The sequence below is a fragment of the Peristeroidobacter soli genome (assembly GCF_004138485.1).
GTDB classification, from domain to species: domain Bacteria; phylum Pseudomonadota; class Gammaproteobacteria; order Steroidobacterales; family Steroidobacteraceae; genus Steroidobacter; species Steroidobacter soli.
Map to the genome: position 1 here is coordinate 114,612 of NZ_ML142848.1, position 115,343 is coordinate 229,954.

Annotated in this window: 82 protein-coding genes and 1 pseudogene (2 of these 83 cut by a window edge); 28 read left to right on the top strand and 55 right to left on the bottom strand. The window is 62.5% G+C overall.

Annotation, left to right across the window (positions count from 1 at the left end):
* From EKO19_RS00485 to EKO19_RS00495, 3 genes are all read right to left on the bottom strand, one after another.
* Positions 1–1,152: the 5' portion of a tryptophan halogenase family protein gene (locus EKO19_RS00485; protein WP_129774455.1), read on the bottom strand. Its footprint begins 393 nt before the window's first position; the window shows 1,152 of its 1,545 coding nt (coding positions 1–1,152); the start codon lies at positions 1,150–1,152; the stop codon falls past the left edge of the window.
* 13 nt (positions 1,153–1,165) lie between these two features.
* Positions 1,166–4,354 (bottom strand): TonB-dependent receptor, encoded by a 3,189-nt coding sequence (locus EKO19_RS00490; protein ID WP_217705057.1) that lies wholly within the window; start codon positions 4,352–4,354, stop codon positions 1,166–1,168.
* Positions 4,355–4,452: 98 nt separating this feature from the next.
* Complete coding sequence (locus EKO19_RS00495) at positions 4,453–6,618, bottom strand: PQQ-dependent dehydrogenase, methanol/ethanol family (protein WP_217705058.1); 2,166 nt, start codon at positions 6,616–6,618, stop codon at positions 4,453–4,455.
* Between the two features lie 159 nt (positions 6,619–6,777).
* Here EKO19_RS00495 and EKO19_RS00500 point away from each other — a divergent pair, with 159 nt between their 5' ends.
* Positions 6,778–7,119: a zinc ribbon domain-containing protein YjdM gene (locus EKO19_RS00500; protein ID WP_129774457.1), complete on the top strand. Its 342-nt coding sequence runs from the start codon at positions 6,778–6,780 to the stop codon at positions 7,117–7,119.
* Here EKO19_RS00500 and EKO19_RS00505 read toward each other — a convergent pair.
* The 3 genes from EKO19_RS00505 to EKO19_RS00515 all read right to left on the bottom strand — a co-directional run bounded on the left by EKO19_RS00505 (position 7,047) and on the right by EKO19_RS00515 (position 9,123).
* Entirely contained in the window at positions 7,047–7,775 is a 729-nt protein-coding gene (locus EKO19_RS00505) for a response regulator transcription factor (RefSeq protein WP_175596910.1), read from the bottom strand. The genes EKO19_RS00500 and EKO19_RS00505 overlap by 73 nt on opposite strands.
* A gap of 99 nt (positions 7,776–7,874) precedes the next feature.
* Positions 7,875–8,273 (bottom strand): putative quinol monooxygenase, encoded by a 399-nt coding sequence (locus tag EKO19_RS00510; RefSeq protein ID WP_129774459.1) that lies wholly within the window; start codon positions 8,271–8,273, stop codon positions 7,875–7,877.
* A gap of 1 nt (position 8,274) precedes the next feature.
* Positions 8,275–9,123 carry a VOC family protein gene (locus EKO19_RS00515; RefSeq protein WP_129774460.1) on the bottom strand — a complete coding sequence of 283 codons (849 nt, stop codon included), beginning with the start codon at positions 9,121–9,123 and terminating at the stop codon, positions 8,275–8,277.
* A gap of 178 nt (positions 9,124–9,301) precedes the next feature.
* Here EKO19_RS00515 and EKO19_RS39685 point away from each other — a divergent pair.
* Positions 9,302–9,655 (top strand): annotated as a pseudogene (locus EKO19_RS39685) (helix-turn-helix domain-containing protein); the annotation flags it as partial.
* Between the two features lie 39 nt (positions 9,656–9,694).
* Here the strand turns inward: EKO19_RS39685 and EKO19_RS00525 are convergent.
* Together EKO19_RS00525 and EKO19_RS00530 are read right to left on the bottom strand one after the other, a co-directional pair.
* Positions 9,695–11,941 (bottom strand): TonB-dependent receptor, encoded by a 2,247-nt coding sequence (locus tag EKO19_RS00525; RefSeq protein ID WP_129774462.1) that lies wholly within the window; start codon positions 11,939–11,941, stop codon positions 9,695–9,697.
* Between the two features lie 111 nt (positions 11,942–12,052).
* Positions 12,053–13,261, bottom strand: coding sequence for a DmpA family aminopeptidase (locus EKO19_RS00530; protein WP_129774463.1), 1,209 nt, complete (start codon positions 13,259–13,261; stop codon positions 12,053–12,055).
* Between the two features lie 140 nt (positions 13,262–13,401).
* Here EKO19_RS00530 and EKO19_RS00535 point away from each other — a divergent pair, with 140 nt between their 5' ends.
* Together EKO19_RS00535 and EKO19_RS00540 are read left to right on the top strand one after the other, a co-directional pair.
* Entirely contained in the window at positions 13,402–15,105 is a 1,704-nt protein-coding gene (locus tag EKO19_RS00535) for an N-acyl-D-amino-acid deacylase family protein (protein ID WP_129774464.1), read from the top strand.
* A gap of 35 nt (positions 15,106–15,140) precedes the next feature.
* Positions 15,141–15,785 (top strand): TetR/AcrR family transcriptional regulator, encoded by a 645-nt coding sequence (locus tag EKO19_RS00540; RefSeq protein ID WP_175596911.1) that lies wholly within the window; start codon positions 15,141–15,143, stop codon positions 15,783–15,785.
* Here the strand turns inward: EKO19_RS00540 and EKO19_RS00545 are convergent, their stop codons facing one another.
* The 4 genes from EKO19_RS00545 to EKO19_RS00560 are packed head-to-tail and all read right to left on the bottom strand — an operon-like array spanning position 15,786 to position 20,863.
* Positions 15,786–17,369: a class I adenylate-forming enzyme family protein gene (locus EKO19_RS00545; RefSeq protein ID WP_129774466.1), complete on the bottom strand. Its 1,584-nt coding sequence runs from the start codon at positions 17,367–17,369 to the stop codon at positions 15,786–15,788.
* A 10-nt stretch (positions 17,370–17,379) separates the two neighbouring features.
* Positions 17,380–18,690, bottom strand: a complete 1,311-nt coding sequence (locus EKO19_RS00550) for an MFS transporter (protein WP_129774467.1) — start codon at positions 18,688–18,690, stop codon at positions 17,380–17,382.
* Positions 18,687–20,123 (bottom strand): serine hydrolase domain-containing protein, encoded by a 1,437-nt coding sequence (locus EKO19_RS00555; protein ID WP_129774468.1) that lies wholly within the window; start codon positions 20,121–20,123, stop codon positions 18,687–18,689. Before EKO19_RS00555 ends, EKO19_RS00550 begins: the two co-directional genes overlap by 4 nt.
* Entirely contained in the window at positions 20,123–20,863 is a 741-nt protein-coding gene (locus EKO19_RS00560) for an enoyl-CoA hydratase/isomerase family protein (RefSeq protein WP_129774469.1), read from the bottom strand. Before EKO19_RS00560 ends, EKO19_RS00555 begins: the two co-directional genes overlap by 1 nt.
* Before the next feature lie 85 nt (positions 20,864–20,948).
* Here EKO19_RS00560 and EKO19_RS00565 point away from each other — a divergent pair, with 85 nt between their 5' ends.
* From EKO19_RS00565 to EKO19_RS00585, 5 genes are all read left to right on the top strand, one after another.
* A complete protein-coding gene (locus tag EKO19_RS00565; protein WP_157995037.1) occupies positions 20,949–22,352 on the top strand; it encodes a S41 family peptidase in 1,404 nt (467 codons plus the stop codon).
* Positions 22,353–22,666: 314 nt separating this feature from the next.
* Positions 22,667–24,307, top strand: coding sequence for a methyl-accepting chemotaxis protein (locus EKO19_RS00570; protein WP_129774471.1), 1,641 nt, complete (start codon positions 22,667–22,669; stop codon positions 24,305–24,307).
* A gap of 156 nt (positions 24,308–24,463) precedes the next feature.
* Complete coding sequence (locus EKO19_RS00575; protein ID WP_157995038.1) at positions 24,464–26,032, top strand: flavin monoamine oxidase family protein; 1,569 nt, start codon at positions 24,464–24,466, stop codon at positions 26,030–26,032.
* Positions 26,029–26,640, top strand: a complete 612-nt coding sequence (locus tag EKO19_RS00580; RefSeq protein ID WP_175596912.1) for a c-type cytochrome — start codon at positions 26,029–26,031, stop codon at positions 26,638–26,640. Before EKO19_RS00575 ends, EKO19_RS00580 begins: the two co-directional genes overlap by 4 nt.
* A 31-nt stretch (positions 26,641–26,671) precedes the next feature.
* The gene (locus EKO19_RS00585) at positions 26,672–27,169 is read left to right on the top strand and encodes a RidA family protein (RefSeq protein ID WP_129774474.1); all 498 of its coding nucleotides are present in this window, start codon (positions 26,672–26,674) and stop codon (positions 27,167–27,169) included.
* A 41-nt stretch (positions 27,170–27,210) separates the two neighbouring features.
* On the opposite strand, the gene EKO19_RS00590 is transcribed toward EKO19_RS00585, so the two are convergent.
* From EKO19_RS00590 to EKO19_RS00615, 6 genes are all read right to left on the bottom strand, one after another.
* A complete protein-coding gene (locus tag EKO19_RS00590) occupies positions 27,211–29,784 on the bottom strand; it encodes a TonB-dependent receptor plug domain-containing protein (protein ID WP_217705059.1) in 2,574 nt (857 codons plus the stop codon).
* A gap of 385 nt (positions 29,785–30,169) precedes the next feature.
* Positions 30,170–32,236, bottom strand: coding sequence for an Atxe2 family lasso peptide isopeptidase (locus tag EKO19_RS00595; RefSeq protein ID WP_129774475.1), 2,067 nt, complete (start codon positions 32,234–32,236; stop codon positions 30,170–30,172).
* Positions 32,237–32,239: 3 nt separating this feature from the next.
* Entirely contained in the window at positions 32,240–34,456 is a 2,217-nt protein-coding gene (locus EKO19_RS00600) for a prolyl oligopeptidase family serine peptidase (protein ID WP_129774476.1), read from the bottom strand.
* Positions 34,457–34,484: 28 nt separating this feature from the next.
* Positions 34,485–37,502: a TonB-dependent receptor gene (locus tag EKO19_RS00605; RefSeq protein ID WP_175596913.1), complete on the bottom strand. Its 3,018-nt coding sequence runs from the start codon at positions 37,500–37,502 to the stop codon at positions 34,485–34,487.
* Positions 37,503–37,623: 121 nt separating this feature from the next.
* Positions 37,624–38,652 carry a FecR family protein gene (locus EKO19_RS00610; RefSeq protein WP_129774478.1) on the bottom strand — a complete coding sequence of 343 codons (1,029 nt, stop codon included), beginning with the start codon at positions 38,650–38,652 and terminating at the stop codon, positions 37,624–37,626.
* Complete coding sequence (locus EKO19_RS00615; RefSeq protein ID WP_157995039.1) at positions 38,649–39,161, bottom strand: RNA polymerase sigma factor; 513 nt, start codon at positions 39,159–39,161, stop codon at positions 38,649–38,651. The genes EKO19_RS00610 and EKO19_RS00615 overlap by 4 nt, the downstream gene beginning before the upstream one ends.
* Positions 39,162–39,346: 185 nt before the next feature.
* Between EKO19_RS00615 and EKO19_RS00620 the strand changes: the two genes are divergently transcribed.
* Entirely contained in the window at positions 39,347–40,450 is a 1,104-nt protein-coding gene (locus tag EKO19_RS00620) for a glycosyltransferase (protein ID WP_129774480.1), read from the top strand.
* Positions 40,451–40,456: 6 nt separating this feature from the next.
* On the opposite strand, the gene EKO19_RS00625 is transcribed toward EKO19_RS00620, so the two are convergent.
* Complete coding sequence (locus tag EKO19_RS00625; RefSeq protein WP_129774481.1) at positions 40,457–42,427, bottom strand: AsmA family protein; 1,971 nt, start codon at positions 42,425–42,427, stop codon at positions 40,457–40,459.
* 132 nt (positions 42,428–42,559) lie between these two features.
* On the opposite strand from EKO19_RS00625, the gene EKO19_RS00630 reads away from it, so the two are divergent.
* Together EKO19_RS00630 and EKO19_RS00635 are read left to right on the top strand one after the other, a co-directional pair.
* Positions 42,560–43,375: an LOG family protein gene (locus tag EKO19_RS00630; RefSeq protein ID WP_129774482.1), complete on the top strand. Its 816-nt coding sequence runs from the start codon at positions 42,560–42,562 to the stop codon at positions 43,373–43,375.
* Between the two features lie 8 nt (positions 43,376–43,383).
* Complete coding sequence (locus EKO19_RS00635; RefSeq protein ID WP_129774483.1) at positions 43,384–45,738, top strand: fatty acid cis/trans isomerase; 2,355 nt, start codon at positions 43,384–43,386, stop codon at positions 45,736–45,738.
* 9 nt (positions 45,739–45,747) lie between these two features.
* Here EKO19_RS00635 and EKO19_RS00640 read toward each other — a convergent pair whose 3' ends face one another.
* Entirely contained in the window at positions 45,748–47,124 is a 1,377-nt protein-coding gene (locus EKO19_RS00640; RefSeq protein ID WP_129774484.1) for an aldehyde dehydrogenase family protein, read from the bottom strand.
* Positions 47,124–48,518 (bottom strand): aminotransferase, encoded by a 1,395-nt coding sequence (locus EKO19_RS00645; RefSeq protein ID WP_129774485.1) that lies wholly within the window; start codon positions 48,516–48,518, stop codon positions 47,124–47,126. The genes EKO19_RS00640 and EKO19_RS00645 overlap by 1 nt, the downstream gene beginning before the upstream one ends.
* A 90-nt stretch (positions 48,519–48,608) precedes the next feature.
* Here EKO19_RS00645 and EKO19_RS00650 point away from each other — a divergent pair, with 90 nt between their 5' ends.
* On the top strand, positions 48,609–49,085 hold the full coding sequence (locus EKO19_RS00650; RefSeq protein ID WP_129774486.1) for an Lrp/AsnC family transcriptional regulator: 477 nt from the start codon (positions 48,609–48,611) through the stop codon (positions 49,083–49,085).
* A gap of 45 nt (positions 49,086–49,130) precedes the next feature.
* Here EKO19_RS00650 and EKO19_RS00655 read toward each other — a convergent pair whose 3' ends face one another.
* From EKO19_RS00655 to EKO19_RS00715, 13 genes are all read right to left on the bottom strand, one after another.
* Positions 49,131–50,723 carry a carboxylesterase/lipase family protein gene (locus tag EKO19_RS00655; protein WP_129774487.1) on the bottom strand — a complete coding sequence of 531 codons (1,593 nt, stop codon included), beginning with the start codon at positions 50,721–50,723 and terminating at the stop codon, positions 49,131–49,133.
* Between the two features lie 5 nt (positions 50,724–50,728).
* A complete protein-coding gene (locus tag EKO19_RS00660; RefSeq protein ID WP_129774488.1) occupies positions 50,729–53,713 on the bottom strand; it encodes a TonB-dependent receptor in 2,985 nt (994 codons plus the stop codon).
* A 96-nt stretch (positions 53,714–53,809) separates the two neighbouring features.
* On the bottom strand, positions 53,810–54,745 hold the full coding sequence (locus EKO19_RS00665) for a FecR family protein (RefSeq protein WP_129774489.1): 936 nt from the start codon (positions 54,743–54,745) through the stop codon (positions 53,810–53,812).
* The gene (locus EKO19_RS00670) at positions 54,742–55,302 is read right to left on the bottom strand and encodes an RNA polymerase sigma factor (protein ID WP_129774490.1); all 561 of its coding nucleotides are present in this window, start codon (positions 55,300–55,302) and stop codon (positions 54,742–54,744) included. The genes EKO19_RS00665 and EKO19_RS00670 overlap by 4 nt, the downstream gene beginning before the upstream one ends.
* Positions 55,299–57,458, bottom strand: a complete 2,160-nt coding sequence (locus tag EKO19_RS00675) for a S9 family peptidase (RefSeq protein WP_129774491.1) — start codon at positions 57,456–57,458, stop codon at positions 55,299–55,301. The genes EKO19_RS00670 and EKO19_RS00675 overlap by 4 nt, the downstream gene beginning before the upstream one ends.
* 4 nt (positions 57,459–57,462) lie before the next feature.
* Entirely contained in the window at positions 57,463–58,488 is a 1,026-nt protein-coding gene (locus EKO19_RS00680; RefSeq protein WP_129774492.1) for an extracellular solute-binding protein, read from the bottom strand.
* Between the two features lie 33 nt (positions 58,489–58,521).
* Positions 58,522–59,763 carry an erythromycin esterase family protein gene (locus tag EKO19_RS00685; protein WP_157995040.1) on the bottom strand — a complete coding sequence of 414 codons (1,242 nt, stop codon included), beginning with the start codon at positions 59,761–59,763 and terminating at the stop codon, positions 58,522–58,524.
* A gap of 110 nt (positions 59,764–59,873) precedes the next feature.
* Positions 59,874–61,553: a serine hydrolase domain-containing protein gene (locus EKO19_RS00690; protein ID WP_129774494.1), complete on the bottom strand. Its 1,680-nt coding sequence runs from the start codon at positions 61,551–61,553 to the stop codon at positions 59,874–59,876.
* 11 nt (positions 61,554–61,564) lie between these two features.
* Positions 61,565–63,910 (bottom strand): TonB-dependent siderophore receptor, encoded by a 2,346-nt coding sequence (locus tag EKO19_RS00695; protein ID WP_157995041.1) that lies wholly within the window; start codon positions 63,908–63,910, stop codon positions 61,565–61,567.
* Between the two features lie 100 nt (positions 63,911–64,010).
* Positions 64,011–65,072: a FecR family protein gene (locus tag EKO19_RS00700; RefSeq protein WP_129774496.1), complete on the bottom strand. Its 1,062-nt coding sequence runs from the start codon at positions 65,070–65,072 to the stop codon at positions 64,011–64,013.
* Positions 65,069–65,620, bottom strand: a complete 552-nt coding sequence (locus tag EKO19_RS00705) for an RNA polymerase sigma factor (protein ID WP_129774497.1) — start codon at positions 65,618–65,620, stop codon at positions 65,069–65,071. Before EKO19_RS00705 ends, EKO19_RS00700 begins: the two co-directional genes overlap by 4 nt.
* A 128-nt stretch (positions 65,621–65,748) precedes the next feature.
* Positions 65,749–66,777 carry a formylglycine-generating enzyme family protein gene (locus EKO19_RS00710; RefSeq protein WP_129774498.1) on the bottom strand — a complete coding sequence of 343 codons (1,029 nt, stop codon included), beginning with the start codon at positions 66,775–66,777 and terminating at the stop codon, positions 65,749–65,751.
* Positions 66,778–66,895: 118 nt separating this feature from the next.
* The gene (locus tag EKO19_RS00715) at positions 66,896–67,786 is read right to left on the bottom strand and encodes an alpha/beta hydrolase family protein (RefSeq protein WP_129774499.1); all 891 of its coding nucleotides are present in this window, start codon (positions 67,784–67,786) and stop codon (positions 66,896–66,898) included.
* 239 nt (positions 67,787–68,025) lie between these two features.
* Here EKO19_RS00715 and EKO19_RS00720 point away from each other — a divergent pair, with 239 nt between their 5' ends.
* From EKO19_RS00720 to EKO19_RS00740, 5 genes are all read left to right on the top strand, one after another.
* Positions 68,026–68,448 carry a BlaI/MecI/CopY family transcriptional regulator gene (locus EKO19_RS00720; protein WP_129774500.1) on the top strand — a complete coding sequence of 141 codons (423 nt, stop codon included), beginning with the start codon at positions 68,026–68,028 and terminating at the stop codon, positions 68,446–68,448.
* Positions 68,445–69,668, top strand: coding sequence for a M56 family metallopeptidase (locus EKO19_RS00725; protein WP_129774501.1), 1,224 nt, complete (start codon positions 68,445–68,447; stop codon positions 69,666–69,668). Before EKO19_RS00720 ends, EKO19_RS00725 begins: the two co-directional genes overlap by 4 nt.
* Positions 69,665–70,684 (top strand): hypothetical protein, encoded by a 1,020-nt coding sequence (locus EKO19_RS00730; RefSeq protein ID WP_129774502.1) that lies wholly within the window; start codon positions 69,665–69,667, stop codon positions 70,682–70,684. Before EKO19_RS00725 ends, EKO19_RS00730 begins: the two co-directional genes overlap by 4 nt.
* A gap of 121 nt (positions 70,685–70,805) precedes the next feature.
* Positions 70,806–72,146 (top strand): serine hydrolase domain-containing protein, encoded by a 1,341-nt coding sequence (locus EKO19_RS00735; RefSeq protein WP_157995042.1) that lies wholly within the window; start codon positions 70,806–70,808, stop codon positions 72,144–72,146.
* A 51-nt stretch (positions 72,147–72,197) separates the two neighbouring features.
* Complete coding sequence (locus EKO19_RS00740; RefSeq protein WP_129774504.1) at positions 72,198–72,920, top strand: TetR/AcrR family transcriptional regulator; 723 nt, start codon at positions 72,198–72,200, stop codon at positions 72,918–72,920.
* On the opposite strand, the gene EKO19_RS00745 is transcribed toward EKO19_RS00740, so the two are convergent.
* The 4 genes from EKO19_RS00745 to EKO19_RS00760 form a co-directional block, all read right to left on the bottom strand.
* Entirely contained in the window at positions 72,921–74,495 is a 1,575-nt protein-coding gene (locus EKO19_RS00745) for an acyl-CoA carboxylase subunit beta (RefSeq protein WP_129774505.1), read from the bottom strand.
* A 1-nt stretch (position 74,496) separates the two neighbouring features.
* A complete protein-coding gene (locus EKO19_RS00750; protein ID WP_129774506.1) occupies positions 74,497–75,639 on the bottom strand; it encodes an acyl-CoA dehydrogenase family protein in 1,143 nt (380 codons plus the stop codon).
* Between the two features lie 28 nt (positions 75,640–75,667).
* The gene (locus EKO19_RS00755) at positions 75,668–77,848 is read right to left on the bottom strand and encodes a TonB-dependent receptor (RefSeq protein WP_129774507.1); all 2,181 of its coding nucleotides are present in this window, start codon (positions 77,846–77,848) and stop codon (positions 75,668–75,670) included.
* Between the two features lie 87 nt (positions 77,849–77,935).
* Complete coding sequence (locus tag EKO19_RS00760) at positions 77,936–79,135, bottom strand: serine hydrolase domain-containing protein (protein ID WP_157995043.1); 1,200 nt, start codon at positions 79,133–79,135, stop codon at positions 77,936–77,938.
* 118 nt (positions 79,136–79,253) lie between these two features.
* On the opposite strand from EKO19_RS00760, the gene EKO19_RS00765 reads away from it, so the two are divergent.
* From EKO19_RS00765 to tam, 4 genes are all read left to right on the top strand, one after another.
* Positions 79,254–79,742, top strand: coding sequence for a MaoC family dehydratase (locus EKO19_RS00765; protein WP_129774509.1), 489 nt, complete (start codon positions 79,254–79,256; stop codon positions 79,740–79,742).
* Positions 79,739–81,049, top strand: a complete 1,311-nt coding sequence (locus EKO19_RS00770; RefSeq protein ID WP_157995044.1) for an MFS transporter — start codon at positions 79,739–79,741, stop codon at positions 81,047–81,049. The genes EKO19_RS00765 and EKO19_RS00770 overlap by 4 nt, the downstream gene beginning before the upstream one ends.
* The gene (locus tag EKO19_RS00775; protein ID WP_129774511.1) at positions 81,046–82,602 is read left to right on the top strand and encodes a class I adenylate-forming enzyme family protein; all 1,557 of its coding nucleotides are present in this window, start codon (positions 81,046–81,048) and stop codon (positions 82,600–82,602) included. The genes EKO19_RS00770 and EKO19_RS00775 overlap by 4 nt, the downstream gene beginning before the upstream one ends.
* Before the next feature lie 148 nt (positions 82,603–82,750).
* Positions 82,751–83,512 carry a trans-aconitate 2-methyltransferase gene (gene tam, locus EKO19_RS00780; protein WP_129774512.1) on the top strand — a complete coding sequence of 254 codons (762 nt, stop codon included), beginning with the start codon at positions 82,751–82,753 and terminating at the stop codon, positions 83,510–83,512.
* Positions 83,513–83,528: 16 nt separating this feature from the next.
* Here the strand turns inward: tam and EKO19_RS00785 are convergent, their stop codons facing one another.
* From EKO19_RS00785 to EKO19_RS00815, 7 genes are all read right to left on the bottom strand, one after another.
* Positions 83,529–84,563 (bottom strand): threonine aldolase family protein, encoded by a 1,035-nt coding sequence (locus EKO19_RS00785; RefSeq protein WP_129774513.1) that lies wholly within the window; start codon positions 84,561–84,563, stop codon positions 83,529–83,531.
* An 87-nt stretch (positions 84,564–84,650) separates the two neighbouring features.
* Positions 84,651–87,407: an MGH1-like glycoside hydrolase domain-containing protein gene (locus tag EKO19_RS00790; RefSeq protein ID WP_129774514.1), complete on the bottom strand. Its 2,757-nt coding sequence runs from the start codon at positions 87,405–87,407 to the stop codon at positions 84,651–84,653.
* Between the two features lie 12 nt (positions 87,408–87,419).
* Positions 87,420–88,250 carry a hypothetical protein gene (locus EKO19_RS00795; protein ID WP_129774515.1) on the bottom strand — a complete coding sequence of 277 codons (831 nt, stop codon included), beginning with the start codon at positions 88,248–88,250 and terminating at the stop codon, positions 87,420–87,422.
* Between the two features lie 85 nt (positions 88,251–88,335).
* The gene (locus EKO19_RS00800) at positions 88,336–88,947 is read right to left on the bottom strand and encodes a glutathione S-transferase family protein (protein ID WP_129774516.1); all 612 of its coding nucleotides are present in this window, start codon (positions 88,945–88,947) and stop codon (positions 88,336–88,338) included.
* 11 nt (positions 88,948–88,958) lie between these two features.
* Positions 88,959–90,245: a hypothetical protein gene (locus EKO19_RS00805; protein ID WP_129774517.1), complete on the bottom strand. Its 1,287-nt coding sequence runs from the start codon at positions 90,243–90,245 to the stop codon at positions 88,959–88,961.
* Complete coding sequence (locus EKO19_RS00810; RefSeq protein WP_217705060.1) at positions 90,232–91,527, bottom strand: MFS transporter; 1,296 nt, start codon at positions 91,525–91,527, stop codon at positions 90,232–90,234. The genes EKO19_RS00805 and EKO19_RS00810 overlap by 14 nt, the downstream gene beginning before the upstream one ends.
* Before the next feature lie 7 nt (positions 91,528–91,534).
* The gene (locus EKO19_RS00815; RefSeq protein ID WP_129774518.1) at positions 91,535–93,889 is read right to left on the bottom strand and encodes a TonB-dependent receptor; all 2,355 of its coding nucleotides are present in this window, start codon (positions 93,887–93,889) and stop codon (positions 91,535–91,537) included.
* 205 nt (positions 93,890–94,094) lie between these two features.
* On the opposite strand from EKO19_RS00815, the gene EKO19_RS00820 reads away from it, so the two are divergent.
* The 3 genes from EKO19_RS00820 to EKO19_RS00830 all read left to right on the top strand — a co-directional run bounded on the left by EKO19_RS00820 (position 94,095) and on the right by EKO19_RS00830 (position 97,585).
* Positions 94,095–94,811, top strand: a complete 717-nt coding sequence (locus EKO19_RS00820) for a GntR family transcriptional regulator (protein WP_129774519.1) — start codon at positions 94,095–94,097, stop codon at positions 94,809–94,811.
* A gap of 2 nt (positions 94,812–94,813) precedes the next feature.
* The gene (locus tag EKO19_RS00825) at positions 94,814–95,857 is read left to right on the top strand and encodes a serine hydrolase domain-containing protein (RefSeq protein WP_129774520.1); all 1,044 of its coding nucleotides are present in this window, start codon (positions 94,814–94,816) and stop codon (positions 95,855–95,857) included.
* Between the two features lie 132 nt (positions 95,858–95,989).
* On the top strand, positions 95,990–97,585 hold the full coding sequence (locus EKO19_RS00830) for an AMP-binding protein (protein ID WP_129774521.1): 1,596 nt from the start codon (positions 95,990–95,992) through the stop codon (positions 97,583–97,585).
* Here the strand turns inward: EKO19_RS00830 and EKO19_RS00835 are convergent.
* The 6 genes from EKO19_RS00835 to EKO19_RS00860 all read right to left on the bottom strand — a co-directional run bounded on the left by EKO19_RS00835 (position 97,582) and on the right by EKO19_RS00860 (position 105,194).
* Positions 97,582–99,651, bottom strand: coding sequence for an Atxe2 family lasso peptide isopeptidase (locus EKO19_RS00835; RefSeq protein WP_129774522.1), 2,070 nt, complete (start codon positions 99,649–99,651; stop codon positions 97,582–97,584). The two genes, EKO19_RS00830 and EKO19_RS00835, sit on opposite strands and share 4 nt — an antisense overlap.
* A 2-nt stretch (positions 99,652–99,653) precedes the next feature.
* Entirely contained in the window at positions 99,654–102,494 is a 2,841-nt protein-coding gene (locus tag EKO19_RS00840; RefSeq protein WP_175596914.1) for a TonB-dependent receptor, read from the bottom strand.
* Between the two features lie 114 nt (positions 102,495–102,608).
* Positions 102,609–103,691: a FecR family protein gene (locus EKO19_RS00845; RefSeq protein ID WP_129774524.1), complete on the bottom strand. Its 1,083-nt coding sequence runs from the start codon at positions 103,689–103,691 to the stop codon at positions 102,609–102,611.
* Positions 103,692–103,698: 7 nt separating this feature from the next.
* Positions 103,699–104,217, bottom strand: coding sequence for an RNA polymerase sigma factor (locus tag EKO19_RS00850; protein ID WP_129774525.1), 519 nt, complete (start codon positions 104,215–104,217; stop codon positions 103,699–103,701).
* Between the two features lie 76 nt (positions 104,218–104,293).
* A complete protein-coding gene (locus EKO19_RS00855; RefSeq protein ID WP_129775938.1) occupies positions 104,294–104,731 on the bottom strand; it encodes a YqaA family protein in 438 nt (145 codons plus the stop codon).
* An 82-nt stretch (positions 104,732–104,813) separates the two neighbouring features.
* On the bottom strand, positions 104,814–105,194 hold the full coding sequence (locus tag EKO19_RS00860; RefSeq protein ID WP_129774526.1) for a UrcA family protein: 381 nt from the start codon (positions 105,192–105,194) through the stop codon (positions 104,814–104,816).
* A gap of 301 nt (positions 105,195–105,495) precedes the next feature.
* Between EKO19_RS00860 and EKO19_RS00865 the strand changes: the two genes are divergently transcribed.
* Entirely contained in the window at positions 105,496–105,948 is a 453-nt protein-coding gene (locus EKO19_RS00865) for a universal stress protein (protein WP_129774527.1), read from the top strand.
* A gap of 3 nt (positions 105,949–105,951) precedes the next feature.
* On the opposite strand, the gene EKO19_RS00870 is transcribed toward EKO19_RS00865, so the two are convergent.
* The 4 genes from EKO19_RS00870 to EKO19_RS00885 all read right to left on the bottom strand — a co-directional run bounded on the left by EKO19_RS00870 (position 105,952) and on the right by EKO19_RS00885 (position 111,469).
* The gene (locus tag EKO19_RS00870; RefSeq protein WP_129774528.1) at positions 105,952–107,214 is read right to left on the bottom strand and encodes an amidohydrolase family protein; all 1,263 of its coding nucleotides are present in this window, start codon (positions 107,212–107,214) and stop codon (positions 105,952–105,954) included.
* Between the two features lie 74 nt (positions 107,215–107,288).
* The gene (locus EKO19_RS00875; RefSeq protein WP_175596915.1) at positions 107,289–109,775 is read right to left on the bottom strand and encodes a TonB-dependent receptor; all 2,487 of its coding nucleotides are present in this window, start codon (positions 109,773–109,775) and stop codon (positions 107,289–107,291) included.
* Positions 109,776–109,878: 103 nt separating this feature from the next.
* Positions 109,879–110,940: a FecR family protein gene (locus EKO19_RS00880; protein ID WP_129774530.1), complete on the bottom strand. Its 1,062-nt coding sequence runs from the start codon at positions 110,938–110,940 to the stop codon at positions 109,879–109,881.
* Positions 110,941–110,950: 10 nt separating this feature from the next.
* The gene (locus EKO19_RS00885) at positions 110,951–111,469 is read right to left on the bottom strand and encodes an RNA polymerase sigma factor (RefSeq protein ID WP_129774531.1); all 519 of its coding nucleotides are present in this window, start codon (positions 111,467–111,469) and stop codon (positions 110,951–110,953) included.
* 193 nt (positions 111,470–111,662) lie between these two features.
* Here EKO19_RS00885 and EKO19_RS00890 point away from each other — a divergent pair, with 193 nt between their 5' ends.
* Both EKO19_RS00890 and EKO19_RS00895 read left to right on the top strand, forming a co-directional pair.
* On the top strand, positions 111,663–113,312 hold the full coding sequence (locus EKO19_RS00890; protein WP_129774532.1) for an N-acyl-D-amino-acid deacylase family protein: 1,650 nt from the start codon (positions 111,663–111,665) through the stop codon (positions 113,310–113,312).
* A gap of 43 nt (positions 113,313–113,355) precedes the next feature.
* Positions 113,356–115,343, top strand: the 5' portion of a protein-coding gene (locus EKO19_RS00895) for a TonB-dependent receptor plug domain-containing protein (RefSeq protein ID WP_129774533.1). The gene runs 742 nt beyond the window's last position; the window shows 1,988 of its 2,730 coding nt (coding positions 1–1,988); its start codon is at positions 113,356–113,358; the stop codon falls past the right edge of the window.

Sequence of the window (115,343 nt, forward strand, 5' to 3'; positions counted from 1 at the left end):
GGTCGAATTGTAGCGACGGGCGACGATATCCATCGTCTCGCGCGTCGCCGGCAGCATGGTGCTGATCAGCTCGGCCGACAGCTCGATCAGCACCAGTGCCGACGCTTCGAGGGGTTCGAGGAATCCTCCTGCCAGGCCCACCGCGACACAGTTTCCTTTCCAGAACGTTTGACGATGTCCGCAAGCAATCTTGATCTCCCTGGGTTTCAGATCGCGATGCTGGTCGCCGACGTAAGCGCGCAGTTCATCGAAGGCGGCATCGGCAGTGGTGTGATTGCTCGAATACACGTAGCCCACGCCGCGCCGGCTCTGCAACCCGATGTCCCAGATCCAGCCATGTTTCTGCGCGGTCGACACTGTGTACGGAACGATGTCGCTTTGTTCATCGTCATGTGGCACCTGCACGGCCAGCGCACGATCGATGAACAGCACATCGCCGCGATCCACGAACGGCACGCCCATCGTTTCGCCCAGCAACAGGGAGCGGAAACCCGAGGCGTCGACAAAGAGATCGGCGGCGAGGCGACCTGACTTGCGGGTCTGCACGGAATCGATGTCGCCGGTGTCACTTCTGATGACCCCGGTCACGTCATCCACGATGTGCTGGACGCCGAGCTGCTTGACGCAATGATCCCGAATGAAGCCCGCGAACCGGCCGGCATCCAGATGATAGGCGTAGTTGGCGACCCCGGCGTATTCCGGTGTCGTGATCAATTTGGGCGCGAGGCCCAGCTCGCAGACCGCCTCCTGAAAACAAACTGCATTGGAGAACGACGGCGCCTGCAACTGCCCTTCCGAATATCTCATCCAATAGGGAGCCAGATCGAGGCTCGGAAAGCCCTCCGGCAACATCAGCGGATGATAGTAGAAGTCTGCAGGCTCGCCGGTCACCCAGCGGGCGAACTTCGCGCCGTGCTTGAACGACGCGTTACATTCGCGAAAGAAGTCGGTCTCGGAGATGCCCACCTTTTTCAAGGTCGAGCGCATCGTCGGCCAGGTACCCTCGCCCACCCCGATGATGCCGATGGTTTCACTTTCCACCAGCGTCAGCCGCAGCCCGCCCGATCCGTGGCGTGCCGCGATGATGGCGGCGGTCAGCCATCCAGCCGTTCCGCCGCCGACGATACAAATCGATCGCACCGGACGTTCCATGCCCGATGATAGATCAGAACTGAGCCCGGACACCGATCTTGTAGCGACGCCCGCTGTCTTCCGCGTAGAGGAACTGGTTCTCGTAGTACGCGTACTTCAGCACCGGCCGGTTGGTCAGATTGACGCCCTCCAGGAAGACTCCAAGGCTCTTGTTGATGTGATACGTCGCACTGGCATCCAGCTGATATCGGCCACGAACCTGGGTGACGGCCTGGCCGGCGCCGTTCAGCGGCGGTGGCGAAAGATATTGCAAAAAGTTTTCTCGCCAGTTGAGTGCCATGCGCGCTTCGAAATTGCTCTTGTCGTCGTAGAACAGCACGCCGTTGGCCGAGTTGGACAGCCCGGTCAGCGCGAACTTGTTGGCCAGGTCCTGAGGATCGAGGTCCTTGTCGCTGCGTGCGAGCGTGCCGTTGAGCTGGATGCCGAAGCCGCTGTCGCCGAAGGACTGCTGGATGCCCGCTTCCAATCCGTACACCTGCGCACTTTCGCCGTTGGTGGGCGCGGTGATGGTGAATTGCGCCGGCTGTCCGGTGGCGGGATCGAGCAGCGGCGTACCGGCGGAATTGTTCACCGCGCCGGTGGTCTGATTCAGCACGATGAAGTTGCTCACATCCTTGTAGTACGCGCCAATGGAAATGAAATTGGCGTCGCCATAATAATATTCGAACGACAGATCCAGATTGTTGGACCGGAACGGCTGCAGATCGGGCGTACCGCTGGCCGCCGCGAAATTGCCCGGCCGCAAGGTCACCAGCGTCGTGACCGGCGAGAGCTGCTCGAGCGTGGGACGGGTCATCGTCTGGGATGTGGCAAAGCGCGCCGTGATCTGATCCGTCAGCGCCCATTTGAACGACAGATTGGGCAAGACATCAGTGTAATGATTCGACTTCGATACGGTCGCGGTGCCCGCCGTGGAAACGCCATATTGAGTGGCGTCGTTGGCGAGCCGGGTCAGCGCCACGAAGTTGGTCGCCAGTCCACTGATATCCGCCTGCGTATTCTCGACACGCACGCCGACGACACTACTGAACGATCGACCGCCCAGGCTGCCTGCGAACACGGCTTGCAGATAGCCCCCATAAACATCCTCTTCCACCAGAGAATCGTTCACCTTGGGCGGGGCGAACGTGAAGCCGGGCGTGCTGGCCTGTTGCTGCTGGGTGATGGCGTTGAACAACGACTGGCCATCGAAGGTCAGCCAGCGGGTGGTCAGACGATTCGCCCCGCTGATGCCGGACAGGAAGCCGCCGCCGGCATTGAAAACCCCGATGGGAACGTTCGCCGGCGCCGGATTGTTATAGCCGCACGTCGTGCATCCCGTGCCGCCGTCATTCGAATAGAGCGCGGTATCTTTCTCGTCCCGGGAAAACAACGCGCCCAACCGCAGACTGGTCAACCCCTCATCCGAACGGTCGCCCGCCACTTCCAGATCGGCACGCAACTGGGCCACTTTGTCATCGACACCGTAGCCTCGATAGAGCATCACGTGTTGGAACATCGGCTGCGTGCCGCCCGCCACACCGGCATTGGGACCGTCGGTCGGCCTCACGAAACCGGTGGTGAACGGCAGGATCGAGCCATCGGATTGAAACCGGATCGTCTGGCCGGTGTACCCCAGCAGCGCAAGCTCGCTCTCCGCACCACCGTTCGGATCTTCCTTGGCGCGCGACACGCTGCCATCCAGATTGAGCGTCATACGATCCGAGAGCCGCCATTCGACATTCAGGCCGCTCGCGCTGAGACGAGTCTTTTTGTCGAACGCCTTGTCATGGAAGTCGGACGCCATGCCGACGCCTTGAGTCAGATCGATCGCCGTGCCATTGGCGTCGGTCACGACGTTGGTCAGGTTGGACGGCGTGAACCAATGACCGAACGAACGTGCGTCGGTGGTGTTGGTGAAGCGCGAATAGAGCGTGTCCGCGGTGATGGTCAGATCGTCATTGGGCTTGTATTGCAGTACCAGAGTACCGCCGATGCGCTTGCGATCCTCGAAGGTCACCTTGGTATCGAAGTTTTGCGGGACGAACAGATTCCCTTGCGGATTCGACCCTGTGATCCCGACGCCGGCCCCGCCATTGATCTGAGAGGCCGGCGTGCCGCCGTTCACGATCCAGCCATCGGTCTGCGCTTGATTCAGCCGGTCCTTGCGGCGCTGATAGCTGCCCGACAACAGAATACCGAACCGATCGTCGGCAAAACGATTGCTGATCAGGAACGAAGCGTCGGGCGAGGACTCATCCGAGTTGTCCTCGTAGTTGATATCTCCGGACGCGGACAGCTTGAACCCCTGATAATCGAACGGCCGTGCCGTTCTGATATTGATGGCCGAGCCCACGCCGCCGGACTGCAACTGCGCCACCGACGACTTGAACACCTCGACACCCGAAATGAGCTCGGAGGCCAGGGTGTCGAACGAAAACGCCCGGCCGCTGGCCTGCGCCGGATCGGTCGGCGTGGCGATCTGGCGTCCATTCAGCAAGACGTTGTTGAATTCCGGTCCGAAGCCGCGCACCGTCACAAACGCGCCCTCGCCGCCGGAGCGATCGATCGACACGCCGGTGATTCGTTGTAACGACTCGGCCAGGTTGGTATCCGGGAGCTTGCCGATATCCTCGGGCGAAATGGCGTCGACGATCCCCAAGGAGTCGCGCTTGATGGTCATCGAGTTGACCAGCGACTGACGCAGTCCGGTCACGACCACTTCCTGAATGGTTTCGCCGGTCTCCACTGGCTCCTGCGGCTCACGCGGCGGCACCGTTTGCGCCTGAGCAAGCCGGATGTAGCCTGAATGGCTGCCAGGCACCGCCGATGAAGTTGAAGGCGGGGCTGCGCTGGGCGCGTCGCTGCTCGTGGCATCGGCACGCTTTTTCTCGGTGGCAACCGGACGAATGGTCGCGGTATCGGTGCCGCTGTAGATCGCAATCAGCCCCGTGCCTCGTAACATCTGCTCCAGAGCGGCGTGCTTCTCGAGCTGTCCCGTCACGGGATTGGCCGTCGCGCTTCTGACGGCATCGTAGCGGTAGAGCAATTGCATCTTCGCCTGCGCGGCGAAACTCTTGAGGGCCTCAGGCAGAGGCTGGGCGTCGATATCGAATTGCGCGGGATCGGCGTTCGCTCTGCCTGGCGTGGTCAGCAACAGTCCCGATGCGCAGGCCAACGCCTGCAAAATCGCCAGCCGGACCAATCGATTGGTCGCTTTCATGCCCCCTCCTTGGAGTCTCGCGTCGTTATGCTCTCATGGCTTCCGCAGTGGTTACGACCCGCGAGTGGTCAAAGTCCCCCAGTCTATTTCTGCACAATCTATGGAGTAACCGGTGTCGCCTGGTACGCGCGCCACGCCGAATCGACGACGGCCGCCCGAATCTGCTGTGCTTCGGCGGACGTGATCAATCCCTGAAACGAGCCCATGCCTTTCGCGGCACGCACGCCTTTCAAGACGATGTCTTCGAACTGCTGGTGAGTCTCGGCGCTCATCCAGCGCAGATCGGGAATCGCCCCCGGCCCTTCGTTGGCATGGCACCGCGCGCAGTGACGTTTCATCAATGCGTTGCCTGCTTCGATATCCGCTGCCGAGCCGAAACGCTCGACCGCCGGACGCGGCACCGAAGTTTCCCGACGCAACTCCGCCGGCTTGGGCACGACGCCGCCATCGAGTTTGAATGCAACGATGCGGCCGGCGTTGCCGTATCGTTCCGCCGCCGTGCCCGCCGGATGCACTCCGCCCAATGCGCCACCGAAGCCCGCCATCACAGCGACGTACTGCACGCCATCGAGCTCGTAGGTCATCGGCGCGGCCATGATGCTCGTGCCGACGTCGATGGCCCCGAGCGCACGACCGTCGGTCGCACGATAAACATGGAGCACGCCGGTGGAGCGCCCCTGGAACACCAGGTTGCCCGCCGTGGTCATCACGCCGCCGCCATTCCAGATCGCATTCATCTGACCGGTCCATTGATCGGACGTGTCGACTTGCCACGCAACTTTGTTTGCTACGGGATCCCACGCACGCAGGAATCCGCGGATCGTCGTGTCGGGCTGACCTTTGCCAAGCTCGGACAGCGGCGGCAGATGTTTCGTGTGCGCGGACTCCAGACCCCAATCCCCTGCGTGCTGCGCGGGGAATGCGTAGATCGCGCCGGTGTTGATGCCGCCTTTTTGGTACACGTAAGGCGCATCGGGAATCCAATAGACTGCACTCGCTTCCAACACAGGGATATAAACCAACCCCGTATCAGGATTGAATGCCATCGGCTGCCAGTTGTGTCCGCCGGCGGGCGAAGGAAACACCAGCTTCGGCCCGTTGCTGTAATCGCCCTGCCCCGTTTCGACCGGCCGCCCGGTTTTCTGATCGACACCGGACGCCCAGCTGACCGGCACATACGGCTGCGCCGACAGCAGCTCGCCGGTCGCGCGATCGAGCACATAAAAGAAACCGTTCTTCGGTGCCTGCATCAAGACCTGACGGGTCCGAGCGCCGATCTTCAGATCGGCCAGGATCATCTTCTGCGTGGCCGTGTAGTCCCACTGATCGCCCGGCGTGGTCTGGTAGTGCCACGCGAGCCGTCCGGTCTTGGGATGGATGGCGAGAATCGAGGAAACATAGAGATTGTCGCCGCCCTTCGGGCTGCGCAGCTTGCGCGGATACAACGCGGAGTTGCCGACGCCTACATATAAGAGATCGAGTCTGGCATCGTAGGCCATGCCATCCCACACGGTGCCGCCGAGCCCGACCTCCCAACGCGAATCCGGATCCCAGGTCTTCGCGGCCTGCTCCAGCTCGGAATGTTCGAACGGACCGGTCGCGCTGCCCGGCACCGTAAAGAAGCGCCAGGCCAGCTCGCCGGAATCGACTCGATAGGCGCTGACGTAGCCGCGCGCATCCAACTCACCGCCGGAGTTGCCGATGACCACCACATCGCCCGCGACGTAGGGCGAACCGGTAACGGTGTAACCGCGCTCGTGATCGACGATGGTATCGACACGCCACAACGCTTTGCCGTCTTTGGCGTCGAGCGCGGACAACTGTCCGTCGATGGCTGCCGTGAACACACGACCTTCGGAGAACGCGAGGCCACGACTGACGATGCCACAGCAAACTTTGCTGGTGATGGCGTCATTGACCTTGGGATCGAACACCCAGCGTTGCTGACCCGTGCGCGCATCGAGCGCGTGCACGAATCCCCAAGGCGCACTCGCATACATCACGCCATCGACCACGACCGGCGTTGCTTCCTGACCATGCGTGGTCCGCAGGTCGTAACTCCATGCAAAGCCGAGACGAGCGGCATTGCCTTCGTCGATCTGCCGCAGCGGGGAATGATAGGTCTGTGCGGCATCGTGACCGCCGGTCAACCAGCCTGCGTCGCTCGATTGAATGGCTGGTGCCTGCTGCTTCGAGCAAGCGGACGACAACAAGACGACAACGGTCGCGAAGATCGACGCACGCGTGCATGGCGCAGAATTCACCAACTACCACTCCCCCAATCGTTGAGGCCGGAGTTTTACGCGATGTCGCCCGGGGACGTGATCAATTCGCCTAACGGAGTCGATAAGCGGGTTTTATGGCTTGGGGTTGCAACGGGGCGATCTGACGTATAATCGCGGCTCCAATCTCCAGGTGACGCAGTGACCGACTTTCCTCCTTGCCCCCAATGCGGCTCGACTCTGACCTATCAGGACGCCGACCTTTATATCTGCCCCGAATGCAGTCACGAATGGTCCGTTAGCGCCGCGGCACCGGCCGCCGAGCCGGAACGGGTCGTGCGCGACTCCGTGGGCAACGAGCTTCACGACGGCGACGCCGTGACCGTGATCAAGGACCTGAAAGTGAAAGGCTCCTCGCTGGTGGTCAAGATGGGCACCAAGGTAAAGAACATCCGGCTGGTCGAGGGCGATCACGACATCGACTGCAAGATCGACGGCATCGGCGCGATGCAGTTGAAATCGGAGTTCGTGAAGAAGGCGTAGGACCCTTTACTCCTTTTTACCGCCGCCAGCCTGTCCGCCATCCGCACCAATGAGGCAAACGAAGCGGCGGACATCTTGCGCATGACCCGGCTGCGGTGGATCTGAACCGTGATCTCGGCGATCGCCAGTCGCTGAGCGATCTGCTTGTTGAGCAAGCCGTCGGTCACCAGCTCGAACACTTCGCGCTCGCGCGCCGATAACAGCTCGTACCTGGAGCACAGCTCGCGAATCTGCACCCGCCGATCCAGCGACGAACGAGCTTCTTGCAGAGCGTAACGCACGGCGTTCAGCAGCCGATCCGCGCCACAGGGCACCGTCAGAAAATCGACGGCGCCGGCTTTCAATGCCCGCACACAGGAAGAAATGCAGCGCTCCCGCGTGAGGAACAGGATGGCGGCGCCTTCCCGGGCCAGCTCGTCCTGGAGCTCGAAGCAGCTCGCGTCCTGCAGGCGCACATCGAGAATCGCGCATGCGACCGCCCCCGGTGCGAGACGAGCGGCCAGCCCGGACGCCGTGCTCAAACCGATGGCATGCAATCCAGCGGACGCGACGGTGCGCTCGATCCACGCACGCGTGGGTTCATCGCCATTGACGATGAACACCACTGGTTCGACAACTGTGCCGCCGTGCCGCTGATCCGCCATCTGAAACCTCACCGATCTGCTCCGTGAGGCCATTCTCATTCCGGCCGGGCGCCGTCACCAAGTTAGTTGTGGTAAAGCGGTGCCGTCTGCTCCTTTACCGGTTAACCGGAATCAAAGGATCTCCATCCGGACGACTTTGACGCCGCCGTCGGCGAGCTCGGGCAGCTTCGCCAGCCACGCCTTCACGTAAGACATGTTGTTGTGCGCCTCGAAGTCGGCTTCGTTGGCGAAGACTTCATAGAATACGAAGTGCCCCCGCGAGGTGCGATCCTCCTGAAGGAAATACAGCAGATTCTTCGGGTCGCCGCGGACCAGTTCGATCAGTGGCAACGTGACGGCGCGCAGTTCGTCCTCCTTACCCGGCTTCGCGCGAACTTCCGCCACGACCGAAAACACACCGGGCCGGGCATGCTCATAGCCCTTGCCGGGCCCAACTTCCGCCGCTATTGCCGATGCACTCGCGAGGCACGCAGCGATGCTCAGGATGAGTGGCTCTAGAGCGGTGCGCATATCAGATCCCTCCTTCGGCGACCAGGCGCCGGCGCGCTTCGAATGCATTGCTGAAAGTCTGTTTGACCGGCCCCAGCGCCTGCACGAATTCGAGCTGTTCGCCCTCCGGTCCCTTGCAATAGATCAACGACCAGCCGTTCGACTTTCCTTCGGTGATCCTGTTGGTGTTGGCACTGCTCGGTGCCGCGAGTCGCTCCTTCTCCGTCCTCACTGTGACCACCCGGTTCGCTTTGACCTGGGTCATGCCGCGGCGGGCCGACTCGGCTTCGAGGTCGTGAATGAACTGGTTGAAGTCCACGTCGTCGCGAATGTAGAAGCAGATGTGCATGGAGCGTGGATACGCCGGACTCATGTGGTCGCGTGGCTCGGCCCAGCTCTCGCCACCGCCCATCGGTTGCCTGGCGTCGCGGTACTGCAGAAGCTCGATCACGACGTTGTCGAACTGAATGAAGCGCACATCGAGGCGCTGTTCGCCGCCCTTCAGGTCCGGGATGCCGATGGTGCGTGGATTGACCTTTCGCTCTCGCGCCACGATTTCCTGATCGGTCAGCAGCGTGTTGTGGATACGTTCGCCCTGGAAGTCGCCGTCGCGCATCACTTCGGTTCCACCGAGCACCTCGGTGTAGAACGCGAACGCTCGATCCATGTTCTGCACGGTCAAGCCGAAGTGCTGCACGCCCTGTAAGCGTCCGCCCAGCGAACCGCTATTTCTGCGCGCCGAGGCGTCGTTGCTCGTCTGCGTCATCGCCGCTGGCGCCGCCGCTGCCACGGCGATTGCGCCGGCAGCTACGATCAGCTCGCGCCGACCGGGATCGGCGATATCGGTTGAGTTCTTGGGGTCATTGGCCATGGATGATTCTCCGGCAGGGGTGTCCCGGAAAATCTAGAGCGGCGCAGGTCAGCCCTCAATTATGCTTTTCTATGATCGACGCCATGCTCGCCAGGCAAGCGTAGTCGCGTGCCTCGCCGGTGGGAATAACGGGAGCCCATGATTTGAAGGTCGCTGTCAGTCGCGTACGTTCCGCGACATGCACACCTCAGGCCTGCAACTTCGATCGATCGAGCCGCGCCATCGGGGCGGCCTCACCCGCTGGCAGCTGTTGAAGATTCACGCGGAAATCGACACCAACCTGAGCGAGAGCATCCGCAATCGACAGTTGGCCAGCTGCATCTGCCTGAGTCCGTTTCACTTCGCCCGCGCCTTCCGTCAGAGCACGGGCATGTCACCGCAGCGTTACGTCACCCGCCGTCGCATCGAGCGCGCTCAGCAGCTCATGCTGTCGACCGATGCGACCTTGAGCGAGATTTCATTTGAATGCGGATTCGCGGACCAATCGCACCTCAATCGACGATTCGTCGCGGCAGTGGGAGTGACCCCTCGGGCGTGGCGCAGGGCTGCTGCGTCCACGCCCGTCGAGAGCTCATTGCGCGCGCCAGCGGTAGCGATACTCGATTCCATACATCCGCTCGTTGCCCACCGACTGGCCGATCGCTCCCGGAGCAAAAGCGCTGCTGCCGAAGCCCCGCACGATCGCGTAGTCCTTATCCAGCAGGTTACGAGCCCAAAGCGTGAGCGACGAACCGCCCGAAGCTTCCTCGACCCCGAGCCGCAGATTCACCAGCCCGTATGAGTCGCCCATGATCTGCGGCGAGTTGGCGGCGTCCGAGTAGCGCTCGCTGCGATACGTGTATTCGGCCCGGCCCAGGAAATTCCAGCGCTCGGACAGCGGCTGCAGATACTGAGTCGTGGCGCTGAACGAATGTTTCGGCGACTGCGGCAGCGTGTGACCGGAGAAGTCGGCACCTGCCGGCGTGGCACCTCGGAACGAATCGTACGAAGCGTCGGTGTAGCCGTAACCCAAGGTGACATCGAGATCCGCCGCGAGCCGCGCCACGATCTCCAGCTCACCGCCCTTGCTGATCGCCTTGGCCGCGTTCGACGTCTGATAGTTGATGATGCCCTGCGCGTTCTGGATGAGCTGATTGACCTGCAGGTCCTGATAGTCCATGTAGAACACGTCGGCGTTGAGGCGCAGCCGGCCGTCCAAAAGCGTGGTCTTGACGCCGACTTCGTAGTTGTCGACGTACTCCGGATCGAACTCCGCCAGCGATCCGTCCGCTTGCAGCAGCGAGAACGAGAACGCGTTGTAGCCGCCGGATTTGAAGCCGTGCGAGTAAGTCACATAGCCGAGGACATCGTCGGAAAACGACCAGGTGGCCGAGGTGAGCCAGGTGGCTTCTTCATCGGTGCGTGAGTCGGTGACGCGCGGAGTGTTCGGTACGAACTGGCCCGTTGGATCGGCGAACAACTGATGATTGATGCTCTTCTCCTCGGAGGTGTAGCGCAGGCCGGCGATGAGCTTCAATCGATCGGTGGCGCGGATCTCCAATTGTCCGAAGCCCGCATAGCTTTCCGATTCGAGGCCGATGTCGATGTAGCCAACGCCCGGCGTTGGATTGGATCCCAGCGGCAACCCGAATACCGCGAACACGTCCCTGCCAACCCGCGCCCACGCTTCGGCGTCCATGTCCTGCTGGTCGTAATAGACACCGAGCAGATAGCCGAGACGGTCGCCGGCGTTGCCCGCGAAGCGCAGTTCCTGGCTGAGCTGGCTCTGGTCTTCCTTGATGCCGGTGCCAAAGATGTCGAACGCCGACTTGTTCGAACTCTGGAAATTGTTCCAGTCGAAGGCGCGATAGGCCGTGATGGAAGTGAACGTGCCGCCGGCCACGCGCCAGTTGGCCTCGGCCGAGATGCCCCACAGATCGCGATCCTGAAATGCCGAGGGCGCATCGTTGATGACCCGGTCCCACGGATTCACATCCTGAGGCGAATTGAAGGGCGCGCGGGCATAGAGCGGCGAAGGCACGAGGATTTCGTTTGCACCGTCGTGTGTCCGGTCGCGTGCCGCATCGGCACGAAAGATGATGCTCAGCGTGTCGTTGACATCGTACAGAGCGGCAATGCGCGCATTGATATTGTTGACGTCGTTGTTGTCCGGCCCCGCCAGGTTCTCGAGCAAGCCATCGCGTTGCTGGTATTGCACGGCGCCGCGAATCGCCAGGCTGTCGCCGAGCTTCGGTGTGTTGCCGATCAACGTGACCGTCGCGGCGTTGAAGTTGCCGTAGTCGAGGCCGAGTGAGAATTCCGCCTGATCGGTCGGCAGCTTGCTGACGAAGCTCAGCGCACCACCGATGGTGTTCTTGCCGAAGATCGTGCCCTGCGGCCCGCGCAATACTTCGACGCGCTCCAGGTCGTACATCGCGGTGTTCACCGTCGTCGGACGCGCCATGTAGACCCCGTCGACGTACACGCCCACGGAAGGATCGATACCGACGCTGTTGGGATCCGAAAGAATGCCACGCACCGAAATCGCCGTGGCGCGGATCGAATCGTTGAAGTTGATATAGACGTTCGGAGCCTGCGCGATGAAGTCATCGAGACGGCTCACGCCACTGGCTTCCAGCGCATCCGCGCCGAACACGCTGATGGAGATGGGCACCTCCTGCGCGTTCTCCGATTTTTTCTGCGCCGTGACCACCACGGTCTCCAGCGCCAAAGTGCTCTGTCCGGCCGATTGCTGAGCCTGCGCGACCGACCAGCCCATGCCGGTCGCCGCCGTACCCAGTGCAATCGCCACCGCCGCCGCACTGCCTGTTTTGTTCATCACCGCTCGCTCCCCAGTTATCCGATGCCGCCAGATCGCACACGTACCATCGTTTGATGTTTTGACTTGTATCACGATTTTAATCCGATGGTCAAAATTAGATCTGACGGTCTACTGGCATCCCTCCGGGGCTGTGATTTTCGGCACCGGATTGAGGCGTCCGTACTTGCGCAATGCCTGTTGTAAGCGCTCGGCGGGCAATCCTTGAACGGTATTGCCATCGATGCCGGTCATGGTACGACCGGCCACGATGGCATTGACGATGGCCTCTTCGGTGGCGAGCACGGCGGCTTCGAAGATGGGATTCATCGCGAACGGATCGATGTATTGCGCCGTGATCAAGTTGCCGGCGGGCGCGCCCGGCTCGGCGGTGGAGAACGCGAGAAAGATATCGCCCGAGGTCGTGCCTGACATGCCGCCGACACGCGCCATTCCATGGGTCGCGCGCAACGCGACGCGCCGCAATTGATCGGGTAGCACCGGCGCATCGGTCGCAATGACCACGAGCAACGAACCGTCCTTGCGCTGTCCTTTCGACGGCATCAAATCCTGAATCTCGCGCCCGACCGGCACGCCGCTGATCGTGAGCTGCGCACGGCTGCCGTAATTCGCCTGCACGATCGCACCCACCATATAGCCACCGGCGCGCTGCGAGAGCCGGCGCGAGGACGTGCCGATGCCGCCCTTGAAATCGTGCGCGATCATGCCGGTGCCGCCACCGACGGCTCCCTCCTGGACTCGTCCACCACGAGCGGCGTCCATCGCGGCAAACACATCGCTCTGACGCACGTGCTGACCGAATGAATCGTTGAGGAAGCCGTCGTAGGTCTCGCCGACGGTCGGCAACAGATGAACGAAGAGCTTCTGCGGATCGGGCCCGAGTTGCCGGCGGTACCAGCTCATGACCGAATCGCGCACGACGCCCACGCTGCCGGTTCCGGTGAACATGACCGGCCCGCTGAGCAAGCCTGTTTCATCGATCATGGCGCGACCGGTCAACTCGCCGGTGCCGTTGGCAACGAACACACCCGCGCGTACGAAGCCCGAGTGGCTCCGGCCCTTCGGGAAAATCGCCGTCACCCCGGTGCGAACCGGCCCCTGCCCCATCTGCAGCGGCCCATCGCCGGAGATCAGCGTCGCGTGGCCGACTTCCACGCCGGCGACATCCGTGATGGCGTTGCAGGCGCCCGGCGTTCCCTCGAACGGAACGCCCAGATCGCGGGCTCGCAACGGTGCATCCGCCGCTTGCACCACGGGCATCAAGGCCAGCGCGGCAAGCAACACCGCGGATCGAATGCTTCGCTCGATAAGACTCGTCATTTCAACCCCCGCCGCTGCCGGCGAATCCCATGGAAAAACCACTGTACTAATATTTGACCGACGGCCAATGCGTGCCTAGTATTCCCAACTGCCCTGGCGGATGCCAGCGAAACTTTTACGGAACGACTCAGGACCCGCTCATGACCCGCCCGTCACGGTTGCGAAGCGCTCTGTTCTTAGTGCTGATCGCATTCGCTCTCGCCCCACCCTCGGTCGCGCAAGTCGGAGCACCCGCTTACGACACCCTGCTGGTGGGCGGCTCGATCATCGACGGCACGGGAGCGCCCGCACGACGCGCCGACGTGGCCATCAGTAACGGGCGCATAGCAGCCATCGGCGACCTGCGCACCGCCACGGCTCAACGTCGCCTGGATGTCACGGGATTGACCGTGACGCCTGGATTCATCGACGTGCACAGTCATGCGGATGAAGATTTGATATTGCCTGAGTTCCGGGCTGCGCCGGCGATGATCAGGCAAGGCGTCACGACCGCTGTGTTTGGCATAGATGGTGGCTACAGTCTCGGCGAGATGCGTCAGCTGCGCGAACGCATGCAGGCTGATGGCACCGGCGTCAACTATCTGTTCTTCGCCGGACACAATGGCATCCGCAAGGACGTGATGGGCATGGCCAACCGCGCGCCAACACCCGAGGAATTGCAGCGCATGCAGGAGCAAGTGCGGGTGTCGATGCAGGAAGGCGCGATCGGCCTGTCGACCGGCTTGATGTATCTGCCGGGCCAATATGCCTCGACCCAGGAAGTCATCGAGCTTGCGCGCGTCGCCGCGCCCTTTCAGGGAATCTATGATTCTCACGACCGCGATCCGGGCTTCCAGCTGCTGTCCTCGGTTGGCGAGTGCCTCGAGATCGGCGAGCGCGCGGGGGTCGAAACTCACGTCGCTCATCTCAAAGCCGTCGGCTTGCGTAACGCCGGGCTCACGCCTCAGCTCATTGCGATGATCGAGAAGTCGCGGGCACGCAAGGAAGTCGTGACGGCCGACGTTTATCCATACGATGGCGCCACCGCACGGCTCGCCATCGAGGTTCTGGTGCCACCCGCCGGCAGTTCACTGGCGAAGAATCAAGCGCTGATCGCAGATGTCACGACCGCCGATGACGCGCGGACCACGGCTGTGCGAGATCTCGTGTCGGAGTGGCGTTCGGTGTTACGCGATCCTGCACAACGCGCGAACATCAAGCAGCTCACGGAAAACCCGGCAGCAGACAGCTATTCATGGGTCCGTGCTGTGGGCTACGACTCATTCCGCATCGTCAGCAGCCGCGATGCCAGGCTGGTCAACCGGATGATTTCCGACCTGGCGCGCGAACGCTCAGTCACGCAGTTCGACGTGCTCGCAGGCCTCATCGAGGACGAAGGCGCGAGTGCCCGGCTCACCATGGGCTCCATTCGCGAGGAAGAAGTGCGTCAGTTGTTACGTCAGCCGTGGGTGATGATTTCGAGCGATGGCCGGGAAGGTGGCATCGCGGGCGGCCGCGGGCACCCTCGTTATCGGGGCAGCTTCGCGCGGGTGCTCGCCTACTACGTCCGCGAGCATGGCGTGTTGACGCTTGCCGACGCGGTCCATCGAATGAGCGGCCTGCCCGCCGGCTACCTGAAATTGACCGACCGGGGCGTGCTGCGCGCCGGCGCCTGGGCGGACATCGCCGTCTTCGATCCGCGCGCCGTGCAGGATCATTCGACATGGGACGATCCCGCCGCCTACGCCACCGGCGTGCAATTCGTTTTCGTCAACGGCGAGCCGGCGCTGACCCGAGGCCAGCCGACCGCGCGGCTCGACGGGCGTTATCTGCCTTTCCGCGCCAAACCGGTGACGACGCGTTAAACTGCAAGATGAATCCGCAGGGGAGCGAACGCTTCATGGCAAAACAAACCAACGTCCGCGCACGTGAGCAAATGACATTCATCGAGGAAGCCCGGCGCAAGCAGATCCTCGAGGCGGCTCTGAAACTGTTCGCGGAACGGGGCTACGACCAGACCTCGCTCTCCGACATCGCAGCGGCCTGCAGCGTCAGCAAGGGCGTGGTTTCCTACCACTTCGAAGGCAAGGCGCAGATCGGCGCCGAGGCGTTGCGGTACATCCTGCGCGGTTATGCGGATTTCGTCCGGCAGCGTCTGGAGACCAAAACGTCCTATCGCGAAAAGCTGCTCGAATTGCCCGCGGCCTGCATCGACTACATGCAACAGAGTCCGGCGGACTACGTGACCTACCTCGACACGCTAGGGAGCTTCGGTAATGCGACCGAACGGCGCCAGTTCCTCGCCAAGGGCTATGCAGGCATGCGCAGTCTGGTGGTCGATCTGATCGTGCAGGGTCAGAAGCGCAAGGAAGTGGCCGCGTTCCCCGCCCAACCGGTGGCCGACATCCTGCAAGCCGCGATCGATGGACTCACCGAGCAGGCCGCTGCCGCGCCTCGTGAAGTCGACCTGGAAGCCTCGAAACGAGCGCTACAGAAAATTGTCGCCGCGATCGTCGACGGCGATCTGCCACTGCCGCGCAAATAATCACATCGACTGCTCGGCCAGCGCCAGCTCACGCAGCCGTCGCTTGTCGATCTTGCCGATCGGCAGCATCGGTGGATCGCGCAGGACCGTGAATCGCTTGGGTACTTTGTAGTTTGCCAGCAGTCGCCGGCAGTGTGCCTGCAGTTCCTCGCTGCTGGGCTCGGAGCCGGTGGCGACGACGAACGCGTGCCCTACTTCGCCATAGATGGGATCTGGCACGGCCACCACCGCCGCGAGCGCCACGCTCGCATGCAGCTCGAGCGCCTGTTCGATCTCGCGCGGATAGATGTTGTAGCCGCCAGACTTGAAGATCTCCTTGAGCCTGCCGACCAGCCGCAACCGTCCATCGGCGCGACGAACCGCGAGATCGCCGGTGTGCAGCCAGCCCTCGCGATCGATGGCATCGGCGGTCGCATCCGGGCGGCGCCAGTAGCCGCACATGATGAAATCGCCGCGCACCTGGATTTCACCCGGCGTATCGCGCGCTGTGACCTCACCGTTTGCATCCGCCAGCCGGACTTCATAGGCCGCCGGTGCCGAACCGATGGTCTCCGCCAACTCCTCGCGGGAGGCGTCGGCACTGGTGAATGTGACGGACCCGACCGTCTCGGTCAGACCATAGGAAGTCGCCAGCCGCACGCCCATCGCCGCCAGCCGATCGACCAGCTCCACCGATGCCGCCGCCCCGCTCCAGAATATGAATTGCAGCGACGACAGATCGGTGCTCGCGAACGCAGGATCCGCCATCGACAGCAGAAACGTCGTCGGCACGCCGCCCCAGAACGTGACCCGCTGCGACTCGATCCGTTCCAGCACCGCAGCCGGATCGAACTTCTCCAGAAATACGATGCAGCCACCGGCCACCAGCGTGTAGCAACTGACATCGCCGACACAACCGATGTGATTGATGGGGAAAAAATTGAGTGTGCGCAGCGGCGCCGGGTGCCATTGCGAATATTGAACCAGAGAACAGCGAACCAGCCCTCGATGCGGCAGTAACGCCCCCTTGGGCTGGCCTGTGCTGCCCGAGGTATAGACGATCAGCGCCGGGTCCTCCGGCGCAACCTGCGTCCGTGCCTGCTCCACATGCGCGGGCGCGATCTCATTGCCTCGATTCAAAAACACCGGCAGCGTCGTCAGCTCGCCGCCCGCTGGCATCTCGTCCAACGCAATCCAATGCTCGATCTGCGGCAGAGAACGACGTAACGCATGCAGCTCGGGCAAATAGTCGCGCCCGGCGATGCGAGTCCGCGTCAACACGATCTTCGGCTCACTATCGCTCAATACATACAGCAGCTCCTGCCGCTGATAGCGCGGATTCAAGCCGACCCAGATTGCGCCCAACGACGCCGTCGCCAGGAATACAACCAGATACTCCGGATGCGGCGTGGTCAGCGTTGCGACCCGATCGCCTCGCTGGACACCGGCTGCGAGCAGCGCCCGGCTCAGTTCGTCGACCTGTCGGGCCAGCTCCCGATACGAGGTGCAATGCTCATCGATCACCATGGCCGGCGCGTCCGGCGTGGCCGCGGCGTACCACGCAACGTAATCGCTGATCCGGCGCAGGAAAGGCGGTTCGATCATTCGCTACGACTCAGTTCAAACGATAACGGCGTAATAGCGCGAGGCTCATCGGCACCAACAGGGCGGGCGCAATCGCGAAGGCGATACGAATGCCTTCGAGCGCCTGTGCCGTCTGCGGATACTCGTCACGGCTCACGCCCCCGATGAAGCCACTCATCTGCAAGATCATGCCCGCGACCAGCGGCCCCATCGCAAGGCCGAGCTTCTCGGCGGCGACCCACACGCCACAGATAAAACCCTCGCGACGCAACCCCGTCGTGTCCGTATCGTAGCGAATCACGTCGGTGAGCATGGCGAATGGCAGCACCTGCTGAGCCCCGAACCCCACACCAACCAAGCCGAGAAACGCCAGCAACGACACCACGGATTGCGCACTGCCGGTCAGCAGTCCGAGCGCGCCGCAAGCCAGCAGCAACATCGCGATGAAGTAAGTGTCGCGCTTGCCGAAGCGACGCGACAGGTAATTCCACAGCGGCAGACTGAGCACGGCCGCTCCCATCAACACCAATAGCATCTGCCCCACCAGCGTCTCGTCCGCACCCATGATATGAGCGGAAAAATACGGCGCGGACGCGATGAGAGTGGCGATGGCCACGATCTGAACCATATACGACGCCGCCAGCGTCACGAACGGACGATTGCGAAAGATCAATGAGAACTGCTCACGCATCGATGTAGTGTCCACGGGCGGCTCGGCCAGACGCAAACCGCGAGTCGCACAATAGGCCCAGAACATCGCGACCGCAGTCGCGCCGCCGACGATCCACGACATCGCGGCATAGCCGGACCGCCCGCCACCAAAGCTTCCCACGAGCAGCGGCGCCACCGCCGAGCCGATCACTGCACCGATCAATGCGAAGCCCATGCGCCAGGAGACGATGCGAACACGCTCGGCCGGGTCGTCGCTCATCTCCGCCGGCATGGCAACGTAGGGAATCGAGAACAGACTATAAGAGAACGAGCTCAGCGCGAACATGCCGGCCACGTACCAGAACGCCCCTGACGACGACACGGACGCGGGCACGTTGAACAGAAAGACATAGGTAAAGAACATCAGCAGCGCCCCTGCCAGCAAGTACGGACGCCGGCGACCGTAGCGACTGCGCGTGCGATCGGAAACGAGACCGACAAACGGATCGGCGATCACATCGAGCGCCTTCGGCAGGAACACCGCGATCCCGGCCAGCGCCGCGGGCACGGCAAGCGTGTCCGTCAAGAAATACAGAAGCAGCACGCCCGGCGTGGTCGAGAAGATCCCGGTGCCGAGCGAGCCGATTCCGTAGCCGATCAAAGTACGCGTCGGCAGTCGGGAGAGCGTCATGGACGCGACGAGTCCACATGCTGTGCCGGCATTGAACTATTGAGCGAGTTCATGAAGACGCGCCTGGCGTGAGCACCGTTGCGCGCGTCCTCGAATACGAACTCCGACTCATCGTCGTTGCCAAACAGGAACCGGCCACCGCCCTGATGCAGCAGCGGCTGAAGATTCGTCGCTGCTGCTCCGTAGCCAAACATCAAACGTCCGTCGCGGGCTTGAAACGTGACGGTGTCCACGCCGATACGATACGGCGCGAATCGATATTCGCCGGCATAGCGACTCAACTCCTTCGACGTCAGCTTTTCGTCGCGCACCGGCCGGGCCGGCAGACCGAGGACGATGCGTGCCACCTTGCGCTCCAGGCTCACCGCCGTCGGCTGTCCCTTGTTGTTCGTGAGGATGACCACGGTCACGTCCTGCTGCGGGTAGTAGGCATGCGCGGCCGAATAGCCCCAGATCTCACCCGAATGCGCATACTTCGTCATGCCGTCGAAGTCGGAACGGATCAGCGCTCCGAGCAGATATTGATTGGCACTGCCGTCGGCAAACGGCACGCCGCTCGTCATCAGCTCCCGCACCTTCGGACTCATCGCAGCCGACTTGAATGTGGCACGCCGGTAGTGAGCAACTTCCTCCGCCGTGGACAGCAGCGAGCCCGCCGAGAAAGGCACGAGGTAATACCACGGCGTGGCATGGATGAATCCTTCGGGGCGCTTCTCATAGCCGATGGCGCGACGAGCAATCACCTGCCGATCGTCACCCGTATAGATTTGCTTGATGCCCAGCGGCGCGAGCACCGATTCACGCAGATAGTCGTAGTAGTCGCGGCCGCTCGCCGCCTCCACCAGCAGGCCGAGCAGGTAATAGCCCGAGTTCGAATAGCTCCATTGGGTACCCGGCGCGAACGCCAGCGGCCGGCTCTCGAACACCTTTCGCACCTCCGGGCGCTGCATTTCCGAACGCCGCAACTGTGGCGCGATGCCCGGAATTTCGTTCACATAGTTGGGAATGCCGGAGGTGTGGACCAGCAGCTGTCGCACCGTCGCGGCGCCCCCCGGGCCCTGATAGTCGGTCAGGTACTGACGAATCGGCGCATCCAGATCCACCTTACCCTCGGCCACGAGCTGCAGGACTGCATGTGCCGTGAACGATTTCGTGATCGAACCGATCGCATAGACCGAATCAGCACGCGCAGCCACATCGTGTTCGAGATCGGTGACGCCGAAGCCCGCGGCATACGAAGTCGCGCCGCCTCTATCGACATAGATGCTGACCGCCGCCGTCCCCGAACGCGTCATGAAGTCTGCAGCCGCCGACGCAACTGCCGCGCGCTGCTCGGCGCTGAGCGAAACATCGCCAGGACCGTCCGCGTACAGAGGCCGCGCAACGAGCAACACCAGCAGCCAGCAGGCGCCGGCCAGAAAACGTTCAAACATCAGAATTCCCCCGAGACTGAGTCCGCCCGACGCATCAATTGCAGGCACGCTTGTATTTCGAATGACATCGCCGCTTCGAGCGCATCGTTCTGCCCGAGTCGCAATCCAGCCAGTGTCAAACGCACCGATTCCGCGTCGAGCTGCGACAGCTGCCGCGCCAACTTCAACGCGACTTCCAGCAACTCCTCGTCCGGCACGATGCGAGCGATCAGACCTGCTTCGCGCCCTGCTTCGGCGGACCAGCGCTCACCGGTCAGCAATAGATGAGTCGCTCGCGAGAACCCGATCAGCCTGGGCAGCAGCATGAGCGACCCGTTGGTGAAGAACAGGCCCCGTTGCAGCTCCGGAAACATGAAGTACGCCCCGGGCGCGGCCAGGCGGATATCGCAGCTCAGGGTGAGCTCGGCCCCGAAGCCCACGGCGGGCCCATTGATCGCGGCGACGATCGGCTTGTTGATCGACTGCATCCGGCGCGTGATCCGCTGCAGCTGGCCGAGCTTCTCGGTCAGCTCGCGGACGTTACTGCGATCGATGCTGTCCACGTCGTTGAGGTCCTGACCGGCGCTGAAGGCACGCCCGGCCCCCGTCAGGACCAGCACCCGCTGCGAATCGTCGTCGCCGAAGCGCGCGATGCACTCTTCGAGCTCGCCATACATGGATCGAGAAAAGGCGTTCAGACACTGCGGCCGGTTGAAGCGCAGCAGCGTGACGCCTTCGGTCCGTTCGGGTGTGATATCCATCGGCTTCAATATTGACTACTGGTCAGTTTTTATACCACTATCACAATCTCAATGGAAGCACACCGATAACGAAGCCGAGGACCCCATGCAGAATCGATTCATCCGTATCGCCGCCGCGGTCTCACTCGCCGGTATGCACGGTGCCGCGTTTGGCGCCACGCCCGATTGCGCGGACGGATTGCTGAGCAAGGCTGAAGCTCACGAGGCCATCGCATTCGTCGGGGACCGCGTGTCCAGCGCGCACGCCGGTTCGCTCGATGGCATGCGAGCGTCTGTGCGCGACGGACTGAAGCAATTGAAAGGGTCGGTGTCGAAGTCGATACCCGCCTCGGAGCTCGGGCTGGCGATCAATCGCGTGCTCGCCGGAGCGGAAGATGCTCATCTGCGCCTGAAGCTGTCGCCCACGGTCGAGGTGAAGTGCGCGCAGCTGCCGCTGCCCCTGACCTGGTCGGAGAATGGACTGCTGGTGCGCGGCGGCTCGAAAATCCCCGCTGGATCGCGTGTCCTCGCCATCGGTAAACATTCGCTCGAGGAACTCGACGACCTCGCCGCCGCCGTGATTCCGCACGAGAATCGCTATTGGGCTCGGAGTGAGTTCGTACGCCTGCTACCGCGAGCCGATACCCTGCGCGCTCTGCATCTGCTCGATGGCAATGATTCGCTGGAGATCACCTACCAACCGCCGGGCGGCGCGCCGGCCAGACAGCGGTTGCAATTGAATCCGGCAACCGCTGCGCCACGCCCCTGGATCGGTTACGAAACCTGGCCGCAGCAGTCGACCGGCCTGTTGTGGCTGGACCGATGCGAGGTGAATGAAGAATTCAACCGCACGCTGGAACGTTTCGTCGCTGAAGTACGCCAGCTGAAGCTACGTAAGGTAGCAATCGATCTGCGCGGCAATCCAGGCGGCGACTCCTCGGTCGCGCTCGCCATTCTTCGTGCCTTCGGTCACCCACCCTCCAGCGCATTCTCGGTGGATATTCGCGTGTCGCCGGAACTGAGCCAGGCCCAACCGGCCTTCGATCCCGCCAATATGTCACCTGTCTTCGAGAAACTCGGCCTGCAGCCGCTCGCGCCGGACACACGTCACTACACTCTCGCCGGCAACCTGGTCCTGGCGCAGCTCGCGCAGCGACTGCCGCCCGAGCCGGCCGGCCTCGTGAAGCCGGACGTGGATTTGTATCTGCTGGTCGACGGCGGCACATTCTCGAGTGCCGCCCTGTTCGCGGGACTGGTACGAGACAACAATCTCGGCCTGCTGGTTGGCGAACCCATCGGCAACTCGGCTTCCTTCAATGCCAGCGAGATTCATCTCGACGTGCCGCATCTCCCCTATTTCCTCAACCTGTCGACGGCGCGACTGCTGCGAGCGGATGTGAACGCAGGACCGGCGCAAACCTTGCTGCCCGATGTGCTGGCGCCAGCCACTCCGGCATCGTTGGCCGCTCAAAAGGATGTCGCGTTGGAGTTCGTTCGCGCGCGACAGTGAAAATGCGCGTTTGATTCAGGTCGAGGCCATGCCCGCGGCTGGGCGCTGTAATGGCGCCCCGAAACTGTGCAACGAGTGTTCGATGCAATTCCTCTGACGGCGCCGCCCGATCTCAGCAACGCCCGCCGGGTGATTCTCCGGCATACCATAATGAATCCGTTGCTGCGGGATGCCGGGAATCAGCAGTTGCATCGATCGCTACTTCGAATTCCTGTCACGTCGGATTCGTCCCTAGCGGCTAAGGACTACCTCAGGCTCAACTCTGGCTGGTTGCTGCCGACAACGGGAATTCGAGTTCCAGAGAAGACTGAAAGATGAGAGACAATGGACCCGTGACCCAGACCGAGTACGTGCTGCCCGATGATGAAGTCATCATCACGCACACGGACCGCTCCAGCCGGATCACGTACGCCAACCCGGCATTCCTCGCCAGCAGCCAGTTCTCGCTCGAAGAATGCATGGGACAACCGCAGAACATCGTGCGTCATCCCGACATGCCCAAGGAAGCATTCGCGGATCTGTGGGCCACCATCGGCTCCGGGCAAAGTTGGTGCGGCATCGTGAAGAATCGTCGCAAGGACGGCGGCTTCTACTGGGTTCGCGCCAACGTCACTCCCATGGTGGAAGAAGGCGGGCGCATCGCCGGCTACATGTCGGTCCGCACCAAGCCCACACGAGCGGAGATTGCCCGGGCCGAGCACGTGTATGCCGACATCCGCAACGGACGGGCTCACAATTTTCAGATCGATCGCGGTCGGCTTCGCGACATGTCGCTGATGAGCCGGCTCGGCCGGCTGGTCACGCACCTGTCGCTGGAACGCGGCTCCTGGCTCGTGCTGGGCACGCTCATGGCGCTGCTCTCCGCCATCCTGTTCACGAGCACGCGCACGGCCGGCATGGGCATCACCGGCTGGCTGAGCCTGGCAGCCATCGGCCTGGTCTGCGCCAATCTTTACTACGTATTGCGATATGTGGCGACACCGGTGCGAGAGCTGCAGGCTGCGGCATCGAAACTGCTGAGCGGCGACACGCAGACACGCATCTCGAGCGATGCCGTTCAGTCCATCGACGCGCTCGCTGAGGGATTCGAGCAACTGCGCGTGAAGCTGCATGGCGTGCTCAAGGACAATCATCAGGCCGCGACGGAAGTTCACGGCGGTGTCTCTCACGTCGTGAACTCCAGCAGCGACATCTCCAATCGCACCCAGGAGCATGCCGCGAGCCTCGAAGAGACCGCTGCATCGATCGAGCAGATTACCGCGACCGTGGAACGCAATACCGAGGGTGCACGACAGGCCGCCAACCTGGCGAACGAGTCGTTCGAGCTCACGGCGCGCGGTCGACGCATCGTCAGCGACATGCATGCGACGATGGGCTCGATTCTCGATTCCTCCCGTCGCATCGGCGATATCGTCGGCATCATCGACGGCATCGCCTTCCAGACCAATCTGCTGGCATTGAATGCCGCGGTGGAAGCCGCCCGCGCCGGCGAACAAGGCAAGGGCTTCGCCGTGGTCGCTCAAGAAGTTCGCAGCCTCGCGCAACGATCGGCGTCGGCCGCCAAAGAGATCAAAGATCTGATCAGCGTGTCGAGCGCCACTGTGGCCCGCGGCAGCGAGCTCGCCAGCGAAGCGGAAACTTCGATGGGTCTGGTGGTCGACTCGGTGCAACGGGTCAGCCAGATGATTCGGGATATCGAGGGCGCCAGCCGCGAACAGGCCGCCGGTGTCGAGCAGATCAGCCAGGCCGTCACGCAGATGGATACAATCACCCAGCGCGACGCGCACGCAGCCCAGAAGCTGCTCGAAACGGCGACCGAGCTGCAAAGCCAGTCGCAATATATGTTTGCGGCAATTTCTGCGTTCGCAATGCATACGGCCGAAGTGCCGGCCGTCGTTACCACGCACCCGCTGGCTCACAGCGACGAAATCGAGCACTCACTTCGAGCGGCCTGACCTGCCGCGAACCGTTACAGTGCAGCCGATGCTTGCGTGGAAATAACAAAGTCACGCAAGCTCGCGGTTTTGTTACTTCCCTGAAACTGGCACAGCCCTTGAATGCTTGCATGAGCGATCTCATCAGCAGGGTTGCCAGCCGCTATGAACCAGGGAATGTCGCGCCGTGGCTTTCTGCATATGGTCGGTGCCGTCGGCGGCACCACGGCCATATATCAAGCTGCACTCGGAATGGGCTTGTTGCCCGCCGTCACTCACGCAGCCCGTCCCGACATTGCCCCGCTGACAGGCAAGCGCCGTAAGAAGATCGCCATCCTCGGTGCCGGCATCGCCGGACTGACGGCGGCCTATGAGTTGCGGCAAAAAGGTTACGACGTTCAGATCATCGAGGCCTCCCATCGCGCCGGCGGCCGCAATCTCACCTTGCGCGGTGGCGATCTGATCGATGAGTGCGGCTATCCGCAGACGTGCGGCTTCGATCGCGATCCCGATCTGTATTTCAACGCCGGGCCCGCCCGCATTCCCGGCCATCACTCCGCCCTGCTCGGCTATTGCAAGGAACTCGGCGTATCGTTGGCGCCGTTCATCAATGACAACCGCAGCGCCTTGGTACAGGACGATGCGATGTTCAATGGCCGGCCGATCCGCAATCGCGAATACATCACCGATACGCGCGGCTTCATCGCCGAGCTGCTCGCCAAATCACTGAAGCCGGAACAATTGAGCGCGCCCTTCACCGGCGCCGATTACAGCCATCTGCTCGAGTACGTGCGTCAGTTCGGCGAGCTCGACGGACGCTTCACTTATGCAGGCTCTCCCCGGGCGGGATTCGCCAGGCACGACTACACCGGCCCGGAGGCGCTCAAACAGCCGTTGCCCATTGCGGAGCTGATGCGTTCGCGATTCATGTATGTCATGAGCTTCGGCGAGCTGGACGATCAGTCCGCGATGATGATGGAGCCGGTCGGCGGCATGGACCGCATCGTCGCCGGCTTCATGGCCAAGGTCGGCGACTGCGTCCGCCTGCACTCCCAGGTCGAAAGCGTGCGCTCCACCGATACCGGCGTCGATGTCGTCTACCGACACAAGGGCCAACGCACGCTGCTCCAGGCCGACTATTGCCTGAACAGCATTCCGATGCCGCTATTGGCCGGCATCGATCACAACTTTCCGCCGGAATACGCCGACGGCTTCACGGCGGTACAACGCGGCAAGCTGTTCAAGATCGGACTGCAGATGAAAGAACGCTTCTGGGAACGTGAGGGCATCTATGGAGGCATCTCGTGGACCATGCAGGACATCGTGCAGCTGTGGTATCCCGCGCACGGCATCCATCGACAGAAAGGCGTGATGCTCGGCGCCTACACATTCGATGATCAGACCGGCGAGAAATTCGCGCGCCTGACGCCGGCGCAACGCATCGAGCTGGCCATTCAGCAAGGCGAGAAACTGCATCCGGGTTACGGCGGCTATGTCGAAAGCGCCGTGAGCATCCCCTGGCATCGGATGAATCACATGCTCGGATGCTCCACGCGATGGGATGATTCGGTTCGCACGCAATGGTTCAAGCGCCTGCAGGCTCCACTCGGCAGCCACTACCTGATCGGCGATCAACTGAGTTATCACTCGGGCTGGCAGGAGGGCGCGATTCATTCAGCCTTTCATGCCATTGCCGATATCGATCGACGGGTGCGCGAGCAAGCGACGCAAGTGGTGGCGGCATGAAGGCCTGGCTGCCATTGATCGCGACCACTGTGCTCTCCACCACAGCGATTGCTGCCGACAACTCCGATCTCTCCTACTGCACCGTGTGTCACGGCGCGCACGGCAACGGCAATCCTGCCATTCGCGCGCCAAAAATATCGGCGATGGAACCCTGGTACATCCGCCGTCAACTCGAAGCCTTTCGCGACGGCGTCCGCGGCACGCATCCGGACGATGCCGCCGGTCATGAGATGCAGCCCGTCGGCGTCCGCTTGCGCGATGGAGCCGCGATGGATGCGGCGATCGAATATGTCTCGACCTTCAAACCGAAAGCCCCGCCGATCACCGTAACAGGCGACGCTGCCCGCGGCCGCGAGCTGTACGTGACATGCGCGTCCTGCCATGGCTCGAACGGCGAAGGCAATCAAACAGTGGGCGCGCCGGCACTCGCCGATCGAACGGACTGGTATCTCGTCACTCAGCTGCGGAACTACAAAGCGGGCTTACGCGGCAGCGATCAGCGCGATACCAATGGCGCTCAGATGCGCGCGCTCGCGCAGACGCTGCCGGATACACAAGCCATCGACGACGTGGTCACGTATATTAATACGCTGCGCGCACGTCGCTGACTGTTGTCATCTCGCCAAGAAGGAATCAGATATGTCAGGCATCCGCCTCGCTACCGCGATCGCCGCCTCGCTGGTGCTCATGTCCAGCGCGAACGCCGCCGATGTAGTGCGCCACGCACTCACCGGCGGTTCGAAATTCCCAATCGCACGGGCCGTCGAAGTGCCGGCCGGCAAGACCATCCTCTTTCACAGCGGCATCACCCCGACCCCGGCCAATCCCAAAGCCACCGAAGGCTCGCCGGAATACTGGGGCGACACTCAGACCCAGGCCATGAGCGCGTTCGGCAGAATCAAGGAATCGCTGGATCTGCTCGGCCTCGGATTCAAGGACGTGGTCGCCATGACCGTGTATCTGGTGGGCGATCCCGCCAAGGCGGGCCGCATGGATTTCGCCGGGTTCATGGCGGCGTACTCGCAGTTCTTCGGCACCAGGGAACAACCCAACCTGCCCGCCCGCTCGACCGTGCAAGTGGCGGGGCTGGTCGCACCGGGCATGCTGGTGGAGATCGAAGTGCAGCTCGCGAAATGAATCCGACCGGCGGGTGAGCCCATGCCCACCCGCCTTCGACCTCAGAACTTGTACGAGACCCTGCCGTAGTAATAACCGCCGTTGATGCCGAACGGCGAGAACGACGGGTATTGCGAAACCGCACCGTTGTCGCCATCACGGAACTGCACGGCGCGATAGGCATCGTTACGTTTCTCAGGCATCTCATCGAACAGATTGACCGCGCCCAGAGTCAACGTGAGGCCCGCCATCGCTTCCAGCGAGACCTCCAGATTGGTGATCGGCGTGACCCCGATGGTGGTTTCATAGAACATGATCTGACCGTTGGTGGCACCGCCGTCGTTTTCGAATTGCGACGACTCGCCGTAGATCACCTCACGCAGACTCACGGTCAGCCGCTCCCATCGGAACGTGCCGCCCAGATTCAGCACATATTCCGGGACGGTATCCTGCAGGTCCGACAGCGCCACCTTGTCGAACAACGCCTGCGAGGTGCCCAGCTGCGGCGGCGTTGCCCGAATGGAAGTCACGTCCGTCTTGTTGTAAGTCGCGGTGGCGTTCCAATCGACCTGCATCGGGCCGTACTCCGTCCGATAGTCGAACACGAGGTCCGCGCCGCGCGTTCGCGTGGTCACGCCGTTGGTGAACAGGTTGATGCCGGTGTCGCCGCTGGCCGTGACTTCGGGGTCGAGAATGTTGCCGTTGGCGATGATGGCGTCGACGATGGCCTGCGAGAACAGCTCGCCGTCGATCGTGCCGTAGAAAGTACTGGTGGCGGCGATACGGTTGCGCACCTCCACCTCATAAACATCGAAGGTCAGCGACATACTGTCCATCGGCCGCATGACGAAGCCGAAGGAATAGTTGGTCGATTTCTCCGGCTGCAGCCCCGCCCCGAGACCGAGCAGCGCCGTCGCCGGCGAGTTCGGCGGCATCTGCACGAACGCCGTCGTCGGTCCGACGTTGGTCGCGGAGTAGTACGACTCCGCCAGTGTCGGAGCACGAAAGCCGGTGCTGAACGTGCTGCGCAATGCGAACGAAGGCGCGAAGTCATAACGCACCGTCGCCTTGCCGACCGAGGTGTCGCCGAAGTCACTGTAATCTTCGTAGCGCCCGGCGATTCCGACCCGCAATCCCTCCATCGGCTGGAGCGAGAAATCGACATAGCCGGCGACGTTGTCGCGATCGTAACTGCCCGCATCCGACAGACCGATGCCGGGGAAGGATTGACCGCCCTCGAGATAGCGCGAAGCCGCATCGCCGGGCGATGCCTCCCAGGTTTCCTTGCGATACTCCGCGCCAAACGCGAAGTTCAACGGCCCGGCCATGCCGAGATCGAAGGTCTTGACCATGTCGAGGCTCGTCGTCCACTGGGACGCCGTGTAAGTGCCGTCATAGAAATCGGTCGGCGTGGCGCCCGTGGCGGCGAAGAGAGAAGCATTGGCGCTGTCTCGTGTGAACATGTCGATCTCGTCCTTGCCATAGGTGGACGCGAGATCCCAGCGCCATTCACCGACGCCGCCCTGAATGCCCGCCGTGATCTGATAGTCCGTCTCCTCGATTTCTTCCCGCGGATCGAAGCCATAGGGATACAGGTAGGTCACTTCACCCGTGTCGGGATCCGTGTGTGAAACGCGACTCGGCAGCCGGTAGTTTTCATAGGAGCCCGCGTTCTTCTCTCCCCAGGTACCGAAGGCATAAACCTCCGTGCTCTCGCCCACCATGATCCCGCTGTTGAACGACGCCAGCTTCATGTCGTATTCGGCATCGCCGAATATGTTGTTCAGGTACGGGTAACCCTTGGCAAACGGCATGTTGGTGTTCGGAAACGTGCCACCGCTCGCGGGGTCCACGTTCGCCGGATTCACGACACGCGGATCGATCCCGCCGCGATCGGTATGCGCATGCTGCCGCGTTTCGCCCGAGATATTCAGAAACGAATCGTCCGTGGGCGCCAGTCCGATGCTCCCTGAAATCGAATCGGTATCGCCATCGCCGGCGTAGTAGCCGCCATGCGTATAGCTGATGCCGCTGCCCGAATCGTCCTTCTTGAGCTTGATATTGATCACGCCCGCGATGGCATCGGTACCGTACTGGGCCGCCGCCCCTTCGGTCAGCACCTCCAGATGATCGATCGACTCCACCGGAATGAAATTCAGATCGACGCCGGCGCCGCCCTGGTAGGGTCCGCCGAGAACCGCCAGGCTTGCGGTGGTGTGGCGGCGCTTGCCGTTTACCAGCACCAGCACGTGATTCGGACTCAAGCCACGCAGCTTGGCCTGCAATGTCTGATTGGCCATGTCGCCGCCAAACGCCTGCGCAGTGAACGATGGCACTGTATTGGCGAGAGCATTCATCAGATCCGGCTTGCCGGCGGATTCCAGTGCCGCCGCGTCCAGAACCTGCACCGGCGAAGAGCTTTCGACGGCCTTCATTCCCGAGACGCGCGATCCTGTGACGACGATTTCTTCTACTTTGTGCTTCTCGTCCGCGGCACCATCCGCGAGCGCCTGTGACACAGCGAGGGACAGGAGGGTACCGGTCAGTGCGACCGTTTTCGAATTGATCTTGTTGGAAACAGAGCTATCTGGCCAGCGGTGCGCGGCGTTGCGCCCCTTCGAGTGATTCATGTTCATGGCATGACCTCCGAACAGGGGTGTTGAAAGCTGCTGTTGTTGCTCACGACCGCACGCCCGCCGTTCCTACCTTGGAACAGCTCATTCAGCATGCCCGCATCAACAGCGCACGGGAAAGGTTGCAATAAGCCGGCCAGAGGGCTGACCGGCCGTCGTCACATGACGATCCGAGCCGCATCGACATCCGGCGCCGCGGCTCGACGTCGCAAATGTTTCATGAACTTACATTTGATCGTCGCTTGAAAAATCGTGACATCGGCAAGCGTCACGACCGATATGCGCAGGCGACCGGTGTGGTGCAGAGCCCTTGTTTGGTGCTCTGGCGTGAGTCGATCGGCCGCGCGCCTGCCCGATCCTGGCGCGCGGCCGTTTATTCATAATCCTGCTATCGGGCCGAGCTCAGCTGCTGCTGACGCAAGGCACGCCAGCGCTGATATTGATCGGCCTTGTCCTTTGCCGAATCTTCCTTATCGTTGAGCCAGAAGTTGAACCAGTCGATGGTGCGTTCGGCCACGGCCAGCTTGTGTTGCGGCTGCCATTTGATGTGATACTCGCCTGGAAACACATAGGTCTCGACCGGCTTGTTGGCATCCTTCAATGCCACATAAGTCGGCAGCCCCATCAGCAGTTCGCTGTCCGCCACCTGAATCAGCACGGGCGCACGAACCTTGTCCGCGTTGAAGGCCAGCGACATGGGCTGCCAACGTTCCATCAGCTGCTGGGGACTGGTCGCCTGTAACATCGAGTACAGGAACTCTCGCATCCAGGAATTCACGGACAGCTGATAGACATACGGCGACCAGCTGCCGCTGTGCGCCACGGCGGCGAAACGATTCGAGTTGAACAACGCGAACTCGACGGTTTCCGCGCCGTCGCTCAGGCCGGTGAGACCGACACGTGACGCATCGATGATGCCGCGCTCGGACAGTTTGTCGATGACGATCTCCAAGGCCGTCAGCGCGGTCTTGCGCTCACGCGCATCCTCCCATTCCCTGGCCTCGGACTGACCGACCTTTTTCGGTTCGAATTTCTTCATCGCCCCCCAGTCTTCCGGCCGGTCGAAGCTGAGCACGGCGAATCCCGCGGCAGCCAGCGGATAAATGGGATATTCCTCGCCTACTCCACCGCGCAGAAAGCCCTTCGATCGATACTGCACGATCACCAGCGGCAGACGCTTGCCCTGCGGATGATTCGGCGGCAACACCAGGTGACCGAAGGTCGGGTTGCCGTAGGCGTCGTGCCATTCGATTTTTTCGACGCTGCCGAGCTCGAATGCAGCCAATCCCGGGTTCGGATCGAACACCGTTTGCAGTTTTCCATCGCGCAACGAGATCGATACGAGCTTGCGTGGCGTCGTCGCCGTCTCGTGCAGACAAACGGCACGACCGCTTCTCACATCGCAGGCGTCGATGACGCCGTCGAGGTGATAGATCCGTCGCACTTTGCTCGCACCCGGGCGCCATGCCGACAACGTCAGTTCACTGTACGCGTGCCCTTCACGATTCAGCAGGATGATTTCGTCGCCGTGCCACCAGAACGCCTTCAGCTGCCCATGACATTCCGGCGCACCACAACGCTTGCCATCGGCGAACAGGGTCAGCTCGGCCGCGAAGCCCGGGCTTTCGACCGGAGTCTCGTTCTCGAACCAGGCGAAACGCTTGCCCGATGCATCCGGTGTCACCTTCTGAATGACCCGCTCGGACGCCACGCCAGGAGGACGGATCGCCGGCTGCTTTGAGGTTGCGGTATCGAGGCGCTCTTGCTTGCTGGCAACATCGACGACCCACGCCGTCGGCGTGCACTTCTGCGATGCCGGCTGTGGGACGTCCCAGCCATCTTCAGTACACGCAAACCACAATGGCACATTACTGTTGTCGGGCACCCAGCGATCGTCGAGCAGGATGCCGCGATCGCCTTCCTCCTGCTCGGTGCGAGCCATCATGGAGCGATCGCGCCCCACCTTGAACTCGATGGCCTGGCCGTCCGCGCTCCAGTTGAAGTCGAGCACATCGGCTGGGTTGTGCGTGACCTGCTCCTGCAGAGACCCATCCGCGCGACTGCGCCACACTTGCACGTGACTATTGTCCTTGCGCAGATACGCGACCCACTGACCATCGGGAGACCACTTCCCCACAGGCGTTGCGCGCGAGCCGTTGATGCGACCGAGCGGGCTCGGATTCAACATCACCTCACCCCCCGCGCCGATATGCACCGGCGCGGCGCCGTTGACGGCCGCTACGTACCAATCGAGCTTATAAGTCCGCGCGGCGAAGTCTGCCTGCTGAATTTGAATCGCGACCGACTGCCCATCCGGCGACAGCGCCAGCGCTCCGTTGTAACCCCCGATCTGCTTCATCGACAGCAAGTCGGCCGAGGTGAATGGCTGTTTCGCCGCCGCCGCATGACTGGCAACGATGGCCACCCACAGAATCGAACACTTCATCGAACGCATGCCTCAGCTCCCGGAATTCTGATTCTTGGCGCGCCACTCGCGGGCCATTGCATCCCACCGTGCGTATTGATCGCTCTTGTCCGGCGACGCATCGCGCTTGCCGATCAGCCAATAGTTGAACCAGTCGAAGCTGCGATTCATGGCCGCCGCGCGCCGCTGCGGGTGCCAGAAGATGTGCGACTCGTCGGGAAAGAACACGAACTCGTTCGGGACCTTTGCCAGACGCAGCATCATGTGCAGCTCCAGCCCGAACATCGACGAGCGCGCCGCCGACTGCTGCAGCATGGCGCCGGAGAATTGATCGACACGAAACACCGCCGAATGTTTACGGTAGTTCTCGACCGCGCGCGGGTCGTATGGCGAGCCGCCAAACATGCCCTGATACAAACCCACATAGTTGTCGGTGCCGCCCGCCCAGTAGCCGGAAGGCATCCAACCGCCCGCGTCGCCGTTGGCGCCCGCTTTGAACAGCTTCGAGTGGCTCATTGCGTACTCGACCACTTCGCAGCCGCGGCTGTAGCCCGCGATGCCTGCCTGATTCGCATCGACGATGCCCGCATCGGCTGCCCACTGCACCGCTGCCTCGATACCCTCCAACGGCTCGACGTTCTTATAGAACTGCATCGCTTCGACGTTGGCATCGCCGCCATCGGTGTGCAGGAACTTGTCGCGGGACTGGCGTGTACGGGCGTTGCTGATTGGATCGTTCACCGAGAGCACGACATAACCCGACTCCGCGAACACTTGCACCGGCGCCTCCGCCTGGAAGCCGTAGTAAGCGAAGCGATTGCGCGCATCGCCGCCATGGGTGACGACCATGACGGGATATTTCTTGCCACTCACAAAGTTGCGAGGATAGGTGACGTAGCCGTCGCTCACGCCACCGGACTTGCCCGTCCATTCACGACGCTCGCTCTTCAGCGGCTCGATCTCTTCGAGCGCGGCGTTGGGCTTCGCGATGGTTTTGACTTCGCCTCGGCTCGGCGACACCGCGACCAGCTGTTGTGGCTCAGTGAGCGATTCGCGAACGCATGCGCCGTATTCGAGATTCTGGCTGAACACGCAGTTGGAGAAATGATCCCGCCGCTGCGACCACTTCGAATTCGCCGCCACGTTGGGAAACAGCACCAGGCCATCGTGATCTCGATAAGTCACGCCGAGCACGGCGCGGTCGCCAGCGGCATTCCACGAGGAACCTACGCGGCTGCTGAGCCGCGAGTAGTCCACCGGTCCATGATCCTTCAACACCTTGCCGGACACGTCCAGATGAACGAGCCGCTTGCCGTTCGCCTCGTCTCTGACCGTGACGAAGCTTTGCCCATTCGGCAGCGGCGAGGCATACAGCGCTTCCAACGCCGCGGCATTCGGAACGCGCTCCACCTTGCCGCTGGCAAGATCGATTGCCATGCGAACGAAGTCGCGCCGGCCGCCATTGGTGCTCTCCGAATCGGAGTACTGCAAACGCTTGCCATCGCTGGACCAGGCCACCGAATCGCGGGAGAAGCGCAGGAAATCGTCCATGGCGCTGGCAGGCACATGGGCCAGCAAGCGATCTTCCGTCGGCCGCCACAATCGCAGCTCGGTGCCGTCCATCGCGCTCATGTCCTTGCCGAACGCCAGGCTCGTCATGGTCGCGGAGTTGTAGACCACGCCGGCGTTGGTGACGGCCTGCTGCTCGGCGGGCGATCTGAGTCGCAGCTTCGCATACCACAGCGCCGAGCCATCGGGCGACCAGGCATAGGAAACGACGCCGGTCTGACGCGACTCGTCATGCGCGCTTTGTAACATTCCGCCGAAGCCACCGACGGGCGCGGTTCGCTCGGTCACGATGAGCGGTCGGGTCCCGCCCCGGTCATCGATCTCATAGAGCTGGACGCCTTGGCCCAGATCCGCGCGAACCGTCCACCGATCGGTGCCGGGGCGTGGCGAAACATCGTCCATGTAGGCCGTGTCCAGAATCTTTCGCGCGGCCGAGCTGCCATCGGCCGGCACGACGTAGAGACTGAAACGAGTGTCGCCCCGCTCCACCGAGCTTTGTCTGAACACGAACGCCACCCGCCGCCGTTGCTCGTCCAGCGTGGTGCTCGTGATCTGACCGGTCTCGACGATGTCACGGATCGTCCAGCTCCTCGTGCCGCCCGCAGGGCCTGCCGCGTGGCCGGAACCGACGACAAAAACCGAGCACAGCGCCACCATCCAGGCGCAGCGATTTGCTTGCATGGGAAAGTCCTCGAAGAAGAGCGGCCGGTTAGAGCTTCAGCCCGGCCTGGAGATAGATGAATCGACCGCGGATGTCGTACTGCGTCGGGTCGTAACCCACCGAGCCACGGTTATAGGAATAGTCGGGCAGACGGTTGAACAGGTTCACCGCGCCGACCGTCACGTAGGCCTGCTCCATGACGGAACCGGACCAGCCCAGCGCCTTGCCCACTTGCAGCTTGGCGTTGATATCGAACACGGCGAAGTCGCCGAGCTTGCGCTTGGACGGATCGTAATCCTCGTACTCACCGACGTAGCGAGCCACCAGCGTCGCCTGCAGCAGCGACGTGTTCCAGCCAAGCGATGCCGAACCTTTCCAGTTGGGCGCAAAGAAGCTGGCGGTCGCTTTACCCGCCCGATTCTGCACCGGCACGCCGGGCACCAGCCCGGTGTCGTACTTATATATGTAGGACGCGGACACGCTGGGCACGAACTCGCCCAGGCGCGTACGCACACGCCAGCTTGCCCCAGTATCCACACCCGCCAGATCGAACGTGCCGAAGTTCAGATAGATGTTGCGGAACTCCGTGATGCGACCGGGGTAGCCGTTGGCAATGTCCTGCGGCGTCGGCTGTGAGCGTACGACATAGCCGGGGAACAGTTCTTCATTGGCAATGACCACGCTCTGGTTGAGCAGGTTCGCGTAGTTCTCGATCTTGGTGGTCCAATGCGTCGCCAGCAGCTCGAATCCCGGTAACGCCGCCGGCGTGAATACGAAGCCCGCGCTGGTGGAGTAACCGGTCATCGCGTCCAGATCGGGATTGCCGCCCGTGTAGTACCTCGCGGCGTAAGCTTCGTTGCCGCGACGGCTGTCAGTCAGTGTCGATTGGGTCGAGACCGTCGGCGAGAACAGCTGATACAACCGCGGCGGCTTGTACGCCTCGCTATACGCCGCTCGCAACAGCAGCGACTCGTGGGGCCGCACTTCGACACCGAATTGCGTCGACAGCTCACTGCCGAAGTCGCTGTAGTCGTCGAAGCGAACCGCGCCGGTCAATGCGAGCCGGGCCGCGTTGCCGCCTTCGCCCGGTCCGATCAACGGCACGCGCACTTCGCTGAACAGCGCATAGTTGTCGCGGTCACCGCCGAAGGTGGTGATGTAGTAGTTGTAGAACAGCTTGCTACGCTCGACCTCCGCGCCGAACGACGCTTGAACCGCACCGGCACCGAAGTCGAACAACGGCCCGCTGATGAATCCCGTGACCGAAGTGAGATCCGAGGTCAGCTCGTTGACCAGCGTCATCAAGCCATACGGCTTCAGTTCATCCAGGGTCCAGTGACGATCGGAGAAAACATTCAGCGCGGTGGCCGGATTGGAATCGGCCAGCGCCTCCGCGAAGCGCGGCTCCGCGTTGGGGTCGAACACCGGGCCTTCATCGGTCGTGTCCTTGCCCTTGGTATAGGTCCCCGCCACTTCCCAGCGCCATGCGCCGATGTCGCCACGCAGGCCCAGCGCCGCGCGACCGTACTCCTGCTTCAAGCAGTAGCAAAAGCCCTCGTCGGTACGAAACACGTGATCGACGCCGATATCCACGCCGAACGGATTGAAGGCGTTCGAGGCCGGCACCCGATAGGCTTGATGCATGAAGATCGGATAGTCCATTTCCTCCGACTCGTAGCGGGAATACATCGCCTCGCCGAACAGCTCCACGTTGGGTGTCACGTCGAATGTTCCATACAGCATCGCGCTGGTCGACTCCGTGGCGGGAATCACCGAGGAGTAGCGATAGAAGCCCATGTCCCGCTGCAACGTTCCCGCGGTGGCGGCGAAATCGGCCGGCGTCAAGCCAATGCCATCGGTGCCCACCGGAATCGCGGCAAAGCGCGAGTTCAGGCCCGGCAGATTGGAGCCGTCGCGTGAATAAACATTGCCCGGCATGCCATAGGTCACGGCATAAACGTGACCGCCATAGCGCGAGTAATCCGTGTCCGCTGTGATCGCGCGCTCCGAGCCCCACAATACGGAGTTCTTGGAATACGACCCCATGAATGACAGCGAGCCGCGTGAGAATGTCTTGCCCATCGCGAAGCTGAATCGCTGCTCATCGTAGCCATCGGCACTGCCATAGCGCGCATCGACTTCGGCGCCATCGAAATCTGTCTTGAGAATGATGTTGACGACGCCTGCGAGCGCATCGCCGCCGTAGATCGCGGACGATCCCGAAGGCAACAGCTCGATACGCTCCACCGCGGACAGCGGCAGAACGTTGAGATTGGTGATGCCGCTGCTCGCTTGAAACGGCGTGCCGGCCAAGCGGCGACCATTCAGCAACACCAGCGCCGTTCCGGACGGCAAGCCACGCAGTTGCACGGTCTGGCTGCCGCGTCCAGATTGAAACGGCGCCGTGGTCGATTGCACCGACACCTCGGGCATTTGATTGAGCGCCTGCGCCACACTCGTCGCGCCGCTGCTGTCGATCTCCGCACGACTCATGATTTTCACGGGCACCGGTTGTTGCTGACGTGTCGTCGACAGACGCGAACCGGTAACGACCAGCTCTTCCACTTCGCTGTAGCGCGGACTGTTCGTCTCCTGCTTACCGCTGGCGCTCTGCCTGGCCTCGGAGGAGAACTCCGCCTGTGCAATCCGCAGACGCTGCCAGACCGTCGGCGACTCGACCGGCGCATCCTCGGGCGCGCTCAGCGACAGGAAGGAGATCTGATCGGGCAGCATGCCCGTGCTCGGCAACTCGATCTGCGTCGGGGCCGGCACGATGGTGATGGTCTTGTCATCGACCTTGCGATGAACCAGCCCGGTGCCCCGTAACAACTCGGTCAGCGCTTCTTCAGGCGTCAGATCGCCGGCGATGCCCGACGTGTTCAAGCCACGCACGAACTCGGGACGATAGACGATCTGAAAATCGCGCTGCTTGGCGAGGGTCTGCAACGCCGGCCCCAATCCCTGCGCTGGAATGTGAGTCGACTTGCGAATCGCCGCCTCGACGTCCGAGGCCAGCGACAAACCCACCGAGGAAACACAGATCGCCGCAACAATGGCTGCACGCATGAACACTACTCCCCTGCCTCTGTGGAGGCTTGTTGTGACTGCCGTCGCAGTCGACGACAGTTTCATGGCGCCCTTAGAACGGACGCAGGGGAAAAGTGGATACCTGAATTTTCGCTCGCGCTCATTCACGGCGCGAGATGCGGATCTCCGTATCCGTTTCCTGCACTTGGAAGTCCGGCTGTTGCCGCAGGAAGCTCAGCAACGAGGCGGGTTCCGTGGAAGAAAACACGCCGCTGATCAGAAATCCTTTCAATGCAGCGTCGCGAATGACCAGTTGTCGCAAGTTATATCGATTGAATTCGTCGGCCACCTCGGCGAGAGTCGCGGCATCGAATACGAGTTGACGCTGCGTCCACGCCGTGGCGGCGGCAACGTTCGTGCCCTCGGGATGATTGATTCGATCGGCCACCACGATGACCTGCTCGCCCGCGCCGAGCGAGCTGACCGAATCGACGCTGCGTTCCACGGCGCCAGCGGAGCCGGCTCGCACTTCCACCTTGCCTTCGAGCACAGTGACCAGGGTGCCACTGGAGCGACGATACACATCGAACTGGGTCCCGACGGCGCGAACGCGCGTGTGACCGCTATGGACGATGAACGGTCGCAGCGGATTCTTCGCCACTTGGAACATTCCTTGACCTTCCAGCAGCTCGACCAGGCGCTCCTGCTCGGAGAAGCGCACGCGAATGCGAGAGCGTGCGTTCAATTCGACGCGCGAGCCATCGCTCAGAGTCAGCAAGCGCTGTTCGCCGATGCCCGTCGTATAAGTCAGCGCCTGCGTGCCCTGCCACCAAACGATGGCGACGGAGATGCAGACAATGGCAACGCAAGCAGCGAGACGTTGAGGCCAACCGATTCGTCGAGCCTGGGGCTTGCTTGGAACGCTCGGCGCGGCGGGGGTCCCCGCCAGCGTCACCACATTGCTCGATAGCTCAGCGGACGCGATCAAAGCGTCGATGTCGACGCGTCGTTGCGCATCCAAGGCGGCGGCATCGGTCCATACAGTGGACAGCTCGAGGTACGCGCGCACGTGCGCGGGAGACTTGGCGATCCATGCCGCGAACTCCGCCCGCTCCTCCGCATCGCCGCCACCATCGCGCAGGGTCACGAGCCACTCGGCCGCCTCCTCCTGGATTCGTGAGTCGCTCATTGATTCGCCTGCTCCCGTTCCCGCGCCCGTTCGAGGCGGCGCTGGCAATGGACCAGCGCGCGCGCGAGATACTTCTTGGCCATGGCGCGGGAAACGCCCAGCCGCTCGGCGACTTCTTCCAACGTGTAACCGTCCCGTCGATGCAACAACAACGCCGCCTGGGCCTTGGCGGGCAGCTTCTCCATCGCCTGCTCCAGATCCTGGACCCGTTGCTGACGCTCGACCTGTTCGGCCGGATCGTGCTCGGCGACGGTACGCAGCTCGGTGAAGATCTCGCCGAGATCGACGATCACCGGCGCGGCCGTCTGCCGCAGGGTGTGCTCGTTCAAGAGGTGGCTCGCGACCGTGAACATGTACGCTTCCGGATTACGGATCAGCTCGTGCTTGTCGACCCGAAGCAGCCGCAAGTACACCTCCTGTGCCAGATCCGGTGCATCGCCGGCATTGCGCAGCCGGGCCGCCAGAAAGCGCTGCAGCCGCCGGCCGTACTGGACGGCAACGTCGGCCACGAACGATTTCCTGCGGTCGCTATTGTGCAAACCCCACCCCGCCTGCGACCGCACGAAGGACGGTCCGGGGCTATAGAACAGGGAACGGCGAAAAGTGGCTACCTTTATTTTGCAGGCCGGGCTGGGCCCCTATAGACTCTCACTACGGTTACCACCTACTAAAAACTAGAAGTCCCAGCCCAGTCGTGACCGACCGTGATTTGACGGAATCCGCGCCCGAGGCGCAGCAGTTGCGTGTCCTGATGTTTCCCAAACACGGGGACAATCCGTACCTGCGCAGCCTGTCGGAAAATCTCGAACGTCAGGGCGTGCGGGTCGACGATTTCAGCTTCATGCAGGCGCTGAAGAACCGTTATGACGTTCTACACCTGCATTGGCCCGACCTGCATCTGCACGCCCGTTCCTCATTACGCACCATTGTGAAGCACGCCCGACTCGCGCTGCTCTTTGCGTGGTTGCGCTGGCGCAAGACTCGCATCGTCTGGACGATGCACAACCTGAAACCGCACGAGCGTCACTTGCCGCTGGGCGAACGACTGTTCTCGCTGTGGTTTCCGCGCCTGTGCACTCACGTCATCGCCCTCACTCAACACGGCTTGGCCTCGGCGCTGACTACTTATCCGGCGCTCCGTAACAAATCCGCAGCCGTGATTCCTCATGGCCACTATCGGGATGCTTATCCACCTGCGCAGTCCCGATCGAGTTGCCGGGATCAGTTGGGCCTCGCCCGACGCTTCACATTCCTGTTCCTCGGCCACATCCGCCCGTACAAGAATCTGCCCGCGCTGATCGACGCCTTTCGCAAGCTGCCGCACGCCGACGTGCAACTCGTGATCGCGGGGCAGCTCGGCCACACGATGCGTGCCGACGAGCTTCAGCAACTGGTCGCCGATGACTCACGCATCCGGCTGTCGTTGCAGTTTGTTCCGGAAGAACAGGTGCCGCTGTACGTCGGCGCGGCCGATGTCATGGTCCTGCCCTTTCAAAACATCCTGAATTCCGGCAGCGTCTTTCTGGCGCTGTCTTTCAATCGCGCGGTACTCGCACCCGATCTCGGCTCACTCCCCGAGATTCAAAGTCACGTCGGCAAGCGCTGGCTCACGCTCTACAGCGGTCGGTTGCAGACGGAACATCTGTTGCAAGCGATGGGATCGGCGACGATCGGCGAGGATGAAACAGTCGATCTCAGCGCGTACGACTGGCGGGAGATCGGCCGGCGCACCCGGGACTTCTATCTGAAGGGCCGGCGGCTGGTGTCGAACTTGCGGGTTCGAGCCGACGGCGTGTGAATCGCCTCAAGACCCCGACTCGGCGTTATCCAGCAGCGCCGCGCAATTCTCGTCCTTCGCCAGACCCGGATCGATAAATGCAACGACCGCGGCGATCGGCGTGATCACGGCGCCGATGGCCGCCGCCACCGCACCCTGCGTCGCCACCTTCCCCACATCCACGCCGATGCTGGGATCGAGCAGATGCCCGTTGACCTCTACCGGCGTGCGCAACCGTGCGAGGCGCAGCTTCTTCGGCTCCCCCTTGATGGAAAGATCGAGCTCTTCGGGTCCCAGGCGAATCTCGCCGCGACCTTGGATGCGCACATCCTTCGTGTCGAAGACGACATTGTCGGCGCGCATCTTGCCGTCCTTCACCTCGAACTGAGCCACGCCACAGCGAATCGGCGCCTGGTCATCGCTTCCCTTCAACAACAGCCCCAAACCGCGAGCGACATTGATACCGGTGAGCTCGGCAAGCGCTGCGTTGACCTGTCCACTCGGCAGAATGAACGACACACGGCCATCCGCGTCCGCCATCAAGTCATGCACCGAATCTCCCTGCCCCTCGATCACGGCTCGCCCCTGGATCACACCGGCGAGCGGCGGCTGCGCGTCCGGTTTCTTGCCTTTCAACTGATCGAGCTGAAGGTCCTTCACCCGGATATCCAGCCTGGTTTGTGGAATCTTGCCGGTGGCATCGATTCGAGCCGTGCCACTCAACTGACCTTGCGGCAATTCGAGCGCGAACGGTGACACCGCCAGCACGCCGTCATCCAGCTTCACGTGAAATGCAACCTTCTTCATCGGCACTGAACCCGCGTCAATGGCGCGTGCCTCGAAGCGTACGTCCGCGTCCATGGCTCGAACGCGATCGACCTGCAGATGCGACGTTGGAAACAAACGCGCGTTGGGATTCTTCGCTGGCGGTTTCGATGGCTGACTCTTACCCTGCAGCGACCCTGCAGTCTCAGGCTCGGAACCCAGCGACGCCGCGAGATCTTTCAGGCGCAACTGTCGAGAGTGCAAATCTCCCGTAACAGCGGGACGTTTGCGCGACGCATCGACCGTGAGCGCACCGCCGATGTCGCTCTGTCCAATCTTGCCCGCCAGCTTCGTCACCTTGATCACCTTCACGTCCCGCTCGACATGCGCGGACACATCGAACGGTGGCGTATTCGGCAAAGCGAGCTGCGTCAGATAGTAGAGATCGGCCAGGTCGCCGCCCCTGGCGTGAACGTTGAGCGCCAGCTTGCCGAGATCGAAAGGTTTCTTCACCGTGCCATCGGACTCGACGCGGATGTCTCCGGCGCGCACTTGTAACTTGAAGGGATACGGCTCGTCCGGATCGAGATTGACCAGCGGGCCGCCGCCCACGCTCATATTGAAGGGCTGCTCGTTGATGGTGCCCTTACCCTTGATGTTGAAAGCGAACTTTTCCTTCTCGGCAATGGACTCATGCGCCTGCACGGTGCCATCGACTTTGAGCTTGAGCAGTTCGTCCCGTACGGTCAGTTGACCGTCGTCGATCAGAAAATCGCGGATCACCGGCAGTTTGGGCGGCTTACCCGCCGGGGCATTGCTGGGCTTGGTGTTCTCGAACGTCCAGTTCGCGCGCCCCTGAGCGTCACGATGCAAATAGACCTCGGGCTCAACCAGCTCGACTCGCGGCAGGATGATGTCGCCGATGAACAGAGGGAGCAGCTTTATCTGGACGTTGAGCCGATCGATGCGCGCCATGGGGCGGTCGGCTTCCCAGGGCGGGTTGCCGATGACCAGTCCTTCAATGCTGGCCCGTGGGGTCAGCGACCAGAGGTGCACGTCGAGTGGCCCGTCGATCTTCACAGTGCGACCGGACTTTGCGCTCGCCACCCGCTCCACCGGGCCTTTGAGCCGGTTCCAGTCGGCAAAGGCCAATACCAGCAGTATCAGAACGAACAGGCCGGCAATGCCCAGGGCGATCCACTTCAGCGCGGCTCGCCAGGTCGGTAGTCTCATCTCCTGCGGCTCATGTAACCCGTGCAGCTCGATGACCTAACGATTGGCCGGCCCCGGCCGTTCCTCGTTGCGCCGACCGCCGCCATCTTTCAAAATCGGGCTCGAAATTCCCGACTCAGGCACCTATCGACCATGTCCAGCCCGCTCCCCGAGGTCAGCGATCAGCTCAACTCCCCCAGCTTCCTGCTCCCGGTGGAAGACACGAACTTCCTGCTACGAGACGAGATGCGAGCCGCGCGTTTCGCCCTGGAGTACTCCAAGGCGGACCTGTTGCTGCGGGATTGGGGCGTGCGTTCGACCATCATCGTCTTCGGTAGCGCGCGCGTGCCCTCGCCGGAGCGAATGGAATCCTGGAAACAGGCGGCGGTCCAGCCCAGCGAAGCGGAAACCCAGAAGATGGAGCGTCAGCTGGCCTGGTACGAGGCCGCGCGTGAATTCGGTCGCATCGCAAGCGAGCGCGGTGGTGCGAAGGCGCCTCGGGATCGATGGCGAGACAACGTGATCGCGACGGGCGGCGGCCCGGGCATCATGGAAGCGGCGAACCGCGGTGCCTACGAGGCCCACGCGCCGACCATCGGTTTCAACATCACTTTGCCGCACGAACAACTGCCGAATCGCTACACCACGCCGGAGCTGACGTTTCGCTTCCACTACTTCGCGATGCGTAAGATGCACCTGGCCATGCGCGCGCATGCGCTGGTGGTCTTTCCGGGCGGCTTCGGCACCATGGATGAATTGTTCGAAGTGCTGACGTTGCGCCAGACCGGCAAGGCGCCGAGCATTCCCATCGTGATGTACGACCGCCGTTACTGGCAGCGCCTGTTGAATCTGGACGCGTTGCTGGAGGAGTCGATGATCAGCCCGGACGATCTGGCGCTGTTCGACTACGCCGACTCGGCCGAAGACATCTGGCGCATTCTGATCGAGCGCGGCTTGCGTACTTCCTAGAGGCATCCGTGAACATTCGAGCCCGTCCCTTGCGCTGGCCGCTGGTCGCCGCCCTGCTCATGCTCGCGACCGGCTGTGCCGTCCTCGCCGCGCGTCAGCTCGATACGGAATATGGCACGACCTCCGCCAAGGAGTTCACGCCGGCAAGCTCGGCGCCGGTGTCCTACGAAAAAGACATTCGGCCGTTGATGGAGAATCGCTGCCTCGTCTGCCACGGTTGCTACGACGCTCCGTGCCAGCTCAAGCTCGACTCCTACGAAGGCATCCTGCGCGGCGGTAGCAAAGATCGGGTCTATCACTCCGCTCGTCTGACACCGGCCGCGACTTCACGACTGTTCGAAGACGCACAGACCACGGCGCAGTGGCGCGAACGCGGCTTTCATCCTGTGCTCAACGAGCGTCGCGACGAGAGCACTGCCAACGTACAGGCCGGGCTGCTGGCTCGGATGCTCGAGCTCAAACAATTGCATCCGCTGCCCGAAGGCAAGATCCTGCCGGAGAGCTTCGACTTCTCGCTGGGCCGCGCCGAGCAATGCCCGAAGATCGAAGAGTTCGAAGGCTTCGCCGACAAATATCCGTTGTGGGGCATGCCCTATGGCCTGCCGCCGCTCAGCGACCAGGAGCACGGCAAACTCATCGGCTGGCTGGCGGCAGGCGCGCCGGCCACCGGGCCCGCAGCGCTCAGCGAGCGCCTGACCAGGGAGCTGAATTACTGGGAAACCCTGTTCAACGGCGACAGCTTGAAACATCAGCTGGCCGCGCGTTACTTGTACGAGCATTTGTATCTCGCCCACATCTACTTCGAGGACAAGGGCGCCGATACCGTGTTCTTCAAGGTGGTCCGCTCGCGCACGCCGCCCGGGCAACCGCTCGATCTCATCAGCACTCGCCGTCCTTACGACGATCCCGGTGTGGCGCGCGTGTACTATCGGCTGTGGCGCGATCCCGCGAGCGTCGTCGCAAAGACCCACCTGCCGTATCTGTTGACCCCGGCCCGCCGCGATCTGTGGCGCAAGTGGTTCATCGACGCCGACTACACCGTCGCAGCGCTCCCCGGTTATGACGCGCATACCGCGTCCAACCCGTTCTATACCTATCAGCGCATTCCTTATCGCTCGCGCTACAGCTTCCTGCTCGATGAAGCGGAGTTCACCATCATGAACTTCATCAAGGGGCCGGTGTGCCGGGGCAATATCGCGCTGGACGTCATTCAAGACCGCTTCTGGGTGTTCTTCACCGCGCCGGAGTCGGCGGTCGGTCCGGAGTTCTCCCAGTTCCTGGCGAATCAGGACGAGAATCTGAAACTGCCCGCCGGCGTCGACAGCGGACTGTGGTCGGTGACTCATTGGCTCAGCTACGCCGGCGCGCAGCGTCGCTACCTCGAAGCCAAGGGAAATTTCATTCGCAAGAACGCCGATGCATTACGCGCCGCCGGACTGAATACATTCTGGAACGGCGAAGGCCACAATCGAAACGCCGCCCTCACCGTGTTCCGCCACTACGACAGCGCCACCGTCGTGCAGGGGATGGTCGGCACCCCGCCGCAAACCGCGTGGCTGATCGACTATCCCATCCTGGAGCGCATCCACTACCTGCTGGTCGCGGGCTTCGATGTGTATGGCACAGCTTCGCATCAGGCGATGACGCGCATGTACATGGACTTCCTGCGGATGGAATCGGAGATGAACTTCGTCGGCTTCCTGCCGCCGGATCGTCGCAAGGCCGAGATCGATCAGTGGTATCGCGGCGCCGAGAAGGACGTGCGCGAATATCTGAATGCCTATTTCGAGCGCGAGGCCCTGCTGCCGCCGTTCGAGGCGACCACGGATGATCCCAAGGCCGAGCTGTTCGCCGCGCTCCGCAAACGGATGGCGCCGATCCTCAACCAAAGCAACGATCTGTCGCACTCCGGCTTGTCGGCCCGCAGCGTCGCGACCCTCGCACAGCTGGACAACCTGCGCGGCGTGCCGGCGTCCATCGTGCCGCAGGTGACATTCATCAACGTCAGGGATCACGGCTTGCTCACTCTGTTGAGCAACAGCGCCTACACCAACATCGCCTCCATGTTCGGCGAAGCCAATCGCCGTCTGGTGGCGGAAGACAGTGTGACCCTGGCCAATGGCGTCATCGGCGCCTATCCCAACGTCTTCCTCGATGTGAGCGAAGCGGACCTGCCCGAGCTGGTGAGCCGGATCCAGCAACTGCGCAACGAAGCGGATTACGCGGCGCTGCTAGACCGTTTCGGTGTCCGCCGTACCGACCCTCGCTTCTGGTCGCTGAGCGACCAGTTGCTGAGCAAGTATCGTCGCGCGGAGCCGCTGACCTCCGGCGTGCTCGATTACAGTCGTTACGACAATCGCTGAGCCCGATCGCTAGGCGCTGCGTCGGACCACATACAGTTTCTTTTCCGACATGGCTTCGATGGCATCGGCCACCCCTTCCCGGCCGAGCCCGGCGGCGCCGCCACCGCCGAAGGGCATCGCGTCGATGCGAAAGTCGGTGCTGTCGTTGACGATCACCGCGGCCGCATTCGCCACGCTGTAGGCGCGCAACGATGTGTCAATGGAGCTGGTGAAGATCGCGGCGTGAATGGCGTCACTGGCAGTCGCCAGGCGATGCAGGAGATCGGCGGTGTCCGTGGCAATCTCCAACGTCGCGACCGGTCCGAATATTTCCTCACTCAACAGCGGATGATCCGCGGCGAGCCCTTCGATCCAGGTGGCGGCAACTCGATTGCCAGCCTCCCAACCACCGCTGAGCACTTCCGCCCCAGCGCTGCGAGCCTGATCGATTTTGAACATAACCCGGCGCGCCGACGTTTGATCGACCAGTGGGCCCAGCTCCGTCGCTTCATCGCGTTTCGGCCCCATCCGCATGGCGCCCGCCAGCGAGCACAGACGCTCACGCAGCGCAGGCGCGATCTTCGCCTCGACGATGACCCGTTGCGCATGCACGCAGTTCTGCCCCGCCGCCCAAAATGCACCCGAGTGAATGGATTGCGCCGCCGCTTCGATATCGGCGTCCGCTGCCACAGCCACTACACCGACGCCGCCCAGTTCCGCGAGCAGACGTTTGAGCCCGATCCGTGCGGCAATGGCAGCCCCCGCAGTTCGGCCGCCCGTGAAAGAAACAACTCTGGGTCGACGATCGGCAACCAGCATCGCGCCCAGCTCGGCACCGCCGAACGCAATCTGCACCGAGCCTTCCGGCGCGTTTGATTCGCGAAAATGCTCCACCAGCTTGAGCGCCGAGAACGGCGTCTGCGGATGCGGCTTGATCACCACCGGCGCGCCCAACGCAAAAGCCGGCCCGAGCTTGTGAGCCACCAGGTTCAATGGATCGTTATAGGGCGTGATCGCGGCAACCACGCCGGCCGGCTGCAACTGCCACCAGCCCATCCGATCGACGCCGCCGCGAGCCTGATCGAAAGGAACGACTGCGCCGCCAATGCGCTTCGCTTCTTCGGCGGACAACCGCAATGTTTCTACACAGCGCGCAACTTCGCGGCGCGCCTCGCGCAGCGTCTTGATGCCTTCCGTCGCAATCAGCTGCGCATGATCCTCAGCTTGTGCCTCGACCCTGCCGGCGACCGCCGTCAATATCTTCGACCGCTCGTAAGCGGCCAGACGTGGAGCGCGCAACGCGTCCGTGGCTCGGGTAAGAATGCGATCGAGCTCAACCGCACTGGTCGTTTCGACCTCCCCGACGACGCTGCCATCATCGGGGTCGCGCACGACGATCGTCGACATTACACAGCCCGTTCGCGTTTGAGCTGTTCCGTCACTTCGACCACGGCATCGCGCGTGATCTCCGCAATGATTCCGGCATCCGCCTGCGTCAGCACCAACGGAGGCGCAAATCCCAGGATGTCGCCGTGAGGCATGGCACGCGTGATCAGCCCTCGCTTGCGAGCGGCGGCGGACAACCTCGCTCCCACTTTCTGCGCGGCATCGAAACGTCGTCGAGTGGTCCGGTCGGCAACGAACTCGATAGCTGCCAGCATGCCAACGCCACGAATCTCGGCAACGAACTCATTCGAGCCGAGCGCATCGCTCAATTGTTTGCGCAAATAGGTGCCGACGCGCTCGGCGTTGTCGGCCAGCTTCTCCCGCTCCAGGATGTCCAGGCACACATTCGCGGCCGCCGCTCCCAGCGGGTGACCGCTGTAGGTGTAACCGTGCGAGAAAGCACCGACCTGATCGGCAGCATCGCGTACCACATTCCAGATGCGCTCGCCGATGATGGAGGCGGACATCGGCACATAAGCGCTGGTCAAGCCTTTGGCCGCCGTGATGAGGTCGGGCTTCATACCATAGCGATCGCTGCCGAACGGCGTGCCGATGCGACCGAAACCGCACACCACTTCGTCCGCGATCAACAGCACATCGTAGCGATTCAACACCGCCTGGATCTGGTCCCAATAACCCTCGGGCGGTGGAATCAAACCACCCGTGCCGAGCACGGGCTCGGCGATGAACGCGCCCACGGTCTCCGGCCCTTCCTGCAGGATCAACGCTTCCAGTTCAGCCGCGCGACGCTTCGAGAACTGCTGTTCGGTTTCGCCCGCCTGAGCGCCCCAATAGTGATGAGGCACACCTGCGTGCCGCACGATGGGCAGCGGCAGATCCATGTGCTGGTGATAGAACGACAGGCCGGTCATCGACCCTGAAATCACCGAGCAACCGTGATAGCCGCGCTCGCGCGAGATGATCTTCTTCTTGCGCGGCTGGCCACGCAGGTTGTTGTAGTACCAGACCAGCTTGGCGTTGGTCTCGTTGGCGTCGGAGCCGGACAAGCCATAGAACACCTTGCTCATGCCGGCCGGCGCCATCTCGATCAGGCGAGCCGACAGTCGTGCCAATGCTTCGGTCGTGTGGCCGGCGTACGAGTGATAGTAGGCAAGCTTGCGAGCCTGCCCGGCGATGGCTTCGGCAATTTCCGGGCGCCCGTAGCCGACGTTCACACAATACAGCCCGCCGAATGCATCGATGAGCTCGGTGCCGTCCGCTCCTTTGATACGAACCCCCGAACCGGACTCCACCACGAAGCAGTCCGCCGCCCCGGACGCATAGTCCTTGGCCTGGGTGAAGGGGTGCAGGACCGACGCACGGTCCATGGACTTGAGCTGTTCGAGCGAGGTCATGGGCAAATTCTCCTTGGGAGTCGATAAAATCTACCTAACGGCCCTGCGATAAGTTCGCAAGATTGATTCGGGAATGATAAAAGTTATCGCATGGAGACCGAACTCGACGCCGCCGACTACCGCTTGCTGGAGCTGTTGCAGGCCGACGCCCGCACGCCGATCGCGGCGCTGGCGGAGATCGTCGGCCTGTCCGAACCCGCCTGCTATCGGCGCATTCAGCGCTTGAAGCGCGAAAAAGTCATCGAGCGGGAAGTCGCTGTGGTGTCACCGCGCACCATGGGATGGCCGCTCACGATGATCGTGCTGGTGACGCTCGAGCGCGAGCGCACGGCCATTCTCGACCAGTTCATTCGTAAGCTGCAGGGCGTGCCGGAGATCGTCGAGGCCTGGTATGTCACTGGCGATTACGATTTCGCCTTGCGCGTCGTCGCCCAGAGCATGGAGAGCTTCGAGACGCTGACGCGCGACGTTCTGTATGCGGACAACTTCGTCAAGAACTTCAAGACGCTGGTGACCATGCGCACCGTGAAGACGCAAAGTCCGCTCAAAGCGGCCGTCATCGAGTAATCGACTCAGCGCCCACTCAAAGCGGTCATCGCGGAGCGATCGAGCTCAGCGACGGGAATCGCCCGTCATGGATGGCCGTTCCCAGAACCGCCGGATCTCTCCGCGAGGATCGTCGTCCACCGCCAGCTGCTCATCGAACACGGCGACCTTGCGCCTGGTCGTCTCGAACGGCAGCCAACTGAGCCCTCCCGGCAGCTGCGGCTTGCCACTACGTGCGAACTCGATACACGCGGATGCGAGCTGATGACACAACCGGCGGCCCACGGCCGATCCGCCACCCACGATGGCGTCGCGAGCATTGTTGAAAGTTGCCGGCACGTCGACGAAATGAACCGCGCCGAACTTGCCGTCATACGCGGGCGACGGCCAACGCCATAGATAGGAATACACCGGCGCTCCGCCCCGCCGCACCCGAAGCTCGGCTTGCGTGAGCAGCGGCTTGCGATAGTTGAGATCCGAGAGCATCTGCGCCTGGATCAGAAACGGCGTCTTCCGCGGTGCCTGGTCTCGATACAGCGCAAGGATCTCACGCGCTTGATCTGGATACCGGGACTGGATGACCTCGAGTAGCCCCGCCTCGTCCAGATCGAAGTTGGTGTTGAACATCGCCGCATCTTCCAGCGTCGAGGCCATCATCAGCGGCACATCGTCGCTCGGCGCCGGTTGCTCGGAATCGAAATAGTGCCGGGGCAGCGCCTCGATACCGACGACCGGCGCGAAATCCGTCATTCCCAGCTGCCACTGCGCCTCAATGAGTCGCTGCCACGGCACGCGTTGCAAAGCTCGAATATTCGAAGCACGCAAGCCCAGCGTCGATAACAGCTTCTCGGTATTCGCGGTCGCGGCTTCGCGTGAAGCCAACCGCAATCTACCGCCACTTTGAATGATGGCGCGGTGGAACAGCCCGCGGGCTGCCGGCATCGCCAGCAACGTCGCGACCTTCGCGCCGCCCCCAGACTGCCCGACGATGGTCACGCGGCTCGGATCGCCACCGAATTCTCGAATGTTGTCGCGAACCCAGGCCAGCGCCGCCACCATGTCCAACGCACCGACCGCACCGGCCGAGGCGAACTCCTCGGGCACACCGAGATCCGCCAGGTGCAAATACCCCAGCGAGGCCAGTCGATGATTGACGGTAACCACCACGACATCACCGAGCAATGCGAGGTTCTTGCCATCGTAGCCCGGCGAGTTGGCCGTACCACGATCGAAGTTGCCGCCGTGAAAAGAAACAAACACCGGTCGTGGCGTGCCGTCGCGCAGACCGGGCGTCCACACGTTCAGGTTCAAACAATCTTCACTCATCACGCCGGCCGACTGATCCCAGCCGATCAGCTGGAAATACTCGGAGCGAAAATCCATTGCTCGCAGCCCCGCCTGCGGACAAAGAGTGGTGAAGCCAAGGCACTCGCGCACACCCGCCCACGGCTGCGGCTTGAGTGGCGGCATGAAACGATTGGCGCCGCCGGTGGGCGCGCCGTAGGGAATGCCCCGGAACTGAGCTATCGGCCCGTCCATCACACCCATCACCTTGCCGAAGCGGGTCTCGGCGATGGGCAGCACCGGCTCGGCCGACCAAAGGGGCTGCGCAATGGCAGCCCCCGCGACACCGAGCAGCATCGATCGACGGGTCAACATGGACACTAGAACTTGGTGCTCATACGCACCGAATAATAGCGCCCGGTCGGATCGTACGAGTTCAACGGATAGTTGCCGTAGATGGAGGTATCCATGGGCGGCTCGCGGCCGAACACGTTGTCCACCGCCGTCGTCACCCCGACGCGATCGAACTGATAGCTCAACGACAGATCGGTGGAAACATACGCGCCGAGACGACGCTTCACCGTGCTGCCTGGATTGTTCACCGAGCTGAAGCCGTTCGTGCCGAGCGATGCGCTCCAGCGATCCAGCGACCACTGCACGTTGGCGCTCGCCTTGAGCTTCGGATATACCGCCATGAAATCGCGGACCGTGCCGAGATAGCTCACCGGATCGCTGCCCGGCATATCCACCTCTTCGAACGTGAGATAGCGCGAGCCATTGAGGCCCACCGTGAACGTGCCGATATCGAACTCGGGCAGCCGGTACTGGACCGAGAAGTCGATGCCGTCGACGGTGCGCTCGGCGAGGTTGAACGGTCCGCGAGTCACTTGAAGAATGCGGTTGGCCGCGCTGTCGAATTGCACCCGATCGGCGAACTCAGCCCCCGCGTTGCCCGGACCGCCGGTCGCGAAATAGCGATCGATGATGTACTGCACGCTCAGATCGCGCACGATGTCCTGCTGTTCGATCCGGAAGTAGCCGGTCGAAACCATCAGACCGGGCACGCTGTCCGGCCGGAAAGTCACATCGAGGTTATAGATGTCGCTGCTCTCCGGCTTCAGCTGCCGATTGCCGATGGAATAGATATCCAGCGCGAAGGACTGGCCGCTACGCGGATCGCGAAACGACTGTTGCGGCGTGGTAAAACCGTTGCTGGCAAGATCCGTCACGCCGGGCGCCACGAAGCCCTGACTATAAGAGCCGCGCACCAGCAGCGAGTCGATCGGCCGCCAACGCAACGATACCGAGCCGACCGTGGTATCGAACATATCCTGATAATCTTCGGCGCGCCCTGCGAGGTCCAGCGTCAAGCTGTCGAACAACGGCACGTTGACTTCGGCGAAGTAACCCGTGATGTCATAGAGGAAGTCATACGGGAACGACCCGCGGAAATCGTAGGTCGCCTGGCCCAGTGGCCGATCGACGTAGCTACGACGACGCTCGACGCCAACGGCGCCGGTCATCCTGCCCGCCGGCAACTCGACGATCGGTCCACGCACCGAGGCAATCACCGACTGCTCGTACGAGTTCTCATCGAACGGCAACGTCACACGCAGCTCATCGATCACCGTGGCGCTGTTCGGGCCGAAAGGATTGAAGGCATCCGGCGTGGTCCGAGCCAGTGCGCGCTCCAGCGCCGCGAGGTTGATCTGATTGGCCTGCGATTCATCGCGATTGAACTCGGAACGATTGAAAGCCACCTGCCAGTCGTAGTCCGCACCGATCCGACCGCGCAGGCCGGCGACGATCCGGTACTCGTCGCGCTTGAGCGTGCGCTCCGTGTAGCCGAGTTCCGCGAAGCGCAGGTCCCAGTTCAGAATGTCCACCGCATTGCCACCGAACAGCTGCTGGTTGTAATAGTTGGTGGCGGGAATGCGCAGATTGAAGATGCGAGGCGGACCATCGTTGATGGTGGCGACCGAACGCGCGCCATTGGAGACCGTCAGCGCCGCCGCATAGTAACGATCGCTGGTGTCGGTCTTGGTGTAGCTGAAATCGGAGAAGAACGTCAGTGTGTCCTCGATCAGCTCATATTCCAGGCTGCCGAACAGCGAGGTCTGCTGCAGCGGGAACGTCACGTAGAAGCCCTGATTGGTCGCGGTATTCCAGGTGTCGGTCGCAGTGTTGCGCAACCGGAAATCGCCGGTGCCGGTGGGCTGCGTGACGCCATCGCGAATCGTGTAGCGCCCCGGCGTGCTGCCGGCGCCGAAGAATCCGGCGGGAAACGTGAACGAGCCCGGCACGCGCACCGAATTGACGTTGCGAGAGCCATTGAACAAATCGCGCCGCTGCAGGGAAGTGATGCCCTTCTGATCCAGATACGACGCGCCCAGCATCAGGTTGCCTCGCCCATCGCCGATTGGCGTGCCCGCGAGGAACGAAGCCGAGACAGTCTCGCGGCCGCCACGCGAGGAATCGCCATAGAACGTATCGAAGGCGATGCCATCGAAATCTTTCTTCAGGATGTAGTTGATCACGCCGGCAACCGCGTCGGTGCCGTAGATGGCCGAGGCGCCACCGGTCAGCACTTCGACACGTTCGATGGCAGCGGCCGGAATGGAGTTCATGTTGGACGCGCCATTGACGCCATCCTGCGCGATACGAAAGCCGTTGACGAGGAACAACGTATTCTTGGCTTCGAGACCGCGCATGCCGATGGCGGCCTCACCCTCGCCGTTGAAGCCCCAGGTGCCGCGGCCGTCCGCGGACAGGGCGACGGAAAGCTTCTGCAGAAAGTCGGCCGGCGTGGCCTGCGCGCCCTGTTTGAAATCTTCGATGTTGATCGTGGTCACGGGCAGCGGACTGTCGTCCGCCTGGGCCAGACGCGAGCCGGTCACTGTGATCTCCGCGATCGCGCTGCCTTCGTTCGATTGCGATTGGGTTGACGGCGGCGTCGAGTCGCGCGGTGCCGGCACCGTCTCTTCAGCAGACGCCAATCGCAGGCTGGCCTGCGGCACGGAGCTGGTCTTCTCGGTAACCTTCCCTACGGTGATCGACGTATCGCCGACCACTTGGAAGCGCAGACCCGCCGGGTCGAGCAGCCGCAGGAGCGCCTGCTTGATCGGCAACGCGCCGTTGATGCCGGTGGTCGTCTGGCCGGTCAGATCTTCGCGAATGATGACTTGCAGGCGCGACTGCTGCGAGAACTGAATCAGCGCCGCCGACAGATCCTGCGCCGGGATGTTGAACTCGATGCGCTTGTCCAGATCGGCGCCGAGCGCGCCCTGTGCCAACAAGCTCGCCAGCACCGCGAGCGCGACCCGACTGCCTCTCTTGCTGCCGCGCTGATGAATTGACTCGCTCATCCGTTCTCCCCTGCTGCTTTTTGTCCGGCGGATTTGCCAACGCAGCTATGACGAGCGACCGTCAGATTTTTGAACCTCGGTGCGGCAAAGAAAGTTCTAGCGCGAGCTGAGGACGATCTCGCCATCGTCGACACGCCGCACGCTGACCGGATAGGCGGCCTCGATACCCGCGAGCCAATCCTCCAGCGAGGCGGCGAACGCCGTGCCCGTGAACGGCAGTGACGCGATCTCGGGATCGTCGATCACGATCTTGTGCTCGGAGTAGCGGTTCAGATCCTCGATGACCGAACCCAGCGGCTCACGAACATACGCCAGCTCGCCACTGCGCCAGGCCAACGCCACCGCTGGATTCACTGTCGCAATGGACGCGGTCCGGCGTCGATTGGAATAACGCAGCTGATAGCCGGCGGCGGCGCGCCACGTTTCCCGATCGCCCGCCACTTCGACGATGCCTTCCTCGACGGTGACGACGATGTCATCGTCCTGGCGGCGCACGTCGAACGCCGTGCCGACCGCGGTCACGCTGACCGCACCCGCCTGCACGACGAACGGCCGCAGCCGATCGTGCTTCACCTTGAAATACGCTTCGCCCGAGGACAGATCGAGCTTGCGGGTCGGGCCGCTGAAATCGAGGTTCACCAGGCTTTGCGCGCCCAGAATCATCTTCGAGCCATCCGGCAAGGTGGCCGCACGGTTGCTCACGGCAGCCGTGACGACTGCAGATGATGGGGATTGCATCTGGACAATCGAGAATGTCAGCGCCACCGCCGCCACGCCCGCCGCCAAGGCCCACGCGACTCTCGAGCGACGCACCGGTTTGACGACCGGCAGCTGCTTGAGCGCGTCCAGATCCTGCCAGTCCCGCTGCAAAGCTTCGTAAGCCGCAAGATTCCGGTCGTCGGCATGACACCAGCGCAACCACTCCTCCACATCCGCTTCGGTGTGAGTGGCACTGTTGAGTCGAAGCAGCCAGTCGCCCGCTTCCTCCAACCGCCGCAGCTCATCGGGCTGTATCGTTTGCTGCGTGCTCATGCCTTGAGCAACTCCCTGGCCTGCGCGATCGAGTGGCCTTCCCGCCGCAACCGGATATAGATCAGCGCGCGCGTGATGAACTTACGCACCATGCGCTCGGAGATCCCCATGCGGATGGCGACCTCCTCCAGAGGCCGATCCTCGAGCTTGTGGAGCCGGAACGCTTCCCGACACCGGTCGGGCAATTCGTCAACCGCGTCACGAAGCAATTGCAACTCCTGCTGTGCGATCGCGGCTCGCTCGGCGCGCGGCTCTTCGCAGAAATCATCGAGCGAGCCCAGTCGATCCACGCGTGAACGCGAGCGCCGCTGGCGCAATCGATCGACCGCCAGGTTCTCCGCGATCCGAAACAAATAGGCGCGCAGATAACTGACGGCCCCTTGCGCGGTATCCAGCTGCAACAGCTTGACGTACGCTTCCTGGGCGACTTCCTTCGCCTCCTGTTCGTTCTTCAGTCGGCCCACGAGCAGGCCGACCAGCATACGATTGTGCTCGCGAAACAAACGCGCCACATGGGAGCCGCGTTCGTCTTCGGTTGGCAACTCGTCGAGTTTCATTCGCCCCGCAAGGTGCGTTCGAAGAAATCGAACACCTTGTCCATGGGCCGCGCTCGCGGTCCAACGTGTCCTGCTTCCGGCGCGATGGAGAATTCGACGTGCGTGCCCTGCTCCAGCAGGCGGTAGCCCAGATCGATGATGCCCTCCATGTGTCCCGAGCGGTCCAGCTCGCCCATGGTGATGAGCGTCGGCGCGCGCCAGGCTTCGATGTCGGCAACCGACGAGGAACGAAACGCCAGATCTTCGATCTGCACTCGCTCACTGAGCCTGATCAGATCGGGCGGCGCGCTGGGCCAGCCTTCGTCGCGCTGATCGAGCTTCATCTCGCCCACCCAGTCTCCGACTCCGCTCATGTGTGCGCCAGCCGCGAAATACTGCGGCAGGCGTGAGAGCGCCAATGAAACGATGAAGCCGCCGTACGAGCCGCCCATGATGCCAATGCGCTTCGCGTCCACGTCACTAAGACCTCGCAGGTACAACACCAGCGCTTCGATATCCTTGACCTCGCTGCCACCCGTCGCGCCGCGCCCCTCAGGCAATCGATATTCGATGCCATCACCTGTGCCGCCGCGATAATTCATCTCGACAAACACATAGCCACGCGACGCCGCGTATTGGCCCAACGCGGTGTACACGCCATTACCCGGCGACACTCGCCCCTCGGGGCCGCCCTTGGATGAAATGATGACGGGATAGCCGCTCTTGGGAGCGGGGCTGCGCGGCCAGAAAATCAGCTGTTGAGAAACGACGCCATCCGCGGCCTTCACCGGCACAACATCGGTATCAACGAACTGCTCCCACACCTGCGCCGTACGAGTCGACACCTGAGAGTACGCACCGAGCGGACGAGCCTGCGCTTTCGTCGTCAGAAGCATATGTCGATTCGGTATGCGTCCCTTGTCATTGCTCAGGTACGCAACCACACCGCCCGCCAGCTCCATCGGGCTGTGCTCGACACCGCCCGAGGTGAGACGTTCCGCTTTACCGCCGTTCAACGGCGCACGCCACACGTGCAGGCGCGCTGAGTCGTCCACATTCGAAGCAAACAGGATGCTCCGGCCGTCGCCACTCACGACCGGCAGCGTCACTTCGCCTTTACCAGTCATCAGCGGCTTCGGTGCGCCACCCTTCGCGCCGATGGCATAAGCCGACACCCATCCGGTTTTCTCCCAGGGGAAGACGATGGCGCCGGTCGAAGTCCAACGCAGCTGCGTCACCTCGGCGTTGGGTTCCATCCACGAGCCGATGCCGAACGGCTCAAACACGCTGCCGATACCAGCATCAGCCTGCCACAGCGTGCGAACGGCATCGCTGTCCGCCGCGGCAACGAGCAAACTCCACGGCGCACCTTGTTTCCTCGGCGAAAAGCGGTACTCGCGGCTCCAATTGCCCGGCATGCGCACGAACGCCACCTCGCGGCCATCGGGCGACCAGACCGGCGATTGATCACGGAAGATGCCGGGTTGGAGATAGCGCGCCTTGCCGGTGGCCACGTCGAGAATGGCAACGTAGCTCTGCGCCGCCCGACGCCAACTGACGTACGCCAGCCGGCGACCGTCCGGCGAATAGGTCAAGCTCGTGAGCTTCTGGGCCGCGTAGTGCTCCGCGTTGTTCTCGAGCATCGGCCGCCGCGACAGCCGTGTGCCATCGACGCGATATTCATACACCATCGGTCCACGCACAGTAGCGAACGATCCCCCGTCGGGAGCGAACACCGGCGCCCCCTCGGGAACATCGCTGCCGGTGGCCAGGCGCTCACTGCGTCCATTGGTCACATCGACTCGCCAGAACTCCCTGGTGTCGTTCGCCTGATACGGACCGAACGCAGGCGTGGCAGACCCGCGCGTGTAGTAGAGAGTGACATTGTCGGGCGACGCATAGGCCGCGTTCAACGTGCCACCGTCCTGCGTCGCCAGCAATTCACGCGGACGAAAATCCGGCGCGAACGCAATCATCAACCTGCTGCCTTCGATCCATGCGGCATACCGGCCCGACGCCGGCACGACCAGATTGTTCGCCCTGAGCTGCAAGCTGGTGTGGGCTTCGAGGGATTCAGCCAGCGTGAACGACGACGCCGCATCTGCATGCAGCGCCGTCACCATCATCCCAACCGCCACCATCATGCCGCTTCGAATGCGGCGACTGAGTTTGTTCATCGGCTCACTCTGCCTGCCAGGCGCGCCAGCCCACGGCACGGTAGATGCCGTCGACTTCGTCGTAGTGCAATTCCAGATCGTTCAAATTCAGGTCGTCGGCGCGAAAGGTGCCGAACGATTGCAGCAGCGGGCTGGGGGCGACATCGCTGCGGACCGGATACTTGAACACGTTTTTCGACAGCAGCGCTTGTCCTTTAGGACTCAGCAAGAAGCGCACGAGCTTCATCGCATCGTCCTTACGGGTCGTACCGGCGCGCACGCCGACACCGGTCACGTTCACATGTTGACCGGCGCCATCCTGATCGAGCCAGGCCACCCCCAGAGTGTCGGCGAGCTTCAAGCCATTCGTCTTTTCGCGTCCCTTCGCCATCTCGTAACAGATGTAGTACGTGTTCACGAAGCCGAGCGCGAACTCGCCTTTGGCGACTCGCCAGATATTGCCGGTGTCGCCGGAGTACTCGGGATACACACCTGCATTGTCGCGCACCGCCTTGGCCCAGGCCGCCGCGCTCTCGTAGCCATCGTGCACGATCATCGATGCGAGCAACGAACGGTTGTACACGTTGGACGCCCCGCGCAAGGCGATCTTGCCCCGCCACTTCGGATCGGCCAGATCGCGATACGACTTGATCTCGCCGGCCTTCACCTGCGCCTTGTTGTAGATCACCGCGCGGGCCCGCAACATCACGCCGTACCAGGCACCATCCCGGTCGCGCCAGCGAGCCGGCACGATCGCGTCCAGATCCGGCGAGCGGATGCGCTCGAACGAATTGAGCTTCTTCGCTTCGGTGAGGCTCTTGTAGTCCGACACCAGAATGACGTCGGTGTCGAACTTGTCGTAAGAGTCGGTGACTTTGACGGCGATGCCGCTGTCTTTGCTGAACTCATCGATGACGGGCTGAAGGAACTGCGCGCTGTGATACCAATTGACGGTGAGCGGCTCCTTCTCCGCAGCACTCACCATCGGTGCCGCCCATGCGCAGGCTGCAACCAGGGCAGCACGAATCCACGTGACTCTGCAACGAAGCATCAGACAGGCTCCTGAAAAAGATTGGGAGGCCGGCTATTTGCCGGTGAGATGCAAGGGTGAGATTGCGTCGATGTACAGCAGCGCGTCGAAAGCGGCCGCCGGTTTTATCTGGTTGTATTCTTCGCGCACATTGATGTTGCGCACCGGCCGCGGCTGCGCGAACCAATCGCGTACCGGGCCGGCATTCGGCAACGTGCGCAGATCGAGTAGAAAGCTCGGCTTGCCGACGCGCGACATCACGCCGTTCAGGCTCTCAGGCTTGGACGGCGGCACGGCGCGCAGCTGATTGTCGAAACCAAACATTCCGAGCCAATCCCGCGTTTCGCCTCGGTGGTACAGCGAGGCGATCACCACCAGGTCGTTGCCGAGCAGAGGCTGAACGAACTCAGCCATCGTGCTGTGTAGCTCAGCATCGTCCGCCGGCAGCATGCGCCACTTGGCAACGTGCGAGTTGTGCGCGAACACGAACAACCGTCCCTTCGGCCCTTCCCGCTCCAACACCCAACGCAGGTTCTCGGCGGCGGCGATGTCGCGCCCCTGGCCCTTCATGCGCGAATGCGCCACCAGCTGTCGCGCGGCGACGGCGTGTCGATAGGCGCGTTGATACGCGTCGAGTGAGCTCTTGGCCGCCCAGAGCACCTGGTAGCGTTCGAACAGGCTCACCAGCTCTTGGACGGCAATCACCAGTTGATCTTGTGTCGATGGCTCGGTCTTAGGCCATTGCGTAACGTTGAAAGCCGGCAGCAACGGGGAGAAGCGGCTTTCGACGGCTTGCGCGCGTTTGGCGTCGACGGTGCGCATGTAGTCGATCGCGGGTTGCACGAGCAGGCGGCCATCGGGGCGCGTTGTTCCGCTCATCTCCAGGCCGTAGAAATGGACCTTTCTCGATGTGGTCGGCCGTGCGTTGTAGGCCCGCATCCACTCGACCAGCGCGCGGTTCTCTTCGAACGACGCTGCGGTCCACGAGAAGACGCCGTGAGTGGCGGCATCGAGGTCTTTCGACTTGCCGGTGACGTAGTCGTCGGTCATCCAGCCTTCGGAGAGGCTGGTTTCCGCCGCGATGGCCGTGAAGCCGAGTTGCTCGACGGCATAGGCAAACATTCGATTGCGCAGGGTCCAGAGTTCACTGGCATTGTGCGTGCCTTCGCCGAATGCCAGCACCCGCGCGTCGCCGACCACTGCTTTGAGCGGAGTGAGGTCGTCGCCAAATGGGACGGCGTGCTGAGCGGACCATGCGACAACTCGCTCCGCGTCGTCTGCGGCCGTCGCCGCCATGAACGGCGTGATAGCAACGGCCGCTAACAACCAAGCGGCGAACGTGCGGAAAGTCAGACCGCGCGGCTCAAAGCGACGGCGATGACCAAGCCGAACAAGTTGGCGGCAACTCATTTCACACGCTCGAACGCCACATCTTTGATCCAGCCGAACTGGTTGGTCAGATCGAGGCCATTGATGAGACCGTCCCGGCCACGCTTGAAGCGCACGACCATTCGATTATCCAGGTCGTAGAACTCATCCTGCAGCAGCGGCTCGAAGCGCCACGCTTTGGCTTTATCGCCCTGCTCCACGATGCGCGCCGTGAGTTGCCCGCCCTGCACACTGAAGCGATACGTTGCACTCAGCTCAGCGCTGAGATAGTCCCCCGCGTAGCTCGCCATCTGCGCCGACGTAGGCGCCACCGGCTGGACTCGCGCAAACACGCCGGATCCATACTTCCTGCCCTCGACCTGACGCAGCGTACTGGCGGCAGCATCCACCGGCCCGCCGAACTCGATAATGATGTTCTCTTCATTACGGAAGCGCGCCGGTGCGAGCGGCAGGAAGTCATATCGTTTGGCGTCACCATCGACAATGAGCTTGTTGTCGCCCGCCTTCACCAGCATCGGGAGCCGCAGCTCCGGCTCGCGATACACACCCGCGAAACGATCGAGTTGAGCGCGAGTGAGTCGAATCGTCGACTCCCCTCCCGCCGCTTTGCCTTGTGGCGCCAGCCCCAGGAAAATATCGGCGACCGCCATCACGACTTCCTGCGCATACACGCCGTTGTTACAGAAGCCGAACACACCGAGCTTGCGCTGCGGAAACATCATGGCGAGCGCCTTGTAGCCCTCGCCCGATCCGCTGTGCGCCACCTGTTCGATGCCGCGATAGGGATTGAGCCGTAGACCGAACCCATAGTCCAGGGCAGTCCCGTCGAGCAAGCGACCCGGAGTGCGCAGCAGTTTCGTGAGCGCCGTGCCACCGGCCAGACCACTTCGTTCTGCGAACAGGTTATTGGCCCACTTCGCGTAGTCATCGAGCGTCGTCATCAGTCCGCCCGATCCGAGATGCGCCGGTGCTTCCCCATCGGTATTGCGCCAACCGTTCTTGACGCGAGAGTACGGCAACGCGCGCCCCGCAGTACCGCGAGTGCCCGATCCGAAATACGTATGCGTCATACCGAGCGGTCGAAAGATATTCTCCTCGGCGTAAGCAGCAAGCGACTTGCGCGTCGTTCGCTGGATGATCTCAGCCAACAGCAGATAGCCGCCGTTACCGTAGAGATACTGCGTGCCCGGTTCGAAGTTCAGCGCGCGCTGGCGAGCGAGCAAGGCGACGCGAGCGGCCTGTGTCTCATATCGTTCCGGATTGCCGGTGAGGCTCACCAGCCTGCCATGATCGCGTATCCCGTCCGTGTGATAGACCAGCTCCGCAATGGTGATCGGCCGTCCATAGTCGGGCATCTCCGGCAGATACTTGCGGATGTCGTCGTCCAGACTGAAATACTTCTGCTGGGCGGCAATCGCGACCGCCGCGGCGGTGAACTGCTTGGTGATCGAAGCGACGCCAAACACCAGCTCAGGGGTATTGCGCGCCTTCGATTCCATATCCGCGAGCCCGTAGGCGTCCTTGAAGGCCCATTGCCCATCCTGAAGCACTCCGACCGCGCATCCCGGCTCGCCCGCTTTCTCCTGACTCGCGAGAAACGCCGCGGCCCGCGCCGCCGGCGTGCCCGACGCCGCCGCGTGCGTCATGCACGAGGCGAGCGCCAACACGAGCGGCAGCACCGATCGGACTGTCGTCATGACTTTCACGCTTACAGCTTGTAGCCGATACGCACCAGATAGTTTCGATAGGCGTCGTAAGAGATGCGGTTGGCCGAGATCGCCGAATACACGTCCTCATCCGTAACGTTGTTCACCAGCAGACTGATCTCGAAATGCTGATTCAAGGGATAGTACGCACCGAGATCGACCCGAGTGTGGCCCGGCAGACGCAATGTGTTCTGATCGTCGGCAAAGCGCGCATTGACGTTCTGTACCGCGATGGAGAACGCCAGACCGTCGAACCAGCCACCGACCAGGTCGTATCGAGACATGAGCGAGAACGTGTTCTTCGGGGCGTTGGCCAACTCGTTGCCGTCCAACACGCGATCGGTGCTGTTCACCTCCGTCTTCATGTGCGCGAAGGCGGCGTACAGCGTCCAGTTCGGCAGCGGCTGACCGTTCACCGACAGCTCCACACCCTGCGACTTCACATCGCCGAGCGGCAACTGGAAGCCCGGATTGTTCGGATCCGGCGCGAGCACGTCGGGCTTCTCGACCTGGAACACCGCGAGGTTGCCGATCAACCCCGAGCGGCCGAGCGTGACCTTGGCGCCTGCCTCGATCTGATTGCCTTCTTCGGGCGGAAACGGCTTTGCACCAGCGGTCGTGCCACTGCGCGGCAGGAACGACTCGGAGCGATTCGCGAACAGCGAGATGTCCGGCGTGAGCTCGTACACCGCGCCGAACTGCGTCGGCCACGCGTCCTGCGACAGTTTGGTCGTGACCCGGTTGGTGGTGCCCGCCGCCTGGAAAACGTTTTCCGATTCGATCTTCGCGTAGCGCACGCCGAGAATGACGTGCAACCTCTCGGCGAAAGAGATGCGGTCTTGCAGGAACATGCCGGTGGTATCGGTCTTGATGCCCGAGCCATTGATCAGCAGCGGATTGGGAATCACCGAGTTGTAGACCGGCGCGTACAGATCGAGCGGCGTGGTCGCGATGTTGGCGCGTCCCTTGAAATTGTCCTGATCCTGCGACAGATAGTCGCCGCCGATCACGAAACGATGCCGCGCCGGACCGGTCTCGAACTCTCCGGCCAGATCCAGGCGCCCGGCGATGTCATCGCCGCGTGAATCGATGGCCAGGAAGCGCAACCGGCGCAGCGTGCGAAAGTCCGTGTTCAGAAAGCCGTTGGACACGATGTCCGCGGCGTCCTCCTGACCGTACGTGTAAGTGGTCACCAGCTGCGCAGTCAGCGTATCGGTGAAGGAATGTTTCAGTCGCGCTTCGATGCGTCGGGCATTGCGCGTCGTCCCCACCTCCTCCTCGTCCGGATTGGCGGGGAAGAACGAGCGGCGATAGTCGCCGTTGGGATTCGGCGTGATCAATCCGGCCGCGGGTCCGCCGAGCCAGGTGCCCGCGCCCCATTCATTGCGCGAGTACAAGCCTTCCAGCGTCAGCAGCGTGCGATCCGAAAGATCGATCTCGACGACCGGCGCCACGACGATCTTGTTCAAGCTCCAGTAGTCCAGAAAGGATTCGCGATCGCGCCACTCGGCGTTCAAGCGCACGCGCACGCTGTCGGACAGCGGACCGCCCACGTCGATGGAATAACGCTGATCGTTGTAGCTGCCGAAGCCCGCCTCGGCGCTGAGATGAAATGCATCCTTCGGCCGCTTGGTCACGACGTTCACGACCGCACCGGGCTGCATCGAGCCGTACAGGACCGACGCCGGCCCCATCAGCACTTCGACGCGCTCCGCGTTGACCAGGTCGGCACCGTGATTCATGGTGTCGAGCGTCACGCCGTTGATGGTGCGAACGGATTGAAAGCCACGGATCACCGTCTCGCCCGGATTGAAACCGAACTCCGAATAGCGCGATGCGGAAGTCGGCACGAAACGCAGCACGTTGTACGTATCGACGGCGGCCACGCTCTCCAGAAACTCCGGATTGAACGCGGTGAGGGTTTGCGGAATGTCTTTCTGCGTGTACTGAGTTGCGCGACCGAATACCGTCACGGTATCGAGCACAACTTCCGACAGGGTGTCCGCGCTGGACTCTTCCTTCGTCGACGCAGTTGCCTGACGGATCATCAACGCGCCCGATGACGAGCGAACCGCGACCAGACCGCTATCCTGCAGCAAGCGCTCGAGCGCGGCTTCGGCGGTGAACTCGCCCTTCAACTCCGGCGCAGTGAGCTTTTCGACGAACTCGCTGCTGACGATGATCTGCTGTCCGGAGATCTGCCCGAAGCGCTGCAACGCCTGCGACATCGGTTGCGCAGACAGATCGAAATGATAACTGGGCACTTCAGCGGCGACCGCGGCTCCCATCAACGCCGCCGCGACAGCAACTACCAGCGGCGAGGCCGCCTTCGAGAATGTTCGGACCATACGCATGCCTTATAAGAATGTGGGCGCTGACCGTTTCGCGCTCCCCTGCAAGGACAGACGACGGTTTTCAGAAAACCCTCAAGGCAGACGGATGAATTTTTCAGCGATGATTGAGCGCGATGGCGCCGTCGGCGGTGGTGCTGGCGATCACCGGCAGATATTCGGTGACGGTGCTGATGAAGCCATCGGTGTCGCCGGCATTGAAGAAGCCGGTGATGCGCAAGTTGGCAATGCGCGGATCCGCAATCAGCAGGCGTTGCGATGAATAATGACTCATCCTTTCGATGACGGAAGCGAGCGACTCGTCGTCGAACACCAGATGCCCGCTCTCCCACGCACTCACGTGCGCGGCGCTGACAGGCCCCACCTCAGGCATCGTGCCCGATCGAAGCGCAAGCTGCTCGCCGGCAGTGAGCTGGACGAACGGTGCACTGCCGCTCGTGATGATGGTGCCGGAGTTGATGATCTGGTCGCGCAGCGTGGCCACATCGACTTCAGCGCTCTGTGGAGCGACGACCACTCGACCCTCGAGCAAGGTCACTCGCAATTCCGGCCCGAGCGTATCGATATTGAACGAGGTGCCCACGGCGATGACCTGCTGACCGCGCGCCTTCACGGAGAAAGGTCTCGACGTATCGTGCGCGACATCGAAGCGCGCCTGGCCGTGCGACAGAACGAGTATGCGACGCTCTTTCGAATAGCGCACCTGCACTTCACTGTTCGAATCCAAGGTGACGCGCGAGTCATCGCTCAGCGTCACGACCCGGCGCTCACCCATCGACGTGCTATAGGTCTCCGGACGCGTCAGGCCCCACGTGGTCAGAGCGCCGACCACCATGAGCACCATCGCGGCGGCGACGATGCGCCGACCGGAATCGATCGATGACCACCACCGATGCTCTTTGGCCGCACGCGCAGCGGCGGCGTCCGCGAGCGCGAGACGACGCAGCTCCTCGCCCTCATCCGATGTTTCATGTTCGTCCAGCAAGCTCCAGGCGCCGCGCACCTGCTGCCAGGCGGCCGAATTGAGCGGACTTTCGCTGAGCCACGCGACGAACTCACTGCTGGTGTCGAGCCCCGACGACTCGAAATACACCTGCCACGCGGTCGCCTCCTCCAACGCGACGCTGCCCGGCTCGATCTCGACCGATGCGCGACTCATTGCTGGGTCACCTCGGGCTGTCGGCCATAGCGCGAGGCCAGATGCAACGACGCCCGCATCACGTGCTTCTCGACACTGCTGATGGAAATGCCATAACGCTCGGCGATGTCCTTGTGCTTCATTTTCTCGAGCCGGAACAGCACGAAGATGTTGCGCGTCCGCTCGCCCAGCTCATCGAGCGTACGTACCACATCTTCGAGCGACGAGCGGCTGCTCAGAATGCGCTCGGGCGAGAGCGTCTGGGCGAACTCACCCTCCAGCTCCGGGCCCGCGGTGTCGTCGAGCCGCACGAAGCCCGGCAGGCCGGCGCGCAACTGGCGGCGCCGCTGGTCGCGCAACAGATTGATCGCGACCTTGAAGACGAAGTTGGCGGCGTGCTCGATACGCCGGCGGTCCGTGCTCAGAACCCTCAGCAGCACTTCCTGCGCCAGATCCTCCGCTTCGCGCCGGTCCTTGATGCGACGGGAAAAAAACGCGATGAGCGGCCCGCGAAATTGCGCGGACAGGTCACTTTGCAAGCTGGCGGCAGACGCTGGGTGATCGCTCATAAGCACCGACCATAGTGGTGTCGCGCTGGCGTCGTCGGCGGCGCTTACAGGACATATATAACACAGCCCGCCGGCACGGCTCACCAAAAGGACCGACCGCTTTGCATTCAGGGCCGGCCCCGCTGTGCTCAGTGCGACAACTCCGGCGCCAGGGCCAGCCGGAAGCCCAGATTGATCAAGCGGCCGCCCTCCGGCGTCACGCCGAAGCGCTGCGCCGAGCGGTTGTCGAACACGGGGTTGTTCCAGCCACCGCCGCGCACGACGCGACGGATGCCCGAGGTCGGGCCAAGCGGGTCGGTCACCGCGCCGCCAGGCAGAGGACGCTCGTACCAATCCATCGACCACTCCCACACATTGCCGATCATGTCGTAGAGGCCCCACGCATTCGGTTGCTTCAGACCGACGTGGCGCGGACCGGCAATGGTCGGCGTGGAGTACTGGCGCTCCGGCCGATAGGAAACATCGAAGCCGCGACCGCTATAACCGATCGCACTGTTGCCCGCGTACCAGGCCAGCGGATCGAGCGCGGGCGCATTGCTCTGACCTAGAATTTCGAGCGTGCCCTTGTAGATCGCTCCCGTCGTTCCTGCGCGGGCGGCATATTCCCATTCGGCATCGGTGGGCAATCGATAGACATACCCTTTGGGCAAGCGCCCCGCGGCATGCTCGCGCCGATTGAGCTTGTCGCAGAAGGCCATCGCATCGGTCCAGCTCACCAGATACATCGCCACCGCATCGCTGGTATCGCCGAGCAATGCGTCGGAGCTGGTGGCGTTGGCGATGGTGGCGCCGTGCATCTCGACAGTGCGCAGCTCGCGCTTGCCGTTGTTATAGACCTTCTTGTCGTTGAACACTTGATCCGCGGCCGCCTGCAGATCGGTCCCCATCACGGCACGCCATTGACCATGAGTCACTTCATAACGACCGATCCAGAAGGGCTTGCTGATCGTGACCTTGGTCAACGGCTCCTCGTCCGTTTCGCGCGCGGGCTCATCGGCGGGACTGCCCATCACGAACGAGCCCGCCGGTATCGGCATGAGCTCGAGCTCGATGTCCGGCACGGTGCGCGGTTCGAGAGGTTGCGACGCTTCGGCAAAGCACGCGACGAGCATGGTGGCGAAGAACATCGCGAATCGGTGAGGCTGCGGTCGGTACATGCGCTTTCCTGTAGTCAGGCACAACGGCACGCAAGCCTATACAGACGCGCAACCCCTGCTTAGCAATTGAGACGCCGGCCCGGTCCACACGGACCGAGCCGGAACGCAGCGACGGGGCTCAAGGCAGATTCTTCTCCGCCTGATTGCTCCACGAAGTGTTGGTGTTGATCTCGGGCGTCGTGCCGACGAAGGCGCCACGCGCTGTGCTGTCGCCGCGCAGGGTGTACATCAACCACGCATTGATATAACCAAGGAAGCCACCGCCGCTGTTTTGAATCGTGTTGTGCCCCGCGCCCTTGAGCACGGCCTTCGCGGCGGCTCCGGGAACCTGATTGTAGAAGCCCGTCTGCGTGGACGCAGACGCGATGATGATGTCGGTGGAGCCGCTCAGGAACAACACCGGGACGGTGAGTTGGTCGACATAGTATTCGTCTCCCGCACTCACCCAGATCGTATTCGGCAGAGCGATCGTCACCGCCGTTTTGATCAGGCCATTCGAATGATTGGTGACGTTCACCGTGCCGCCCGCGCCCTGCGAATGACCGATGGCGCCGACTTTGCCGGTGTCGAGCTTCTGATAAAAGAGACTGGCGCTGTCGCTGTCTCTGGCCACCATATATTGAGCGGCCGCCAACATCTCCGCGCCGGTGCCGGTGGTGGGATCGTCGACCGCCACGACCACGAATCCCCACGACGCCAGATGATTGAGCAAGCCGTAGTAGTTGCTCGGCGTCGCGTTACTGCCGTTGCCCCAGGTGATGATGGGATGGCGCATGCCACCCGCCCCGAGCGTGGTCGGATAGTACAAGTTGTAGACGAGCCCGGACGTGTCGGTGACCGTCGCGGTGCTGACAGAGAAGGTGCCCGCGGTTTTATATGTCGTCTCAATGGTGTTGGCCGCGGCGGCCGGACGCACGACGCCGACCATCCCGATCGTCAACGCGCCCACCGCCCAGACGATGGCAGCCGCGGCGCTCAGTGAACGCATCATCCGTTCTGCGATTTTCATTCGTATCCCCCGACCGGAGCTGGCATGGGGGCCGCGGCGGTCTCCGGTGCCTGGCCCGCCGTGGCCCTCGATTTTTAATTGTTGGTTCTCTTCTGTTTCGACTAATTCTGCATTTTTATTCGTATCTGTCCATAGTTTTTGAATACTCGGTCCGGGCCGTATCGGAGCCAGACCGGAACGCTTGAATTCGGCTCGGGACGTCTGTTACCGTCTGTAGCACTACAAAAGGTAGCACTCGTATGAAAGCAACCAAGGCCGAGCTCGGCGAGCTGGAACGCGCGGTGATGAACATCGTGTGGGCGAACAGCTCGCTCAGTGCCGAAGCCATCCGGGAAAAACTGGACCGAGGACTCAAGGAGACCACCGTTCGCACGGTGCTGCGCAGGCTCGAGACCAAGGGCTTGGTGAGTCACAAAGTCGAGAACCGGACGTTCATGTATGAAGCCGCCGAGCCTCGACGCAAAGTCGCGGCTCGCGCCATCAAACGTATCGTCGACTGGTTTTGTGACGGCTCGGTCGACGAAGTGCTGGTGGGACTGGTCGACGCGAAGATGGTCGACCGAGCTCAGGTCGATCGGCTGCTGAACGCCATCGAACAGGCGGAAAAACAGCCCAAGGACGCTTCACCCCCGCCTCGTTCCAGGAAAGGAGCACGCTCATGATGGCGCTCGTCGCTGAATACACGGTCCGTTCCATTGCATTGGGATTGTTGGTGTTTCTGGCGGTGAAGGCATTGCATGTGCGGGACGCGCGCCTGGAGCGCACCGTCTGGCGGATCATTCTCGTGTCCGCGGTTTCGATGCCAGCGCTGCTGGAGCTGATTTCGCGCGCTCCCGTGCCGGCACCGGTCTTGAGTGCGAGCTATGCAGAGCTGGTGACTCTGACCGCTCCGAGTTCGATATCCATCTGGAGCACAGCCCTGCTCGCTCTGGTTGTCACGGTCTCTGGCGTGCTCATCGTTCGTCAGCTGACTGGTGTCATTCGGTGCTGGCTCATGCGCCAACGCGCCACGCCGATGGCGATGTACGAACCCCTGGATGTCCGCATCAGCGACGACGTGAGCTCGCCGGCAACCGTCTTTTCGACCGTGCTCGTGCCGCGAGACTTCAAGGAATGGGACGGCGAAGCGCGGCGACTGGCGATCGAGCATGAGCGATCGCATGTGGCCGGCAAAGATTTCCATGTGCAATGCCTGGCTCAGCTCTATCGAAGCGTGTTCTGGTTCAATCCCTTCGCGTGGTGGCTGGCCGGTCGTCTGGCATTGTTGAATGAACACGTCAGCGACGACGCCGCAGTCGCCAGTCGAACGGACGAGCGCACGACGTACGCCAGGATTCTTCTGAGTCTGGCGCAGCGCTCTGCGGTCAACGCGAACCTCGTCCCGATGATCCGCACTCACTTTCTCAGCCGTCGTATCGAGCGCATCCTGCGACACACCGGCGTGAGCCAGGCGAGCGCACTCAAGACTGCACTGATCGCCTGTTTGCTCGTGCCCATTCTCACAGCTACCGCCGCGGTTCGATCACCCACGGAACCCGGGAGTTATACAAACGGTCTCGAGCTGTTCCACTCCCGGTTGAATTCGGCAGCGCTGGTGGTACTGCCGAAGAGCAATCCCAACAAGCCGCTCTCAGCGCCGAAATATCCTCCAGCATCGCGGCGCCTCGGAGAGACCGGCACAGTCGTGCTGAAGCTGCACGTGCTGGAAGACGGCTCCGTCGCGGATGCGGCGATCGCCAAGTCGAGCGGCTATCCCGATCTGGATTACTCCGCTTTCTACGAAGCATTTCAGTGGCGTCTCGACCCCGGGACCATCGATGGCACGCCGTCGAGAATGTGGGGCAAGTTCGCCGTCACCTTCCAGTTGACCAAAGACCCATGAAACATCGCCTGCTGGTACTCGTGCTGCCCTGGATGGCACTCACCGGTTGCGGCACGCCTCCGCAACGCGCGGAGTTCACCAGTGGCTATCCGACATACAACTGCCCGGAGACGCTCGAAGGCCAGGTGACATTGCAGGCCGAGGTTCGGCCGCTGGATTCGCAAACGACGATCCTGCATCAACCGTCGATCGTCACCCGGGGAATGCTCGCCAGACGGTTGCTCATTTCGGTGACGCCGAGCGGCTTGCACGCAAAGGATCGAATCGTCTGGAGCACATTGAGTGTCGCCACCTTCGGCGGCACGTTTCTCGGCTGGGATCACTTTGAACTTGCCGCGCCCGAGCAACGCACGCAGGAGACCTCGACGGTGGTCGCCTCTCCCGGCCAACTGAAGATCACTCGCGTTGCCAAGGGGCGCGCCGATCTCGCCGGCAGTCAGTCCATCGACCTCGTGATCATGCCCGGCGGCGTGGCTGTTGACGACACGGTCGTCCATTTCTCCGCGCTGTGGACCGACAATGGCATGCCGCTGACGAGCGATCACGTCGCTCCGCAACTCATTCCCTTGCGCCACCCTCCGGGGCTCGACGTTGTCGAAGCTACGCTGGAGCTGAGCTTCGTCGTTCGCGTGGCAGACACCGGCGACGAATGGGTGTGCGGCAGCCAGGCACGGGTGACATTGATCGATCGCGATTCCTTGCGTCAGCCACTCTGGGATCTCGGCCTGGCCTCCGCGAACGCGATTCGCAACGAACGGCTGGCTCTATTCGATCCCACGCTGGGCGCCGTTCGACTGGTATTCGACAGCCCCGCCGGCGCGCATTCGTTTGCCAGCTGGATGCGCGCGACCGGCGCGACTCGAGTGGGCTCTTACGCCCTTTCGATCTTCGAGCAGACCGGTCCGTCGACCACGCGCCCGTTCGGCCCGGTCGATGAGAACGTCATGCGCACCCTGCGTCCCGTGACCATCGCGGACATCGGCGGCATCAAGGTGGGGCCCGCGGGCGAGCCTTGAGGCCGTCCTCATTTATTTTTGAGGTTATCCTCAGTTTCGTTATACTGACCCGCGTCGCCGTAGTCGCGGCGGGAGGGTCGCTATGTCGCGTCGGTTCGCTGCGTTATTCGCCGTAGTACTAATGACAGTCACATCGGTCGCACTCGGCAGCGACCCGATGGAGCAACGCCTGGACCGACTCCTCACGCAAGCGACGTCCGGTGGCGACAAGCCCGGCATCGCGGTGGCCATCCAGCGAGGCACTCAGGTCATTTATTCCAAAGGCTTCGGCTATGCCGACGTCGAACATCGCATCCCGGTCACCCCTGACACCGTGTTCCCGATCGGCTCGATCACCAAGACCATGACGGGGCTTGCGATCACGCAGCTGGTCGCCGCGGGCAAGATCGATCTCGACGCCCCTGCTGGAAAATATGTGCCCGAATTGCCTGCGCCGGCACGCGATGCTCTGGTCCGTCACCTTTTGAACCACACCTCGGGACTGGTGAACTACACCGATCTGCCGGAGTTTCCTCGCGGCGCGGAGCGGCCGGTGACGCGTGCGGAAGTGCTGAGCTGGTTCGCCACCAAGCCGCTGCAGTTCGAGCCCGGCACGCGTTACAACTACACGAACTCAGGAACATTCCTGCTCGGGCTCATCATCGAGCACGTGACCGGCCAAACCTATAATGACTATGTCGGGCAGCATGTGTTCGCGCCGTTCGGCATGCAGCACACGTCGATGTCGGACTGGCGCACGCTGGTGGATCACCGGGCGCACGGCTACCAACACAGCAAGACGGGATTGGTCAACGCGCCCCGCTACGATCCGTTGGTCGCCTTCTCCGCCGGCGCCGTGATGTCGACCACGGGAGACATGCTCAAGTATCGAGCGGGAGTGTTCACAGGTAACGCGACTCCCGCTGCGATTCGCGAACGATTGCACCGGCTGGAGCGCCTGCGCGACGGCACGCTCGTTCCCTATTCGCTGGGCTGCCTGGTGCACGTGACGCTGGACGGACATCGCCGCATCATGCACTCGGGCGATATCTCCGGGTTCTCGGCGCACTATTCGTACTATCCGGACGACGATACGACCCTCGTCGTGCTGACCAACAGCGACAGCGGCGTTCCACCGGTATCGCTGGAAGCCAAGCTCGCTCGCGTCGTCCTGGGCATCGCCGAACCCCGCCGCGACGAAGTGCCATTGCCCGAATCGCTGGGGCAAAGCTATGCCGGCGAATACACCATGGGGCCGATCACCTTCGGGTTCACCCGCATGGGCTTCAAGTACCAGAACGGCGTGCTGTATGCCGTATTTGGCGGTGCCGACGGCCCTTCCCTGCCGCTGAAGCACCTCGGCAACGGGCGTTTCATCTCGACCATCGACGATGAGCACACTTTCCAGTTCGAGCGCGCCGGCAAGCAGCGACGACTCGTGACCCATTTCTATGGCGGAGAGTTCACGGCCAGCGCTCAGTGACCCGAACTCCACGTACAATGCACGGCGTCCGGTTCGCAACGTGGGTTTGACATGACGCTGTCCTACATCGAGCACCTCAAGCAGGGCCTGCGCGATTCGCCGCCCAAACAGAAAGGTCAGCGGACTCGGCAACGGCTGCGCATCGCGACGGCGGAAGCTCTCGAACGCACCGGCTATCACGCCATGCGGGTGCTCGACATCACCACGGCGGCTGAAGTCGCCGAGGGCCTGTTCTACGTCTACTTCAAGGACAAGACCGAAGCGACCTTGAGTGTGCTCAACGAAATGCTCGAGGATTTCCTCGGCTTCTCCACGCTCACGACCGAGGAACACGATTCCTTCAGTGCGATCCGCGCCGCCAATCGACGCTGGCTGGCGGTGTGTCGCGCCAACGCCGGCCTCATGCGCTGCCTGTTACAGGTCAGCGATGAAGAACCGGGCCTGACCGACCTTGCGCAACGGGCCAATCGACTCTGGTACGACATCGTGGCCCAGACGCACGTCAAACGTCGCGGCCAACCGGATGCCAAGCCCTCCGTGCTGTTCGCCACCTATCTGCTCGGCGGCATGATGGACGAGTTGGTCAGGAAGCTATTCATCTATCCCGACCCGGGACTGCAGAAGCTGCAGAAGAAACTAAAGGCCGACGACGATGCATTGGCGGACGCAGCCAGTGTGATCTGGTTGCGAGTGCTGAGCCCCGAGGCGAAACCGCCCGACGATTTGCCCAAAGCCGCCGCGGCGCTGGTCGATTGGATGAAGATGAAGCGCTGATCAGGGACGCAGCCCGAAACTGGCGCGCCCCGCCTGGCGCAGCGGCCCGACCAGATTCGCAAAGTCGCAGAGGAACGCGCGAGTCTGCCTCGGCGCAATGATGTCCTCCACCAGAAACTTCTCGGCCGTCAGCAGCGGCGAGCGTGCGCGATTGAGCCGTGCCTCGATTTCGCCGCGCTTCGCAGCTCGATCCGTGGCGGCAGCAAGCTCCGATTTATATGCAGCCTCGATGCCGCCTTCGATGGGCAGCGAGCCCCAGTCGCCCGAGGGCCACGCGCATCGATAACGGAACCGTCTGGGATTGCACATGCCGGCACCCGCCACGCCAAATGCCTTGCGAACGATGACGGTGCACCAAGGCACCGTCGCCTGATACACGCTCGCCAGCGCGCGCGCACCGTGTCGTAACGTGCCCGCACGCTCTGCCTGCATGCCCACCATGAATCCGGGAATGTCGACCAGGTGCACGACGGGCAAATGAAATGTTTGTGCCAGCTCGATGAACCGGACCAGTTTCTGGGCCGTGTCCGCGGTCCAGGCGCCGCCGTAGTAATTCGGATCGCTGGCGATGACAGCGACCGGCCAACCATCCAGGCGCGCGAAGCCCGTGATCGAAGCTCGCCCCCAGTGACGTCCGATCTCAAAGAAGCTGCCGGCATCGAGCACGCACTCGAGCACGCGACGCATCTTGTAGGCGTAGCGTCGATCGCGCGGGACGATTGAATCGAGTTCCTCCGCAATACGCCGAGGTGAATCCTCGGATGAGATACGCACAGGCAATTCATCGACCGAGCTGGGAAGATACGAAAGAAATCGACGAGCCTTGGCGAAAGCCTCCGTTTCGTTCTCAGCCAGATCGTCCACGGAACCGATCTGCGCATGCACCGCCGCTCCGCCCAGCTCTTCCTTGGTGACGTTCTGGCCGATCGCCGCCACCAGCGACGGACCGGCAGCGAACATCTGTCCCTGCTTGCTCAACAGCACCGAATAATGACTCGACACCAGCCGTGCCGCGCCCAGCCCCGCTATCGGCCCGAGTCCCAGCGCGACGACGGGGACGGTCGATAGATTCTCGACGACCCAGTTCCAGCCCGGCAGCTCCGGCACATACGTGTGGCCGGTCATTTCCAGGGTCTTGACCGAACCGCCGCCGCCGGAACCGTCCAGCAGCCGCACGATGGGCATCCTGAATTCATTCGCCATCTGCTCGGCCTGCACCAGCTTCTCGTGAATCGCAGCGTCGGCGGCGCCACCACGAACCGTGAAGTCGTCACCCGAGACCACGACGGGACGGCTGTCGATGCAACCCCACCCGAATCGCGAGTTGGCAGGCGTGAAGCCGAGCAACTGACCGTCCTCGGCGTAGCGGCCCGTGCCTGCGAGCGCACCGATCTCCCGAAACGTATCCGCGTCGAGCAATTGATCGATGCGTTCGAGCACCGTCAGCTTGCCCTTGGCGTGCTGTATCTCGACTTTGTCGGCGCCGCCCATCTCGGCCGATGCACGACGTCGATCTTCGATCCGTGCGATTTCCGGCGCCCAACCCTCGGCCGGATTCGTTACGTTGTCGCTCATATCACAGCGCGCGGGAGATCAGCTCTTTCATGATCTCATTGGTGCCGCCGTAGATACGTTGAACGCGCGCATCCGCGAACATCCGGCACACCAGCGTTTCATTCATATAGCCATAGCCGCCATGCAACTGCAGACAGCGATCGATGACTTGCTGTTGCATGTCGGTGATCCACCACTTGGCCATCGCGGCGGTGGTCGAGTCGAGCGAGCCGTCCACCACACGCTGAATGCAATCGTTGACGAACACCCGGGCGATGCGGGCAATCGTCGCCACTTCGGCGAGCTCGAACTTGGTGTTCTGAAACTCGAACACCGGCTTGCCGAATGCACTGCGCTCCTTTACGTAGCGCAGCGTTTCCTCGATGGCACCTTCCATGGCCGCGACACCGCTGACCGCGATCACCGCACGCTCGTAGGGCAGGTCGCTCATCAGCTGATGGAACCCCTTGCCTGCCACGCCACCCAGTAAACAATCGACCGGCACTCGCACGTCCTCGAAGAACAGCAACGAGGTGTCCTGAGCCTGCATGCCCATCTTGTCCAGCACGGCACCGACGCGATACCCCGGCAGGTCGGCCGTCTCGACCATCAGGATCGACATGCCCGAAGCGCGCTGCGTGGGATCGGTCTTCACCACCAGCGCCAGCAATCCTGCGAGCGAGCCGTTGGTGATGAACGTCTTCGCGCCATTGATGACGTAGTGCTGGCCATCGCGCCGCGCGGTCATTCGAATTGCCTGCAAATCAGAGCCCGTGCCCGGTTCCGTCATCGCGATCGCACCGACCAGCTCACCCCGAGCCAGCCGCGGCAGCCAACGCTGCTTCTGCTCATGTGTGCCATGCCGATTCACATACTGCGCGCAGATGCTGTGCACGCCCGTCGCGAATCCCACCAACCCACGGCGACTCAAAGCATCGTGCACGATGGACTCATGACGGAAGTCGCCGCCGCCACCGCCGTACTCCAGCGGAATATCCGTGCAAAGCAGACCCACCTCACCCGCCTCGCGCCAGATCTCGTGCCCGACACTGTGCTCGCGACGCCAGCGCGCATCCTGAGGCACCATTCGTTCGGTGACGAAGCGTTCGGCGACCTCGCGAAACAGCGTCAGTTCTTCATTCATCCATGGCGCGATGACTTCCATCGATTCTCCCGTCGAACGAGGTTGTGGCTCAGAACCGGGTCGTGAGCTTGACGCCGTAAGTCCGAGGCGCGCCGAACGTGGTCGTGGTCTCGTCATAAGCAAACGGCGGCAGGAAGGATAACAGCGGCCGCTGCGTCGTGCGATTCACGGCGTAGAGCTCATCGGTGAGATTGCGCGCATAAACCTCGAGCGTCCAGCCCTCGCCGAGCCGCAGCCCTGCCCTGGCATTCAACAACGTGTACGACTCCAACCGGTTACGCGGGTCGTTCTGAACATCGGGATACGTCCGGTCGCGATACGCCCCCTCCAGTCTGATGAAAGCGCCGATCGCGGCATTGATCGACCAGCTGTACTGCGTGGCCAGCGATGCGCTCAAGCTCGGCGCGAACGGCAGGTCGTTGCCTTTCAGATCGCCGCCGTACTGATCGATGAAACGATCGAAGCTGGCATCGAGCAATCCCAGGCCGGCGCTGATGTTGAGGTTGGCCGTGGGTTGCGCCACCAGATCGAGCTCGATGCCGGTCACCGATGCATTCGCCGCGTTGCCGATGTAGTTGGAGAATGTATCGGGATCGTATTGCGTGACCTGCAGATCCTTGTAGTCCATGTAGAACACGGCAACGTTGGCCTGGGCGCGCCCGCCGAACAGCACCGCCTTGGCGCCCAGCTCGAAGTTGTCGACCCGCTCGGCGTCGAACGAAATATTGTCCGCCGTCGACAGCACATCCACATTGAAGCCGCCGCTCTTGTACCCGGACGAGTACGTGGCATAGAAATTCCAGCTCGGATTGAGCGAATACATCAGGCTGGCGGTGGGCGTGAATTCGCCGCCACTGTAGTCGTCGGTCAGCGGACCGATGGCCGGCACGAAGCCGAGCCCGTTCGGATCGAGCTGCTGGAAGCTAAGGTCTTTCTGCTCATAGGTGTAGCGCCCGCCCAGCGTCGCCGCCCACCGGTCGGCGAAATGATAGGTGGCGTTGGCGAAGGCGGCATAGCCGTCGGTCGTGACCTCGGCGCGCTGATCGAACGACTTCCATCCATAGGGGATGCCCAGGATATCGGCGAGACCATCGCCGATGAACACCGGCGTGTGCGTGTCCGAGTCCTGCTTGGAATAGTAGAGGCCGACCACGTACTCGAGCGTTCGTCCCGAGGGTGAGGCGAGCCGCAGCTCTTGAGAGGTGTACTCGCTGCTTTGCTCATACTCGGCCCAGGAATGATTGAAACCGTTCCAGGTTTCATCGGAATACGTCTCCCATTGGGACTTGCGGAAGGCCGTGATCGACGTCAGGGAATGACCGGAATCGAGCGCATAGTTCACCGTCAACGCCGCGCCGCTGTAATCGATGTGCTCCCACGAGTGGTAAGCCTCGTCGAACGTGAATGCGCCTGGCTCGTTACCGAACGTGCCTCGGGTCACTTCGGCGCGATACGGCTCGCCGTCGATCCGATTCACATCGGCCGAGAAATTCACTTCGAGCTTGTCGGAAGGCGTCGCGCGCAACTGGACACGCACGCCGTCCTGCAACTTGCTGCCCGCGCGGCTGCCATCGAACATGTTCTTCGCATAGCCGTCCTCGGTCAGACCGTAAGCCGCAATCTTGCCGAACAGCAGGCCCTCCTTGAGGGGACCGCTAAGAAATCCGACAGCTTCGGCATGCCCGTAATTGCCGCCATCCAGTGACAACGAGCCCGCAACCTCATCGCTGGGCTTGAGGGTCGTCAGGCTGATGGCGCCGGCAATCGTGTTCTTACCGAAGATCGTGCCCTGAGGTCCGCGCAGGAACTCGACCTGAGCGATGTCGGGCAGACGCTGGTTGTATGTTTCGGCCCGGCCCGTGTAGACGCCGTCCAGATACACGCCGACGCCGGTTTCCTGACCGATGCTGCGAGCCTCGGTCGAGATGCCGCGGATCACCAGGTTGGTGCGTCGTTCCTGATTGCCGGTGCCGACGATCACGTTGGGCACGACATCGCCAAGATTCTTCAGCTCAGTCGCGCCCCGCTGCGCCAGGGCATCTGCACCGATGGCGACAATCGAGATCGGCACATCACGCAGATCTTCATCGCGCATGCGCGCGGACACGACGATCTCTTCCAGCGTGTCCGTCGTGGCGACCGTATCGCCCTCGGCATGAGCCGCCGAGGTCAGAACCAAAGCACAGGCAGTTGCAAGCGAGCCACTGCTTTTCATGATCTTGTCGTACATCAGCCCTCCCCAGCGGAAAACAACCCACCCCGATCGACACTACGCCTTACTAAATTTGAGGTCAATCTCATTTATAGTCGAAATACATCAACGCCGCGGACCTGGAAACTCGAGCACGCTGCGGGTGATTCGCGCGCGCAACGATTCAAAATCCAGATGCCCCGGCTTGCCTTCTTCCCAGTAGCCATCTTCCGTGTTCACTTGAAGTGCGATCGATATCGCCGCGGCCGGGTAGTAGCGCATCGATGTGCGGTAGCCCGGGATGTATCCATCGTGACCGTGAGCCAAGGGCAAGCCGCCAGCGGCAGGAAACACGCCCGCCCCCAATCCGTAATAACGCGCATTCGTTACCCCGGCGGGTACGGCCAGCATCTCCGCCAGCGCAGTAGCATCCAATGCTTTCCCGCCGTACAAAGCGGACGCCCACCTCGCCAGATCGCCCGCGTTGCTGACGAAGCCGCCCGCCGTGAACTCGATGGCTGGGTCGTAAGTCAGCACACCGCCCTCCGCCACCATGGTCGGCCCGAGCAGCAACGGGTTTTGTCCGTTTGCATACCCCTGCGTGAGTCCCGGAATTCTTCGCACGTTCGACGGCGCCGTCAGCGTGAGGCCGAGCGGATCGAGAAAGGATTCGCGCGCCAGGTCGTAATAGGCGCGACCGGTGGCCGACTCCATGGCGAGGCCGACGATCAAGTACCCGACGTCCGTATAGTTGAACCCCTGCCCTGGCGCGAATAACGGCGGCTGATCGCAGACGAACTCGATCAACGTGTCGAAGCCGGGGACGTAGTTGGGATTCTCGGCGAGCCGCGCGCGGTACCACTCGAAGAAGCGCGGATTGTTATAGTAATTTTCCAATCCGCCGCGATGCTGGAGCAGCAGCCGGATCGTCAATGCGTCAGCGTTCGGCAGTCGCTGAAACCACGGCCGGCCGCCAAGGTATTTCGACACCTTATCGTCGAGCGACCAGACGCCTTGCCGCGACAATTTAATGGCCGTCGCAGCCGCCAGCGTCTTGCCCGTGCTGCCAGAGAGCATGCGCGAGTCGGGTGTCATGCGAACCTTGCGTTCGACGTCCGCATAGCCGCTCGCAACCTTCCCCAGGCGTCCATCGGGCAGAACAAACGCCGCCGTGATTCCGGGCACGGAATAACGAGCGCGCTCGGCGTCGACCGCCGACTGGAAACGCGCCACCAATGCCGCGTACTGCGACTCGCTCAGAGGCGCCGCGTCGACCGCTGCATGCCACACGAACGTTGTCGCCGCGATCACCAGAAATCGAGCCAATCCCCGCACCGGACTCTCCCCAGGGGCTCCCCCGTCGTCGGCAAGGTTGACCTTTTGCAAAACTGAGGTCAAGCTCAATTACGACGATTCGAAGCGGCGAGCCCGCGGAGTGAGACACATGCCGGAAGCACAGGTTGAAGACACGCTGAACCGTTTAGCGCCTGGCGAAGAAGTGGGGGTTTCCCCTTGGCTCACCGTGTCGCAATCGATGATCGACTCCTTCGGTCACGCCACGCTCGATCCCGATCCGATGCATATCGATCCGGAATGGGCGGCGGCCAACAGCCCCTATCAGGGCACCATTGCCTTTGGATTTCTGACCATCTCGTTGCTGACTCATCTGTTGCATGGCTCGATGGGCGTTCGCGGCGCGCACGATCCGCGCCGTTCTGGGTATTACCTCAACTACGGATTCGATCGCATCAGGCTGGTGGCGCCGGTACGAACCGGTCGCCGGATCCGCGGCAGCTTCAAGATGCTCGATCGTAAGACGGACGAGCGCGGGCGGCTGATCACCACGTTCGACTGCACAGTCGAGATCGAAGGCGAGTCGCGCCCCGCTCTCGTCGCTCAGTGGCTCACCGTTTGGGTTCCGCCCAACACGTGAGCACCGTGGATCTCGATCCAAGTTGGAGCCGCGCCTCGCCGACACGACGCGCATCCGCTGCTTATGCAGCGGGCTCATTCGGTACCGGCGTCTTCTCCACGGTGCCGACTGTCATCCTGCTCTACTTCTGCACCGAGATCCTGGCGCTGCCCGCGGCCTGGGCGACGCTCATCGTCTTCGTTCCCAAGCTCTGGTCGATGCTTTGGGATCCCTGGGTGGGCGCATGGTCGGATCGCACGAGCACCCGCTTCGGTCGCCGGCGACCTTTCATGATCGTCGGCGCGCTCGGCATGCCACTCGCGTTCGTCGCGATGTTCAGCCCGCCGTCCCTCGATGTCCTCGCCACCGGCGTCTGGGTCGGCATCACTTATTTCTTGCTCGCCACGCTCTATTCGCTATTCGCGGTTCCTTACGTGGCCATTCCCGCCGAGCTCATCGACGACGAGGATGCACGCGCTCGCCTGATCGCCTGGCGGATGTTCGTCGTCATGCTGGGTATCCTGACCGGCGCGGGACTGGTGCCATGGCTGGTGACGTTCCATGGCGGCGGACGCATCGGCTACGCATCGATGTCGGTCGGCGTCGCCATCGCTTGCGCGTTGGCCATGACGGGACCGATTGCCATGCTGCGCGGTCGGGATATGCCCCGCTCCTCCGCCATCGCCACAAAGTCACATCGCGAGCAAAGCGTGTTCTGGCGAGCGCTGCGAGACCGTTCGTTTCTCCAACTAGGTTTTGCGTATCTGTTGCTACTGTCCGCAAGCGGCTCGGTCACTTCCGCCATCCCATATTTCGTCACACACTACTTCGGCCGCAGCGAAAGCGACATCGGGACCGCTCTGTTCGTCATGCTCATTGCGACAACAGTGACGGTAACTTCGTGGGGCCGCCTCGGGCGACGCTACGGCGAACTGCGGATGTTGCAAATGGCTGTGGCTCTCTATGCACTTGCCGCGCTCGCTGTCGGAGCATTGTCCCTGCTGCATGCTCCTTGGCTTTCGGCTCTGCTCGTATTCGCGCTGCTTGGCATTCCGTTTGGAGCGATGCAGGTATTGCCTTACACGCTGGTCGCCACGTTGATTCGCGCAAGCTGCGCGCAAAATCATTCTGCCGAAGGAACATTGACGGGCCTGTGGACTGCCACAGAGAAGCTCGGCCTGGCCCTTGGCCCGACGATCACCGGCCTGGCGTTGTGGATTGCAGGTTCCGGCGGTGACACCGCTCTGCCAGTCGTAACGATCGCGGCATCCGGCTTGCTCATGATGGGCTCGATGGCAACGCTACGCTCTTTGGGGCCTTCGCAATGACGACGCTGACCAGAATCAGCGACTATGTGAGCTGGCATGCCGCTCGCGATCCGCACGCGGTTGCGCTGGTTCACGGCGAGCATCGCATTTCGTATCGCTCACTCGAGCAGCGGGTCGATCGTCTCGCCGCCGCGCTGCTGGCCGCCGGAGTGCGCAAAGGCGATCGCGTAGCCACGTTGTCGACGCCTCATCCCGATTTCGTGGTGAGCCTGCTCGCCGCAACTTCCATCGGCGCCATCTGGCTGGGATTGAACCCGCGCTATCGCCTGCCCGAGTTGCAGCACTGTGTGGTCGACGCGGCTGCAAAGCTCCTGCTTGCACGCCGCGATCTGCTCGGCCGCTGCTACGACACCGAAATCGATGCACTTCGCGCGTCGTCTGAATCGCTCGAGCAGGTCGTTCTGTTCGACGACCCGAGTGAGCGAGCATTTCTCGACCGCGGCAACTGCATCGATGCGCGACAGCTGGAGCAGGCACGCGCTGATGTCGACAGCCGGGATCCGTGCCTGCTCGTCTACACCTCGGGCTCGACCGGCACACCCAAAGGCGCCCTGCTCCATCACAGCGGCATCGTCGATTTCGCAATGCTCTGCAATTCGCTCTGGCCGCTCTCGCCCCACCGGGTCATCAACTATTTCCCCATCAATCACATCGGCAGCGTCGTCGATTGCATGATGCCTTGCCTGGTGGCCGGTGGCACACAGGTCATGCTCGAGCAATTCGATCCGGCGGTGTGTCTCGAACTGATCGAGCGTGAGCGCGTCACGCTGTGGGGTTCCGTGCCGAGTGTGTTCCAAATGCAGCTGGAGCTGCCGAACTTTGCGCAGTTCGATCTCTCTTCCGTGCAGCTGATCGCCTGGGGAGGCGCGGCGATGCCCCGCGAAACCATCGAACGCCTCAGAGCCCTATGCTCAAAACTCGCGACCAACTACGGCATGACGGAAACCTCCAGCGCGATTACCATGGTCGAGCCCACGGACGACCTCGACGTTCTCGCGAACACCGTGGGCCACCCGAGGCCCGGCTCGGAAGTTCGACTGGTCGACGACCAGGGCCGCCCGATCCCAATCGGCCATCCCGGGGAAATCCAGGTGCGCTCCCGATGTAACTTTCTCGGTTACTGGCAGCGACCGGACGCCACCGCCGCTGCATTCACATCCGACGGCTTCTTCCGCACCGGTGACCTTGGCGAACAACGATCCGACGGACGAATCCGGCTGATCGGGCGTTTGAAAGAGATGTACAAGTCCGGCGGCTACAACGTGTATCCGCGGGAAGTGGAAACTGTGATCGAAGCGCATCCCAGTGTAGCGAGCGCCGCGGTCGTCTCCATTCCGGATCCCCTTTGGCAGGAAGTCGGGGTCGCCTACGTCGTGGCCCGTGAATCGATCACGACACAACAGATCGAACAGTACTGTCGCGACCGGCTCGCGAACTACAAATTGCCCAAGCGCATAGTCCTGGTTGCCGAGCTGCCACTGCTCCCGATCGGCAAGGTCGATAAGCGCACACTGCGCGATTGGGCCGAGCGCGGCGTCACCCATAAAGACTGACGGCGTCCTCAGCGATAGAGGTATACGAACCCGCCACAGATGGATATCGGAGGGTTTCACTCACGGCTGAACCAGCGCCGTGCGGGCAGACCGCAATTGGAGCCTGACGATTGGCAAGGTGAACCTCCCGACGTAAAGTGGCCCCACCATGACCTGGTCAGCCAAACAATACAGTACTTTCGAGGATGAGCGCACCCGCCCCTCGCGGGACCTGGTCAACGCCATTGCACTGGATCACGTCGCTACCGCTGTCGATCTCGGCTGCGGTCCCGGCAATTCGACCGAGGTGCTCGCTCGACGCTATCCGTCGGCGATCATCAGCGGCATCGACAGCTCGGAGGATATGATCGACAGCGCGAGACGGCGGCTACCGCAGCTCGCATTCGAAGTTGCCGACATCGCAACCTGGCACGCGCCGCGCCCGCTGGATGTCATCCTCGCCAATGCTTCGCTCCAATGGTTGCCGGACCACGGATCTCTGTATCCGCGACTGGTCTCACAACTGACCGAGGGTGGATGCCTCGCGATCCAGACGCCGGACAATCTCAACGAGCCCGCGCATCGAATCGCACGGCAGGTTGCCACCGAGGGCGCCTGGGCAAACAAGATCGGACACGTCACTCATCCCGAGCGCCATGATGCGCGCTGGTACTACTCGCTGCTCCAGCCCATCTGCAGTCGCGTCGACGTGTGGCAAACCACGTACTTCCATCCGCTGCAAAATCATCGGGCCCTGGTCGAGTGGTTCAAAGGCTCCGCATTGCGTCCCTTCCTGGCGCCGTTGACGCCCGATGAGCAGCAAACATTTCTGGCGACCTATGAGCGAGAGATGACCACCGCCTACCCCGCGCTCGAATCGGGACGGGTGCTGCTGCCATTTCCCCGGCTGTTCCTCCTGGCCACGCGCTGACCCGCTCCCGTCAGCTCTATGCGATTTTCAGCTTCCGCAACTTCTCGACCAGCGCGCTGACCTGATCGTCGCCGATATCGAGATGCATCACGAAGCGTATCGTCGACCCGCCCATGCTGCCCGCTTTGATGCCATGGCTTTGCAGCGTCCGCAGGAAGTCCTCGGTGTTCAGGTGAGCATCGAGGGTGAAGATCACGATATTCGTTTCGACGGGCAACACACTCGACACGTACGCGAGACCTTGCAGCTCGCGTTCCAGCGTTTTCGCTCGCAGATGATCGTCGCGCAGTCGGGCGACGTTGTGCTCCAGCGCGTATAGACCCGCCGCGGCCAGATAGCCCGCCTGCCGCATGCCTCCGCCCATCATCTTCCGAAACCGGGCGGACTTCGCAATGAACTCGCGAGGCCCCAGCAGCAACGAGCCCGCCGGCGCCCCGAGGCCTTTTGAGAGGCAGATGGAAATCGTGTCGAACACGCGGCCGTAGTCGCGTGGCGATTCGTTACGGGCAACGATGGCGTTGAAGACTCTCGCGCCGTCCAGATGCAATGCCAGCTCACGCTCATCGCAGACACCACGGATTCGTTCCAGCTCGGCAAAGTCCCAGCAGGCACCGCCGCCTTTGTTCACCGTGTTCTCCACTACGACGAGTCGCGACCACGCGGCGTGCACGTCAGTCCGGGAATTGACTTGGGATCGGACCTGTTCCGCCGTGAATCGCCCGCGATCGCCCTTCAACAAGCGCACCGACGCGCCGCTGTTGGCGGCGATGCCACCGACTTCGTACAGGTACACGTGCGACAGCTCATCGCAAATGACCTCGTCGCCCGGGCGCGTGTGCACCCGGATGCCGATCTGATTGGTCATGGTTCCGGACGGACAGAACAGCGCCGCTTCCATTCCGAACAGATCGGCCGCCTTGCTCTGGAGCGCATTGACAGTTTCGTCTTCGCCGTAGACGTCGTCGCCGACTTCGGCGGACATCATTGCTTCCAGCATGGCTGGGGTCGGGCGCGTGACGGTATCGCTGCGGGCATCGATGATCTGGGACATCAGGGGCTCTCCGTGGGGCCCGGCGATGCTAACGACGCGGTGCGCCGCGAGCAAGGCAGACACCTGATTCCCGGCACCTTCTATGGCTCAGATCCGCTTCGCGACAGGTGCGACCGGCTCGTGCCTGCGCTCCTTCACCTCCTTCATCACGGCGCGCGCGCCGCTCTCGAGCAACTGGTCGGCCGGCAGGAGGGCGAACAGTTGCATGATGCGGGCGATGATGCCCGTCCACCCCGTTTGATGGCTCGCGCCGAGTCCGGCGCCGTTGTCGCCATGGAAGTACTCGTAGAACTGAATGTAGTCGCGCCAGTGCGGATCGGTTTGAAACTTTTCAGTGCCGCCGTAAACGGGGCGTCGGCCGTTCGCGTCGCGCTGAAAGATCGCAGCGAGCCTTCGTGCCAGCTCCTCCGCCACCTGGTATAGATTCATGTGCCGCCCGGAGCCCGTCGGGCACTCCACGGTGAAGTCCTCTCCGTAGTACGTGTAGTACTGAATCAATGCGCGAATGATCAGTCCATTCACCGGCATCCAGATCGGGCCACGCCAATTGGAATTGCCCCCAAACATGCCGTTGTCGGATTCCGCCGGCAGGTAGCCGACCCGATACTCCTGCCCGCCGACCCAGAATTGATAGGGCCGATCCAAATGGGCTCTGGACAGCGAACGAATCCCGTAGGGACTGAAAAATTCGCGCTCATCCAGCATGCGCGCCAGCACGCGTCGCAGCCGGGTCTCATCGAGAATGGAGGCCATCAGTCTGCCGTGCTGGCCGCGACTGCTCGGATCGTGGATGGCGCTCATCAGCTCGGGATGCGACACCAGAAAATCGCGCAGCGCGTGCCCCACTTCGGGATACTTTTCCACCAGCCGTCCATCGAAAACCGTGACCGCGCAGAACGGCAGCAATCCCACCATCGAGCGAACTTTCAGTCGCTGAGCCGTGCCATCGGGCAGCTGCAACACGTCGTAAAAGAATCCATCGTCCTCATCCCACATGCCGACGCCGTCCTGCGACGTCACCATCGAGGCTGCGATCCACAGAAAATGCTCGGCGAACTTGGTACACATCCGGATGTAAGTCGGTCGCGCCAGGGTCAGCTCGATGGCGATCTCCAGCATGTTCTGACAGAACAGCGCCATCCACGCCGTGCCATCGGCTTGTTCCAGATGACCGCCGGTGGGCAACGGCGCGCTGCGATCGAACACACCGATGTTGTCGAGGCCGAGGAAGCCGCCCTCGAATACGTTCTTGCCGTCGCGATCCTTGCGGTTCACCCACCAGGTGAAGTTCAACAGCAGCGCATGGAAAGAGCGCTCCAGCCAATCGACATCGCCGCTGCCGCGCGTTGCCGCCTCGAGCCGATACGTGAAGATCGTCGACCACGCATGCACCGGCGGATTCACGTCACCGAAGTTCCACTCGTACGCGGGCAATTGGCCGCTCGGGTGCAGGTACGTGGCCTGTAACATCAGGTCCAGCTGCTGCTTGCCGAAGTCTTCGTCCACCAGCGTCAGCGCCAGAATATGGAATGCGAGGTCCCAGGCTGCGTACCACGGATATTCCCATTTGTCCGGCATCGAAATGATGTCGGCGTTGTGCATGTGGCGCCACTGCGAATTGCGCGGTATCTGCCGGCCGAAGTTGCGACGCTCCTGCACCCAGGCCGCGATGTCGTAGTAGTAGAACTGCTTCGACCAGAGCATGCCCGCCAACGCCTGACGGACGATGCTCCTGGCATCGTCGTCGAGCGAGCGGGGAATGACGCTCGCGTAGAATTCGTCCGCCTCCTGCTTGCGTTCGTTGCACGCATCGTCGAAGTTCGTTGCAAACATCTCGTTGGATCGATCCCGAGACGAAACGATCTGCGCCGGCGCGCGCTCACATAGACGCAACCGCACGACCTGCGATTCGCCCGCGCCCACCTCGATCGTGTAGTGCACCGCTGCCTTGGTCCCGAAACGCTCGGGATTGACCGCTTCCGAACGGCCGTGCACGATGTAATCGTTGATGCCGTCCTTGACATACGGCGTGCGGTTCGGCTGCCCCTGCAGACGCTCGCTGTTGGTCTCATTCTCGGTGAACAACAGCTCGGCGGGCCGTTCGCTATAGATGAATCGCTCACCCAGCTGGGGATGTGAAACCCGGATCACGTTGCCCGACGCACCGGTCGAGATCCGTCGCAGCACCGGCCGGGGGCTGGTGCCGTACGGCGTCCAGGTGTTACGGAACCAGAAAGTCGGCAGCAGATGCAAAGCGGCTGCGTCCGGGCCGCGATTGCAGACAGTGATCTGCATCAGGAGGTCTTCGGGCGACGCCTTGGCGTACTCGACGAACACGTCGAAGTAGCGGTCCTCGTTGAAAATGCCCGTGTCCAGCAATTCATATTCGAACTCGTCACGACGCCGCGCGCGATTGGTGTGCACCAGATCGTCGTAGGGGTAGGCGCGCTGCGGATATTTGTATAGATACTTCAGATACGAGTGGGTCGGCGTCGAATCGAGATAGAAGTAATATTCCTTCACGTCCTCGCCGTGATTGCCTTCGCTGTTGGTCAGACCGAACAGCCGTTCCTTGATGATGGGGTCGGTGCCATTCCACAACGCCAGCGCCACGCAGAGTTGCTGGCGGTCATCGCACAAGCCCGCCATGCCGTCCTCGCCCCAGTGGTAAGCGTAGGAACGCGCTTGATCGTGAGTCAGGTGATTCCACGCATCGCCGCTGTCGCTGTAATCCTCGCGCACCGTTCCCCATTGGCGCTCACTCAAGTACGGCCCCCAGCGACGCCAGGCCGCAATCCCCGCGCGGGCAGCTCGCAAACGATGAGACTCGGCGTCGGCACTCATGAGCGCTGCTGCCTAGAACGAGGTGGCTATGAACAGCGTCGGACCGCTGGTCTGAATCTGCGCTTTGCCTTGCCAATCCTCTTTTGTGGACGCGACCTGGAAGCTGGTGTCGCGGTACCCCAGGCCGACGCTGAAGTGTCGCCAGGGCTGATAGATCAGGTCCACGCCGCTGCTGAACACGTCACCGTCGATATTGCCGGTGCTGAGCGAGAGCCGATCCACGCGCATGTTCAACAGCCACCGATCCGCCAGCGCCACGCGCGCATAAAGAGTGATGAACGGCAGCGGTGCCGTCTGGCTGGCGAAATCGGAGCCGAGATTTCTGGTCGACAGTCCCGCCTCCAGCCTGGCGACGTGCGCGCCCAGACCGAGGCCGACTTCCTTATCCTTGCTGCGAAAGAACGCGTAGCCGACGCTGACCCTGAAATCCTCGAAGTTGAAGGTGGCAGTGGCGACCGAATTGATCGGAATGTTCAGGTTGCCCCAGTCGATGACGCGCTGGGTCTGCTTTTCGTTGCTGCGGTCCAGTTTGAAATATTCGACTTCCAGCTGCCAGCGCCGGGTGAAGTGCCAGCGCGCGTCGAACAGGCCGACGGTATCGTCCTTGGCCAGACCGAAGTCGTCCTCGAAGTCGATGAGCGTGCCGACGATGCCGCGGTTGAGGTTTGCTGTGACATTCGACTCAGCGTAAATCGCCCCGGCACTGAAGTACCACGCGTCGGACATCAGTGGATGATCGGGAATGCATTCGTTGCATTGCTCCGCGGCTGCGGAGCGCGCGAGCGATATGAGCCCTATTGCGACCACCACCGCGACAGCGCGAGGGAATTCTTGAATTCGCATGGCCATCTCATGTTCGCTGCCCTCTCACAGGCTAGAGATGCTGCAAGCGCCCGCGAATCTGTACAGCGGGCACCCATCAACGACTTCAGCCGCGCGCTTTGGCGGCGACGAAGCCCGGCCGGCTGCTGAGGCGCTCCCAATAGGCGGAAATTTCCGGGCTGAACTTAGGCTCCAAGCTCAGTTTCCGGGCGAACAGCAGTGCGTAGCCGACACACAGATCGGCCATCGTGAAGCGCCCGGCGCACAGCCAGTCGCGCTGTTTCAACGTCCGGGTGAGATGACGCAGGCGGGAGAGAAACCATTGGGTGTAATCGTCCGCCGCCTGTTGCAGACGACGCTCGCCGGATTCCAACTGGGAATATCGAAAGATGATGGCCAGCGGCGTCGTCAGCGTGGCCTCGCTGCGATGAAGCCAGTCGAGCCAGAGTGGATAGTCGGGCTCATCCACCGCCACGGCCAGCGGCGTAGGACCGTAACGTGTCGCGAGGTACTGCGGGATCGCCGCGGATTCCGTCATTCGAACCTCGCCGTCGATCAGCAGCGGAATCGTGCCGAGCGGATTGTGTTCGAGATAATCGGGCTGCCGGAGACGAGGCGGAAACGGCAGCTGATGCAAGCGGTACGGCAAGCCCATTTCTTCCAGGGCCCAGAGCGCGCGAAACGAACGCGCGTCGGTGCAGTGATAGAGCTCGATCATCGCCGGTGTCGTCAGATCAGCCTTTCAATGAAATGTTGAAACGCGACGGCGGTCGAAGCGACGCTGGCTGCGGATACGCAGCGTGCGTCGTCTTCGGCAACGTGGTGATAGCGATGAATGCCAAACACCCCGGCGGCCGGCGCATAACCCGCCGCGATGATCTCAGTAAGCTCGCCCGCCGACAACGTGTCGCTCGAATAAGGCGCCTCCAGCCCGGCATGACCGGCAAACACCTCGCGAGCCAGCGGCACCAGCGCCGGGCTGAGCGACAGGAATCGTTGCGTGTCCACGCTGGGCAGCGGCCGCCACTGCCCCAGGCCTTCGTGCCAGTCGCGCGCGGCGACGTTGGCGCCGAGATGCAGCCAGAAATGAGTATCGGCGGGCTTGGGCGTGAACGTCTTGAGCGCCTCCGCGGCGCCGAGATACTCATATTCATGCCCGGTGTTGCAGACGAAAGCGAGGTTGTGAGTTTGCACTGCCTGACTCGCCCAACGCGCCAGCCACAACCACGCGGCGACACCCGGACCGCGCTCCCCAGCGCACACATACCAACCTGATCGCGGCGTCGACACGACCAACCAGCGCGGCTTGCCGCGATTGATCCGGCCCACAAAATTGAACGCCGGACGTTGCCCGCCATTGCCGCGAATCACCATTGTCGCCGGCGCACGGCGCATCGCCGCTGTCAGGAAAGGTGCGGCATTCTCCGGCGCGATCAATGCAACGGGGCCGCCAAACATCGGAGCGCGACCGTCCGCATTCAGCGCGATGATCTTGCCCGTGGGACCGTTGGTGATCACGACGGCGGCCTTGGCCCCCGCCGCGAACGCGGCAGTGATCGGTTCGCGAATCGGCTTCGCAAGCGCCGACGACCAACGCCCGAACGGCAAGTCCAGCAATGCGATCGCGCCCGCGAGCGAAGCCTCAGCTCGGCCGGCTGGATCGATGTGCACCAGCGGGCCGGTGATTCCATCAGGCCCGGTCTGGACGACGATGGGCTGCGGCCAGAGCGCTGCCTTGGAATCTCCGCAGATCAGTTCGCTGCGCGCCGGTTCGAAGAAGGGCGTCGCGAACTCCTGTCGCTCGACCTGGTAGCCCAAGCCCTCCAACTCCGCAGCCAGCCAGTGACCGCAAGCGGTATCCCCCGCTCCGCCCGCCTGCTTGATGCCGAAGCCAATGTACTTGTCGAGATCGTTGGCCACCGACGCCTGCAAGTCGACGGGCGGCTTTGCCATCGCGACGGTCGCCGGAAGCACGGCGCTGCCCACGAGAAACGTTCGCCTGCTAGTGCGTGCCATGCTGTCTGCGTCCCAGTAACAAGATGCTGATCAGAGATACCACGCACATGGCGCAAAGATAAATCGAAATCGGCCCGCTCGACTGATAACGGGCGAACAACGCCGTCGCGATGATCGGTGCAAAGCCGCCGCCGCACACCGAGCCGATCTGGTATCCCAGCGACGCGCCCGAATAGCGCACGTCCCTGGGGAACAGCTCGGCGAACAGCGCCGCCTGCGGCCCATACATCATGCTGACGAACACCAGGGCCACCGTGATCGCCAGCGTGACCGCGACCGGCGACGTGGAATCGATGAGCGGAAAGACCGCGAAGGCCCACAGCCCCGACAGAATCGCTCCGAGCTGGAAAATCCCCCGCCGGCCAAAGCGATCCGACAAGGCACCGCACAGAATGAGCGCCGGAATCATCGCCACGCTGCCGATCATGACCGCAAAGAGCAGCACCTCGCGCGCGATCCCAACGGTGGCGGTACCGTACGCGACCGCATAGGTGATCGCGATATAGAAACAGACGTTGTTGGCGACGAACGCGCCGCCCGCGAGCAGCACCTCACGGCCATGGCCACGCAACACCTTTAATATGGGTGAGGGTCTCTCGGCCGGCTCGCTCTCCTGCACCGGCTTGGATGTTCCCGCCGGCTCGGCGACGTTGAAGTGAATGTACACGCCGATGACGATGAGGCCGACGCTGATCAGGAAACCGATCCGCCAGCCCCAGACCAGAAAATCAGCGGGCTCGATCAGCGCACTCGCGAGCAGAAAGACGGCGTTCGCGAGCACGACGCCCAGAGGCACACCGATCTGCACGAAGCTGCTGTAGAAGCCTTGCTTGTCCGGCGGAGCGCTTTCGATCGCCAGCAGCGCCGCCCCGCCCCATTGCCCGCCGACCGCAAGCCCTTGCACGAAGCGCAATACGACGAGCAGCAGCGGCGCGAGGCTGCCCACCGTCGCATAGCTCGGCAATAGCCCGATCAGTGTCGTCGATGCTCCCATCAATATCATGGCGAGCACCAGCGCCCGCTTGCGTCCGTGCAAGTCGCCGAAATGCCCGAACAGCATTCCACCGATGGGCCTCGCAATGAAGCCCACCGCGAACGTGCTGAACGCCGCGATCTGCGCGACGAACTGCGGCAGATCCGGCGGAAAGAACAGTTTCGGAAAGACCAGCGCCGCCGCCGTGCCGTAGATAAAAAAGTCGTACCACTCGACCGCGGCGCCCGCGGACGCCATCGCGACGACTTTGACGTTGGGTTTACCTACAGGCGGCGGCAGCTTGGTCAAGGCCCGCTCACCAGCTGTACATGACACTGAGGCCGTAAGTACGCGGCTTGTTGAACCGCGCCGACAGCGGGTAACCCGCCTGAGTGAACTTGAGCACTTGCACTTCCTCGTCGGTGAAGTTGCGCACGAACGCCGCGACTTGCACGTTGTTGAAGTTGAGTCCGGTACGTGCTCCGAAGATATCGAAGTCGGAGAGCGGAATGAACGGCGTCGCCACCGTCACCGTATCCTGCCCGCCGCCGCGCTGGCCGGAATAGCTCACATTGATGAACGCGTCGACGCTGGCCGTGATCGGTTGCCGATAGTCGACCACCGCGGAGTACGTCCAATCCGGGATCTGCGCGACCCGCGATCCCTGGATGGGCAGCCCCGACACGCCCGTGGGCACCTCGTCGAATTCCGCCTTCTGATTGGTCGCGCTGAGATTGGTCGACAGCACGCCCTGGCCCAAACGGAAACGCGCGTCCACCGAAGCTTCGACGCCGCGGGCCTCGATCGTGCCGCCATTGACGGTGAAGAACTGTCCGCCCACGCCACAGGCATTGGTCACGGTGCAGCCGTCGTTGAGGCTGGTGATCGCATCGGTGGTGCGCGACAGATAGCCGGACAGACGCACGAAAATGTTCGGCATGACGCTGGCCTTCACGCCGGCTTCGTAGCCGGTCGTGTTCTCGTTGTCGTAAGTGAACACGAAAGGATTCGGCGCGTTCGCATTGAACGTGCCGTTGTTGACGCCGCCCGCGCGATAGCCGGTGCCGACCTTGGCATAGATCAACGTGCTGTCGAAGCTGGGAACCTTGTAGCTCGCTGTGAACGTGTACGCGGGCTCGTCCGCGTCGAACTTGTAGGTCGTGGGAATCTTGGTATAGGTCGTGGTGTAGAGCGCCGTGATGCCCTGAGTCGCTTCCTTGGAATCCTTGGTGAAACGCCCCTCGCCGACCAGAGTGAAGTCGCCGATGGCGTATTGCAGCGATGCGTAGCCCGCATACGACGAAATGCTCTGTTTGGTGCGAGCATCGGTGCCGTAGATCAGCGGGAACGGCGTCGGACAATTGATCGACGTGGGCAACGGCCGCACGCAGACCGGCTGGCTCGGCGTGCCGCTGCAGAAACTCCCCGTGAGCGTGAACGCGCACGGCGAAGAAACCACCAGCAATTGATAGTCGTCACGTTGCGAGAGGCCTTCCGCACCGATGATCCACGACAGGCTGCCGTCCGCGGCTTTACCCGTAAGATGCAGATCCTGATAAAGGGTGCGGTCCCGGACGTTGGTCCGGACTTGACCGTAAGGCCAGATGCCGATCTGGCCCTGCTGGCGCATCTCGATCGCCGTCGCCACGTCGATGGCCGCGGCGTATTGCTGATTCGAGGTCCAGTCCGTGACCATGGTGGTCGACTCGAGCGTCCAGTGGTCGCTCAGGTCGTAGCTCGCCAGCAGCATGCTGCGCTTGACCTTCTGTTGCATCCCGTCGTCGCCGGTGTGCGGCAGAACGAATCGGGATTGCTGATAACCCCGCGGGATCTGCGCATTCACACCGCCCGCCGGCACCAGCAGGCTGTTTACAAACGTCGGCAGTTCCAGATCCTGCCCATCGACCAGCAAAGTCACATCCAGCGGGCCGGAGCGATAGCGAATCTGGCCGCGCGCCGTGAAGCCGCTGCTGCTGTCGTAATATTTGTCGTGGTTGGGGTCGTAGTAGAAGCCCCCTGTCTGATCGTAATGTTCCGCGCCGACGCGCACCGCGACTGTATCGCCCAGGGTTTGATTGATCACGCCCGCGACACGGTTCTGGTCGAGATCGAACGTCCACATGTCGCGGACGTAGCCGCTGTTCTCGAACTTCGGTTTGGCGAGGATGAGGTTCACCACGCCGAATTCGGAGTTGCGTCCATAGAGTGCGCCCTGCGGACCTTCCAACACTTCGACCCGCTCCAGATCGAAATAATCGAGCGCCTTGAAGTTACGTCCACCGAGCGTGCTGCTTCCGGCATAGGCACCGTTGACGAACAAGCCCACGCCGGAGTCCGCACCGGTCGCACGCTGAGTGCCCGAGCCGCGAATCGAGACTTCGGCCAGGTTCTCACTCGCCACATCGTTGAAACGCACCCCCGGCACGGTGTTGAGCAAGTCGCCGCTGCCCGCGATCGGTCCTTTCGATTCGAGCTGTTCCGCGGTCACCGCCGAGATCGTGCCCGGCACATCGCGAATACTTTCCTCGCGACGGCGCGCGGTGACGACGATGGCTTCGAGCACCTCGACGTTACTGTCGACGGACTGCGGCGTGGCGCCCGGCGTCTGAGCGAGAGCCGGCGTCGCGACGACGACAGCCAGGATTGCGGGCGTGACCAAAGCATTGAGCATGCATCCCCCTAACGGCGTTTGTTCTTGCTGTGCCGATTGAGCGTCAATTTCGATGAAATTGTTCAACAATCCTAATTACAATGCCGCGACGCGAACGACAATGTCAACCAGATTGTACGACAATCAAGATTGTGACTATCATGTCACCCGTTGCGGCGGCCGGCCCCGGCTCGGGCACAACCGCGCTTGAGTGAGAGGTAACCTTTTGAGCGACAAGAAAGAATCTGCAGCTCAGGACGACGGCGCGGCGCCCGCGGCGATGACTGCGGACGATGTCGCCCATGCCCTGCGACAGAAGATCCAGAAAAGTGAGCTTGCGCCCGGCGAATGGCTGCGCGAGGTGAGGTTGTGCAGCGAATTCGGCGTCGGACGCTCAACGGTTCGCCGCGCGCTCCGAGAGTTGGCCGATGACGGTTTGATCGAGCTCGAAGAAAACCGGGGCGCGCGTGTTCTCGCGACCACGGCCGAAGAAGTGTTCGATCTTTATGAAACTCGCGCGGCGCTCTACGGCCTGGCGGCTCGTTTCGCCTGCCTGCGCGCTTCGGACGCGGCGATTCGACACATGCTCGTCGACATCGATCGTTTGCTGAGCGACGCCGCGAGCGGCGCGCCGGCCGAACAGATCATCGAGGTCAGCGAGGCCATCTTCAGCGAGATGGCTGAATCGGCGAGTCGCGACGCGCAGAGGATGATCGAATCGGTTCGCCGCAAGACGCGTTTCCATTTCTCGTATGTCGCGCTCGCATTGACCGCGAACGGCCCGGGGCCCTATGAGCATTGGCGTCGCGTGCGTGCTGCGCTCATCGCTCGCGATGCGAACGAGGCGGCGCAGGCCGCGCGAGACATTCTCTATTTCATGCAAGGCGAAGTCGCTCGAATCATGCTGGCGCACGGGCGTCGCGCAGCGAACAACCGAGGCTGACAATGGCTGTCCGATCGCACCTCAAGGCTCTGCTGCTGGCAACCGCAATTGCCAGCGCGATCGTGTCAGTAGCGCCGGCGTCGCCTGTAACGACGGCGTCGAGCGAGCCGTCGCAGGCGATGACCAACCTGCTCGACTATCTGCGTAATCGCAACACCACCGGCTTCCTGGTCATTCAGGACGGCAAGGTGCTGATCGAGAAGAACTGGCCCGCGCCCGCGGACAACCGGCAATTCTCGATGTTCGTTTACGGGAAGAACCCACGAGGCGCGCTGCTCGAGGACGTGGCTTCTCAGCAGAAGAGTTTCGTCTCGGTGCTGGTCGCCATCGCCATCGACAAAGGGTTGATCGATATCGAGAAGCCCGTCTCCTCCTACCTCGGAGCGGGCTGGTCCAAGGCGACGCCGGAGCAGGAAACAAAGATCCGCGTCATCGACGTGCTGACGATGAGCTCGGGCCTCAACGACAAGTTCGGCTACGAAGCGCCGGTGGGCACGGTCTTCTACTACAACACTCCCGTGTATGCAGTGACGAAACGTATCGTCGCGGCCGCTGCGAATCAGTCGCTCGACACCCTCACGCGCGAGTGGCTCACCGCTCCAGCCGGAATGAATGAAACCGCCTGGCGCCAACGCCCCGCCGCGCTCGCCTCAGTCGGCAACGACACAGGTCTGGTCACCACGCCGCGCGACACCGCGCTGTTCGGACTCATGATTCTCAACGGCGGCGTTGCAAATGACGGCAAGCGCATCGTTTCCGAAGCCAATCTCGAGGCGATGTTCACGCCTTCGACCACCAACCCCGCGTACGGTCGCTTGTGGTGGTTGAACGGCGGCGCTTACTCAGTGCGCGCGCTGATCGGACGCAAGGATGGCCCGCTGATCCCCGCCGCTCCCACCGACACGATCGCCGCGTTCGGATTGTTCGATCGTCGTCTCTATGTCGTCCCCAGTCGCAAACTGGTCGTGGTGCGCACCGGCGCGGACGCCGGCGACAAAGAGTTCGACCAGCAACTCTGGCTGCGCCTGATGAAGGTCGTCGGCTGACACGACTGCACAACTGGGGGACCTCATGGAGATCGCGCACCGCGTAGCGGCGCTCGGCCTGGCGGCCTTGAGCGCGATGGTCGACTGGAACGTCGGCGTGACCGCACCGGTCCTGCCGCCCGCGCAGGAGACGTGCCGGTGACGATTGACGGAAGCATTCAGGCATTTCCGCTGACGCTGCACCGGATTCTCGATCACGCGGCGAAGTGGCATCCCGAGGTGGAGGTCGTCACCGCCAGCGAGAGCGGCGCCAACCGTCGCGTCGGTTATGCATCACTTCGTCAACGCGCGCGCAAGATCTCTCGGGTGTTGAGTGACTTCGGCGTCGTCGTGGGCTCGCGCGTCGCGACGCTGGCGTGGAACAGCCAGGCGCATGTCGAAGCATGGTATGCAGTGATGGGCATGGGCGCCGTGTGTCACACGCTCAACCCGCGCCTCACCTCGACGCAACTCGCCTGGATGCTCGGGCAGTCGGGTGCAAAGATTCTGATCGTGAGCGCCGATCTGCTGCCCCTGGCGATCGAGGTCGCCGCGGACGCGTCGCATCTCGAACGCATCCTGGTGATCGATGCCGACGCGACCGGCCAAGGGCCCGCTAACGTTGAACTGCTGACGCTCGAGTCGTTGATCGAACGCACGACCGGTGACTTCGAATGGGGCGGTTTCGATGAGTGCGCGCCGAGCGGCCTCTGTTTTACTTCGGGTTCGACCGGCGCCCCCAAGGGGGTCACCTACACTCACCGCTCCAGCTTTCTGCACACGTTGCGCCTGTTACAAGCCGATGTGCTCGGACTGAAGAGCGTCGACACCGTGCTGCCCGTCGTACCGATGTTTCATGCGAATGCCTGGGGGCTGCCGTTCGCGGTGCCTGCCACAGGCGGCAAGCTCGTGCTGCCCGGCCGTCACGCCGACGGCGCCAGTCTCGCGCGACTGATCGCGGCAGAGAAAGTAACGATCGCGGTCGGCGTGCCCACGGTCTGGCTCGGGTTGTGCGAGCACCTGGAAACCACTGGCGCGAAGTTGCCATCGCTCCAGCGCATCGTCGTCGGTGGCGCGCCCATGCCGCCCGCATTGATGGAACGAATCGAGAAACAACTCGGCGTTCCAGTGCAAACGAGCTGGGGCATGACTGAGCTCTCCCCGGTCGGCACGTTCGGTGTGATGAGCGACTCAGTACGCCAAGCCGCGGTGTCCGGTCGCCCCGCGCTCGGCGTCGACCTGATGCTCGCCGATCCGAACGGCGAGCCGCTCGAGCAACAGCGCGAACAGGAAGGCCGCCTGCACGTTCGAGGAGCTGCAGTCATCGAACGCTATTTCGGCCAGCAAGGCCCGGCGATCGGCGCGGACGGCTGGTTCGATACTGGCGACCTGGCCCGCATCGACGCTCGAGGTAATTTGATGATCACCGGACGCGCCAAGGACTTGATCAAATCCGGCGGCGAATGGATCAATCCCGCGGAGATCGAGGCCGTCGTCTGCGCACTGCCCGAAGTTTCGCTCGCCGCCGTGATCGGCCGGAACGATCATAAATGGGGCGAGCGGCCGATCCTGCTGGTGGAGATGCGCGAGGACCACGACATCTCCGATCAGGATCTGCTCGCTTCGCTACGCGGCCGGGTCGCGTCCTGGTGGATTCCCGACGCCGTCGTGCGCGTGCCAAATATGCCGCTCGCCGCCACGGGCAAGATCGACAAGATCCGTCTGCGCGCGACGTTCGGCGGCGGCTAGTCGCTCATCGGCGCTCGCAACGCCCGCCAGCGCAGGTATTGCTCGCGCTTGTCCGGATCCGGATCTTCGCGGCCCGACAACCAGAAGCCAAACCAATCGACGTTGCGCTGATAGACCCGCAACCGGTGCACCGGCTGCGTCTTCAGATGCCGCTCCTGCGGATAGACAATGAGCTCGACCGGCTTGCCCGCCTCCTTCAAGGTCAGGAACAGCGGCACGGCGAGCGAATATTCGAAGTCCGATGCCTGGATCAGCAACGGCGCCTCGATGCGTGACGCATTCAACATCGGCGAGAGCTCCCGCCATGCCGCCTGCGCGTCACCGAACGGGTCGCCGATTCTCAGCGAGTCCTTGTCGCGATACTGCGGTCCGCCATAGTAATGAATGACTGGATCGTTGCCGGCACCGCTGACCGCCGCCGCGGCAAAATGAATCTTGGTCGAATGAGAAATGGCATATGTCCCCTTGTCCGCGCCATCGCTCAAGCCCGAGATGCCGACGCGCTTGGGATCGATCCAGCCACGTTCGGTGAGTTGCTCGACAGCAGCTTCCAACGCCGTGAGCACGCTTTTATGATCCCGCCCGTCATGATGAAGCAGTCGCATCGCTTCCGGGTGATCCAGCTGCGCATAGGCGAGGCGGTTCTCGGGCCGATCGACGCTCAGCACACACAGCCCACGCTCGGCGAGCAGATGGATGGGATATTCATTGCCCACCGCACCTCGCAAGAAGCCTCGCGACAGGTACAACGTAATCACCAGCGGACACGCCGGCGATGCCTTGCCGCCGGGCGGCTCGACGAAGTGCCCGAACGCCGGCGTGCCGTTGGCATCCTTGAACTCGATGCGAGTCACGCGCCCAAAACGAACCTCCCGCATCCTTGGGTTCAAATCCACCCACCGACTCAACTTGCCGGTCCGCAGATCGAGTCGCGCGATCTCAGGTGCAAGTGTCGGCGCCTCATGGATGCAGAACGCCAGGTCGTTACGCATCGCGCAGCCAGATGGCGCCAAAGCGCGCGCGCCCACCAGCAAGTCATCGCTCACCAGAATGCGTCGCACTTTCCCCTTCGTGGGCGACCATGCGTAAAAGGCGGTGGCATCGACGGTGTCACGTTCGCGGCGCTGGAAATACAACTCCTGTCCGTCACGGCTCCAGCTCAGGCCAGCCATGCGCCCGGTGCAGAGTGCATCTTCGCAGGCCGTAACAACTCGATCACGCGGGTTCAACAAGGCAAGCTGCGAAGGATGGCGCTGGTCTGGAAAGCGAATGCCCGGCGCGGGGCGACTGAAGGCCACCATCGAATTCGTCGGATGCGGCGTGTGATAGTACGTCGCCTCTTCGAGCCCCCCGACGCGCGATCCGAGCGCATCCCACTCGGCTTGGGTGGCAACTCGCTCGGCACCGGACTTCAAGTCGTAGACGCGATAGCCGTTGCCTTCGAGCGGGGCCACGCGTTCCACTGTCCCATCGATTTCGGTGAGGCCCGCTCCGTAATAGGACTGCAGCGACTCCGACATGATGTAACCCGATTTGCCCGCCTCGCTCGAATACCGGGCCTGCGCATCGCGCGCAGGACCACGTTCATAAATCACGCTGTGCGAATCGCGATCCCAGCGGAAGTCGAGCACGTCGCCCTCGCTGTGCGTGAGCTGCCGTTGCAGGCCATCCTCGAGACGGCTCATCCAGAGCTGGGTCTGCCCGGCCACGGTCATCAAGTATGCGATGGCGGTGGAATCATTCGTCCACTGCGGCTCGCGCAGTGCCGGGAATCCAGTGGCATGCCGCCCCGGCATCGCATAGGAAATCTGCCCCGCCGAGCCGAGCGCTCTCACGTCGCTCGAATCGGTCGTCGACACCGCAAACCAGGATGAGCGATAGTCATTGGTCGCAAGCTCCGCCTGTGTGACTTGATACGCGAGCCAGCGACCGTCCGGCGAGATCGTCGGCGCCGATGGCTCGCTCAACGTGAGCAGATCCATCGCCGTGATGGCCCGGGTACCGGCGACGGCATGAATCGACAACAGCGTGGCGCACAGGCCCGCAAGCAACATACCGGTGCGCATGATCACATCCCCAGCGAGAGATTGACGTACCAGAAGCGTCCGCGCATGTCAGCCTGCAACAGATCATACGGCGCGATGGATGTATTGTTCGAGTAACCGCCGATCTCGTTGGTCAAGTTGGTTGCACCCAACGTGACTTTGAATTCACGGGACAACAGCGGCCCCAGGCCATCCGCTTTGGTCCAGGTGATCTGACCATCCAGCCACTGGTACGGGCCCAGCCGCCCGGTGCCCGCATAGTCGATGGACGATGAGACATATCGATAGGTCAGACTGCCGCTCAAGCCGCTGATGTGACCGAGCATGGCGGTCGCCGATGCTCGCATGCGCGGTGCGAAGCCGGACAAGTTCGCCCGCCCCGCACGGCTGGTCGCTGTCGCGCCGGGGATCAACGCACTCTCGTATTTATCGACGTACGTGCCGTTCACGATCAGCGAGCCGTTCAAACTGTCGCTGAACAACTTCGCGCCTGCGGTCGCCTGGAAATCCAGCCCCTCGCTGGTGAGCTCTCCGAAGTTCACGCGCGTGGTATCCATCGAAAGGATGCGTCCCGGATAGCCGAGCGCGACATCGGCCGGCGTCGGCGCCGCCCGCACGATACGTTCGGCGAACAAGCTCTCATTCTCCAGCAACGTGGCTGAGCTGAAGAACTGCACGGTGTTGTCGATGCTCACCCGAAAGGCGTTCACCGAAACCGCGCCATTGATGGCGGGCAGATCCAGGGTCACGCCCAGATCGAACGAAGTCCCCTTCTCCGCGTCGAGGTACGGGTTGCCGCCGGACGTTCCCATCACCGATATCACTTCGCCGCCACGAGCCGGATCGACAGCCGTAGTCGTCTGCGTCAGGCGGGGCGCGAACAAGTAGTACAAGGACGGCGCACGAAATGCCGTGCCGTAGTTGGAATGCAGTCGCACTCGATCCCAGGGATACCAGCTGGCGCCGAAGCGATACGTGAAGCTGCTGCCAAAATCGTCGTGATCGTCATAACGAGCCGCCGTGTTCAACTCCACCAGCGGCGCACCGAGCCGCGTCGAGCCCAGCTCCAGTGCCAGCTCCGCGAAGCCCGACGTGACCGCGCGGTCCGCAACCACACCGTAGTATTCGAGATCTTCGGTCCGATGCTCGACGCCGAAGGCCATCGGCAGACTCACCGCTTCGGCAAGCGCGAACTCGGTCCGCGCAACTGCCGTTCCCTGCATGGACTTCGTTTCGCCTTCGATGGTCCGATGCGATCGAATCGCCGCCAGCGTCGCCGGATTGTTCGGCGACGTCGAGAATACATTGAGGGCAACGGCCGGATCGCTGGAATTCAAATACTGCCGCACCAACGCATAGTCGATGTAGTTGTCGAGCTGCGTGTTCACGCGGGAACGATCCCACAGCCCGCTGACGCTGACATCGAAACGGCCGAGCCGGATATTGTCACCGGCCAGCAGCGCGCGCGTGTACTTGGTCTCGTAATGATCTTCTCGATTGCCGAGCTCGTTGAACCGATAGTCGACGCCCACCGCCTCGCCGAAAGGATTGAACGGATTGGTCGCGGGCACGGTGAAATAACCAACGGAGCCGGAGAACAAACTGTCCGGTGCCGCCGGCATGAACACCTCGTTCTCTCCGAGCAGCACCTGAGCGGATACAATTGCTCCGCTGTCCAGCGAGAGCTTGCCTGTGGCCAGCAATGTATTTCGATTGGTCTGCGTCAGCAGCGGATACGCTGAAATCACTGATTCGCGGTTCAATACTCCGTCGGTCGCGGCGAAGTCGGCTGGTGTCAACACCGTGCCCGCGGCACTCGAAGGAATACCTGCCCGCGTGCTGGTCAATCCGGGTAGAGCTGTGCCGTCCAGAGAATAAACATTGCCGGGATAGCTCGAGGTCGAGCGCCGGTCGAGGCCACCGAAACGCCGATAGTCCGAGTCCGATGTGAGCGCGCGCTCCGAGCCCAACAGTGGATCGCGATGGAATGCATCGCCAATCAGCATCCAGGAAACCGCGCCGGCCGAGCCGCCATAGCTCAAGCTGGCACGACGCTCGGCGGCGCCACCCTCGCTGCTGTCGCCATAGCGCAGATCGGCGGCGATTCCATCGAGCGAATCGCGCAGGATGATGTTCACCGCACCGGCCATGGCGTCCGAGCCATAAATGGCGGAGGCGGTGCCACTGATGATCTCGATGCGCTCGACCGCGGCCGCGGGAATCATCGAGGGATCGTTGTACAACCCGGCAACGGCAGGCGATGCAGAGACGCGATGTCCGTTGATCAGCAACAGCGTCGTACCTGTCGGCATGCCGCGCAGCTGGATCGTGGATGAAGCGCCGGCCGACATCGCACCGGACTCATCGTTGGTGACCGACGCCTGCGACAGGCGGCTGATCACTTCCAGCACCGTGGCGCCGCCGTTGCGATCGATGTCACTGCGACTGATCGTCGTGAGCATCGAGGTGGGCTCGCCTTGTTTGCGCAGATGCGTGCCGGTGACGACGACCTCCATGATGTCGCGATCGGGATCGAGCCCTTCGCGACGCGAGCCACGTTCCATCGGCACGATGCTCACGCCGCCTTCGTTCAAGATCACGTAGGTGAAGCCGGTTCCCCGCAGCAGCTGCGCCAGCGCTTCGACCGACGTGAGCTCGCCGGACGCCCCCTTGGTCTTGAGTTTGCTCAGCTCATCGCCATAGGCAATCTGAAAGCCGCGTTCCTTGGCCAATGCCTGCAAGGCCGCGCCCAGATCCTGCGCGACGATGTTCGTCGGCCTGCGCGCTTCGGTCCATGAATCTGCGGCGAACGTCGTGCCGGCAAAGGAAACACAGGCAATGGCAATGGCCAGACTCGAGCGCATGAACTCTCCCCGCCTTCGTTGAGGCTGTACGGCCGTCGACCGGTATGGCGACGGCTTCATGCGCTGTAGAGAGAAAATTGCCGCGGGCGATACCCCGCCGCGGCGGAAAAATATTCAGCCGTCATCGTGAACGATTCGAACCTGGTCGCCGCGTTCGATCACGCTGACGTGCGGACGGCTGCGCAGATAACCGATCATGAATTGCGGATCGATGGAGAACACGCCGCTCAGACGCAGCGGCGTCGCCGCGCGCTCCTCGACGAGGAGCTTGCGAGTGCTGTAACGATTGAACTCCTCCGCCACCTCGGCGAGCGTCGTCGATTGGAATATCAACTGCCGCTGCGTCCAGGCGGTGACGACCGGAAGCTCCGCGAGCACCGCGCTGCCCGGACCGGCGTCTGTCACCGTGACCTGCTCGCCCGCGACGAGCGGTGTTCCGCCGGTCGCCTTCGCGCCAGGCGAGGAGGCATTCTCCGCTCGCTCTGGAGCATCCTTCACCTCAGAGGCCGCGCCCGACACGACCACCTTTCCTTCGATGACCGTGACGACGATGCCGCTGTCCTTGCGATAGACGTCGAACTGAGTGCCGACTGCCCGCACATAGGTGCGGTCGCTGCCGACGATGAAGGGCCGATCCGGATCCTTCGCTACCTTGAACAGCGCCTGCCCTTCCAGCAAATCGATCTCTCGCTGGTGCGCAGACATGCGCACGCGAATCCGCGAACGCGAATTGAGTGTCACGACCGACCCGTCGGCCAGCGCCAGCGTGCGCTGCTCGCCGGCATCCGTGGCATACGCAGGCGCGCGACCGAGCGTCAGGGTCGCGACCAATCCCACCGCGATCAGCACGCCGCCCACTGCCGCCGCAGCGAGATATCTCCTGCGCGTGCCCGGGCCATCCTCGGATCTACGCCGCGCTGGCGGCGTTCGAACTCCCGCAGCGATTGGAACCACATTCTCTTCGGATTGAATCGCCACCAACAGCCGTGCAGAGGAAAGCTGCTGCCCGGCATCCAGACCATCGCCTTCGTTCCAGATCGCGGCCATCTCCAGATAGGCCCGCAAATGTTCGGGAGACGTGCGCACCCACGCGTCGAACTGCTGCAGCTGGGCCGGCTCCAGTTCGCCAGTACGGAACTCGACCAGCCATCCGGCGGCCTCTTCGGAAATCTGCGGGTTCAAAGTGTTGCCAGTCATAGCGTCCCTACTCGGCCTCTTTGAGCCGTTTACGAAAATGCACCAGCGCCTTCACCAGATACTTCTTGGCCATGGGCCGGGAGATGCCCAGCCGGGCGCTGGTCTGCTCGATGGTCAGGCCGTCGCGACGATGGAACAGGAAGGTCGCCTGCACCTTGGGCGAGAGCTCCAGCAGCGCGTCGTCGAGCGCTTCGACACATTGCTGAGCGCTGACTTCGAGGGCCGGGTCGAGCTGTTCGAGATCGCCGCTCTCGGCCAGCACCGCATCCAGCTCGACTTGGGAGGCGCCGCCCGAACGCTTCAATCCGTACTCGATGGCCACGTGTCGCGCGATGGTGAATATGTAGGCTTCCGGCGTCCGCACCGTGGCCACGCTCGGAATGCGCAACAGGCGCAGGAACACCTCCTGCACCAGATCCGGGATATCGGCGTCGTTGCGCACCCGGGTGCGCAGGAATCGTCTCAAGCCTGCTTCATGACGCCTGGCCAGGTCTTCGACCCAGGCATGCGGATCCTGCAACGGCAACGTCGCTCCCGAAAATGGTCGTCCGTTGACGTAGAGTCCGAATCGGCGCGGTCGATACCCCCGAGTCGAAAATAATCTAAGCCCAGTGCAAAGTAACGGCGGTCAGCACCAGATAGCGCCCGACCTTGGCCACGGTGACGAGCAACAGGAACACCGGCAGCGGCTCGCGCAAAACGCCGGCGATGACGGTCAGCGGATCTCCAATGAGGGGCACCCAGCTCAACAGCAACGACCACTTGCCGTAGCGCTGGTACCAGGCTCGATACCGCTCCAATGTGGCAGGCTGCACAGGAAACCAGGAGCGCTCGCTGAAGCGCTCGACCCATCGGCCCAGTCCCCAGTTCAGCGTGGCACCGAGCACATTGCCGACGCTGGCAACCGTGACCAGCAGCGACGCGGGATAGTTGTCGGTCAGCAGCAGCCCGACCAGCGCGGCCTCCGACTGCATCGGCAGAAAAGTGGCGGCCAGGAAGGCGACCAGGAACAGTCCCGCGTAGATCGCCAGATCCGGCATGTGGCTCACCATCGTCATTCACCTCACGATGGTAGCGCGGTTCCCGACACTGCGCCGGCATCCGTGCCGGCCGGGATTTTCTTCAACGACGCGCGGCGGTCCGGATCATTTCATTCCGCTCGCCCGTGCGCTGTGCGTGCAGGGCCGAGAGGAGCGGTCGATTGGCCTGCCCTACTGCATCGCTGAGCGCGCTTTGGTAGCAGGCACGAGCGCGCACCATCCGCTCCAGCTCGCGCGATTGATCGACGCGACAGACGATTTTCGCAGCTGAGCGAATTCGATCGTAGGCCAGCTCGGCGCCCTTCGGGGTCGATGTCTCGATGCCCGCGAGGCTGACGACGATCTTTGGTACATCGCCAGTGCCGCCATTGTCGGCACTGGCGAATCCCGAGACCAAGCAGGCAGCAATGACGGTCAGCAACAGAATGTGACTGCGCTCAGGCGCGGCGTTGAGTTTGCACATGATCTTTGACTCCAGAAGTGAGAGAGGGGTATCAAGCGCTTTGCCCGGCGCTTGCTGGAGCAGATTGCAGGCGTCATGCCGGCTCGGCCGGTGAGCTGCGGGATTTCGCTAAGTCACTGAAGTCGACGGCGAATCATTAGGGCAGCAAGAGGAATCCGCACAGCGTGTCGTGCTGGCGCGCGGGCGGGATTCGTTGGCTCGCGACCAACGTCGCGAGCTGCAGTGTTGGAGGCGCGGCGGTCAATTCGAGTTGGCCCCAGGTCCTCTTGACCGATTCGGGCGGCGCGCATCAGATCGCGTCATGTATTCGCGAATCCTGGTTCCCATCGATGGCAGCGTGGCCTCCGCCCGAGGGCTCGATGAGGCCATGGACCTTGCCGGTCATTTGCAGGCTCGCATGCAGCTCGTGCACGTCGTGGAGCCGTGGATCATGGTGACCGTGGAAGCGATGCCTGCCACGGTTCATCAGGTCGCCGAGGACATCCGCAAAATCGGCGGCGCGCTGTTACAGGAGTGCAAGGACAAGGTGACCAACGCCGGCATCGAGGTCGATGTGGAACTGATCGAGACTCTCGGTGATTCGGCCGGCGAATGCATCGTGAAAAAGGCCCGGGAAATGGATGCCGATCTCATCGTCTGCGGCACTCACGGCCGCCGCGGCTTTCGCAGACTCCTGATGGGCAGCGATGCGGAATACATCGTGCGACGGGCACCCGTGCCGGTGCTGCTGGTACGCAACCAGGACCCGAGCTAGCCATCACCGCGCATCCTTGAAGATCTGCCCTTCCTTCATCACGAACGAGATCTCACCGGCATCGCCGAGAGCGTCGATCTTCGTCAAGGGATCGCGTTTCGTTGCAATGATGTCCGCGATCATGCCGGGCGCGATCATGCCAAGGCTGTCGCCGCGCCCGAGTGCATTGGCCGCGTTCACCGTGGCCGCACGCAGCACCTGCTCGGGCGGCATACCCGCCTGTGCGAGCAATCCAAACTCCACATGACTCTGCTCGACATCGAAGATGCCCAGGTCCGTACCGAAGATGATGGGCACGCCGGCTCGATAGGCCTTGCCGACACCCTCCAGTCCTTCCTGGAACCTGAAGTCGATCATCTTCCCCGCGAGCAGGGTCGGCGTGTACGCCGTGCCGTGCTTTTTCATCAACGCAATGGCTGCGTCGTCGACCGGGCCGTGCTCGATCGTGTCCGCACCCGCCGCGATGACCATGTGCAGATACGCCGGCGAGCCGATCACATGTGCCGCCACCTTGCGATCCAGCTGATGCGCGGTGTCGATGATGGCCTGCACTTCCGCCTGAGACTCGACCATCTGCACCTTCGGAGCGTCGAAGGGCAAACCGGATTGCCGCAGCTTGACCACATCCGCGCCCCGGCGCACTTCCTGACGCACGACCTTGATGCACTCGGTAACGCCTGTGCAGTTGCCGCGATTGGATACGTACTGCTCGAGATCTTTGCGAACATCCCAGCGGGACGCATCCAGATCGCCGCCATCGACGGAGATCTGCGGCTCCGAAACAAACATCCGGGGACCGACGACCAAACCCTTGTTGATGGCGTCGCGCAGCGCGTATTGGGTGCTCGACTGATCGCCCAACGAGCGAATCGTCGTGAAGCCGCTCATCAACAACGCCTTGGCTCGCGGCAGCATGCTCAGCACCGCCTCCGCCGGCGGACGCATGTAAGCCATTGCGATCTGCGGCTCCGTCGGTGCCGCAAGATCGAGCACGCCGGTCAGATGAGTGTGCATATCGATCAGGCCCGGCATGACCCACGCGTCCTTCAAGTCGACCACGTTGTCGCCGGCAACGAATCCTTCCTTCACCGCGACGACTTTGCCGTCCTCGACGATCACGGAACGATTCGTGAGCGGCGGTTTACCGGGCTCGGCAATGAGATGGCCCGCATGAATCACGGTAGTGGTCGGCGCGTTCTGCGCCCACGCGACCGACGCGACGGCAGCGAACATGACGGCAAAGGAGAATTTTGAGAGAGGGCGCATGAGTTTTCCTCGAACGAATTCCGCACCGGCGCCACGGCGCCGGCGATTGAAGGGCCTGAAGGGGAAACCGTGGACTAGAGCCGGTAATCGAGCGTCACACCGACGGTGCGAGGCCGGATCAGGTATTGCTGAAGTGGATCGTCCAACGCAGTCGTCACGCCATGACTGTTGGTCACGTTATTGACGAACGCCGTGAGACTGAACTGGTTGAAGCGCAACGCGACGCGTGCATCGACTACGCTGAAGTCGCCCTGCTCCGCGCCGGCTCCAAAGATGCCGGGCGCCTCCGAAAGATAGCGATGCGAGAGCACGAAAGACGGCGCCAGCGGCAGTCGGGACATCTCATAAGTGAGCGTGCTCGACACCTGCCACTGCGATGCGCCGGGCAGTGTGGACCCCGCGGGCACGATGTCCTGACCGCCACCGGGATTGAAATCTTCCACCAGCTCGGCATTCAAATAGGTGAGGTTGGTGGTGAACAGCAGATCGCGGGCAATCAGCCACGTCGCCGTGCCCTCGACACCATAGCTCTCCGCCTTGCCCGCATTGCTCGCATAGTTGAGCCGCAGCGGGGTCTGCTGCCGCAGTTGGATATCCCGCCAGTCGATGTAGAACACCGTGCCGTCCAGGCGCACGCGCTGACCGAACAGATCCGAGCGCACGCCCAACTCGTAGTTGAACAGCGAATCGGAATCGAACTGCCGCGGCACCGTGAACCCCGGTTCCGACACGATGATGTTGGGGCCGCCATACCGGAAACCTTTGCTCGCCAGACCATACGCCATGAAGTCGTCGCCCGGCGTCCAGGTGACGGAGATCTTCGGGGTAAAGCCGTTCTCCTTCTGCGTGCCGGACTCCGCACTCTGCAGCGCCCCCGTCGTCAGCAGCGTATAGAAGCCACTCGACAACGTTTCATTCTCGACCTTGGTTTCGAACGCGCGACCGCCGAGCGTCATCTTCCACACATCGTTGAAATGATAAGTCGCCTCACCGAACAGCGCGCGCTCTTCGCCGCGCACTGGAATCCGGGCGTCCAGAAAAATATCGCCCGGCGCCGAGATCTCCCCGATCCCTTCGCCCAACAGCGGCCCAAAGACCTCCTCGATGACGGCCGCGGTGCCCGGCCCGCCCGCCAGGTTGCGAATGTTCATGCGCGTGTCATCGCGCATGGCGCCGATGAGATATTCAAACGACCGCCCGGTCGGCGACGCGAGCCGCACTTCGAACGTCTTGCCGCGACTGGTCGAAGGCGCGCTGATGGTAATCGGCGTCACGCCCGGCAGCAGCGACTGCAGATCGCCGGTCGCATCCTCGATGTTGTCCGAGCGCTTCTCGTGATGAGCCGCGGACACTGTCAAAGTACCAAAGCCGAACTCCTGGTCGACCCGCAAGTTATGAAGGGTGGTTTCATACTCGCCAAACTCCGGCACCACGGTATTTTTCCGCAGGCGTCCTGCGGTCTGCGGCTCCTGATATCCCACGTCGTCGTTGTTCAAGGTCTGATTCAGGAATAGATAGTTGACCTTGGTTCGGTCGGTGGGCGTCCACAGCGCTTGCACGCGGCCGCCGCGAATCAGCACGCGATCCGCATCGCGCCGTCCCGTGCCGACGTTGTCGATGAAGCCGGCATCGTCGCGATAGACATAGACGCCGCGTAGCGCGAGCTGGTCGCTCACGATCGGCGCATTGATCATGACTTTGCCGGACTGATTGCTGCCGCCGCCGGTGACGCCCGCGTAGCTGCCTTGAACTCGCGCGTCCCATCGCGAGGCATCCGGCCGGGCCGTCTGATAATTGATCGCGCCACCCAACGAGGCGGACCCGAACAACGTGCCCTGCGGACCGCGCAGCACCGAAACGTTGTTGACGTCGAAGGCGTCGATGTCGGGAATGGCGATGGCAAAGAACGGATCGGTGAGCGGCACGTCGTCGAGGAAATAACCGGTCGTGCCCTGCCCCTGGTCGATGCGCGTGGTCGTGGAGATACCGCGAATCGTCACCGAGGAATTCCCCGGCGCGCTGCCATTGAAGATCACACCCGGCGTGCGAGAGATGTAGTCCGCCATGCTCTGCGCTCCCACCCGCTCCAGCTCACTGCCCGTCAGTGCGCTGACCGAGCCGGAGATTCTTCGTACCGCCTCGGGTCGCTTGGTCGCGGTGACGATGACTTCTTCCAGCAACAGCGACGCATCGGCGGACGCCTGCGCGAGGTGCGGAGGCTCGGAAGAATCAACCGCGCTCGTCGACTCCGTCTCGGGCGCGGAGAATACGGTGACGGTACGCTCATCGAGGTAGCGATATTCCAGATCCGTTCCCTGCAACAGCGCCCGCAACGCTTCGTCGCTGGTCACATCGCCGATCACTCCTCGCGTATGCAACTTCGCCACTTCTTCGGAAACATAGATGATCTGCAGCTTGTGATCTTTGGCGAAGGCTCGTAGTGCCGGCCCGAGCCCTTGCGCCGGAATGAACGTTCGTTTCTTGATCGCGGCCTGCACGTCGGCCGCCATCGACAGGCCGACCGAGAGTGATATCGCCGCCGCCAGCACGCTCAAACGCATGAGAACTCCCCTGCCTCTCAAGAGGCTTGTAGTACCCAGCGTCCGTTGACGTGGGCTCATGCGTTAGAAGAGTGTGAGATCGGACATCGGGTACCCCGCCGCGTCAGTTATTTTTGCCGACGCGGATCTCCGTTTCCGTCTCCACGACACGCAGCTCCCGCCGCGCTTGCAGGAAGCGGATCAGCGAGGAAGGGTCGGTCGAGGAAAACACGCCGCTGATGTGGAAGTCGTAGTGCTGGTCCTTGTCGATGACCAATCGGCGAGTGTTGTAACGATTGAACTCCTCGGCGACTTCGACCAACGAGGCGGTATCGAACACCAGTTCGCGTTGCCGCCACGCGGTCGCGCCCTCGATGTTTGGATGCGCCAGGCGCTGCGCGGCGCTGTCGCTGACATTCACCTGCTCGCCCGCCGACACCAACAAGCCTGACGCGAGCGCTCCGGTCTGCGGTTCGGCGAAACTCACATCGCCGGCGCCGCGCTCGGCAAGCACGGCCACCCGTCCTTCCACGACGGTGACAATGGTGCCGCGTCGCTTGCGATAGACGTCGAACTGCGTGCCGACGGCGCGAACGAGAGTGCCACCGCTCTCGACCACGAAGGGGCGAGCATGATCCTTGGCCACATTGAACAACGCCTGCCCCTCGATCAGCTCGACGCCGCGCAGGCGGGACGAGAACCGGATCCTGACCTTGGAGCGCGAGTTCAGATCTACAGTCGAGCCGTCGGCGAGCACGATGGAGCGTTGCTCGCCGACACCCGTCGCATACGTCTGCGGCCAGAACATCAGCGACACGACCACCAGCACTGCCGCAGCGGCCGCAAGCGACGCCGTTAGTGCAAGCCTACGCGTGAGCTTCGACGGCGGCGACGGGGGAACAACCGGCTCGCGCGCGGACGAAAGCTCGACCACGTTGTTGCGATGTCGGACGGCGGCCGCGATCAGCGCCTCGACATCCGCATCCGCCGGAATGGCGGCACCCGCCTCTTGATAGAGAGCGGCGACTTCCAGATAAGCGGCAATGTGCTCTGGCGATTGGCGCAGCCATCGATCCAGGTCGCGCCGGGCAGCGGCATCCAGCTCGCCTGAGCGGCACTCGCCGAACCAGTCGCAGGCCTCTTCATAGACCTGCGCGTTGAACTTGCCTCGGACACTGCGCTCCATCACGGCGACCCTATTCCTGCTCCGCCAGGCTCTGGCGAAAGCGCATCAATGCCTTGGTCAGATACTTCTTGGCCATGGGCCGCGACACGCCCATGCGCTCGGCGATCTCATCGAAGCTCAAGCCGTCGCGGCGGCTCAGAATGAAGGCGGCCCGCACCTTGGGATGCAACTCATCCAGCGCCTTCTGCAATTGTTCCAGGCATTGCTGAGCGCTGGCATCCAGCTCCGGGTTGGCATCGTGCGCCGAGGGCGCTGGATCGAGCATGCGCATGAGCTGCGCCGGACTGCCGGCGGGTCCCGACTGCAAGGCCTGCTGCTGGACCACGTGCTGAGCGACCGTGAACAGATACGCCTCCGGCGAGCGAATCGACGCCGCATCGGGCACGCGAAGCATTCGCAGGTACACCTCCTGGATGAAATCCGGCACGTCCGCCACGTTTCGCACGCGCGCGAGCAGGAACCGGCGCAGCTGCAGGCCGTGACTCGCCACGAGCCCCGCCACCAGGGATGGAGCGTTGCAACCCGCCAAGCCAGCCTCCTTTGGTCGTTGGTCCTTATAAGAGTCGTTTGTCCGCCGCTGGTCACCCCTCGCCGCGAAATTTTTTGTTGTGTAAAGGCGTCAGCGGCGGAATGCGGTGGTTGCCTATAGTGACAAAGTATTCTCTAATCAGGATACTATTCTCCTATAATGCCAACTTGATCCCGTTCTGGTGGGAGGCTCGATGAAGCGACTGGCCCTGGCAACCCTATGCGCCTTGACGCTGGGAGCTGCACGAGCAGAAGAGACGTCCCCTGGCTACGACGTGGTCATTCGCAACGGGCGAGTGCTCGACGGCCTGGGCAATCCCTGGATCAACGCGGACGTTGCCATCGCAAACGGTCGCATCGCCGCGGTCGGCCGGATCCCCGGACGGGGCCGCAAGGAGATCGACGCGCGCGGGCTCTATGTTTCGCCAGGTTGGGTCGACATGATGGACCAATCGGGCGAGGTTCTTCGCACCGAGGGCCGCGCGGAGAACAAGCTTCTGCAAGGCGTGACCACCGCCATCGCCGGCGAAGGCGGCACGCCGGTCCCGGCCGAGGAGATCCCCGCCTACTTCGCCCAGTTGGAACGACAAGGAATCTCGCTCAATTTCGGCAGCTACTACAGCACCGCGCAGGCTCGAGTCGCGGTGATGGGCGACGGTGCCGGCCAGCCGACGCCCGCGCAACTGGAAAAGATGAAGTCGCTGGTGGCCACAGCCATGCGCGGTGGCGCCCTGGGCGTGGCGACCGCGTTGATCTATCCACCCGACAGCTTTCAATCCACCCAGGATCTGATCGAGCTGTCGAAAGTCGCCGCGGCCTGCGGCGGCATCTACGCCAGCCACATGCGCGACGAGAGCGCCAACCTGCTGAGCGCCATTTCCGAATCCATCCAGATCGGCGAACAGGCCGGCGTCCCGATCGAGATCTTTCATCTCAAGGGCGCGTATCAGCCCGGCTGGCACCAGTTGATGCCGCAAGCGATTGCTCAGATCGACGCGGCTCGACAGCGCGGCGTCGATATCGCCGCGGACATGTATCTCTACGAAGCCGGCGGCACCGGCCTCGAAATCACCGTGCCGAGCTGGGTGTGGGAAGGCGGCTTCAAACAAGGCTTGAAGAAGCTCCAGAACCGCAAGGTGCGTGAGCGCCTGAAGCGCGAAGTCGCGGGCGGCTCGTTGCCCGGCTGGTCGAACCTCGTGCATGCCTCGGGCGGCTGGGATCGCGTGGTGCTGGCGAACGCGTTCAATCCCAAATACCAGCGCTTCCACAACCGCAGCCTCGCGGCCATCGGCAAGGAGCTCGGCAAGGATCCCGCCGACGTGGCCTGGGACATCGTGATCGAAGCCCAGCCCAATCGCGCCATGGCGCTGTATTTCATGATGGACGAGAAAGACATCGAAACGGCGCTGCGCACGCCTTGGGTGTCGCTCGGCAGCGATGCCTCGGCCAGCGAAAAACTCAACGCCACCGACGGGCTGGGACTGCCCCACCCTCGCTCCTATGGAAACTTCCCACGCCTCATCGCCGAGTACGTGAGAAAGCGCGGCGTGCTGACGCTGCCCGACGCGATTCGAAAACTCACGTCGTGGCCAGCGACGCGCATGCGCCAGTTCGATCGCGGCGCCATTCGCACCGGCCTGTGGGCCGACATCACCGTCTTCGACTACGACCGCATTCAGGATCGCGCGACCTATCAGAACCCCACTGCCACCCCCGAAGGCATCCAGTACGTACTGGTGAACGGCCAGGTGGTGGTCTCTGAGGGTCGACACACAGGTGCAAAGCCAGGCGTGGCTTTGAAGAGCAGCGGCTGCGCAAGGGACCCGGCCGAGGCACGCACCTGACATCGTTTTGGGGATTGCATCGAGAAATCAACAAGGGGTCATCATGATCGCAGTATCGGACAGTCGTTTTTCAGCGCGCGTCGGCCGCCAGAGCAAAGTCGCTCTCGCCGTCGCCTTCGCATGCGCCAGCGCGGCTCATGCTCAAACTCAATCGGCCACGGAAAACGTCGAGCCGATCGATGTGGTGGTGGTCAGCGGCTCGCGCATCAGCACCGCCGGCTTCGACGCCCCCACGCCGACCACGGTGCTGGGCGAAGTTGAAATGCGCCAGGCCGGCCGCACCGACATCGCGGCGACACTCACCGACTTGCCGCAATTCCGTGCGACGGACTCCGCAGCGTCGACGAATACTGTGACCAGCTCGGGCCAGACACCCGCCGACCTGCGCGGCTTGGGCTCGTCTCGCACCTTGGTGCTGGTGAACAACCGCCGTTACGTCAGCGCCAACGATCTGCAGACCGTGCCGTACTCGCTGGTCAAGCGTATCGACGTGGTCACCGGCGGCGCCTCGGCCGCTTACGGTTCGGACGCTGTTGCCGGCGTCGTGAACATCATTCTGGATGACGAAAAAGAAGGCGTCGAAGTCGGCGTGCAGCGTGGCCGCTCCACGCACGGCGATGCCGAGAAGACCCTGGTCGAGGCGTCCTTCGGCACCAAACTGTTCGACGACCGCGCTCACCTGCTGCTCGGCGCCGACTATTTGAAAGACGACGGCATCATTCCGGCGATTCGTCGCCCGCGCATCGGCGCGTCCAACTTTTTCCCGGACGCCAACGGCAATCTGTATCCGACCATGAACCTGCGCGAAGCCCGGCGTAGCGAAGGCGGTCTGATCAACACCGGCGTGCTCGCCGGCAATACCTTCGATCCGGACGGCACCCTGCGCCCCTTCCAGTACGGTGTGCGCAGCCCGTTCTCGCCCAGTCTGATGATTGGCGGCGAGGGCTATCACATCGACCAGTACCGCTCCGTGGTGGCGCCGATCGAGCGCAAGAATGCCCTGGGTCGCTTCTCGGTCAATGTGACCGATACGTTCAAAGCCTGGGCCGAGGTCAGCTACAACAACGTCAACGACAAGCGCGTGTTCTTCCCGGATCTCGCGATCACGCAGCTGGAAATGTCGTACGACAACCCGTACCTGAATCTCACGCCGGCGCAGCGTGCGCTGGTCAATGGTGCGGGTGAAACCACGTTCACGATGGGCCGCGCGGTGACCGACGTCGCGCTCGCCAGTTACGACTACGATCGCGAGACCGTCCAGGCCACCGTCGGTTTCGACGGCGAATTCGCCGACGGCAAATGGCGCTACAACGGCTACTACGGTCAGGGCAAGCAGGAACAGGACATGCGCCTGACGAATCTGGCGCTGGCCGAGAACTTCATGAATGCCATCGACGCGGTCGTGGGCCCGAACAACACGCCGGTGTGCCGGATCGCGCTGACCGATCCGACCACCGCGTGCCGGCCGCTGAATCTGTTCGGCTCCGGCCGCGCCGATCAGGCCGCCATCGACTACGCGACGGCGGATTGGCGCGCGTTCGATGAAAACTGGCTGCAGACCGCCGGTTTCATCCTGAGCGGCGAACCGTTCGAGCTGTGGGACAAGCCCGTGTCGCTCGCCACCGGCGTCGAATATCGCAAAGAAGAGTACCGCTCGACCTACGACGCGAATTCGCTGGCCGGCAATTTCGCCACCATCAACGGCGACAACATCCCGAAGGTGAGCAACGACGTGACCGAAGGGTTCGTGGAAGTCGCGCTGCCCCTGCTGGTGGACAAGCCGCTGGTGAAGTCGCTCGACTTCAACGGCGCCGCCCGCCTCTCCGATTACAAGAACAGCGGCCAGATCTGGTCGTGGAAGCTCGGCGGCACATGGCACATGGTGGAGGATGTCAAGCTGCGCGCCACCCGGTCCCGCGACATTCGCGCACCGAACCTGATCGAGCTGTACTCCACGCCCGGCACGTACTACACGACCGTGCAGGACAAGTCGCAGGCGACACCGCCGACCGCGCAGGTAACCCTGTTCAC

Bases quoted from the DNA above. Each gene is read 5' to 3' on its own strand.
- EKO19_RS00490 (WP_217705057.1), bottom strand. From the start codon at position 4,354: ATGAAAGCGACCAATCGATTGGTCCGGCTGGCGATTTTGCAGGCGTTG.
- EKO19_RS00510 (WP_129774459.1), bottom strand. From the start codon at position 8,273: ATGCGCACCGCTCTAGAGCCACTCATCCTGAGCATCGCTGCGTGCCTC.
- EKO19_RS00515 (WP_129774460.1), bottom strand. From the start codon at position 9,123: ATGGCCAATGACCCCAAGAACTCAACCGATATCGCCGATCCCGGTCGG.
- EKO19_RS00525 (WP_129774462.1), bottom strand. From the start codon at position 11,941: ATGAACAAAACAGGCAGTGCGGCGGCGGTGGCGATTGCACTGGGTACG.
- EKO19_RS00530 (WP_129774463.1), bottom strand. From the start codon at position 13,261: ATGACGAGTCTTATCGAGCGAAGCATTCGATCCGCGGTGTTGCTTGCC.
- EKO19_RS00535 (WP_129774464.1), top strand. From the start codon at position 13,402: ATGACCCGCCCGTCACGGTTGCGAAGCGCTCTGTTCTTAGTGCTGATC.
- EKO19_RS00540 (WP_175596911.1), top strand. From the start codon at position 15,141: ATGGCAAAACAAACCAACGTCCGCGCACGTGAGCAAATGACATTCATC.
- EKO19_RS00545 (WP_129774466.1), bottom strand. From the start codon at position 17,369: ATGATCGAACCGCCTTTCCTGCGCCGGATCAGCGATTACGTTGCGTGG.
- EKO19_RS00550 (WP_129774467.1), bottom strand. From the start codon at position 18,690: ATGACGCTCTCCCGACTGCCGACGCGTACTTTGATCGGCTACGGAATC.
- EKO19_RS00555 (WP_129774468.1), bottom strand. From the start codon at position 20,123: ATGTTTGAACGTTTTCTGGCCGGCGCCTGCTGGCTGCTGGTGTTGCTC.
- EKO19_RS00560 (WP_129774469.1), bottom strand. From the start codon at position 20,863: ATGGATATCACACCCGAACGGACCGAAGGCGTCACGCTGCTGCGCTTC.
- EKO19_RS00565 (WP_157995037.1), top strand. From the start codon at position 20,949: ATGCAGAATCGATTCATCCGTATCGCCGCCGCGGTCTCACTCGCCGGT.
- EKO19_RS00570 (WP_129774471.1), top strand. From the start codon at position 22,667: ATGAGAGACAATGGACCCGTGACCCAGACCGAGTACGTGCTGCCCGAT.
- EKO19_RS00575 (WP_157995038.1), top strand. From the start codon at position 24,464: ATGTCGCGCCGTGGCTTTCTGCATATGGTCGGTGCCGTCGGCGGCACC.
- EKO19_RS00580 (WP_175596912.1), top strand. From the start codon at position 26,029: ATGAAGGCCTGGCTGCCATTGATCGCGACCACTGTGCTCTCCACCACA.
- EKO19_RS00585 (WP_129774474.1), top strand. From the start codon at position 26,672: ATGTCAGGCATCCGCCTCGCTACCGCGATCGCCGCCTCGCTGGTGCTC.
- EKO19_RS00590 (WP_217705059.1), bottom strand. From the start codon at position 29,784: ATGAACATGAATCACTCGAAGGGGCGCAACGCCGCGCACCGCTGGCCA.
- EKO19_RS00595 (WP_129774475.1), bottom strand. From the start codon at position 32,236: ATGCGTTCGATGAAGTGTTCGATTCTGTGGGTGGCCATCGTTGCCAGT.
- EKO19_RS00600 (WP_129774476.1), bottom strand. From the start codon at position 34,456: ATGCAAGCAAATCGCTGCGCCTGGATGGTGGCGCTGTGCTCGGTTTTT.
- EKO19_RS00605 (WP_175596913.1), bottom strand. From the start codon at position 37,502: ATGCGTGCAGCCATTGTTGCGGCGATCTGTGTTTCCTCGGTGGGTTTG.
- EKO19_RS00610 (WP_129774478.1), bottom strand. From the start codon at position 38,652: ATGAGCGACTCACGAATCCAGGAGGAGGCGGCCGAGTGGCTCGTGACC.
- EKO19_RS00625 (WP_129774481.1), bottom strand. From the start codon at position 42,427: ATGAGACTACCGACCTGGCGAGCCGCGCTGAAGTGGATCGCCCTGGGC.
- EKO19_RS00630 (WP_129774482.1), top strand. From the start codon at position 42,560: ATGTCCAGCCCGCTCCCCGAGGTCAGCGATCAGCTCAACTCCCCCAGC.
- EKO19_RS00640 (WP_129774484.1), bottom strand. From the start codon at position 47,124: ATGTCGACGATCGTCGTGCGCGACCCCGATGATGGCAGCGTCGTCGGG.
- EKO19_RS00645 (WP_129774485.1), bottom strand. From the start codon at position 48,518: ATGACCTCGCTCGAACAGCTCAAGTCCATGGACCGTGCGTCGGTCCTG.
- EKO19_RS00650 (WP_129774486.1), top strand. From the start codon at position 48,609: ATGGAGACCGAACTCGACGCCGCCGACTACCGCTTGCTGGAGCTGTTG.
- EKO19_RS00655 (WP_129774487.1), bottom strand. From the start codon at position 50,723: ATGTTGACCCGTCGATCGATGCTGCTCGGTGTCGCGGGGGCTGCCATT.
- EKO19_RS00660 (WP_129774488.1), bottom strand. From the start codon at position 53,713: ATGAGCGAGTCAATTCATCAGCGCGGCAGCAAGAGAGGCAGTCGGGTC.
- EKO19_RS00665 (WP_129774489.1), bottom strand. From the start codon at position 54,745: ATGAGCACGCAGCAAACGATACAGCCCGATGAGCTGCGGCGGTTGGAG.
- EKO19_RS00670 (WP_129774490.1), bottom strand. From the start codon at position 55,302: ATGAAACTCGACGAGTTGCCAACCGAAGACGAACGCGGCTCCCATGTG.
- EKO19_RS00675 (WP_129774491.1), bottom strand. From the start codon at position 57,458: ATGAACAAACTCAGTCGCCGCATTCGAAGCGGCATGATGGTGGCGGTT.
- EKO19_RS00680 (WP_129774492.1), bottom strand. From the start codon at position 58,488: ATGCTTCGTTGCAGAGTCACGTGGATTCGTGCTGCCCTGGTTGCAGCC.
- EKO19_RS00685 (WP_157995040.1), bottom strand. From the start codon at position 59,763: ATGGCGGCGACGGCCGCAGACGACGCGGAGCGAGTTGTCGCATGGTCC.
- EKO19_RS00690 (WP_129774494.1), bottom strand. From the start codon at position 61,553: ATGACGACAGTCCGATCGGTGCTGCCGCTCGTGTTGGCGCTCGCCTCG.
- EKO19_RS00695 (WP_157995041.1), bottom strand. From the start codon at position 63,910: ATGGTCCGAACATTCTCGAAGGCGGCCTCGCCGCTGGTAGTTGCTGTC.
- EKO19_RS00700 (WP_129774496.1), bottom strand. From the start codon at position 65,072: ATGAGTCGCGCATCGGTCGAGATCGAGCCGGGCAGCGTCGCGTTGGAG.
- EKO19_RS00705 (WP_129774497.1), bottom strand. From the start codon at position 65,620: ATGAGCGATCACCCAGCGTCTGCCGCCAGCTTGCAAAGTGACCTGTCC.
- EKO19_RS00710 (WP_129774498.1), bottom strand. From the start codon at position 66,777: ATGTACCGACCGCAGCCTCACCGATTCGCGATGTTCTTCGCCACCATG.
- EKO19_RS00715 (WP_129774499.1), bottom strand. From the start codon at position 67,786: ATGAAAATCGCAGAACGGATGATGCGTTCACTGAGCGCCGCGGCTGCC.
- EKO19_RS00720 (WP_129774500.1), top strand. From the start codon at position 68,026: ATGAAAGCAACCAAGGCCGAGCTCGGCGAGCTGGAACGCGCGGTGATG.
- EKO19_RS00725 (WP_129774501.1), top strand. From the start codon at position 68,445: ATGATGGCGCTCGTCGCTGAATACACGGTCCGTTCCATTGCATTGGGA.
- EKO19_RS00730 (WP_129774502.1), top strand. From the start codon at position 69,665: ATGAAACATCGCCTGCTGGTACTCGTGCTGCCCTGGATGGCACTCACC.
- EKO19_RS00735 (WP_157995042.1), top strand. From the start codon at position 70,806: ATGACAGTCACATCGGTCGCACTCGGCAGCGACCCGATGGAGCAACGC.
- EKO19_RS00740 (WP_129774504.1), top strand. From the start codon at position 72,198: ATGACGCTGTCCTACATCGAGCACCTCAAGCAGGGCCTGCGCGATTCG.
- EKO19_RS00745 (WP_129774505.1), bottom strand. From the start codon at position 74,495: ATGAGCGACAACGTAACGAATCCGGCCGAGGGTTGGGCGCCGGAAATC.
- EKO19_RS00750 (WP_129774506.1), bottom strand. From the start codon at position 75,639: ATGGAAGTCATCGCGCCATGGATGAATGAAGAACTGACGCTGTTTCGC.
- EKO19_RS00755 (WP_129774507.1), bottom strand. From the start codon at position 77,848: ATGTACGACAAGATCATGAAAAGCAGTGGCTCGCTTGCAACTGCCTGT.
- EKO19_RS00765 (WP_129774509.1), top strand. From the start codon at position 79,254: ATGCCGGAAGCACAGGTTGAAGACACGCTGAACCGTTTAGCGCCTGGC.
- EKO19_RS00775 (WP_129774511.1), top strand. From the start codon at position 81,046: ATGACGACGCTGACCAGAATCAGCGACTATGTGAGCTGGCATGCCGCT.
- tam (WP_129774512.1), top strand. From the start codon at position 82,751: ATGACCTGGTCAGCCAAACAATACAGTACTTTCGAGGATGAGCGCACC.
- EKO19_RS00785 (WP_129774513.1), bottom strand. From the start codon at position 84,563: ATGTCCCAGATCATCGATGCCCGCAGCGATACCGTCACGCGCCCGACC.
- EKO19_RS00790 (WP_129774514.1), bottom strand. From the start codon at position 87,407: ATGAGTGCCGACGCCGAGTCTCATCGTTTGCGAGCTGCCCGCGCGGGG.
- EKO19_RS00795 (WP_129774515.1), bottom strand. From the start codon at position 88,250: ATGCGAATTCAAGAATTCCCTCGCGCTGTCGCGGTGGTGGTCGCAATA.
- EKO19_RS00800 (WP_129774516.1), bottom strand. From the start codon at position 88,947: ATGATCGAGCTCTATCACTGCACCGACGCGCGTTCGTTTCGCGCGCTC.
- EKO19_RS00805 (WP_129774517.1), bottom strand. From the start codon at position 90,245: ATGGCACGCACTAGCAGGCGAACGTTTCTCGTGGGCAGCGCCGTGCTT.
- EKO19_RS00815 (WP_129774518.1), bottom strand. From the start codon at position 93,889: ATGCTCAATGCTTTGGTCACGCCCGCAATCCTGGCTGTCGTCGTCGCG.
- EKO19_RS00825 (WP_129774520.1), top strand. From the start codon at position 94,814: ATGGCTGTCCGATCGCACCTCAAGGCTCTGCTGCTGGCAACCGCAATT.
- EKO19_RS00835 (WP_129774522.1), bottom strand. From the start codon at position 99,651: ATGCGCACCGGTATGTTGCTTGCGGGCCTGTGCGCCACGCTGTTGTCG.
- EKO19_RS00840 (WP_175596914.1), bottom strand. From the start codon at position 102,494: ATGCGCTCGAGTCTGGCCATTGCCATTGCCTGTGTTTCCTTTGCCGGC.
- EKO19_RS00845 (WP_129774524.1), bottom strand. From the start codon at position 103,691: ATGACTGGCAACACTTTGAACCCGCAGATTTCCGAAGAGGCCGCCGGA.
- EKO19_RS00855 (WP_129775938.1), bottom strand. From the start codon at position 104,731: ATGCCGGATCTGGCGATCTACGCGGGACTGTTCCTGGTCGCCTTCCTG.
- EKO19_RS00860 (WP_129774526.1), bottom strand. From the start codon at position 105,194: ATGTGCAAACTCAACGCCGCGCCTGAGCGCAGTCACATTCTGTTGCTG.
- EKO19_RS00865 (WP_129774527.1), top strand. From the start codon at position 105,496: ATGTATTCGCGAATCCTGGTTCCCATCGATGGCAGCGTGGCCTCCGCC.
- EKO19_RS00870 (WP_129774528.1), bottom strand. From the start codon at position 107,214: ATGCGCCCTCTCTCAAAATTCTCCTTTGCCGTCATGTTCGCTGCCGTC.
- EKO19_RS00875 (WP_175596915.1), bottom strand. From the start codon at position 109,775: ATGCGTTTGAGCGTGCTGGCGGCGGCGATATCACTCTCGGTCGGCCTG.
- EKO19_RS00880 (WP_129774530.1), bottom strand. From the start codon at position 110,940: ATGGAGCGCAGTGTCCGAGGCAAGTTCAACGCGCAGGTCTATGAAGAG.
- EKO19_RS00890 (WP_129774532.1), top strand. From the start codon at position 111,663: ATGAAGCGACTGGCCCTGGCAACCCTATGCGCCTTGACGCTGGGAGCT.